We start from the raw sequence: 111,868 nt of genomic DNA on the forward strand, positions 1-111,868 counted from the left end.
GGAAACAATCGCGCCGTTGAGCGATGATCCAACCGTCAGCCTTCCGGCTATCGCCAGCTGACCTGCCCGGCTCCGGCCGACGAACGCGGTGCCACGCCGCAGTTACACCACGTCACGGGACACGATCTAGCGATGTCGCAGCCTTCAGGTCACCAAGTACGCTCAAATGCCCCTCGCCCCCACTTTATTGAGAGCTTACAGGCACTCCTTAGCGATCATGCGATTTCGTATTCCGCATTGAACGTGCATAATTCTGCAGTCAGGAAGCATTGGCCTCTGACCTTCGGTCTTATGTTGCGATAGCGCAACAATAAATCTGCCTGTAAGCTCCAATATCTACTTAAACGTGTGAATTGGAAAGGCAAGACCTTTCTATTTTCCTCGAAAAAGATCGATCACGCTACCCTCGGCACGGCGTGGGCAACGCCAGCAAACTCCAATGCAGCGAGAAATGTTTCGTACGATCTTCGCGTCCCGGATGACGGGCAATGGTGCCTAACGTTAGTCGGCAGCGGGTGGTACTGCATCGAGTTTCTCACCCGCCGCTTGACTTCGCTCACGAGCCAAACGGTAGACATCTTCTGACAGGTAGCGGGCGTCTCGTTCGAGATCGCGAAGCAGTTCGACCAGCTCTTCAAATCGCAACTTTGCTTGCCCCTGTGATCCCACGCTCTCTATGCCATCGTCGAGCAGCCAAACTGGCGTAGTACCATCCGGGATTATTCCCCGCTCAATATTGCCATTGAAATGCTTGAGCGCATTGTACGCCGCGTTAAGCCGTTGAGGCGGGGAGCCATCGCCAGATTGGAAAGGCTTTGGGAAATGTGGGTCCATGAGCCTGCCTATGGCCTCGTGCGACATCAGTGCAAGATACGTATTTACAATCGTGCTCTCGAAATGTGAGAGCGCAGCCAGGTAACCTTGCACCATGGCGTTGGAATGCCGAAGGGCTGCGACACACTCCAACATTCGCTCCCGCCCCGCCCGGTAGTCTCGGACAGCATTCGCGAGCCTACGCAGGAACACGATAATGGGTGAGCGCACTTTGTCGGGCACGCCTACCACAAAGACGTTGTTGAGGTAGAATGATGCGTAATAGTTGGAGGGCTCGGGCAGCTCGGGCGCAAGACATGCAGTCAGGTCCGAGCACTTCGGCGCAACGAGCCGGTCCAAAACATAGGGACCCCATTGAGTCGTACCGCCGTCCGCAGAGAGTTGAACGTTCTTGCCTGTCGCAGGCGCAGTATTTTCCGACACGACAGTTTTGTCTCTGCTGAAGGATCACGCCAGCTCTCACGTAGCCGCGCATTGCGGACACTGCAACGCAATCTACGTTGAGCGCGAAAAATTAACAGCATCCTCTCGGCATCCTTTGCTAACACGCGTTCGGTCGCGCGTAGAGTCGACAAAAGGACGAGTGTTTGGTGGTAGTGCGTTTGCCTACGTGCGCGGCCGTTTATTCGACGGAGCGTGGAGGCCTTCACTAAGTATTTGAAATCGCTGGCGCTCCCTAGGGGAATGAAACCAATGAGATTGATGTTATTTCTGCTTACATTTCAATGCGTTATGATTTCAGCTCTCGAACATGTATCTACGCAATGTATCTACGTTTAGTGTGAAAGCTGGGAGCGATTCGGCTGCAGAAATTGGCTTCCCTCGTGACGGACTTGGCGCAATACCTGGACAGAAAATATAAAGACGGGCCAAGGGTTGATTAGGATAACCTTGTCGTCTACATGCGGTCGCACCTGCGGGGCTTCAGCCTCGGCGTGACTGCCATTGAGGGCCTTGGCCCGGCAGGCGCTATCGGTCCCTCGGCTGCAACATGCCCGACCGTTTAATCCCACACCATGCACATCCCAAAAGCGCCTGCGGTCACCGCAGAGCGTCTCGACGCCGCACTCGACCTAATTTCCGAGGTCATGGTTCGGCATAACCGCCCGCAGTTCGCGCCCTACGTCGAACGCCTTGAGCGGGAGATCGCCGCCTTACAGTCGAAGGACGACGTGATGGCGCGTGCGCGGCGTCGACTTGAAGGGCGAAAGGCGGTGCGTGGCGCGAACGACAACCGCTGCAAGCTGGAGGCCGCATGACCACCACCATCACTGAACTGCGCGAGCGGGCCAAGGGGCTGGGCTTCTCCGAGATCGACAAGCACGGTGACGATTATTGGCTCATCGCCAATGAGGGGCGCGTCTGCTGTGAGGGTCTTGATGGCGTGGCAAGCCATCTTGATGTCTTGGAGGCGCGTAAGACGCCAGACTTCGATTCGATGAGCGATGAGGAGCTTTGTGTATGGCGCGACGAAAATGGAAATCATGAACGCATGGGCCTCAAAAACATGAGGCGGGCTGACCGCTTTCTTAGTGATCAAGCGGATCATGTTAGGGCATCGATGCTCTACCCCGTGAAGGGACGCTATCACGATAACTACAGAAACCTTGAGCTTAACGGCCAGATCGTGATCCCGTCCGGCCGCCGACCACTGAGCGAAGAGACGGTCGCGCAGTTGATGACGTCCATTGAGCGCGTCGGAATTCAGAGCCCGCCTGCAGTTCGTATTGTCGATAAGATGGTGATAGACGGCGTCGAGGAGTACGGAGTCCCCGTCCTCATCTATGGTCACCATAGGCTTGAGGCGGCAAAGCGTCTGGGCTGGAGATGGATCACCTGTCTCGTTTTAGACCTCAACGACGTCGATGCCGAGCTTACCGAGATATCCGAGAACCTTCACCGCGCGGAGCTAACCGTCCTTCAGCGAGACGAACAGATTGCCCGCTGGATCGAGTTGACCACCGTCAAGCCGGAGATATCAGACGTCGATGATAAACCTGTGCAACTTGCACATGTTTCCGGAGGGCGCGGAAACAAGGGCGGCATCAGCGAGGCGTCCCGAGATCTTGGCATTGAGCGCACAGACGCTATCCGTGCAGTGAAGGTCGCGTCCCTGTCGCCAGAGGCTAAGGCTGCAGCCGTCGACGCCGGTCTTGATGACAACCGCTCCGCACTGCTGGAGGCAGCGAAGCAAACCGAGCCTGAGAAGCAGGTCGCGGTACTGCGCGAGCGGTTCGAGATGGGTGCAGCCAAGGCCGCCGCCACGGCCAGAAGGGCATTAGACAAGTTAACTGACAGGAGGACCAAACCTGAACCGGTCGACGAGCCCGATCCCGAGACCGACGAAGATGGCTACTATCTGAAAAACGAGCCGGTCGACCAATGGCGCCGCAGCGTCATTGGCGTGGCGCGCCACCAAATCTCAATGCCCGCCTTCTGGTCTAGTGAGTTCCCAGGCCATGAGAAGTTCAAGGCGACTCCGGAGATGGTTCAGCTCGCGCTTGATGCCGCTCTCATGTGGAGCAATCTGGCTGTCGACCTGAAGAAACGTCTTGCCGGCGAAGACCAACAGCAAGCCGCCTGACATTCGCCGCGCAGGCCCGAGAACTTGGAGCCGGTGCCGGCGCCGTATTTCTGGCGCACCCGCAAAAATATTTGCGCATGCCCTTCACCACGCGCTCGCCCCCGGCCTATCTCTCAACATAATTTTTCTTTGCGCAGCTTTTAGTGTGTTGGACTTCAAAGCCGTACTGGTAGTTAGCGATCAACGGAGGCTCTCTATGACTGACATCATTCCCGCAGCGGCGGGTTACTACGCTCTGAAGGCGGTGTGGTGCGATGACGAATATGAGTGCGAGTTCTATCGCGCGCCCATCATCGCGTGGCGCTTGTACGCCGACAGCGACCCTGAGCCAATCTTCCAGAATGACGAAAGTTGGAAAGGGTTGGGTGATCGAGCCATTGAATGCCCTGATGGCACGGTCTTTTGTCGAGAGCGGAACCGCACAGAATACTCCACCGTCGACGCATGGGAGTCGCACTGCATCAAGGTCAACAATTTTCGTCGTCGGAGACTGGCAGAGATGAAGGAGACCGCGTGATGAACTCTTACTATCAGGCCATCTTAGATGCACCGAATCCGACTCCAGAGGAGTGGGATTCGATGACCTTAAATCAGCAGATCATGCACAACATCAAGCTATGCCAGGCCAAGCTTATCTATGGCGTTGAGCAGCGCCGTAAGGAACATGCGCGCATGACGTTGGAGATGCTCGGGTGAAGTACGATAACGATAATCTGAGTGCGCTTGATCCGAACCGCGCTGGCGGTGTCATTGGCGATATCACGACGTGGATCACAGATACTGCGATCATGCCACTGCCTGCGCTTTCAATGATGACGACGCTGGCTACGCTCGCCGGCATGTGTGGATCGAGAATGCTTACGCCGGTCGGCGGTGGCATCAACACATACGTACTGGGAGTCCAAGAGACGGGCGGCGGCAAGGCTCACCCACCGAAAGCGGGCAGGCGTCTTGCCAATAAGGTGAAGCCGGGCAGCTTCAGCGGTGGCGATCCAACCAGTGCAGCGGCGATCGAGCGCATAATCCGTGAAACTGCGGGGAACTCGACATGCCTTCACATGGATGAGTTCGGCATCACGCTCCAGAACATCAACAGCACGAAAGCAGACACCACCGCGACAGGGATCCGCAAGTTTCTCCTGGCGATTTACGATCAGGCCGACAGCACGTTTGACGGCAGGGCATACGCCAGACTTGAACCTGGCAAAAAGAGCGAGCCGATCTATGGACCAGCCTTGTCGCTGATCGCAACGACGACGCCAGACTCCCTCTTCAGGGGATTATCAGAGAGCGTTTTCTCGGAGGGTTTTTTCAATAGGTTTATTATCGTGCCGCCCGCACCGCGTCTGCGACCGGAGGATATTCGCGTCCCTGGACTGGAGCGCAATATAAACCCGAGCCTTGAGTTTATCGATAAGGTGTCGCGCGCAATTGAGTCTCTTCCGAGCGGAAATTTCGCCGGCAAGCAGAACATGCCGCATCAAAAACGCAAAGCCGACATTCTCGGCGGTGAGCACGGTGAAGCAAAGCAGCGCTGGAACGAGATCTTCCGGGAGCAGACGCAACTGCCGGATACGATCTATGGTCGGCTTGCTGAGAACGTGATGAAGCTCGCTACGTTGCGGGCGATTAGCTCCAGTCCTCTTAACCCCGTTGTTCAGATCGACGACATTGAATGGGCGAACAGCATCGTGCGGAACGGTTGCCGTTGGCTGGAGACCGTCTCCAAGACCAAGGTCGCAGAGACCTCACACCACGCGCGCCGAAATGCGATCGTGGATGCGGTGGTTGGCAGGGGCGGCTCCATTTACTTCTCGAAGTTACTGAGCGCCAAGGGCGTCGGGGGCAGCAAGGACAAGGCGGAAGTCTGCAACGATCTGGTCTGGTTGGCTGAAGCAGGCCGCGTCAACATCGAGGGCGGCTTCGGCGAGGATGGCAGGTTCTACGGGACCGGATCGCGCATTTCCGTTCCAAAAGCAGCGTAACGAATTGGAACGGATCGGGCGAAAAGTGCCAAATCCGTTCCAATCGTTCCAATGTGTTCCAACGGTTTTGGAACGACCCGGTGGTGAGAAAGCCTAATGAATACAATAATATATATATTATATATCTCTGTGTTCCAGTGTTCCAGCGTCCTCTAAGACACCTGTCATTTTCGCCCCCAGATCCACCCCTCTATTAGGGAAGATTGGAACGTTGGAACGGATACAGCAGACCTACACATTCGCAGGCCCGCGCCTCGTCGACATGGGCTACAGCGCCATCCCTTGCCGGCCTGGTGACAAGGTGCCCGGCCTATACACTTTCGGCGAATGGCAAAACATGCGCGCGTGGTCGCGATACTGCGACCGACTGCCGTCGCACTATGAAACCAGCATCTGGTCACGTTGGCCAGACGCAGGCGTCTGCGTGGTGCTGGACCACACCGTAAAGGTTATCGACGTCGACACCGACAACGCCGAGATCCGGGCGGCCATTGAATCCACCATCCCACCTTCGTCGGTAAAGAAACGCGGCAAGAAGGGATACAGCGCATTCTTTCGCGGATCCCCCGATATCGCTGCGACGGCTTTCAACATAACCGGAGGCCGGGCCATCGACCTATTGGCCTACGGAAGGCAGACCGTTGTCCCTCCGACGCTACACCCAGAGACTGGCCAGCCGTATATCTGGATCACCGAGGACACCCTAGAAGATACGCCGCCCGAACGTCTGCCCGAGTTACCCGATGACATCGCGGCGCGGCTAGTAGCTGCGCTGCAGCCGTTCGGCTATCAACCACCTCCGGCGCGACAGACGCCCGCCGGTGACGGTTACCATCCCTGGTCGCAGATCAAAGCTCAAGCCCTAGCCAACCTCGGTGCGTGGGTTCCAGATCTCGGTCTTCAGGATCTGCGGCGCTACGCCAACGGGTACCATAGCATTGCCAGCTTTCGGCCCTCGGTGAACAGGCGCGCCAAGCGCGGTCGGGCGCTATCCATCCAGCCCGTTGGCATCTACGACCATTCGGCGGCCTGCGGAATGTCGCCGATAGACCTAGTTAGCGTGTGCTTCGGCATGGCTCCCGGCGAAGCTGTGGTGTGGCTGGAGGATCGGCTGGGTATTGGTACCCCACCGATCGACGTGAGCCGGCTGCTGCGCAAGCACAGGTCGGCGTGACCATGGGGTACGGGGCCGGGTATAGAGAAAGTCTCAATCGTTTCCCTCGGACACCGGAATGCCCAACGTCTTCACGCGCGATTGCTGCCCCGGTTCAACTAGTTGCGATCTATCTGCAACCACACGACGACCTATCAACCACTTCATTTCAGGGGAATTCAATACATGACGCACGTCATTCCAAAACACCTGGCACCCGCCACGCGACGCTGGATTAAGCAAATTCTGGGGGATTTTGACCTCGAAAGCTTCCATTTTCGCCTCTTGGTGAAGGCGGCCGAGGCGTGGGACCGCAGCGAGCAGGCCCGCGAGGCCATCGCAACGGACGGCATCACCGTGCCCGATCGTTACGGCGTCTTGAAGGCGCATCCGGCCATTGCCATCGAGCGCGATAGTCGGCTGGCCTTCGCCAGGTTGCTGCGCGAGCTTGCGTTGGACGCGGTAGCGCCAGATAGCCGTCCTCCGCGCACGGCTGACTATGGGAGCCGCCGCTAATGCCGGTCAGAAAACGACGGGATCGGCGCAAGCAGGTCGCTGGCGACCTAGACGACTGGGAGTGGACCTTTGACATGGGCTGGCCGTGCACCGGGGATCTGCAAGGAATTGTGGAATTGGACGAGAACGGCCAACCACCACGCGATGCCGCAGATGCGGCCTGGCACCGGCTCGGGCGCGAGCACATGGCGAACTGGCACGCTGAGCACCCGAATGGCCCCGGGCGCTGGGGGCCGCCGTGGGCACTCACCGAATTCGGGGAGCCACGCTAATGCCCGCTAGATTGAAACGCGATAGGCGGCGCCGCTCTACGCACGTTACTATCGAGGCGGTTCAGTTGTTCCGGCAAGGCTTCGATATGCTCAAACGCGGCGCGGACAACTACGAGCTGAGGGATATCAAGATCCATCTTGCCGCAGCGCTCGGCCGCAGCAAGTTCGGCCCGTGCCCGCTTGATCGGGAGCCGCAGTCGTTGATCGGTGGTGACCGCGAGCCGGTGGAGGTCGCCCTAGCGCTGCAGGCGCAACTGCTGCGAGCGATAGGCGAGAAGGCGCTGCCGTAAGGCGGGGGCCCTCCAAACTGGCCGCGAAACAATCCCAGAAAAAGTCACGTCACGAACGGAGGGCACATGCCCGCACTGCATCTCGATTTCCGCGAGGCACTATCAACCTGGCAGCCCACACCGGCCAACGACAACGGCCCTACCACCGCCGATAGCTTCACCGACCTCGCTGCGAGGCGTGCCTTTGTGCAGGCCGCCCGACCCAAGCCAGAGCCCGTCCTAAACCTCCCACAGCTTGAGCGCCTCGGCCGGGTTGCGCCTGACGTGGCGCGCCTCTGGAAATACTGGCGGGATCTGCAGTCCGCACCGGCTGCAGACGTGTATGCCGAGCCCGAAATTGTTGTCGACGAGGGCGATGAGCCGGCCAACACCGGATTTTCCACGGCAGAGCAAGACTTGGAGTGCCGCCCAACCGTTGAGGATCTGCAGCGCGCTTGGGAATCCGCGCCAGCAAGGCGGGTCAGCGTTCATTGCACCGTGCGCAACGGCCAGCGCAGCGACGTGCAGCCTGTGATCGATCCGATTGTCTATCGCAATGGCGATACCGCCAGGATTGGGCCGCTGGTGTTCCGCAGGGGCCGCCTGGTTCGCTGGGGGCACACGAGCAGGGGCGTTCCGCTAGAGCCGGTGGAGCGATTGCGGGCCGAGAAGGGCAGCCGGAAGAAGCCCCCGGCGCGTGATCTGCGCCGACTGGTACGCACCTCCGCGCCGTTTGCCCGGAATGCGGGCTTCCTCGCCGGCATCACTCACTCAACCGGCAGATCAGGAGCGCCATTGGAGTGCTTCGCTGAGGCCGAGCAGTCGCGGAAAGAAGAGCAGGGCCAACTGCGCCAGGCGCTTGGTGCGCATGCTGATATCTTGGATATGGCGATCGGCGACGCAACCGCGCGCGAGATCGGCGAGAGCAGCGGCTATCGCGGCAAGCACGCTGAGAGGCGAGGCATCTTTCTGATCAACGAGGCGTTCGCGGCACTGCGAGCGCTGGTTGGTGAAAATATTTTGCCGAAGGCGGCATAAGCGGTCCCTAAACTTGGCCGCCAATACGTATCTCATCAGATGGCAACGAAAGTTGTTGTCGACATGAGTGCGCAACTCGCGTCGGTTTTGGCCGGCGCCCCCATTTTTGCCGTTCAGATAATCCTTTCCAAAAACATAGGTGAGATCATGATCCGCTCTGAAGCGATCGAGGCGCTTTCGCGGCGTCTCGGTCTTAATCCTGGCCGGGCGAGCGCTCTTGCGCAACGGGCCGCGGAAGCTGGCGCGCTCCCCAAAGCTCGGGGAAGGTGCGTTCCGGATCTCGGTCCAGTGGATTTGGCGAGGCTGTTCTTGGTCGTTGTGGCCGACCGTGGCCTTGGTCATGCTGCTGCTACCGTCACCGAATTCGAAGCGCTGGCAACTGAATCCGGAATCGAGTTCGGCGGCGTGCTCCGAAACATCATTGAGGGTCTTGTTGAGCCGGCCGCATACGCGCGGGGCGGATTGATTTTCAGACTTGTGCAGCCTGGCGCAACGCTGATCGTCAACGACGTACGACTGCACTTCGGGGCCGCCGTGCCTGAAGATGCTGCAACGAAGTCTGTCACCATTCCAGGTGCTACATTGGCCGCTATCGCCTACGAATTCCGCGGATTTACATCCGCAGAAGCAGACGCCGAAATTCACCGCTTGCTTGGCGTTCGTCACGCGGCATAGCCGCTAATCCCGCGCCGGTGGCGCACACTTGGAGTTATCATACTTGGACAATATCGAAACCATTCGCGCGATCTCGCCACGATATGCCGATCTGCTTCTGAAAGATCGCGAACTTGCGGCGCAACTAGACGAACTGTCGCAGCGCGGCCGAGCGCTGACACAGGAAAAGCACAAGAATGGCGTTCCGACATGGAGCGGCGATGCTCCGAGGCCGAAAGCGCAACCAGTCCGTCGGCACGAGGGCGCAGAGAAGCTACTTGGCGCATTACTGCCTGAGCAGCCGCCAGAAGAGCTTAACCCGCCTCCGTTGCCAGAGGTTTGGAGTGGCGCCGCCGAGATGCGCGAGGTGAGTGCGCAGGTAGAAGCTCTTACCGAAGCGCGCAAATTGCTGTCGATAGAGATCGAAAAGGAGCGTGCCACCTACAGCAAACTGGCCACCGAACAGCGGCGAAAAGACTACGCAGTCGTCGCTAGCAAGGTTGTGGCTGCCGCCAAGAGCCTCGGCGCCGCGCTGCAAGCGCATCATGAGTTCCTAGACGGCATGCGCGTCGATGGCGTCGAGCGAAAACACCTCCGACCGCTAACGCTGAGGGCGTTCGGCGAACTTCACGAGCAGCAGACACCTTTGTTGTGGCTGATTGAAGATGCGATCACAAAGGGCCACGCTAGTGAGAAAGATCGCCCGGATTGGCGAATGCCGGCGCCGTTGGATATCGTGGAGAATTACTAAAATGACTAAGAAAACGAAAACCAGCGCCACGCTGGATAAGGCCGAGGTTCTGTTGAAAGACCTTGAATCCGCCTCTCGCGGCCGACGTCTCGCGAGGGCCGAAGCTGAGATCCGCGATGCCGCGAGGCCGAAGAATCGCGCGCAGCGTAGCGCAGCACTGAAGCGTGCTGAGGCTGAAATTGCCGGACCGGAGAAGCATGATCCGCGTTGTGTCTTTTACGATATGAAGCCAGCTAAGCATCGCGAACCCGAGAAGCCGAGCGCTCTAGCTGCAGTTGCGCGGTTTCTGCGCAATGAGTTCGCGGCACGGCGGAGATAACGTCGCGTCGGTGTTCCTTTCGGCCGGCGTGACAAGGTGGACACCGTAGGGGAACGCGGTGTCCACCACCAACATACTGAGATTTTAGAAATGAAATTTGGAACGCTTCAGCGCATCGTCGCTGACGATGGCATTGGCCGGCTATGGCTTGTCGCCATCGATGGCACTGCACACTCGATCACGCGCAAGGCGCTGCGCGAGGCGGGCACAGTTCACCCGGCGGTCGGCGATGCATTTGAATTCATCGATACCGAGGCTGGTGCCGTGCAGCTACGAAAGATTGTCGCGTGATTCCGGTCCCGAACTATGAAGCGGAATTCGCCGTGCACGACGGCTCCGGACGCAAGGCTTGGCGTGCCTGCACTGTGGTTGGCGTTTCAGTAGGCGACGCGTTTAACCATCAGTTCGTGGTGATCATCCGCGGTCCAACCGAATATGTCGACACTGTTGACGAAGTTCGGCGGCGGCTACCGTCAGCCGAGCCGTTTGCGTAGGCAGCGCGGCGATAAACTGTCGCAAGTTGCGACAGTTTGGCTGGGCCATGTACGCGCAGCGCTGATCTCACCTATTCCACCAATCAGGAATCCAATGACCACCCAACATCAAGATGTGCGCGATGGCGCACGCCAACAGACGCTTTCATTCCGTGAAGCGAAAGCGCGGCTTGCGGCCGTGATCGCCGAAGCGAAAGAAGACGACGAGAAGCGGAAAATGTATTTTGGAACGTTTGAGACGAGCCAGGGGGATCTTTAAAGTTGACCGCAATCAATAGCTACAGCACTGGCACAATCTCAGTCGCGAACGGTGATACCGTCATTATCGGCAACAGCACGATCTGGTCAGGCGTCAACGCGCGGCCGGGCGACAGGATTATTGTCGACGGTTTGCCGGACTTGGCGATCAAGGACGTTATCGATACGAACCATCTCTCGCTCTGGGCACCGTGGACCGGCGGCGACAAGAGCGGCGTCGGGTACACCATCATTCAGGAATCGTCGCTGCGCTTTGCCGGCTCTACCGCCATGGCCGACGTCTCAAAAATGGTTGCGGCGCTGAACACGGATGGTTTCTACGTTTTCGTTGCCCCGGATCTCACCGAACCGGATCCTTCGCTTGGCGAAGAGGACCAATTCGCCTTGCAGGTCTCAACCGGCAAGCTTTGGCTCAAGACCGGCGGCGTGTGGGTGTTTCAGGGCATCTACAAGGGATTCAAGATTACTGGCCCGTGGAGCGGTGCGACGGCCTATGCGGTCGGAGACGTCGTTTCGTTGGCGGGATCGTCCTATGTGGCGCTCGCACCGAGCACGAACCAGACGCCACCGAATGCGACGTATTGGCAGGTACTCGCGGCGAAGGGTGATACGGGCAGCACTGGACCGGCGGCTTGGACTGCGCCGGCAGCATGGGTAACGGGCACCGCGTACGCCGCAGGACCGCCGGCAAGCGCCGTCGTGCAAGCTGGCGAAACCTACGTCTGCTTGGTGTCGCATACATCTGGGACGTTCGCGACTGATCTTGCCGCCGGCAAATGGATCAAGGTGGCGCAGAAGGGTACCGGCGATCTTCTGTCGACGAACAATCTATCAGACCTAGTCAACAAAGACACCGCACTGGGAAATCTAAGAGGACTGAGTTACGGCGTTGCTCAGTCGCTCACCCCTACGCAGCAGAACCAACTCGGCGATAACGGCGGACTTGTTCGGGCCGTCAAGGTTCAGAAGTTCACGGCCAATGGCACCTATACGCCAAGCGCCGGGATGCTTTATTGCATCATCGAATGCTGGGGCGGCGGCGGCGGAGGTGGTGGTGTCTTAGGACAAGCCGGAGTTATTGGGTCGTCTGGCGGCGGTGGCGCAGGCAGCAAGTCAATCAAATTCGCGACGGCTGCTGATATCGGCGCATCAAAGGCAGTCACGATAGGCGCAGGCGGCAACGGAGGTGTCAATGCGGCCGTTGGTTCACCGGGCGGCGATACTTCTTTGGGTTCGCTATGCATAGGAAAGGGCGGCTCTGGCGGTGGATACATCAGCGGAGCATCGTCGCTGGGCCTTGGCGGCGCGGGAGGCGTTACTGGCACGGGCGACATCACCGGCACGGGCGAACCTGGCGGAACGGGCGTGTATCTCACCGGTACGGTGGCCTACATCGCCACCGGTAAGGGCGGATCGACTGAAATAGGCGGCGGCGGCCTCGCTAATTCGGCGACTTCGTTTGCCGGCGGTGGCGCGGGAACAGGTTTTGGATCTGGCGGCGGCGGCGGCAGCGTTGTGAACAGTGGTGCCGGCGTCGGCGGTGGAAATGGTGCTCCGGGCTTCGCGCTCATTACGGAGTTTTGCTCGAAGTAGAGTTTGTCGCAAAACAGCAGGCTAAGGGGCAATCATCTCCGCAAGGCTTGCTGTTAGCCCGATGAGATTGGCGAATCCTAGTTTAGTTGCACTGCTCAGATTGCGGCGAATGTGAGTGCCGTCTCTATACAGGTACTCACCGTCTATTGTTGAGAGACAATACTCGCCCTTGCACATGGCGCGACCCGGAAGGATCACATCAACATCGCTTCTCGTTTTAGCGATACTCTCCAGGGCTTGATACATCCTGCCTTGAAAGGCGAGGAAATCCGAAGCTTTGACCTGCTTGCCGCCTGCATCGCAGGATCTGCGCCACAAAGGCGTAACCGCAGAGAGCGCACAGGGAATGGGGTCGTGATGAAATTGAGGCACGTCGGCGATGATAACAAACTTACGGTGTGGCGCTTGGGCCTTTTCAATTAGAGACTTGAGACCCAGCGCCACTAGTTCGTATTCATCTGTCGACGTAGGGTAAAATCCGTCCTGCTCTATCGCGTGACTCAGGTACGTCCAGGAGGCCGCAAAGACAACTAGGTCAATGTCTTTGTTCTGTTGGAGATAGTTGATCGCGTTCTCTCGTAGATTCGTGCAGTGTGCGCGATAGCTTTTGGCCCAACGATATCCGGGAAATGGCCGGAATACATGCTCGCCCAACGCGGCAGGGCAGTCCACATATAAGGTGAAGGCGATTTTATCATCCGATGCTGCCTCTAGGATCGGGGCAATATGCTCGGCGTGACTATCGCCCCAGAGGAAAGCCTTGTGATGGGCGGTTTCCCAAGCAGGGCCAAACCGGCAGGAATCGAAAGTCATCCATGGAAATCGGAGGAAGCCACGCCCGCATGGCCAGTTCCACATCTCGTCGAGGCTTCGCATTGCATAAGCGGTTGGTGGGATTCGGTCCGGAATCCCGTCATCGCTGTGCACGAACATCGCCGCGCAGAGCAAAGCTAGTGAGGCGCCGAGACCGGCCCATACATTATACGAGGCTGGGAAGCGTGCCATTCGGAATGGACGTTCGACGAACCGATAGGAGAGGACGGCCAGAACAGCGGACACTGCTGCAAGTGCCAAGGCTTCGAGGATTCTCGGCTGGCCGTTGTTGATATAGATACGGAAGAATACCCAGACCGGCCAATGCCAGAGATAGAGGCTGTAGGAGATCAGGCCGATCGGTGCGAGCTTGCCTAGCCATCGCGAAGGTGCGCTGTCACTTTCGCACGGCCAGATCACGAGTGCCGCGCCGACACAGGGATAGAGAGCCGCGGTATATGGGAAATCGGTGGCGTCAATTCGGACGAAGCCATATCCAATGAGCGCCAATCCAGCGACCCTCGCCATAGGACAGAGAAAGCGAGGAATAGCTGGCAGTAGTACAAGGAGCGCGCCCAGCGCCAGTTCCCAGGCGCGTGGAGGGGCCATGTAGAATGCACCCTTTTCGTCAACCGTAAAGTAGACAAGGCTGGCGCCGAAAATAGCTATCGTGACGACAGCCGTAATGGCTGCGGCATCCGCGCGTTTTCTCGCGGCGGTGACGATGAGGAGCAAGAGGGCCGGCCATACAAGGTAGAACTGCTCCTCAACAGCGAGCGACCATGTATGCAGCATTGGCATCAGGTCGGCAGCCTGATCGAAATAGCCAGTGTGATTTAGAAAGTAGAAGTTGGATCCACCGAAGGCCGCTGCAGCGGCGCTTGCCGCCAGCGCCTGGTAGTCTCCTGGCATCAGCAGAAATTTGCCAGTGAACAGCGTGACACCCAACATTACGAGTAGCGCCGGCAAAATACGTCGAACGCGACGGTCATAGAATCCGAGCAGCGAGAACTTTCCCGCTTGTATTTCGGCGACGAGTATCTGGGTGATCAGAAAGCCGGAAATGACAAAGAAGACGTCGACGCCGGTAAATCCGCCGCGCACAGGCGCACCGTAATGGAAAGCCATGACCGACAGCACTGCGATTGCCCGCAGGCCATCAACATCCGCACGGTATTTCAAGATTGATTGCCCGCCCCATTCCATTTTGCGGGCGAACGCTAGCCCGACACAACCACCCCGAGCAAGCGCAAGAAGTGGCACTAAAGCCACAGTTGCCGGCTTTTCCCGCCCTCAATGCCCGCTACCGAACAAACGCATGTGGCCGGGGGAGGAGAGGTTCATCGGGATCAAACCAGCCCCCAACGCTTCTCTAGCTTGCCGATTACCTCGATCAGCTCACGCCTTGGAAAGTCCCCACCGATGTATACGGTATCTCCGCTCATCTTTTTCAGCAGATCTGGTGAGAGGTGAGGCGCTAAGCTGGCAAAGACGGGAGTGGCCATGATCTGAGCGGCAAGCGGATCTATCCATGCCGTTTTTGGCGGCATCATCGGCAGCAGTTCGTTGCGCCACAAGGCTATATGATCCTTGCGTTGTTGAAGGCGCAATTTTCTCTTCTCAACTCCCCATGTGGCCATGATGGTAGTGAAGCCGCCCGCGGCACCCAGAAGAGGCGGTAAGACGAACCTGGTTAGCGCATCCCAAAGCGAAGTTTCCATCTGTGCAGCCCCCTTCGATCGACGGATATCCCGATATACCGGCGCGCCGAAGCGCCCCCAAAGGAAGGGGTAGGCAGCTAAGCCTTCTTAGCGAGCCGAACGCCAGGCCCACCGTCGATCGACTGGCCATTGTCGATGAGGATGACACCGGCAGCCTCGAATGCGGCGCGGATGGCGGCGAGATTGTTGGGGCCAGGGAGTCGGCGCCCTTTCTCAAAGTCGCGCACTGTACTTTCGCTCAGGTTTGAGAGCGAAGCGAGATGTCCCTGACTCCAGTCCAGCAGTCCGCGTGCAGCTCTGGATTGGGCCGGCGTTATGGCGGTTCCGTTGTTCATAGAAAATCGTGTACCATAAACGAAAATCGTTGACACCACCTAAGATTCGCGGTTTTCTATTATGGTAAACGCTTTTCGTTGAACCGGAGACACCCATGCGACAGGCTGCCTCGATGCTAACTACCGAATCCGACCGCCCGACCGTTTCCCAGCTTTTGTATACCCACCGCAAAACCACCGACCTCGCGCGCGGCCCGCTGCCGCCTCGCGTTGTCGACGACTTGCGCGGCACAGCGTACGGGATCCAAAAGGAAATCGTTAATACGCCCGCCGCCGACTGGGCGGAGTTCGGCGCGAAGGTGCGGCTGCTGCTGGACGAGCTGACCGACCCGACCGAAGGCTGGCTGGACGCAATCCGCGAAAGCGTGCGGGTCGACATCGAGCGGTTGGAGGCGACAGAGGCGGCGGCGTAGCAGCGCTAGAAGGCGCAGACAGCGGACTGTATAATCCATGGGGTTGGAAACGGCCGCAGCTCGCTCTGGAAACGGGGCGGGCTGTTCTACTTTTAGCATATGCTCTTGGTGACCGATTCGGTCGGCATCAGTGGGCTGGGGCAGCCAGGAGCATGAGATGGAAACACATGACGCCAACGCGCCCAACAGCCCCCGCAAGATGCTCGGCATGCATCAGGTACTGGCGATCGTTCCATTTAGTCGGTCGACGCTCTACAAGGAAATGGATGCCGGCCGCTTCCCTAAGGCTCGCGAGATCGCACCGCGGCGTATCGCTTGGTACGAAGACGACGTTAAAGCGTGGCAGGAAGGCTTGCGGATAAGTCTGGCTGCGCCGCAGGCGTGAGGCTGCGCCTCGCTCGTTGGGGTGTTACCCTGGCGTCAGAGCAATCGCCTGCAGGTACTTCGCCTTAAGCTGCAGCCCGTAGCCATCGCCGTACTTCGGTTTGCCCGTGGCGTGACCGACTATCTCGTCTATCATCTCTTCCGGGCACTCCACGGCCTTGAGGCGATCCTTCATGCTGTGCCTGAAACTGTAATTGCCGTACTTCTTCGGCTTTCCATCGGCATCGGTCGGCGGCAGCAACTTGTTCTTCTTGAGGTGCTTCATGATCGCGGCGCTGAGCTTGTCGCCGTTGTCGTGATAGCGCGGGAAGCCTGCCGGGTGGCGCTTCATCGCCTCCAGCGCCATGCCGACGAGCGGAACGTCGCGTTCGCTGTGCCCGGTCTTGAGCAGCCTGTCCTCGGCCTCAACACGGATGAATGGAATCTCGGCATCGAGCCTGATCCGTCTCTTGCTGAGGTTCACAATCTCGCTTGGCCGGGCGCCGGTCTCTAGGCAGACGTACACAACGTCACGGGCTTCAATGTTGAGGCTATCCAACGCTCCCGGCGCCAAGATGACGTTGCGGATGTGCTCGACCGTGAAGGGCGAGCGATTGCCATCCCTGCCGCCGGCTAGGCGCGTCTCGGTGAAGATGGATGGATCGAGCCCGAGCCGTAGACGCTTGTTGACGGCGCGCACCATGCCGGTGATGTGCGAGATAGCCTTGTTCGCCGTGCCGGGGTTGATCTCGCCAGCGATAACGCGGGCTTCCCAATGGTCGGCATATCCGGTGAAGTCGTCTCGCCGAAGGTCGGCAATCGCCTTATCCTTTCTCACCGCTATGAACTTGTCGGCCGCAGCCTGTTTTCCGTTGCGCCACTTGCGGAGTTGATTGCGCGACATTTTCGATATCTGCGTCTGCTGCGTTTTCTCGAACTCAGTCACAAGATCGCTCAGCATCACGCGCGGTTTCTCAACGCCTCCGAGCACGGCGTCCACGGTGGCGACGTCAGCCGCGCGATTGCCAACCCTCAAGGTCTCGATGCGGGCTAGCAACTCTTCAATCTTTCTTTGGGCGGCCTCGACCGGTGGCAAGTAATCAACCCCGTGCGAGCGGGCGATTGCCACGGCGTCCAGCCAGCGCTGCTTGTCGTCGGGCGCGCCGGATGCAAGGCTGCGCCACCGCGCCTCCTGTTGTTCGTTGATCTGGACCGCCTTGCGCGCGGCCTTGCTGCCCTTGGGATCGGCCGCGACCGCTATCTTGGTGCTGACCGTGACGAACTTGCTCTTGCCGCCGAGCCCGGCGAACGCCTTTGGGACTCTGCGATGGTACTGCCAATGGCCGTTCCGCTGGATCAGGTAGTCCGGCATCTCCGCACCTCGTGTATCTACGTCATGTATCGACGTTTAGATAGGGGGATGGAGCCGAAAATGTCAAGTTTTGCGCTTAAATAGCTGATTTTGCGGAGGTTTTTAGTTGCGCCAAATGGCGCTCCCTAGGGGAATCGAACCCCTGTTTCAGCCTTGAGAGGGCCGCGTCCTAACCGCTAGACGAAGGGAGCGTTGCGGTCTCAGGCAATAGCCTCGAAAACCGAAAACTGCAAGCGAGCTCGGCTCAGGGTTCGCTGACGAAGCGGAGTTTTCCTGCGGGTTTCAGCGTTTTTGCGTCGAACGTGCGGATTTCGGTGGCCCCGCCTATATCGAGGGTCACCACCAGGCGGTCGCCGGCGATGCCGGTGGAGACGATGCGGGCGCCCTTCGGCAGGGTGGCCGTGATGTCGGTCGTGGCGGCAGGGCTTCCCTCCCCGCGGTAAAAGCGATACCCGACGGCGATGAGGACCACGGCCACCGCCAGCGCCGAGGTCAGGCCCGCGATCAGCATCATCCGCCGCACCCGCGCGATCAGGGCGGCCTGCTCTTGGGTCGGTTCAGGGATCGTTGCGTCGGTCATGGGCGGCTCTTTAAACATGATCTGCGGAAGTGGAAACCGGTTTTGCCGAAGAAAGTAAGCGTGAACGAAGAAGAACAGGGCGCCCCATGCCCCGATGTCCCCTCTGGCGGCCAACGGCTGGCGGTCGTCGTTCAGGGCGATGAGGGCTCGCCCCGGCTCGACCGTGTCCTCGCCGCGCGCCTGCCGGAATTGTCGCGGTCGCGGCTGAAGGCGCTGATCCTCGCCGGTTCCGTCACCGTGAAGGACGCCCCCGTCCGCGACCCTGCTTTTCACGTCGCCGCAGGCGATACGGTTATAGTCGAGGTTCCGGAGGCGGTGCCGCCGGAGCCGAAGGGCGAGGATATCGCGCTCGACATCATCTATGAGGACGACGACCTGATCGTCATCGACAAGCCGGCCGGCCTTGTGGTGCATCCCGCCGCCGGTCACGAAAGCGGCACGCTGGTCAACGCCCTGATCGCCCATTGCGGCGCCAGCCTTTCCGGCATCGGCGGCGTGCGGCGTCCGGGAATCGTGCATCGGCTGGACAAGGATACCACCGGCTTGATGGTGGTCGCCAAGAACGACCAGGCCCACCAGTCGCTGACCGCGCAATTTGCCGACCATGGCCGCACCGGGGAGATGGAGCGCGGCTATGTGGCCTTCATCTGGGGTGTGCCGAACCGCCAGCGCGGTACCATCGACGCGCCAATCGACCGTCATCCCTATGCGCGCGAGAAGATGGCGGTGCGCGAAGGCGGTCGCGAGGCGATCACCCATTGGGAGCTGCAGGAGATGTTTCAGGGGCGCGACGGCAAGCCGGTCGCCTCCCTGCTGGCCTGCCGGCTCGAGACCGGACGCACCCATCAGATCCGGGTGCACCTCGCCCATATCGGCCATCCCCTGCTAGGCGATTCGGTCTACGGCCCGCATTTCAAGACCAAGGCCAGCCAATTGGGGCTCGAGGCGCAGGCAGCGCTAGCCGCCCTCGGCCGCCAGGCGCTCCACGCGTACCTCCTTACCATCGAGCATCCCAGGACCGGGGAAATTTTGCATTGGGAGGCGCCTCTGCCGGAGGATTTGCTTCTCCTGAAAGGCAGCCTCGGAGGTGGCGCTATGACGCACCCCTTGAAAAAGCATTGATATGACAATAGGTTATACCAGCCACACGGGGACGTGACGTCAGCAATCCTTCCCTATCGGGGGCCATTGGGTGTATTGTTGCACCTGCGTTGAATATCCAACGCGGAACATCGCAAGCCGGTCGGCTTTAACACAGCGGCCGCCTGCCGGGCCCGCCGCTATCGGGGGCCTGAACCACTGGAGGGCGCAAGTATGGCCCGTACAGCTACCTTGCCGGTTCTCAATGGAGAATCCGGTCTTTCCAGATACCTCGCCGAGATCCGTCGGTTCCCGATGCTGGAGCCGCAGGAGGAATATATGCTCGCCAAACGCTGGCGCGAGCACGACGATCGCGACGCGGCACATAAACTCGTCACCAGCCACCTCAGGCTCGTGGCCAAGATCGCCATGGGCTATCGCGGCTACGGCTTGCCGATATCCGAAGTCGTATCGGAAGGCAATGTCGGCCTGATGCAGGCGGTGAAGCGGTTCGAGCCCGAGAAGGGCTTCCGTCTCGCCACCTACGCCATGTGGTGGATCAAGGCGTCGATTCAAGAGTACATCCTGCGTTCATGGTCGCTCGTGAAAATGGGCACGACCGCGAACCAGAAGAAGCTGTTCTTCAACCTGCGCAAGGCGAAGAGCAAGATCTCCGCACTGGACGAGGGTGATCTCCACCCCGACCAGGTGAAGCTGATTGCGAGCCGCCTCGGCGTGACGGATCAGGACGTGATCGACATGAACCGCCGTCTCGGCGGGGACGCGTCGCTCAACGCGCCGATCCGCGACGACGGCGAAGCAGGCGAATGGCAGGACTGGCTGGTCGACACCGCGCCGAACGCGGAAGCCCTGATGGCGGAGAGCGAAGAGTTCGATCATCGCCGCCAGGCCTTGACCGGCGCCATCAGCGTGCTCAACCCGCGCGAACGCCGCATCTTCGAGGCGCGGCGCCTCGCGGACGAGCCGATGACGCTGGAAGACCTCGCCGCCGAATTCGGCGTCTCGCGTGAACGCGTGCGGCAGATCGAGGTCCGCGCTTTCGAGAAGGTGCAATCGGCCGTCAAGGGCACGATCGCCAAGCAGGAAGCGGCGCTCGAAGCCGCGCACTGACAGCACGACCAGACAAATCACTCGGTCAAAGCCGGCGGCAACGCCGGCTTTTTCTTTGCGGCCATGAACCCGTGGACGGGACGGCGACACTATGCTGTCAGTGCCGGGTTCCGCGGCGGCCGCGAGGAAGAATTTTGACCGATCCCGATATTATTTCGATGCAGCTGACGAGCGCTGCCTTCTCCGGTCCCGACAGTATCGAAGCTTTTCGCGAGACCTACGGCCGGCTGCTGATGCAGCTCGAGATCGATCCGCTGCCCGGCGTTCCCTTCGAGCTCGACTTCAGGATCAGGGGCGTCAATGGATTTTCGATCGCCGACGGCAGGTTGTCGCCGACAACCAATCGCCATACGGCCTCGATGATCGACAATGACGACATTGTCCTGGTCCATGCCGTGCAGGGACACGGCGCGCTTCGGCAGATCGGCCGGGAGGTCGATCTTCCGAGCGGCAACGCCACCTTCGTCACCAATTCCGAGGCCGGCGAATTCCTGGGCTACATCCCCTCGCACCTCCAGAACTTCCGCTTCACGCGAAAACGCCTGGAGGGCGTGCTGGTCGATATCGACGACGGCTTGCTGCGCTCGATCCCGCCTGACGATCCCACCCTCGGGCTGCTAACGCGCTACGCCGGCGTCCTCAATGATGAGGAAGCCCTGGCATTGCCCGAGCTGCGCGATGCGATCGTCACCCACATGCACGACCTTGCGGCGATCCTGCTCGGTCCGAACCGCGATGGGCAACAGATCGCCAGCCGGCGCGGCGTGCGCGCCGCGAAACTGCACGCAATCCAGGACGACATCAAACGCAATCTCGCCTCGCGCGACCTGACGCTCGATGCGGTCGCGCAGCGCAACGGCATCTCCGCGCAAACAGCGCGCGATCTGTTCCGCGAGTGGCACACGACGTTCACCGACTATGTGCTGAAGCAACGCCTGGCGATGGCGCACCGCAAGCTGCTCGACGCACGCTTTGCGGAATCGCCGATCAGCTCGATCGCCTTCGACTGCGGCTTCGGCGATCTGTCTTATTTCAATCACTCCTTCCGCCGCCGCTATGGCGCGAGGCCGTCCGATATCCGCGCTGCCGGCGTCGGAAAGACCCCGTAGTCCGGACATACCGTTGCCGATCGGCAACATCGGTGTGACGCGCCGCGACAGTGCCGTGCAAGCCAAGAACTCCGGCGCGCAGCCCAAGCCGCGCATGCCCCGCCTCCCTATGGTGCTGCCCATTGCAAGGCGATGGAATCGGCAGGCTTTTGGGGGAATTATGCTTTTTGATAAACGCGGCGCCCGTCTCAACCTCTGGGCGGCACGGCGTCCGCTGTCTTTGCTGGCGACGACCACGCTGGCTTTGCTCAGCTGCTCCACCCTGGCCTCGGCCCAGGCCGTGATCGAAGGCGGCAGCACCGCTACGGTCCCGGGATCGCAAGCGTCGCCGTGGAATGTCGGCGGCGATCTTACAGTCGGCGCCAACGGGGACGCCACGCTCAACATCGGCCCGAGCGGCAGCGTGCAGAATGACAAGGGCATCATCGCCGGCTCGCTCGGCTCCAACGGCACGGTAACCGTATCAGGGTCCGGCGCGAACTGGACCAACGGCGCGTTCCTGTCGATCGGCGCCAATGGCAACGGCGTGCTGAACATCGGCAGTGGTGGCGTCGTCAGCAGCGTCGGCGCCACCATCGCTGAAGCCGCAGCCGCAACCGGGCAGGTCACCGTCGACAGCGCAAGTTGGACCAGCACGGGCACGCTGAATGTCGGCGGTCGCGGCAATGCCACCCTGCTCGTCAAGAACGGCGGCCACGTCAACAGCGCCAGCGGCTATCTGGGCGCCAACAGCACCGGCACGGGATCGGCCGTCTTCACCTCCGGATCGAGCTGGACCACCGGCCTCCTCTCCGTGGGATTTGCGGGCACGGGCTCGCTGACGATCGAGAACGGATCGACGCTGACCAATACTTTCAACGCAGAAATTGCCTCGAACGCGAAGAGCAACGGCATCGTCACGGTGACGGGAGCAGGTTCGGTCTGGAACAACAACGGCAGCCTGACGGTCGGCGTGGCCGGCAAGGGAACGCTCAATATTCTCGATGGCGGCGTCGTCAACACGTCGGGCGTCGCCACGGTCGGAAACGGCTCTCCGCAAGGGACCAACAATGCCTACGTCAACGGTTCGGGCGCGGCCTGGAATATCGGCAGCACCCTCAATGTGGGCGGCGCAGGCGTCGGCATCCTGACAATCAGCAATGGTGGCACAGTTACCGTTGCCAATGGCACCGGCACCGTTCGCGTCGGCGGTTCGTCCAACAGCTTCGGCAAGATCACGATCGGCGGCGAAGATGCGACGCCTGGCCATGATCCCGCAGCCGCGCCTGGCACGTTGAACGTGGCGACCGTCGAAGTCGGGGACCACGGCACCGGCGCTCTTCTCTTCAATCACACCAGTTCGAACTACGTCTTTGCCCCCGTCATCACCGGCGTCGGCTATGTCGGGACTGAAGCGGGCACCACGACCCTGACCGCCGACAGCAGCACCTTCTCCGGCATCGTCAACGTCTACGGCGGACAGCTTATCGTGAACGGCTCATTGGCCGGAGCGTCCGTGGAGGTCATGAAGGGCGGCGTGCTCGGCGGCAGCGGTATCGTCGGCAGCCTGTCTGCTTTGAACAACGGCATCGTCGCGCCCGGCAATTCGATCGGCACGCTGAACGTCGCCGGCAATGTGAGGTTCGCGCCGACCTCCATCTATCAGGTGGAGGTCAATGCGGCGGGCCAGAGCGACAAGATCGTCGCCGGCGGTACCGCCACGATCACTGGCGGCCAGGTGCAGGTGCTCGCGGGCTCCGGCAATTACGCGCCGTCCACGACCTACACCATCTTGAAGGCGACTGGCGGTATCACCGGAGCGTTCGATACGGTCACTTCCAACTTGGCGTTCCTTGCGCCCTCGCTGACCTACGATCCGAACAACATCTACCTGACGCTGATCCGCAATCAGATCGCCTTCCCCTCTGTCGGCGTGACGCCAAATCAGGTCGCGACCGCCGGCGGGGTCGAGGCGCTTGGCGGCGGCAGCGCCGTCTACAATGCGGTTCTCAATCTCTCCGCGCCGCAGGCGCGTGTTGCCTTCGACCAGCTTTCCGGCGAGATGCATGCTTCGATCCGTGGCGCGTTGATCGACGACAGCCGCTTCCCGCGCGAGGCGGCACTCAACCGGCTGCGGGCTGCGGCCGGCGGCGTCGCCGCGTCGAATGCAGCGGTTGCCGTGCTCGATGGCAAAGGCGGCTATGCCGCCGCCATCCCCACGACGGAGCGCTTCGCGATCTGGGGCCAGGGTTTCGGCAGTTGGGGACATTGGGACGGTGACGGCAACGCCGCAAGGTTCGGCCGCTCGACCGGCGGCTTCCTCGTCGGCGCGGATGGCACCATCTTCGACAGCTGGCGGGTCGGCGGGTTCGCCGGTTACGGCGCCACGCGGTTCGATACCAACGAACGCCGCTCCTCCGGCTCGAGCAATGACTACCATGTCGGGCTCTATGGCGGCACGGGCTGGGACCGCCTCAGCTTCCGCTCCGGCCTTGCCTATACATGGCACGACCTGACGACCACGCGGAACGTCCTATTCCCCGGCTTCGCCGACTCGCTGCGGAGCGATTACGGCGCCGCGACGGCGCAGGTGTTCGGCGAACTCGCCTACGGCATCAATGCCGGATGGACGTCGTTCGAGCCGTTTGCCAACCTCGCCTATGTGAGCCTGCGCAGCAACGGCTTCAGGGAAATCGGCGGCGCCGCGGCACTGACCGGCGCGGCTGCGGACAATGATGCGACCTTCACGACGCTCGGGCTGCGCGGTGCCAGCTCTATCATGCTCGGCACCATTGCGGCCACGGTCCGCGGCTCGCTCGGCTGGCGCCACGCCTTCGGCGATGTCACTCCGCTCGCAACCTTCGCCTTCGCCGGCGGCGGCAGTGCATTCTCGATCTCCGGCGTGCCGATCGCCCGCAACGCGGCGGTCGGCGATGTCGGGCTCGATTTCAACCTGATGCCCGGCGCCGTGCTGAGTATCTCCTACGGCGGCCAGTTCGGTTCTGAGGTCATTGACCAGACCGTCCGCGCCAATCTCAGTGCGAAGTTCTGAAGGCCCGCTACTCGCCCCACTCCCGCGCCATCTTCGCCAGGGCGCAGCCCTCGCAATAGCGGGCGTCCTTTAAGTCGATCCAGTTGTGGGCGTAGACGCGCTCGAGCGGGATGTTGTAGCGGCTGCGCAGCACCTTCACCAGGATCCGCCACGCCGCGACTTGCGCCTCGGTAGGCGGACGCGTCACGTCGGGATAGTTGCCGGCGAATTCGACGCCGATCGAATTGCCGGCGACGACCTGGTGATAGGTCGGGCCGTTGTCGATATATTTATTGTCGTTGCGGTTGGCGCCGTCGCCATGGGTCGTCACCAGCTTCTCGTCGACCGCCCAATAGACCGTGCCGTCGGTCTCGACCCACACCATCACGCCGCGCCGGCTCGGGTTTTTGGATTGCGCCTGTGCGCCGCCGCGGGCCGAGCCTGTCGGGCCTTCGGTCTGGTGCACGATGATGTTGCGCCAGGGATGGGATCTTGCGACGGCGCCCCAGGGCGCCAGCCACACCATCTCCAGACCGGAGATTTCGGGTGTGCCCGAGGATCGCGCGATCGCCGCAAGGTCAGGCGTCTGCGCGACGGCCGGCGTGACGAGCGCGGCGGTGCAAAGCGCCGCCGCAAGCAGGCGAGGGTTCATGCATCGGCCCCCGTGAGGCGGCTTCACGCCGTTTTGCGCGGCACAATGTCAGGCATGTCGGCGATGTCAGGCACTATCGGCGGAGCCGGCTCGGAAATCGCGTAGCCGTCGCGGCCACGCTTCTTGGCTTCATAGAGTGCCCGGTCGGCGGCGGCGATCAGCCGGTCCGGATAGGCGCCGATCTCCCTGGTCCATTGCGCAACCCCGATCGACACCGCGATCGGGATCTCCTGGCCCGAGCATTCGGCCGCATCAGCCCGGCACACCTCAAGCACGCGGCGGGCGATCATCGCCCCCTCGGCCAGCGTGGAGGACGGCAGCACGATGCAGAACTCGTCGCCGCCGCTGCGCGCCAGCATGTCGGCGGGGCGCAACCGGGTCTGCGCCATCAGCGCGAAATGCTGCAGGCAGGCGTCGCCGGCGGCATGGCCATGGGTATCGTTGATACGCTTGAAGCCGTCGAGGTCGATCACGAGCAGCGCGAACGGCTCGCCGCTGCGCACCGAGCGGGCGCATTCCTCGGTCAGCCGCTGCACGAAAAGCCTGCGATTGCCGACCCCGGTGAGGTCATCGAGCAGCGCGAGATCGGCGACTTCGTTGCGCAGCCGGTCGATCGCCATCAACAGGAGGCCGAAGTTCCAGGCCATCGACAGGAATATCACGATCAGGATCAGCGCAGCCTGAATCCCGTTGAAATCGACGATCGAGAGATCGCCCCCGACCCGCATCAGCGCCAGGACCGAGCGAACGCCATAGGCGATAATGAGAAGAGCGCAGCAGATGGCGGCAAGGCGGGCGCCGGGATTCTGGTCGTCGCGCCGCATGATCAGCAAATGCAACGTCACCGCCGCCGGGATGATCTGTCCGAGGGAATAGATCGCGATCCGCATCGGCATGTCGTCCTGCACGAACTGGAAATAGGCGAGGCCGATGCAGGTCAGGCCGACACCGAGCACAGGCATGCGCCAGGAGATCGGCAGGTTGTAGAACCGCTGGACGCCCATGACCACGAACCAGCAGGCGAAGGTCAGAAGCGCATTGCAGCCGATCAGCAGCAGGCTGAAGTCGACCACGCCGCGCAGCATCGAAGCTGCGGCACCCGCGATTGCCGTAAACGCAGCCGCCGTCCAGAACCGCGCTGCTTCGAACTTGGGATAGCAGCGCGAGACGTAGACCCAGACCAGGCCAAGCGCGAAAAAGTTGGTGACGGATACCGTCCACAGCGTCGGAACGCTCAGCACCGCAAATCCAGGATGTGCATCCTGCCCCTTCCCACAGGTGAACGGGCCGCTCGTGACGGCTCTCTCGCGACCGGCAACATGCCGTCGTCTGGCTTAACGGAATCTCAATTTGATCGCCTATTCGGTGCTGTGGTTTTGAAACAATAAAGATCGAATTTCCGCAGTATTAACCTTACCAGCTTGACCACCGATGCCGGCGGGAGCGTGTGGCGCGCGCGGTGGAGCGTGGCAGTGCGGCGAAAAACCGTGTCAAACTGCGTAACAGTTGTGGATAACACGATGACAGTGAGGTGACAGCCCGCGGCAGCACGCCGCGAATCTGCTGAGCTTGCCAACCGAGGATGTTGCGAGGTTGGCCCTCCGCCAAGCATGCCTCAGCGTCGCGTTTCAATCCATTTAACCCTGAGAGGATACTATGGCTAAGAAAGCGAAGAAGGCGAAAAAGGCGAAGAAGGCCACCAAGAAGAAGAAGGCCAAGAAGTAACTGTTTCAGCCCGGGCGGCGGCGCGCGCTCGCCCTGCCCGGGCGCTCAAACCGGGATTGGTCAAACCGGCGGGCTTGCGGCCCGCTGTTTGATTTTGCGCCCACCGATCGGCGCTCCGCAAAGCGCGTGGGATCACATCTAGTGCCCGCCATCCCGCGCCAGCACCATCCGCTCCGCCTCGCGGATCACATCCAGCGGCGCCCAGGGCTTCGACCAGAATTTCGCGCCATCGGGCAACTTCCGCCTCAGCGGCTTGCCCGAGGTGACGATGACGCCAAGGGCGGGATTGCAGCGCTTGGCGATATGGGCGAGCTCGACGCCATCCTTGTAGCCAGCGAGCTCGACATCAGAGATCATCAGATCGAGCTCCTCGCCGTCGCGCTGCAAAACCACCTCCGCGGCCTCGGCGCTGGCGCATTCGATCACATCGAAATCACTCTCTTCCAGTAAGAGCCCGATCATCTGCCGCTGCATCGGGTCGTCTTCGACGATGAGCGCTCTTGCGCGAGGCGTTCTTGCCTGTTCCATCGGCGGCTCCGTTCTTGAAGTAATGCAAGTTAAAACCTGCCGCGCGAACTTGTTCAGTTCGGATTCAAAAAACTTGCGGAACCCTGTGCTATGGTTCCCCTCATCTCTGGGAGCTGATCGCATGACTACAATCTCGGCAAGTGCGGTGGCCGTGACGGGGGCCGCCAGCGGCATCGGCCGGGCGCTTGCGCTCGAGCTTGCCGCACGCGGCGCCGATCTCGCGCTGGCGGACCGCGACGAGGCCGGCCTTGCCGCGGTGGCCGCCGAGATTGCGAAAACAGGCGCGCGGAAAATCACGGTGCATCGCGTCGACGTCGGCGAAACCGATCAAATCGCGAGCTTCGCGGAAGCCGCGACCAGCGCGCATCCGTCCCTCAACATCCTCATCAACAATGCCGGGGTCACCCTGCTCGGCCAGTTCCACGAGATCGACCAGGCGCAGATGGAGTGGCTGTTCAACATCAATTTCTGGGGCACAGTGCATGCGACGCGCGCCTTCCTGCCGCAGCTTGCGCGGCAACGCGAGGCGCATATCGTCAACGTCTCCTCGATCTTCGGCATCGTCGCACCGCCCGGCCAGACCGCCTATTGCGCCTCGAAATTCGCGGTGCGCGGCTTCTCCGAAAGCCTGCGGCATGAGCTTGCCGCCGCACGCAGCCCGGTGCGGCTGTCGGTGGTGCATCCGGGCGGCGTCACGACCAACATCGTCCGTAATTCCCGCACCGGCGCCGGCGTATCAGACAATGCGCGCCGCGCGCAGGCGATCGAATGGTTCGATGCGGCCGCCAGGACGACACCGACTGCCGCCGCGCGCAGCATCATCCAAGGCGTCGAGAACAACCGGCCGCGCATCCTGATCGGCAGCGACGCGCGCTTGATGGACCTGCTGCAACGCTTCCTGCCGGTGACGTATTGGTCAGTACTGCAGCGGCGGCTCGGGAGAGAGACGGCGCAAGCGGGGACGTCCTCGCGATAGCGCCGTAGGACGGGTCGAGCGCGGCGAAACCCATCGCGATGGAGCAAGCCGCGCGAATGATGGGTTTCGCTGCGCTCCACCCATCCTACGACTCTCGTCATTGCGAGCGGAGCGAAGCAATCCATTTCGCCACTTGCGGAAGCATGGATTGCTTCGCTTTGCTCGCAATGACGGAGAGTGAGAACCCTGCAACAATGGCGAAGAAGGACCCCCCTCACATACGACGTGATCGGATGAAAGATCGCGGCAAAGAAGCCAGGAACAACACGACACAGACGCAAAGCAGGACGATGTCCTTGAAGATGAACTCGCCGGTCAAGTTCCAGGCCATCGGGTCGGTCGACCAACTCCATTTAACGACACCGGGCGTCGTGAAGAAGAATGACCAGGTGATGGCGAACGTAATCATGCCTAACAGCGAACTGACCGCCGACAAGATCGGGCTGAACGCGCCTGCCGCAAGAAGCACGGCAATACCCAGCTCCACGACGCCGAGGAAATACGCTTCTCCCCGGATACCCAGCACCGATAACCACGAAATGAACGGACTGTTGCTGATGAATTGAACAATGCCCTGCGCCGATTGCGGCGTGAACTTTTGCATGCCGAACGACACGAAGATGACAACCATGACCCAGCGGAGGATAGCCAGCAGGCCGTAAGGCCCGTCGCCCTTTTCGGCGACGTGGAATGGCGTCTTCATGTTGAAGGGCATCTTCATGTAGATCACCTCTTTCCTTGACGGACTGCACTGACGCGTTGAAGTTCATGACATCCCGTACGCATGGGCAGCGCCCGTCGTTACGGGTACCTACAGCTCCTGGTTCACAACGATGTGTATGGGGTGGCCGCGCCCATAGCGCTCGTAGGCGATGCTCACCGCCAACGCCGATGCAGCCTGGTGTTCGTGCTCACGCGTGCACGACGACCAATTTTCCTTTGGCCTCGTTGGCTTCCATGACGCGATGCGCCTCGCGGATCTCCTCGAAACGGAAGATCCGGGCGGGCTTCACGTCGAGCCGACCCGCGGCGGCGTCGGCGGCAATCTGCTGAAGTGGCACGTCCGAGAGCGCAAAGCCCGGGGTCCCGAACACGAAGCTGCCGAAGAAGGTCAGATAGACGCCGCTGGCCATCTGCAGCAGCGGATTGAAGTCGGGGATCGGATCAAGGCCGCCGAGCCAGCCGGCGAGACAAGAACGGCCGCCGCGCCGAAGCATGGCGAGAGAATCCAGCATGACGGTATTGCCCACGAGGTCGAGCACCGCATCGATCTTCTTTGCCTCGGGGATGACCTTCGACAAATCACGGCGCTCTATTTCGCAGCGCTCGGCGCCGAGCTTTTCGAGCATGGCGAAGCGATCGCGGCTGCGGCTCGTTGCGATCACACGGGCTCCGGCATTGACGGCCATCTTGAGCGCGGCCTGACCAAACGACGAGGTCGCGCCGCGAATGACCAGCAATTGCCCCTTCTCGATCTCGAGATTGCGGAACAGGCAGGTCCATGCGGTCGCATAGGTTTCGGGAATCGTGGCGAGTTCGGCCCAGGGCAGATCCGATTCGATCAGCGCGACATTCGAGACCGGCGCGCGGGTATATTCGGCATAGCTGCCATTGATCGTGCGGCCGAGCCCGCCCATCAGCGCGGCGACTTTCGCGCCCATCGGAAACTCGCCGCCCGGACAGGATTTGACGAGGCCGACGCACTCGATGCCGCTGACCGGAGCAGCCTCTGCCCACTCGCCCCTGCGCATATGCAATTCGGCGTGATTGATGCCGAACGCCTTCACCTGGATCACGACATATCCCGCCTTCGGTTCAGGCTCCGGGATCTCCTTGATCACCAGGCTGTCGAGGCCGCCAAATTTCTCGAGAACGATTGCGCGCATCGGACCACCCTTCGAAACAGACTGTTCGGGCCGCACATTCACTTCAAGCGCGAAAGAAAATCGCGGATCACGGCGGCGATTTCTTCGCAGTGAGTCTCAAGTGCAAAGTGACCGGTATCGAAGAAACGGACTTGCGCGCCCGGAATGTCTCGCTTGAATGCCTCCGCGCCCGGCGGCAGAAAGAACGGATCGTTCTTGCCCCAGACCGCCAGGAACGGCGGCTTGTGCTTGCGGAAGTACGCCTGGAAGGCCGGGTAGAGCGCGACGTTGCTCTTGTAGTCGCCAAACAGGTCGAGCTGAACCTCGTCGGCGCCGGCGCGGGCCAAATAGAAGTTGTCGAGTGAATAGCCGTCCGGGGACACAGAGGTCGTATCGGACACGCCGTGCGTATATTGCCAGATCGTCGCCTCAGGGGCGAGGAAGGATCGCAGCGCGTTGCGATTGGCCTGCGAAGGATCTCGCCAATAGGCCTGGATCGGATTCCACCCCTCGCTCAGCCCCTCCTCATAGGCGTTGCCGTTCTGCGAGATGATCGCCGTGATGCGCTCCGGATGGCGAACAGCCAGTCGAAAGCCGGTCGGAGCGCCGTAATCGAACACATAGATCGCGAAACGGGTGAGCCCGATCACTTCGGTGAAGCGTTCGATCACGTCGGCCAATCGGTCGAATGTGTAGGAAAACCTGTCGCGAGACGGCATGTCGGATTGGCCGAAGCCGGGCAGGTCCGGCGCTATCACGCGAAAGCGATCCGACAAGGCCGGGATCAATTCGCGAAACATATGACCGGAACTTGGGAATCCGTGAAGCAGCAGCAGTGCTGTCGCATCGGCCGGCCCAGCCTCGCGGTAGAATACCTTGAAGCCGTCGACATCTGCCTTCCGGTAATGAACCTTGGTCATGAAGAGTTCCTGCTTTGTGTGTCGAGACATAGTAACCGTCTTACGACATTTTGGACGGTTACTACATCCGATGTAGCCGTTCCAGTCCGTTCGGCTCAATCCCGCGTGACTGCGTTTGACGCATCAAGCCGACAGGAAGGCATCAAGGAGTTGGGTCGTCTCCGTGGGGTTCTCTTCGGGAAAAAAGTGGCCGCCTTTCATCGCCTGCCCCTGTACATTGTCGGCCCACCTTCGCCAGATTCCCAATGGGCCGCCATCCTGTCCGTAGAAACTATCGAGTGGTCCGCCGGCAGCCCAGAGATGCAGCATCGGACAGGTGATACGCCGCGCGTCTTCCCTGTCCTTCTTGTCATGGTCGATATCGAGCGACGCAGCTGCGCGATACTCCTCGCAGATCGCGTGCACCCGGGCCGGATCGCGATAGGTTTCGATGTACGCCGCCCTGACATCGGGGCCGAAGGAGCCCTGGCCAAACGGATTGTCGAATACCGCATCGGGCGCACCCAGGAGATATTTTTCCGGAAGCGGCTCCTTCTGGCACAGAAGAATCCAGGGCCAGTACGTCGTGGCGAACTTTGCATTGGCGCGAGCCCATCCTTCCGAGATCGGGATGACGTCAAACACTGCGAGACGGCGCCACCCGTTCCGGATGATCGAGCGTGAGGCGATAGGAAACGCGACCACCACGGTCGTGTCCGACGAGATCGAATTTCGAGAAGCCAAGCTTGTCCATCACCGTGACAAGTTCGTTCCCCATTGCCCGCTTTGAATAGGGGTAATGATCCTCGGCGGACGCGGGCACGCCGCTGCGGCCATAGCCGCGCAGGTCGACGCAGATCACCGTGTGCTTGCTCGCCAGTTGCGGAGCTACGTAGCGCCACATCAGGCTGGTTCGCGGAAACCCGTGCACCATGAGCAGCGGGGATCCCTTACCGTAACGCCTGATGAAAATTGTGTTCTCGCCGGTATCGATTTCCGCCGTCTCAAACGGATCGGAAGCGGTCGATGCGGCCGCGTCGACGGGTTGGGCGGCGGCGCGCTGCGCCAGGGTGAACGATAGTGCAGTGCCGGAAGCTGCGGTAATTGCTCGAAGCACGGTGCGACGTGCGACGTCTGTATTGTCGATCATCTGCTGGAGTCTCCCTGACAACGGCCACGGATGATGCCAACCGCGCCGACTTGACCACATGAAGTTCCCGCTCTCAGGCGTAGTAACTTGTCTGTGACGTTCTCGGAGGTTACGTCACTTCTGCTTGATATGGCTGTTCCAACCCATTCAGACCGGTCTCACGTGACCATCTTTCGTTGGACAAACGGGTTTGGTTACAGCGGACGGAAAATTTGCCAGCGCCTTCTTGCTTGCGTCGAGAGGAGCCTCTCCAATGGACAGCATCCACGATAAAGGAACCGATTGCGCTGCATGTACCTGGACCCAGAGCGCCCGGAGGTCAGCCGAGAAGCTCCTGTCCTCCGACGTCGCAGGTCGTTCGCCGCGAACCGCGCAGAACGCATTGCAGTCCACGAATTGGGATAGCCGTTCCGAGCGATGGGGTCGCCTGATGGTCGCCGCGCAAGATGGTGACAGCCGGGCCTACGAGCAGTTGCTCCGCGAAATAGACGTCTGGCTCCGTCGTTATTATGCACGGCGGCTTCCCTATCCTGTATCAGATGATGCAAGACAGGATGCGCTTCTCGCGATCCATGCCAAACGGCACACTTACGCTCCATCGAGAGCCTTCGGGGCGTGGGTCAGGGCGATTGCACGCTACAAGGGGATCGATCGCATACGTGACGCGTCTCGATTCGCCGCGCTCCCGCTCGACGAAGACATATCGACCGGGGACCACGAGGGGACCGCGGTAAGTGCCGCCACGCTGGACGATTTGCTTGGCCGGCTGAAGCCCGCGCAAGCCATCGTGATCCGCCTCGTGAAGCTCAACGGCCTCAGCATTGTCCGCGCGTCCGACGTCACAGGCCAGTCTGCGCCGCTCGTCAAGATCAACATCCATCGAGGCCTGAAGAGATTAGCTGCCCTGGTCTCCGGCGACGTCGTTGCCGCAACGACACCAGCTCATTCCCAGCAACACCGCGGCGCGCGAGATGCGAACAGCATCTAAATGGTTTTCTGCGGGTTATTGCAGACAAGCTACCAGCGGCTATATTTCGCCTTGCCGGCCTATCGATAGTTGCCGGTCTCTCTGGGACTCCTGTGACAACCAAGCGCCCGCCACCCATCTTCATCGCCGATAACCCGGGACTGGACTTCTTGAATTCCATTGCGGTCCCGGTGGATGTCACGGTCGAGTGGCTGGCGTCGGGAGAAGATCTTCTGGCGTGGCTGAAACAGGCCGGATTGGTGCCGGACGAAGTGCTGAACGCTTTTCGCAAGAGCGCGCTTCCCGGCGAGCTGGATGCCATAGCAGCGCAAGCGCGCGCGCTGCGGGACTGGTTCAAACCCTTTGTCTACAAACATATGGGTAAGCCCATTGGGCAGAATGCCCTGCGCCAACTCGAACCGCTCAATCAAATGCTGGCACGCGACGACGAGTTCGGCCAGGTCGTGGTGCGCGATCGACCTAACAAGCGGCACCATGGCCATGACGGGGTTTCCGGCCTCGTCTGGCGCCGAGAGCGGCGTTGGCAATCACCGGACTCGCTGCTGCTTCCACTGGCGCGATCGCTGGCCGACCTCGTCTGCACCGAAGACTTCACCTATGTGAAGGCGTGCGAGGGGCCGGACTGCACGCTGTTGTTCGTTGACCGAACCCGAAGCCGCGCGCGCAGGTGGTGCAGCATGGCGGCGTGCGGCAACCGGGCGAAACAGGCCGCGCATCGCAAGCGCGCCCAGCAGGCGAGACGTTCAAAGTAGATACGTCCGCCGGATCCGGCTATGGCGAGGCCCGCGGCCACACTTGTCGCGCAGCCGGTCAGCGGCCGTCCGGCCCACCCGACATCATGCCCGACGGAATCTGGCGTGGCCCAAAGATCGCCTTCGCCACGTCACCGACGGCCTCCACGTTCTCCTCCACGTCCTGGAAGCAAACGATCCGGCAAGGGCAGGCCTCGAGCCCCTCATAGCGCCATGGAAACGCGCCGATGACGGCGCGCTTGTTCAGCATCAACTCGATGTCGCCGCCGACGTTCTCGGCGTGAATGAGCCCTTCCTGGAATGCCTGCGAGTGAAAGGGGAAATAGTCTTCCACGACTTTTCGCCCCGAACGCTTGTGCGTGTACGAGTTCTTGCCGAAGAACTCATCGCAGCTCATTCCGACCTTGGCCTCGAACTGCTTTGCGAGGTCGGGCCGCATGCGCCTGATCGTGGTGTTCATCGCGTGGTCGCCGGAACCGCAATCGATCCCGAACCATTTGATCTTCTTCTTCAGCATCCAATCGAGAAGCTCCTGCTTCCCTCCGGGATGCATGCAGAAATACTTCACCAGGTCCTGCTGCGGCTTGCCTTCCCAATAGCGGTGCCAGCCGGTGTGAATGATAAGGATGTCGCCGTCCTTGACCTCAACCGGCGCGCTCTCGATCATTTCGGGCGTGATGACGGCCCAATCCTCCATGTGCTCGGACACATCGACGACGGCGCCCGGTCCGACCAGGAAATCCAGCGGATAGGATGCCATGTCGCCCATCCCATCCGTGCCGTGCATCGCACCGTCGATGTGGGTTCCGACATGGAGCGCGGAGTCGATCCGCTGGGCGACGATGTGGATCGTCTGCAGATTTTGCGCGTAGTACATCTTGTTGCCGGCATATCCGACCCAGCCGGGCGTGTGCACATTCATCAGATGAGACAAGTCGACGATCTTCATCGCGCGAATTCCTTTGCTTTAAGTTGATTGGCTTACGCAGCCTTCTTGAAGAGCGAGTTCAGCCAGCCCTTCAGGGCCGCAAAGAACAGCGACGTGGTGTTGAGCGGCTTGACCGCTCCAGAACCAGGCGCGAATGGCGGGGCCGACTTCGTCAATGTATCCGCCTGAGGACTGCCGGCTTCGGCCGCCGCGGCGGCGTTTCTGGCGCCGAGCTCGGTCTCGGCATGTCTCACAAATTCACGGACGAGCTGATTGGCGATCTCAGTGATGAGCCCGGTTCTTCCAAACTGAGCGATGGTTCCGGAGAGCTGAACGTCGGCGAGGACATCAACGCGAGTGGCGTCGCCTTCAGGACCAAGGGTGCACAACATCGACATTTTGCCTCGGCTGGCGCCTTTCCTGTCGACGCCCTTGCCCTCGAACGCGACCTTCTTTGCCTCCTCGTCGTATTTGACCTTTGCTTCGCCTTCGAAGCTCGCCTGGAATGGGCCCACCTTGGCGGAGACCTTTCCACTGATCGAGCCGTCGTCCTTCGTACCGAGATATTCTGCTCCAGGCAGGCACGCGGCGACGCTCGGAACGTCGTGAAAGAACGTCCACACCGTGGAAAGAGGTTGCGCTACAACGAAGTTCTGCTTGATCTCCATGCCTTGCCTTGGAAGTTGTCAGAAGAGCCATGCATCTTTAACAGCATTCAAATCTATAGAGCAAAATTGAAATACACAATCCCGTTTGGTCGGGCCTGCCGGCCGCCCAATTCGTAATCAGCTCCGCGATGAAATTTCAGCATTGCGGATCTTTGTCATCTAAAAATATTATTCTTATCAATGTGATATGAGTTATTGCATGCAGCATACAAAATGTTGTTGCCGCTCATCTTCGACTGGACCAGACTTGGCGACGTCAGGGGACGAATGAACGTCAATGGAGACGCTCGCTGAAAGTCCGCCGGCATGGGAGGGAGCAATGAGCGAGCAGGTGTCCGCCATCGGAGCGACAGGCGCCGTCAGACCGACCGGTGTGCGCTGGAACATCTTCCTGCTGATGCTGTTCCTGATCTCGATCAACTACATCGATCGCGCCTCGCTCTCGGTAGCGATGCCGCTGATCTCCAAGGAGTTCGACATCGATCCGGCGATGCAGGGCCTGATCCTGAGCTCGTTCTTCTGGACCTACGCCTTCATGCAGGTTCCCGGCGGCCTGCTCGCCGATCATTACAAGCCGCGGATCGTGATCGCGCTGGCGACGATCTTCTGGGGCGCCTTCCAGGCGATCGCGGCAGTTGCCACCAACTGGTGGGTGCTGCTGCTGACCCGGCTTGGGCTCGGCGCATCGGAAGCGCCGATCTATCCGGCGGGCGGCAAGCTCAACGCCATCTGGATGACGCAGAACGAGCGTGGGCGTGGCGCGACGCTGCTCGACGGCGGCGCGCCGCTCGGCGCCGCGCTCGGCTCGATCGTGATCGCGTGGCTGATCGCGATCTTCGATTCCTGGCGCACCGCCTTTGTCATCGCCGGCGTCGGCACGATGCTGTGCGGCGTGTGGGCGTGGTACTACATCCGCAACGAACCGCGTCAGCACCCGTCGGTCAATGAGGCCGAAGCGCGCTACATCGAGCAGGCGCATGCGCTGGAAGACGCCGCCACACCGCCCTCCTCCGGCGGAAGCTGGATGGCCTATTTCCGTTTCCGTTCGGTCTGGTGCATGTGCCTGGGCTGGATGTTCTTCAACACCACCTTCTACGGCCTGCTGACATGGATGCCGACCTATCTGTTCAAGGTGCACAATTTCGACATCAAGGCGCTCGGCGGCGCATCCTTCATCATCTTCTTCGCGGGCTTCGTCGGCGAGCTGGTCGGCGGCTGGATCGGCGACACCTGGCGCAGCCGCGGCGGCGCGCCGAACCTGGTGTTCCGCACCTTGTTCGGCATTGCCGCCATCATGGCGACGGTGTCGATTTTCCTGGTGGCCTATGTCCGCGACCCGGTGACGGTCGTGGTGCTGCTGTCCTCCACGCTGTTCTTCCTGCGCTGGTGCGGGATGTACTGGGCCATCCCGTCCGCGCTTGCCGGCCGCGACAAATCGGGCTTCCTCGGCGGCTGCATGAATCTCGGCGGCAACATTGCCGGCATCATGACGCCGCTGATCGTCGGCCTGATCGTCCAGACCACCGGCTCCTACTTCCTCGCCCTGATGTTCTTCGCCGCGGCCGGCGTTGCGCTGTTGATCTGCTCGACGCTGATCGACTACAGCCGCAAATTGCCGGTGTAGATGGGATGGATCAACGGATGACCGCGTAGCTTTGAGGCTGCAACATGACTAGACCGGTCCGGCTCGGCATGCTGACCCCTTCGTCCAACACCGCGCTGGAGCCGATCACCTATGCGATGCTGGCCGGCATCGCTGACGTCTCGGCGCATTTTTCGCGCTTCAAGGTGACCGAGATCGCGCTGTCCGAATCCGCGCTCCGCCAGTTCGACGACAGCGAGATCCTGCGCGCCGCCGAGCTCTTGGCGCACGCGAAGGTGGACGTCGTTGCCTGGAACGGAACATCGGCGAGCTGGCTCGGCTTCGAGCGCGACGAGCAACTATGCGAGCGGATCACGGCCGCGACCGGCATCAAGGCCTGCACCACCGTGCTCGCCTTCCGCGACCTGCTCCGGCGCCGCAAGGCGGGGCGCATCGGGCTGGTGACGCCCTATCGCCGCGACGTGCAGGACAGGATCATCGCCAACTGGGCGTCCGAAGGCTTGCATTGCGCCGCCGAGCGCCATCTCTCGCTGCAGGACAATTTTTCCTTCGCCGAAGTGCCGGAGACCGAGGTGGCGAGGCTGATCGAAGAGGTCGCGCGCGAAGGCTGCGACGCGGTCGCGGTGGTCTGCACGAATATGCGCGGAGCCGGCGCCGCCGCGCGGCTCGAGGCGAAGCTTGGTGTCGCGGTGTTCGATTCGATCGCGGTGACGCTGTGGGCGTGCCTGGCTGCAACCGGCGTCGATCCGTCGCGCATCCGCGGCTGGGGCAACCTGTTTCAAATCCCGATCGAGACCCACGGCCAATTTGATTGACGCGCTTCACAGGACACTCGAAGGTGCGGAGATTCTTCACCGGAACGAAAACTGACCGTGACTGAGACCAAGACGACAAAGACCAGGAAACAGCCCAAATCGCGCGGCGCCGTGACGACGCTGCAACGGCGACGGCTGCGCGTGCCCCGAACCGGCCTGCATGAGCAGGCCGCGACGCGGCTTCGCACATTGATCGTGCGCGGCGATCTTCAGCCGGGCGAGCAATTGCTCGAAGCCGATCTGTCCGAGGCGCTCGGCATCTCGCGCACGCCGCTCCGCGAGGCGCTGAAGCAATTGGCGGCCGAAGGTCTGGTCGAACTGCGCCTCAATCGCAGCGCCATCGTCGCGCCGTTCCGCCGCGAAGAGTTGACCGAACTGTTCGAGGCGGTGAGCGGGATCGAGCGCTGCGCCGCCGAGCTCGCCGCGACACGGATGGTAGAGCGCGACGTGGAGCGACTGGAAGAGCTGCAGGAGCGCATCGAATGGCACCACGACCGCGGCGAGCTGCGCGAATATTTCGAGACCAACCAGCAGATTCACAGCGCCATCGTCGGCTTCGCCCGCAACGCGGTGTTGAAGGCCACGCACGATATCCTGCTGGCGCGGGTGGAACGCGCACGCTTCTTCGCCCTGTCGGTCCATGGGCGATGGGATGAATCGGTGCGCGACCATCAGGAGATTCTGGCCGCGCTCAGGGACGGCGACGCCGAGCGCGCCGGACGGCTGCTTGGCCACCATGTCCGCCGCACCGGCGAGATCATGGCCACGACACTGGGCTCCGACGCGGATGATGCCAGCACCGCAAGCGCCCAGCCCAACATGCGCGGCATAACGAGAAAGGCCGGGCCGTGAAGATCCTGCTGCTCAATCCCAACACCACGTCAGCGGTGACCGACCTGCTCCATGCGGCCGGCGCGCAAGTGGCCTCGCCCGGCACCGAGCTGGTGGCGATGACGGCCAGCCGCGGCGTGCCCTACATCGCGACCCGGGCCGAGGCCCAGATCGGCGGCGCCATCGCGCTGGAAATGCTGGCGGAGGCCAACACCGGCATCGATGCAGCGATGATCGCCGCCTTCGGCGACCCCGGCCTGTTCGGGGCGCGCGAACTGTTCGATATCCCGGTCGTAGGCCTTGCCGAAGCCGCGATGCTGACTGCCTGCATGGTCGGTCAGCGATTTTCGATCGTGACGTTCGCCCGCGCGCTCGCGCCCTGGTACCAGGAATGCGTCGCCATGCATGGTCTCTCCGCACGCTGCGCCGGCATACGGACGCTCGACGATGGCTTCCGCTCCATTGCGGATGTCCAGGCCGAGAAGGAAGACATGCTGGTGACGCTCGCCAATCGCGCCGTCGAACAGGATGGCGCCGATGTCGTCATTCTTTCCGGGGCACCGCTGGCCGGCCTTGCCGCCAAGGTCAGCCATCGCATTCCGGTGCCGGCGATCGATCCGATCGCCGCGGCGGTGCGACAGGCCGAGACGCTCGCCGTGCTGAAGCTGCGCAAGCCCGGCGCCGGGACGTTCCGCCGTCCCGATGCCAAGACGACCATCGGGCTCGCCGAGCCGCTGGCCGCGGTCATCGAGCATCGGCCGCGACATGATGCCGAAGGAGGGCCAAGCTGATGCCGTTCGACACCATTATCCGCGGCGGCACCGTTGCGACCGCCGCCGACACCTTTGCCTGCGACGTCGGAATCCAGGGCGGCAAGATCGTGGCCCTGGGGCGCGATCTCGGCGCGGCGGAGACGATCATTGACGCCACTGATCGCCTGGTGCTGCCCGGCGGCATCGACAGCCACGTGCATTTTGCCCAGCCATCGGGCGACGGCATCGTCATGGCCGACGGCTTTGCCAGCGGCACGCGCTCGGCAGCGTTCGGCGGCAACACCACCGTGCTGCCGTTCTGCCTGCAGGAGAAAGGCCAGACGCTGCGTGAGGCGCTGCGGCGCTACCACGCGCTGGCGGAAGGTGAGTGTCATGTCGATGTCGCCTTTCACCTCATCGTCACCGACCCGACCGAGCAGGTGCTCGGCCAGGAGCTGCCGGCGCTGGTGGAGGACGGCTACACCTCGCTCAAGGTGTTCATGACCTATGAGGGGCTCGCGCTGTCGGACCGCGAACTGCTCGAGACCATGTCGGTTGCGCGCGAGACCGGCGCGATGCTGATGGTGCATGCGGAAAACTTCGACGCCATCCGCTTTCTCACCGACCGTCTCGAACGCGCCGGCAAGACCGCGCCGCACTTCCATGCGACCTCGCGGCCGATTCCGGTCGAGCGCGAGGCCACGCACCGCGCCATCTCGCTGGCCGAACTCGTCGATGTGCCGATCATGATCGTGCATGTCTCGAACCGCGAAGCGATGGAGGAAATCCGCCGCGCCCGGCAGCGCGGGCTGAACGTGCTGGGCGAGACCTGCCCGCAATATCTGGTTCTGACCGAGAACGATCTGGAACAGCTCAACATGGAAGGCGCCAAGTATGTGTGCTCGCCGCCGCCACGCGACGTCGCGAGCCAGCAGGCGTGCTGGGAAGGCCTGCAGCAAAAGGTGTTCTCGGTGTTCTCGTCTGACCATTGCCCATTCCGCTATGACGATCCGCAGGGAAAGCTCGTGCCCAAGGGCCGCACCAGCTTCCGCTGGGTGCCGAACGGCATTCCCGGCGTGGCGACGCGATTGCCGATCCTGTTCTCGGAAGGCGTGGTGAAGGGTCGCATCGACCTCAACGATTTCGTCGCGTTCAGCGCGACCAATCACGCGAAAATCTACGGCCTCTATCCCCGCAAGGGCACGATCGCGGTGGGATCGGACGCCGACATCGCGCTGTGGGATCCGAAGCGCAAGGTCACGATCCGCCACGAGCTTATCCATGATGGCGCCGATTACACGCCCTATGAAGGGCTCGAGGTCACGGGCTGGCCAGTGCTCACCATGGTGCGCGGGCGCGTGGTGGTCGATGATGGCGTCCTGGTCGGGGCGAAAGGCCACGGCACCTATCTGCCGCGGAGCAAGCCTGCGGCGACGGCCAATTTCTGACGGCGGAGATCAACATGCCTTACGCAACGACGGATGACGGGGTACGCCTTTATTTCGAGGAAACGGGAACCGGCCGTCCCGTCATCTTCGTTCATGAGTTTGCCGGAGATCTGCGCAGCTACGAGCTGCAGATGCGGCATTTCGGCAAGCGCTATCGCAGCATTGCCTTCAACGCGCGCGGCTTCCCCCCGTCCGATGTGCCCGAGCAGGTCTCATCCTATTCGCAGGCGCGCGCCGCCGACGACATCCTCGCGGTGCTCGATCATATCGGCGAGCGGCAGGCGCACATCGTCGGCCTGTCGATGGGCGGTTTTGCCACTCTGCATTTCGGCCTGCGTCATCAGAAGCGGGCGCTGTCACTCTGCATCGGCGGCTGCGGCTACGGCGCCGAGCCCGACAAGCGCGAGACGTTCCGCGCCGAGGCCGACGTGATCGCCGACATGATCCGGCGCGATGGCATGGCGGCGTTCGCCGAGCGCTATGCCTATGGGCCGACGCGCGTGCAATATCAGAACAAGGATCCGCGCGGTCACGCCGAGTTCAAGGCCATGCTGGCCGAACATTCGGCGACCGGATCGGCCAACACGCAGCAAGGGGTGCAGAAGGAGCGGCCTTCGCTTTATGCGCTGGTCGAGGAGATGAAACGCATCACGGTGCCGACGCTGATCATCACCGGCGATGAGGATTGGCCGTGCCTGCTGCCGGGCATTCTCATGAAGCAGAGCATTCCCTCAGCCGCGCTCGCGGTAATGCCGAATTCGGGGCACGCGATCAATATCGAGGAGCCGGAGGAGTACAACCGGATCGTCGGCGATTTCCTGGCCCAGGTCGATTGCGGCCGCTGGCCGCTCCGCGATCCGCGGGCGGTCAGCAGCTCGATCACCGGAATGAAGGACTAGCGGTGGATTGAAAAAGCATGTCCTTGCCGATCGGCATGGCCATGCTCCAGCGAACAACGCGGTTCGCAAGTGGTGCTGCCCGTTCACTGTACCGGCATTGGACGATCGTTCGCGGCGGGAGTGGTCTCGTCCCGCTCGGGCGGCAGGCGGAATTCAAATACCGCCCCACAGGGCTCGTTGGCAGATGCCCCCAATCGTCCACCGTGCGCCTCGATGATCGAGCGGCAGATCGCCAGGCCCATGCCCATGCCCTCGGGCTTGGTCGTATAGAACGCCTCGAACAGGCGGTCGGCACTGTTCGGATCCAGCCCGACCCCGGTGTCCAGCACCGCTACGCTCACGGCCCCGGATTCATCGAGATGGGATCGGATCCGCAGCATGCGCGGCCGCTCCGTCACCTGCTTCATGGCGTCGATGCCGTTCATCATCAGGTTCAGCAGCACCTGCTGCACCTGCACCCTATCGCCTACCACCGGCGGAAGTTCGGGCGCTAACTCGGTCCGCAGCAGGATGCCATGCCGGAGCACTTCGCCATGGAGCACGGCGACCGTATCCCGGATCAGCTCGGTCACGTCGACGCATTCCCTGATGGTGGCTGTCTTCTTGAGGAGCGCGCGCACCCGCCCGATCACCTCGCCGGCCCGATGCCCGTCTCCGACGATGTGCTCGAACGTCCTGCGCGCCCCCTCGAGATCGGGCGGCTGCCGGTCGAGCCAGCGCAGGCCCGCATAGCCGTTACTGACAATCGCGCTAAGTGGTTGGCTGACCTCGTGGGCGATGGAGGAGGTCAGCGCGTTTATCGTCGTCACGCGCGTGATGTGCGCGAGCTCGGCCTGGGTCTCGTGCAGCGCCTCCTCGGCCCGCTTGCGCTCGGTAATGTCAGTGATCGTCACCATTACGCGATCGAGATTGGAAGGTCGGGGCGGGAAGGTGATCGCAAAGAGAACCGTCAGTTTTTCTCCCTTCAGTGTTTGGAGAATCGTCTCGGCTGAAAAATACGGGCGCTCTTCTGCGACGGCGATCAACTCCCCGGCAAACGCCTCCAATGTTTCGGAGGTGAATACGGCATCCAGCGAGTGGAGGAGCTCGTCCTTGCTCTGCGCTTTGAATAGCTCGACCGTTGCATCGTTTACGTCGACGACCTTCGCACGCGAGATGGACTCTCGTACGAACTCCGGATGTGCTGCAAAATATGCGCGGAAGTCTGCAACGCCTTGAGCTCTCAGTTCGTCGATGGCCGCTTTGATCTGAGAGAAGTCCTCTTCCCAGATCGACACGCCCGCCATCCGGAAAATGCTCTTGTATCGTCTCTCGCTCTCCCGCAGCGCGTCCTCCGCGCGCTTGCGATCGCTGATGTCATTGTTGGTCTCCAGGATCGCGGCCGGAAGGCCACGTTCGTCCTTTTGCAGGGACCACCGACTGGCTACGATTGCCTGCGTGCCGTCCTTCCTCGTGTGGACGAGCTCTCCTTCCCAGCGACCGGTTCGGAGCAACTCTTCCATGATCGCTTCGAGCGGCATGGGGAAGATCGTCTGCATCAGTTGGTGAGTGATCCTGCCGAGGGCTTCCGCCTTCTTCCACCCGTACAGCTCCTCGGCGCCGCGATTCCAGTAGGTAATGATATCCTTCATGTCGCGCACGAAGATCGTATCGTGGCTGAGGTCGAGGAGTCCTGCCTGCTCGCGCAATACCATCTCTTGTGATCGGCTTTGCACGGCGAGGAAAGTCACAACGCCGATCGTCGCAAGGCTGAGAACGCGGTTCGAAATGGAGATGGTTTCCCACGAGTCGCCGTATGGCGTCAGAAAATGGGCGAGCACCGTCAGCGCCATGCAGCCGACGGATACGAGCACAATCCCACGCGTTTGAAGAAACCGCGCAGACAGCAGCACAACGCCGACGAACAGCGTCGAGATTACCGAGGCGGCAGGGGTGATTGCGTCAAAAATGAAGATCCCAATAGCGATGGCAACGCTAAGGATTAGAGAAGTGTGCGAAATGACTGCCGTCGGCGAAGTCGCACTGTCGTCCATTGGTTCTGCTCCGGCCACCTGTGAGGTCTCGAAACGGCCATGGAAGTGGCCCCCGCAATCGGGACCGGGCATTGTTCGTTCAGCCAGTCTGGCAAGCTGACGCTCGGGTTTCTGGAACTACGCAGCACAGGCGCTGCTCCCACCCTCGTCATTTCCACCTGCAGCGACTGCAGTTTGCGCCGACATTTTCCTTCGCCGCAAGACCCAAGAGCCTTGCCCCCTAGAGCTAGAACAGTAAAGGTCCTTCCGTAGGTTTCCGACCGTGAACGAGGTTCCCTCGAGCGTATCAAGGATGCGCGCACCAAGAAACAAGGCCATCTCAGTTGGCCGCCCCCTTTGTTTCGGATGTCGTCTGTTGTCCCATCACGTCATTTCGCTGCTACGCAACAATTGTGGCGCTCTCGGAGGAAAGCGGACCTGACCGGATTTACGAGTACGCGCCCTTGCGCCGTAGACTCATATGCGCGCAACCACAGCCGCAACGAGGCGAGCTGGACCATGGCGAGAAAATTGGCGGCGAGCTTGTCATAGCGTGTGGCGACGCGCCGGAAGTCCTCCTTCTTGGAGAAGAGCCGCCCGATCAGATTGCGCTCGCGGTAGAGCCTCTTGCTGAAGCAGGGCTTCCAGCGCCGGTTGCTCTTGGGCGGGATGTTAGGGGTGGCACCCTGCTCCTGAATCAGTTCACGGCTGCGGTCGGCATCGTAGGCCTTGTCCGCCAGCACGATGGTGCGCGGGCCAAGATCGTCAAGCGGTGTGTCGGCGATGATGCTGGGCAAGACTCTCGATCCGGTCGAAAATGGCCCATAGCGGTCAAACGAAGTTGGCGATAAAACACTGGTTGCCTGAAACTGGAAATAAAACCCATGGCGTTCTGGACAGCGGGCGCGGTTGGATTGGTGATCGCCTATCTTTTCGGTTCTACGCCCACGGGCTATCTGGCTGGGAAACTTCTCAAGGGCATTGATATTCGAGAGCATGGCTCCAAAGCCACCGGCGCTACGAATGTATTGCGGACCCTCGGTAAATGGCCTGCGTTGGTGGTGCTCGTCGCCGATTTGCTGAAAGGCGTGGGTGCCATCATCGTTGCCCGCTTGTTCTGTCCTTGGCTCTATTCCGAGTTATCTCCGACGCCGCCGACAGCGTTTGATTTGCAAATCTGGGTGCCATGGGCTGTTTGCCTGGCCGGAATTGCCGTGCTGTTTGGGCATAGCCGCTCGATTTGGTTGAACTTTACGGGCGGCAAATCCGCTGCGACCGGGCTGGGTGTGTTGCTGGCGATGTCGTGGCCAGTGGGATTAGGTGCTGTAACGGTCTTTGGCATCGTGCTGGCTATTGCTCGGATTGTTTCCCTTAGCTCGATACTCGCGGCGTTTACAGCAATCGTTCTCGTCTGCGGTTTCGAGCAACCGTTGCCCGATCGGTTGCTGGTGATCGGAGGCGGCATCTACGTGATTGTTCGCCATCGTGCCAACATTCAACGGCTATTGGTGGGGACGGAGCCGCGCCTGGGTCGAAGTGACCCCGATACGAAAGCAGAAGCGCAAGTCTAGGGTCCGGACTCAATCAGCTTAACGGTGAGGACGGCATTCGACCCTTCCAAGTCGTAGAAGGCATAAGTCGACGAGCACAGAAGCGGCCGTTCCCGCGGGAAGTTGGAGCTACCGGAGCAACGGCCTGCGTTGTTAAGGGTTACCTTGGGCGCGCGTCCGGGAGACGAACCCAGTCAGATCATCCGTGTTCGTTCGCTGCCTCGGCTGAGCCAAGTTTCGCCTGCACATCTTTTCCCCAGCTCGCCATGGCCTCCATGAGCGGCCGAAGCGTCTGACCCAGCTCGGTCAAGCTATATTCCGTCCTGGGCGGGATCGTCCCATAATCATGGCGAACCACGAGCCCCCGGCTTTGAAGCTCCTTGAGCTCCAAGGACAGGATTCGGTCGCTGATCGGTACGCATCCTCTCCGCAGCTCAGAGTAGCGCAGCTTTTCGTTGCGCAGCAGCAGGTGGACGATCTTGGCGGTCCAACGGCCGCCGAGGATCCGCGAGGCGAAGATGACGGGGCATTGACGCACGAAATGCATGAGCGTCTCACTAACAAAAAGTTCCGTACTGTCAATATAGATGTCAGTCCCTTATTCGAAGCCCATTCGGGGCGGTCAGGCCCAGGCTCACGAGGGAATTTGCTATGAAAGCCATCTGTGTAACGGAAAGTCGGACACTGGAAGTTCGCGAGGTGCCGACGCCCGATAAGCCGGCCCCCGGCCATGTGCTGGTCTTGATGGATTCGGCGACCATCACACATGGCGACAAGTTCTTTCTGAGCAACCCGCTGCCGAACGGCTTGATGTCGGGCGGTCGACACGATGTTTATGGCTCGAACGGTGGTGGTACAGTGATTGCGATAGGCGCCGATGTGCCTGCGGCCTATCTCAACAGGAAGGTAGGCGTATATAAAACCCTGAAGCCGAGCGCTGAGGCGGTAGGCATGTGGTGTGAAACGGCCCACGTTCCATATCAGAGCTGCCTCATTTTGCCCGATCAGGTGCGAGTTCGAGACTACAACGGCTCTTTCGCCAACGTTCTGACGGTTCATGCCTTCCTGGCTCAGATACGTGCGGAGGGTCACAAGGGGGTGATCGTCACGGCCGGCAACTCCGCGACGGGCCTGATCGCCGCCTCGTTGACGCGAAGACGCGGCATTCCCGCAGTCTTCCTCGTGCGTTCGACACAGGCAAGAGATGCCCTGACCAAGTACGGCATCGAGCATGTCCTGCTGACGACGCAGGACGGCTTCACGGCTCGTCTCGGCGAACTGGCAGCCGAGATCGGCGCAACTGCCGTGTTCGATGGCATCGGCGGCGAGCTTCTGGGCCGTATCATGCCTGTTCTACCCACAAATGCGACGGTGTACGTCTATGGCTTCATGGATGCGGCAACACCGACCGCCTTCTCCTCCGTGCTGATCATGGCCAAGAACCTGACGCTGCGGCGCTTCTCCAATCTGGAAAGTGCAACGGTGTCGGAGCCCGAGCGACTCGCCGCCGTCTCCCGTGAGATCAAAGAACTCATCGACGATCCGCTTCTAAAAACGAAAGTAGGCCGCGAGTTTCGTTTCGACGAGATCGGTGAAGCAATTGCTTTTCAGAATTTCTCAGGTGCGAGAGCCGTACTCGTGCCGTGACGCTTGGCCCCTCACACCTTTCGTATTCTCCCCTGACATACAACTATCGGTGTTCGCGTTTGCAATTCCGCCTGTCCGTTGACCTTGGCATCGAAGCTGTACGCGGGAGCGGGTCGCCCTAAGAGGTAGAAGCGTCCTCGCAATTGTTTTGCCAGGATCATGCTCGAAAGCGCGATGAGATGAGGATGAATCATCATCGCGCTTTAGATTATTGTTTGAGCATGATCTTTTCGGAAAACCGCTTCACACTTTTCCGGATCATGCTCTAGTAAAGATTATTTTTGTATTCGTTCTCCAGTCCCTTCTTCAGAAGGCTCGTCATGCCCGGAACGGACAATGCGGCGCTTGTAAGCCGGGCTCCAAGTCCGTTGGCCTTGTTGAGCTTGATATGCTCGGTGAAGACCTTCGCGGGATCGATGGCGGGGCGGCCGGACATTGGCCAGAGATGCGTTCGAACGAGGGCAATTCTGACATCATATTCTGAATTCCTGCCAATGCACTTCTGCGGAAATTGGAATCGATTGGAATGCCAATCCTTACTGATCTGAGCGATCGGGTTAATTTCGTCGATCCGGATGAGGTGGCGCCCGCTGTGGTCACCTACGGCATCACGATGGTCACGACCGGCGTCGAGCTTGATTTTCACAGTCGCGGTGGCGCCGGTGGGCAAGTTGCATCTGCCGATGCCAACGGATCGCCGGCTGCGCAAGATCGTCGACATGATGATGGCCGATCCTTCGGCCCAGGCGACGATGGAGATCTGGGCCAAGCGCGCCGGGCTTAGCGAGCGAACACTGGCGCGCATGATTGCCCGGCAGGCCGGCATGACCTTCGGCCGCTGGCGGCAGCAGCTCAACATCGTGCTCGCACTGCAATGGCTGGCGGGCGGCGCAACGATCCAGCAAGTGGCCATGGATCTCGGCTATGAGAGCGCGGGCAGTTTCGTCACGATGTTCAGGAAGACGCTCGGCACGACGCCGGGCCGCTATATGGCTGAACGGCAGGTGCCGCTCGCGTCTGGCAGTTCAAAGCACTAGAGCAACGCTACAGGAGCATTCTGTCGCCCTTCATGATCGAATGCTCGTCGTTGCAGCGATCACGAAGCCGTCACAGGCGCGCGCAGAGATCTCTCTTTTAGTTTATCGGCGACCTTCGATTACCGGCGACAGTTTCCCGGCAAGCTCCGCGCCTAAGTGAGGTGTGCCGGCCGCACCGTCAATCATTTCAGATGTAACCAGATTTTCGCGCTGGGTTATCGTGTCGTAACGAAGGAAAACCACATTTAGTCCAGCCAACAGTCGTGGAGTTTGTTGTGGACAGGTCTTCTTTCGATACTTCCCCCTCAAGTGCGCCCTCAATGTGGACACAGTGGGAAAACGAGCGCGACGTCAGACGAGCAGTCCGAGCGCTCGCTGCGCTTGATGATCAAACCTTGCGCGAGTTGGGTATTCGAGACCGCTCCCACGTCGAGTTCACTGTTCGATTTTGTCGCGAGTGTTGACGAGACCGCGTGATGTCACGAACCGTTGTTCAGCATGTGCTCTCGCGGCTGCATGATGTCGGCATCAGCGATGTCTTTGGCGTTCCGGGCGACTTCTCCTTTCCGCTCAACGATGCGACGTATAGCGAACCGGGCCTGCGCTGGATTGGATGCTGCAACGAGCTCAACGCCGCCTATGCCGCTGATGGCTATGCGCGGATCAAGGGCGCCGGCGCTGTCTGCACCACCTATGGCGTGGGCGAGCTCAGCGCGCTGAACGGCATCGCCGGCGCTTACGCCGAGCATCTCCCCGTTTTCCACCTGGTCGGAATGCCGCCCACGGCCGCGCAAGCCGCGCGCTCCGTGCTGCACCATACGCTGGGCAACGGCGAATTCGATCTGTTCCGCCGCATGACCGAGCCGGTGGTCTGCGCGCACTCGGTCATCACGCCGCAGAATGCTGCGTATGAGACCGAACGCCTCCTGTTTGAGGCATTCTATCATCGGAGGGGCGCACGCATTCCGGCCTCGAGATGGCCGATGTGCTCGCCGCCCTGGCGAAGCGCCTCGGCAAGCACAGCAACGTCGTCACGCCGCCTTATGCCGACCCGATTGGTACGGGAAGCGGCAGCGGCGACGACCCTATCACCGCTGCCGCGCTCTATTCGCGCTGGAACAAGTTCATACGACCTGACGATATCGTTGTCGCGGAGACCGGCACGGTCTCCATGGGGCTAGGTTTCGCGCGGCTGCCGCGGGGCGCGAGCTTCCACAACCAGGGGCTATGGGGATCGATCGGCTGGGCAACGCCGGCCGCGCTCGGCGCCGCCGCTGCCGCCCCACACCGACGCACGGTGCTCGTGACCGGAGAAGGCTCTCATCAATTTACGGTACAGGAAATCAGCCAGTTTGCCCGGCTCGGTTTGAAACCGGTGATTTTCGTGCTGAACAATGGCGGCTATCTCATCGAGCGGCTCCTCGCCAAGGAGCCTGCCGTTGCCTACAACGACGTCCCATCCTGGCGATATGCCGAGCTGCCGCGGGTGCTGGGTTGCGACGGCTGGATGACGGCGCGCACGACGACGTGCGGCGAACTCGACCAAGCGTTGCGAAGCGCCGCCGACGCGCAGAGCGGAGTCTACATCGAAGTCGTTACTTCGCCATCTGAAGCACCGCCCTTCCCGCTCCACCTGCGCGACAATGCGAAATCCCTGTATCGCATGTCCTGAGGCGCTCCGTCGGCCCATTCCGAGGGGCAATCATCGTGCGTTTGAGACGCGGGGATTCTCGTCAGTAAGCTGACTGAGCTACATCCTCCGGCTGTCCTTGGCAGCGTCGCATTCTCTCTGCTGCGGCGCCACAGAATGCGGGCCGCAAGGCCGCTGCCATCCGTTGTAACGCCATAGTGAGGTGGCTCAACGGAATTTTTCAGGACCGGCTGTGGAAGCCAACCTACATCTATCTTCACCAGCATATCGGTACGGATGCGACCGCCAATGGTCCGCAATTTAGGATGTTCACGTTGTTTATCCGAGTAGCCTTAGGAGGCAATGTCATGAAACGGCTTCTGCTCGCAATCGCAATTGCCGGTATGGGCTCGCTCTTCGTTACCAACGCCGATGCGCGGTCTGCCTATGACGGCCCTTGGAGTCTCCTGTTCGTCACGCAATACGGTCCCTGTGATCCGACGTACAATTTCTCCGTCAACATCATCAACGGCATCGTCACTCACCCCAATCTGGTGAATTTCAGGGGACGCGTGGCTCCATCCGGCGCAGTCCGCGCTTCTGTGACCGTGCACGAGAAATATGCTTCCGGATCCGGCAGGCTCGTCGGTCCGTACGGTCGTGGAACCTGGAGCGGTCATTCCGGCAATGCGCGCTGCGCAGGCTATTGGACGGCCCAGCGCAACTGACCGGCCTGCGCAACACCGATACGGCCCTGCTCTGTCGGTGACGTCTGCGTCGGAACATGGCTTCGCGGAACGTCAACGGCTCCGCCGGATGCCGCCTCAATCTCCCGGTACGGAGGCCGCCGATACTGGGCGAGCGCCTTGTTCCGGCAACCCTGCCAGCTTCACGCAAGGAAGATGGTCATTATATCAGGGAGTTTTCCAAAAAGGATGGATCGATGGTGTCGACGTACGCCAGCTACAATTCCGTCGTGCGCAACCTCCAGCAATCCCTGACGCGGGTCGCGCAGCAGGCTGACGTGACACGAAGCGCCGCCTACTACAAAGAAAACATAGGCAAGATCAAAACCGTCGATGAGTTTCTGAAGAACGACCGGCTCTACCGGTATGCGATGGAGGCATATGGGCTGGAGGATATGATCTATGCAAAAGCCTTCATGATAAAGGTGCTGGAGAGCAATCTCCTCGACGCGAACAGCTTCGCCAACAAACTGACCGACAAGCGTTTTCGTGATTTTGCGTCAGCATTTTCCTTCACAGGCTCCGATACGCCCGCTGCGCAATCGTCAAACCAGACTGACGAGATGATCGGCTTGTACACGGCATCGGTCCAAAAGCGGGTCGACGCAATCGACGAAGACACGAACTACTACAACATCGTGATCGGCCGCGTCAAAAACGTCGATGAGCTGCTGAATGACGACCGCCTTCGCACATATGTGTTCGAGGCGTTCGGCATCGACGACAGCAATTGGTCGCGCGACACGATACGAAAGGTCTTGAGCAGCGATCCATCCGATCCGAACAGTTATGTTAACACCGTTTGGGGTCCCCAGAAGGATGCGATCAATGCCAAGCTCGGTCAGGCGCAGGCGGTTGCCGCCGATGCCAATGCGAAAATTGCGCAGTATATGTCGCAGCTATCGCAGCCTGGCGCCGATGTACCAGGCTTGAGAGCGAAGATTACGACCGAAACAAACCGGTTGGCGCAAAGCAGGGCAGACATATCGAGCTACCAGGACTCTCTCACCACAATCGGCCACTATTTCGATCTCGCTGGCGCGTTCGAGTTTTCGGCAGATGGAACGCTTGCTTCCGGCGGGTCCGCTCAGACCGACGCGAACCGGAAGAGCACCAACGATAAATTTGTCCTCACCAAGGGGGCCGAATATCTCGACGCGGAGGAAGAAAATGAAACCCTCGCGATCAAGCAGTTCAAGGCCAATATTTCTAATATAAAGTCAGTTCAACAGTTCATGTCCGCGCCGAACATCTATAACTTCGCACTCAAGGCGGTTGGCCTCGACCCGGAAAAAGTCTCGCCGGTCACGATCAAGGCCGTGCTCACCAGCGATCTGAGCGACCCGACGAGCTATGCCTATACCCTCCGAGACGACCGATACATACAGCTCGCGCACGCTTTCAACTTTGACAGCAAGGGCAACCTGACAACGCCCCTGGTGGCGCAGAACTCGGTTGAAGTCACGCAGATCGTCAAGGACTACATCATCGCAAAAACGCGATTTGCGAGCGATACGGAAAAAGACAGCCTTCGCCAGAAGGCCGAGAAGGACGCCAAGTATTACCAGACCACGATCGCAGGCATCGAGAGCGTTTCCGAGTTGCTTTCGGACAGAAAGTTGGTCGATATCGTTCTTGTTGCAAACGGCCTGGATCCTGCGAAGGTCACCGACGACTATCTCAAGAAGATCTTCAATTCCGATCTGAGCGATCCCACGAGCTTCGCAAACACCGCCAGCGACTCCCGCTTTGCCGAGATCGCGGCATCGTTCAATTTCGACAACGAAGGCAACATCGCCCGGATCGCGACCATAGGACCGCATCGGCGGGACCAGCTCCTGGAGACGCAGAACAACTATCTCCAGCAAACGTTGGAGGCGCAGCAGGGAGAGGCGAATGCCGGTGTTCGCCTGGCGCTGTATTTCGAACGAAAGTCCGCACAGATCACGTCCGCATACGATATCCTCGCCGACCGGGCTCTCGCGCAGGTGTTTCGAACCACCTACAATCTGCCGGATGCGATGGGGAGCATGGACATCGATCAGCAAGCAAAGATCGTCGAAAAGCACCTCAACCTGAAGGATCTCGCCGATCCGGAGAAACTTGCAGCGCTGCTGAAGCGGTTTACCGCGATGTACGATGTGATGAACAACAGCAGCCAGGTTACGTCACCTGCGCTCGCCATCCTGCAAGGGTCTGGCACTGGCATCAATCAGGACACGCTGCTGTCTATCGCGCTGCTCGGCAAGCAGCGTTGAACAGCCGCAGCTCCCGGCAACATGGGAGCTGCATTCCGGATGCGGACCGCTGCGATCGCGGAAGATCCGCTGCCAACGCCAACATCGCCTCCCGCTGGCCCGAGGGATCGTAGGTTTCACGCAAGGTTCGCTTGATATCCAGCAAATCAGGATTTGTCCGCCGACAAAATCATGGCCGAACCAGCAACCAACGAGACCGCAGCCGAAGCGACGCCGACTGCCCCGCAGCCAACCGCCACTGATGCCGGCAAGAGCGGCGCATCGCCGCCGCGACCCGGCAATAAGGCGAAGGCCACCGCCTCTCGTCCGGCCGCAGCTACGGTTGACGAGCTGCTCGCCCAGGAGGCGCTCGCCACCATGAAGCGCACCCGCACAATGCCGCGGCCTGAGCCTGTCAGGCCCAAGGCGCGTACGCCGATCCCGGCCGCCACGCTCGTCGTCAAGAAGCCGCAGCCACGGACATGGATGGCGCCGTTCGTCACTCTTGCAGTGATCGTCGCGATCTCCTCTCTCATCTCGATAGGCGGCGTCGCCTACCTGGTCCTGCGGCCCATTGCGATTACCGCAGCATCGGATGCCGAGCTTCGCAACCTCCGTGAGGCGATGTCGCAACTGCGCCGCAACGTTGCGAGCCTATCAAGCGATGTCGCGGCGAACCGCACCGCATTCGACGCCGCAAACCGAGCCGCGAGCGACCGGTATGGCCGACTGGTCCAAAGCGTCGAGCGCGTCGAAAGAGATCAATCGATATCGGCCACCAAGGTCGAACGCATGGTCGAAGCAAAGCCGCAGGTTGCACGAACCGTAGCGGCAGCTTCATCCTCCGACGTCACTGGCACCATTCAGGCGCAGCCGCGGCAAACCACGGCGCGACGAGAGATCATCCCGGGTTGGCGCGTGCGGCGCGCTTATGAGGGCGTTGCCATACTTGAAGGACCAGCAGGTGTGATCGAGGTTACTCGGGGCCAGGAGGTGCCGAGCCTGGGTCGCATCGAGGAAATCAAAAACGAGAACGGTGGCTGGCAAGTATTGACCAGCAAGGGCATTGTTGCTTCCGCGCGTTGATGTTGCCACTGCACGACTGATCGTGTGATGCGGTCAATTCGCCAGATATGCACGCAAGCGTGCATTGTTCCATATGACCCGATAGCATGCACCGCGGCGCCCCTATGACCGCTGGCGCGCATTGAGTTCCATGTGACCGCTAGCGCGCATTGTGGGCATGCCACGCACAGCAACGCGAGCACCACATGTTTCACTTTCCGCGGACTGCACTCGCGCCTCGATCTGCATGTCGATCGTCAGATACGCGCCTGTTGATGCGACGCACGACGAATAGCAGCGCCTCTATCGAACCTATGCGACGTTTTGACGCTCACCAAAATCAAGGGTTCATCACATCGAGCGATGATCTCGCGTCGCGCCACACGATGATCTCGTGTTGGCGACACCACTTCAACTCCACGGCTACGAGTGATCGATGCTTATCGAAGCGTTTTCGCAGCGTTTTGACGACGGCGGAGATGTCAATTGATGAAAAGTCCGCCTAGCGCGCGCGGAAAAAATAACCTCATCGAAACACAAATATGTTGCACGACGGTTTCATGACGACGATCGTCGCTCTTGGCAGAAAAATTCTCCTCCTTTGTTTCAACTTAGAGGAGCACATTGCCAAGTAGTCCGAGCAAATGGGTTGAGTAAGCGTTTCAATAAAGCAACATCTACTCGCTGACGAGTTGTCTCGCAGTAAATGCCTAGTTCAATTGCTTGACGATCATACTCCACTTCGACGTAATGGACGTGATCCGATTCGACAGTGCGCGAGCTGATGTTCATTCTTGATGTGACCTTCAACAACAAGACGCTGTTCGCTTCTCGCCGCAATTTCGATCGGTTGTATCGAGACCAGACTGCAATTGCACGAACAGTGCTGAGGAACCCAAAAAGATTGCCGGGCAGCATCACCACCACGGCAACGTTCCTCGTCGCCTCAAACGGCGGCATCACCCGCGCCTGATCAAGCTTTCGAGCAAACCAGACGCGCGTGCTTCGGTCTCAGTAACTTGTATCGGGTCAGTACCTGTGGTGTTGCGTAACCAAGCGGAGCGAGCACGCCTGCTCGACTCCACAACAACTATCTAGGGCAAACAGGGGCATCCACATGTTCATCGTCATCGATGATCGGGAGACCGTTACACGGGGCTATGCGGCTGGATTCGATCGCGAAGGCGTCGTTTCGATCGGCTTCTCATCGAAAGATTTTCGCGAATGGCTACAATCCGCCGTAGGCAATGACGTAATGGCAATCGGGGCGTTTATCCTGGGGGACTGCTCGGATCGAACGAGCATTCCCAAGAGCATCCGCAACAAGTCTCACGCGCCGATCATCGCCCTGAACAACCTGAAGCAGCTCCGGGACACGATCGAGCTGTTCGAAGCCGGCGTCGACGACGTCGTCCATATTCCGATCCATGTTCGCGAGATCCTGGTTCGCACGGCCGTCATCCGCCGACGAACCGTCGGTCAATCAGCCGAAACGCCAACCAGCCTGATCCGCGTTTTTCTTGACGGCCGGGATCCGGAAATCGGCGGCAGAACGCTGGCCCTGCCGCGTCGCGAGCTGCGCATTCTCGAGCATCTGGTCGCGCACCAGGGAAAGTGGCTGACAAAGACCCAGCTCTTCAATGCGACCTACGGTCTTTTCGACTCGAGCTTCGACGAAAACGTGATCGAGGGGCACGTGAGCAAGCTTCGCAAGAAGCTCCGCAACCACCTCGGCTACGATCCGATCGAGTCAAAGCGCTATATGGGATATCGGCTCGACGACTTGCGAAAGCGGTCTAACGACGAATTTGATCCTTCGGAACATAATTGAAGTCCTGAACGAGCACGTCCTGCAAGACGTCAGCCTGAAGGCGCTTGTTGACGTGCTCTCTGACCGTACGTGAAAAGTGGGCGAGATCGAATCGAGAAAGGTTCTTGAAGTCGAGATTCTCATCGGAATAGATTTTCCGAAATGCCTCGTCCACGACGAAAGCTTCCGGCGGCACCGGAAGCTGACGAAGCACTGTTGAATCCGCCGTGAAGACGAACTGTGCAACGATGTAGCCCTGGACGCTGCCATCAGCGATCATCGGCACGTTGATCACCCTCGTCTTCTCGTAGACGAGGCCGCCCGCGTAGTCCTGCTTGGCCGCAGGCGCGGCATGTCCTTCCTTCCAGTAAGACAGAGCCAGGCTTGCGCCGACGGTGACGATGCAGGCCCAGACGCCGGCCACGAGCAGCCTGACTATTTGCATCCGCCCGGCCCCATCAATGAGTATGTGCCATCCGATTCAACTTCCTGGATCGACTTCGCGATGATCGCTGAGACTTCGCGAACGGCATCGAGATGCATTTGTAGTGCGGCCTGATTTCTGACGAGGCTCGCCCGCAGGCGCGTCAGGTGCGCGACCACACGAGGGTCGAACTCGATCCCCTGTGTCACGCGCATGGCCCTCGTCAGTTCAAGCAGGCCACGATTCTTGCGCTGACTAAAGGAATCAAAATCGACTTGCGCCCGGTTCTCGAGTTTGTCCGTTTCCTCGTCAATGGTCGCCGTGAGCCGCTCGATCGCATTCAACGCGTTCGAGTTGGTTCCCAGCCATTGAGCCGCGATATCCTGCGCATCCGTCAGCTCGGGCAAGGCTTGTTGTGACAGCGCCGGCAGACCGCCTCCCTCGGAAACAATCGTCGCCTGTGCCTCGAGGATTTCAAGCGTTTGTTGCTGCTCGTCATTCTGATCCATCGTTGCGCTCATCTTGCTGCAAATTAGCCGTTACCAGTCGCGGAATTGGCAACGGAGCGCGATTTCGCGAGCTGCTTGGCAATTCCGATTCCTTCACCCTTGGCCATCTCATTGCTGATCTGTTCAGCCAGCATCGACCGCCAGATCGTGCCGGCGGTTCCTTTGCCGAAAATCTCGCTCGCGTTCTGCGGCAGCATCGACTCGACGAACGTTTGCAGGACGAACGCTTCGAACTTCCGAAAGACGCCGCGATCGGTATCTGCCTTCCTGATGATCGTGGCGTGCCCGCTGCCGTCGATCGCGGCGCCGCGCAAAGCGCTCGTGCCTTGCTCAGACACCGTGGGTCGTTCCAGCGCACCTGTCTCGATCTTCCGGTCCATCGCCGCGGCGAAGTCTTCGCCTGCGGACGAGGCGCGCTCAAGCTTGCCAGTGGCCATGCGCTGGGAGACCGGATCTGCGGCCTCCATCACATCCAGGATAAGATCCGGTACGGGGCTGACCGTCATGCTGTGCCTCTCCTTGATCATGATCCGATTAAAGGGAATCGGATCATGACCTCATCTCTTTGTTTGAGCATGATCCTCCCACGCAAACGCTTCGCGTTTGTCGCGAGGGAAAACCGGTTTCCACTTTTCCGGATCATGCTCTAGCGATCCAAACTGGTTTCATTGGCCTGCATTTTCTCGGCCGGCCGTTTCGCCGCTGTTTCAGTTACTTCCTCAAGGACGCGCTGCTCCCGCTGTCGAAATGCCTGCCGCGCGACCGTTTCAGCCATTCGGAGCACCTGCTTCAGTTTGCGGGCCTCGGTCATCGCGTGCGAGGTGATACGCTCCTTCGCCTTAGCCACCACTCCTTGTTCAACGCTCGCGGTCCTCAGATTCTGACCCGCGTTTTGCGCCGCCAACGGCGTCACTCCGATCGCCTCGTTGAACCCCTCGATGATCCGACGCTGCCGCTCCTGCAGTTCCTGCTCCTTCGCCTGGCACTCTATGAGTTCCCATTGCGCAAGACGGTGCATCTTCGCCTGGACGGCGGCGATGCGACGGATTTTCCGATCTCTTGATTTCATGCGTCGATCAACCGGCCAGCCACGATGAAAATGCGATTGTGAACTGCAGCACGAGTTCACGACTGGTCAGATAGACCAGCATGAGGCCGCCGAAGACCACGAAAGGCAGCGAAATAAAATAGACGGGAATGCTTGGCGTCAGCTTGTTGGCGAGCCCGAGCGCGAGGTTGACAATGACGCCGTAAACGATGAACGGGCTGGCCACCCTGAGTGCCAGGACGAACGCTTGTGAAAGATGATCGGTGAGCTCGGAGAGCCCGGTCTCGCCGCTGATGCCGACCGCCGGCGTCCAGATTCGATAGGAGTTAATGAGACCGCGGAGCAGCTCCCAATGTTGACCGGTCATGAAGAACAGGACGATCGCCGGCAATGTGATGAATGGCACGAGGGCCGGCATCTGTTGACCGTCTTCCAACGTTCCGGGTATTCCGCTGAGCCCAATCGCGGATGCGGCCATCGTCACCATTGTTTCCAGGGCGAAAAAGAACACCGCGGCGGTCAGGCCGATCAGGAGGCCGATCACCAACTCCGACATGATCGCACGGACGATGGCCGCCATCGCGGCTGTCTCCACGACAGGGCGTACGCTCGCCTCCAGCAAGGGCGCCAACATCAGCGTGACGTTGATGGCCATGAACAGCCGGACCTGCACCGGAATGTTGGAACGCGAAAATCCCGGCGCGATCATCAAGCATGTGCCGACCCGGCAGAAGATCAGAAATGTGGCCAGCACGGAGCCTGATGCGCTCGCGATCAAGAAATTGCTCCGAGCGACTTCACCTCGACACCGCGCGCGATCTCGACGTGCGACAACACCGGCAGGGTCGGGAACACCCGCTCCGTGATCATGCGAACATATGGACGAACTTCCGGGGGCGCGACGAGCACGACGCTTTCGCCCTGCCCCATTGCCTTTCGAACCGCCGTCGTAACGTCCGCCGCGAACTGCTCGACCAGGCGAGGATCGGCGTCGAATTCCACGATCTCGCCCTTGGCATCGCGTTTGAGGCTTTGATGGAATGCGAGATCCCAGCGATTTCCGAGCCGCAGCACTTTGAGCACCCCGTTGTCGGCGAAGTCACCGCAGATCTGCTGCGCGATGCGCATGCGAACGTGCTCCGCGATAGGTTCGGCGCGGCGGATGAAAGGCGCGATTTCCGCAACGGCTTCGAGAATCAGATGCAGGTTCCTGATCGAGATGCGCTCAGCAAGCAGCAGCTTGAGGACCGCCTGCAGGCCCGAATAGGAGATTTGCGACGGGCAGATATCCTCAATGAGCCGCTTGTACTCGGGGTCGAGCCGATCCAGCAGGGCCCGCATGTCCTTGTAGGAAAGAAGCTGCGCCAGATTGCCACGGATGATTTCGCTCAAATGGGTGAGAAGGACGGAAATGTTGTCCGCAACCTTGAAGCCATCCCGTCTGACCTCTTCGAGGAACGTCTCGGGTATCCACATCGCCTTCATGCCGAAGGCCGGCTCCGCCGTCTCGTCGCCCGGCACGTCCGGCTTGCGAACACCATCGAAGAGCACCAGAACCTCGCCGATGCGAAGCTCATGCTGCGCCACGATAGTGCCGTGTATCTTGATGCGGTAGCTCTTCGGCCCGACGGACATGTCGTCCGTCAATTTGATTTCGGGAATCACAAACCCGTATTGGGTCGCAAAGCGGCGCCGTATCTTGCTGACGCGATGCGAAAGTTCCCCGTGCGCATGCAGCATTTGAACCGCAAGCTGGCTGCCTACGCAGAGCTCGACGTCCGCTGTCTTCAGATATTCCTTGATCGATTCTTTCGAGTCGGCCTGCGATCGTTCGCGCTCCTGCGCTGCAAGCACCTCCTCCTGCTGCCGTCTCGCCGCCTGCCGGCGGGGAAGCGCGTAACTCATGAATGCCATCACGCCGCCCAGGAAAGCAAAGGGCAGCAGTGGCAGGCCCGGCAGCATTCCCAGAACGAACATCATCAGCGCGGCCACCGACTGCGCGCGCGGATAGCCGCCGAGCTGCCTGAGCACCGTCTGTTCCGCCGATCCCCTTGTGCCGCCCTTTGAAACGAGCAGGCCAGCCGAAAGGGAGACGATCAGTGCCGGGACCTGCGAGACCAGACCGTCACCGACGGAAAGCTTGGTGAAGATATCTGCTGCCCGCGCCAGCGGGAGGCCGTGATGGACCACGCCGATGACGATGCCGCCGAATATGTTGATCGCGGTGATGATCAGCCCGGCGATGGCATCCCCGCGCACGAATTTCGAAGCGCCGTCCATTGCGCCGAAGAAGGCGCTTTCCTCCTCCAGCTCCCTGCGCCGACGCTGCGCCTCCTTGTCGTCGATCAGCCCCGCGGACAGATCCGCATCGATCGCCATTTGCTTGCCCGGGATCGCATCGAGCGTGAAGCGCGCGCCGACCTCCGCGATACGCGTGGCGCCCTTGGTGATGACGACGAAATTGACCGTGACAAGAATAGCGAAAATGATCAGCCCGATGACAAAGTCGCCGCCCATCACGAACTTCGAGAAACCGGCCACCACATAGCCGGCCGCGTGCTCTCCCTCGGCCCCGCGCGACAGGATCACCCGGGTCGTCGCTACGTTCAGCGCGAGGCGAAGAATGGTCGCAATCAGGAGCACCGTCGGGAAGGCCGAAAAATCCAGCGGGCGCTGAATCCACAGCGCCACCATCAGGATCAGCGCCGAAAGCGCGATCGAGAAGGCGAGACCGACATCGATCAGGACCGATGGAACCGGCAGGACCAGCATCGTCAGGATGGCGACGATGCCGACCGCAAAAGCAACGTCGGCACCCATCCGACGCTCGCTCGGCAGAGCTGGGCTTAGTGCTTGGGCCATGGAGATTCCTGGGACACCATCATATCGGCACCTTGCAGCGCCTAGCTTGCGCGAAGGTGTTGGCCGCAGCGTCCCGCTTCAGAATCCGTGCTCGATCCGCGAGTAGAGCAGTTCGGTAAAGGCGTAAATGTGCGCGCCGATGAACGAGCCGGAGACGGCGACCACGATCAGCATGACCACCATCTTGGGGATAAAGGTCAACGTCATCTCTTGCACTTGGGTCAGTGCCTGCAGCAGAGCAATCAGGATACCGACGATCATCGCGGCCCCGACCGCGGGGCCAGAGACCACGATGATGGTCCAGATCGCCTGCTGGACGATGTCGAGAGCGTCGCGTTCGTTCATCGTTTAGCTGATCGTCAGGCCCGGCCCAAGCTGCACGTCGACACCGTTCTCGAGTGTCGCAACGGCTCCGCCCTGGATGATTCGCACAGACATGATCTTGCCTTTGATAGCCTCGCCTTCGGAGCTGGTGAATGACACCGTGCGCCCGACCAGGCTTTCGGCCTGGGCCAATGCGCTGGAGGAAAGCAGCGTGTCGAGCTTGGCATTCGTCTGTATCGCCTGTTCGGTGGCGGATAGCTGCGCCAACTGACCCACGTACTGCGACGTGTCCGTCGGACTGGTCGGGTCCTGGTTCTTCAACTGCGCGACCAGTAGCTGCAAGAACTGATTGTAATCCACCGTCGCCGGCGCGGACGAAGATTCCGATTTCTTGTTCGCCGCCGAGTTTGCAGAACCCACGCCGTCAACGTTCATGTCGTCCTCCTGATGTCTTACGCGATTTCGACGGGCCGTGGCAGGTCGCCGCCAGCCAGGATCAGCTGTTCGATCTCGAACAGAGCGCGAATCCTGCGCAAAGCCTCATAGTATCGTTTCGATTCGACCAGCTTCTCGATCTGCTCCAGGCCGTCCAGGATCTCTGTGTTTTCGGTGGCTGCGAGCAGCCCGGACCGCTGCAGCCGATAGACCGCTTTCGCCTCTTCGACGTCGTGCGGGCTCATGAGCATGAGCTGGACGACGAAATAGAGCTGGCGCAACGGTGTCGTCGCGTCCGTGACCTGCATGACCTGGCTCTCGAGCAGAAAAGTCACGTCATTGATCAGCTCAAGGGTCACCTTGCGATCGACCCTCAACACCGCGCCATTGATATAGATCCGCTCGCCGCCGCGCAGCGAAATACAGATCGGCTTCTTCATGCGAGCGCGTCTCGAATAATGACGTTGATCTCGACAAGCTCCGCGACGTCGCAGGATTCTTCCTGCCGAATTCTATCTGCTTCCCTGATGATCCACAGGCCGATCGAGATAAGCTCGGCGCGCAACTTTTCCGGAAGCCCATTGCGGGCGCTCGAAAGGTCCTCCACGAAGAACGCCCAGAGCCTTCGAATGAACAACAGCGCCTCGGCATCCTCCGGGGGTGCAAGATCGCCGCCTTGCAGACGCCTCAGCAGATCGATCCCGTGGCTCAGGGCCCGTTGTTCGCGGGAGCGCGCCTCCCGCCCAGAGTCCTCGATTACCGCGTCGTAACTGGATAATGTCATCTAACTCGCAGCCGGCTGGTTACTGACGGGATCGCAGATCAGAGATAGTTGAGGATGCTGAGCTGCTGAATGCGAGACGTGAGCGCCAGCGACATGTCCAACTGATTTTTCAGGTTCGTGACGCGAACAGATGCCTCAGCCGTATCGACCTCCTCCATCGCCGTGACCTGCTTGGTGATCAGATCGGTCTGGATCTTCAGCCGGCTCGTGGCGTTGGTCGTCTGCTCCTGGGCAGTTCCCAGTTTGGCGCCGACACCGGCCAGGTCGTTGATCGCAGCACCGATAATTTCGGTCGCCCTGTCGATCACCACCTGGAACGCGTTCTGGTTGAGGTTCTGCGTGCCGAGGTCGCTCAGCATCGTGTAGGCCATCGCCAGCTTGCGAAATCCGGGCTCGTTGGCGCTGGCTGACGAGTCGATGGTTTCGGTCGTCGAGATGCGGCTCCGCATCACCTGATCGGAAGCGGACGACCAGTTTGCCCCCCAGGCCGGATCGTCGAACTGCGCCTTGAACGTGGTATCCAGGAAGTTCTGCATCGCTGCGGCGCTGATGCTCGAGACCGCCGGATCACTTTGCGTGAAACCGAAATTTGCCAGGAACGCGGCATCGACGGCATTCTTGTTGGTCGAGCCGGCCGCGTAGCCGGTGATCGGTTGCACGCCGGTATTGATGCCGCCGAACAGATATTGGCCATCCGTTGTGACATTCAGCGCCCCTATCAGGGCGTCGAGGTTGGCGCGCGACGGCGTCAGGATGACGTTGCCGCCATTGGCAGAATTGCGCGCTGCAAACAGGTCCTTCTGGAAGGACTGCGCGGTACTGATCAACTCGCCCACTCGCTGCTGCGATATGTCGAGCCGTCCGGCGACAAGGGCGTTGGTGTCCACCAGCTTGTCGAGATCGAGCAGCTCGGCCCTGAGCGTCACATCACGACCGGTGAGAGCGCCGAGCTCGCGGCCGACATCGGCGAATCGACCGGTCGTCGCCTCTTTTGTCGCTTGTGCGATTGCGGTCTGGCTCTTCATGGCCGCGATGCGCAACGTGGTCGAGATCGAGTTGGAGGAAATGAACGTCGTAGCCATACCGTTACCTCACCGCCGCGAGAAGGTCTTTCAACATCTCGTCGATCGTCGCGATCAGCTTCGACGACGCAGAAAATGTCCGCTCGACCTGCAACATGAACGACATTTCGTCGTCCATATTGACGCCGCTGACGTTGGACAGCGCTTCCGCGCTGCGCTCAAGCAGCGTTTGACTGTAGGTCGCTTCATCGTTCGTGCTCTTGCGCTGGGCTTCCAGCCAACTCACCGACGAGCCGGCGAAGTCGATCAAGCTCGCATTCGGCTTCCCGAGAGCCGCCGGATTAAACGGACGGTTTGCCGCCATCCCGTCCACAAGCTGCTGCACCCGAGTCGAGAAACCGGCGGCGCCGCTCGTGTTGTAGCGATAAGCCACGTTGCCGGAGATCGCACCGTCTCTCAGCAGCAGCGGATTGCCGCCGGCGCCCTGATCGACCGACGGGTTGACGAAGATGGTGCCGGCAAGCCCCGAGGATATCACACCCGCCGGCGGCATGGCCGGCGCGCCCGGATAGGTGAAAAGGCCGGGCACGTCGGGCAGCGCCGCCGCGGTCTGGTCGCTCTCCCTGAACGTCTCGATCAGGCCGCGCGCGATTTCGTCGAGCTGGTTTTGATAGGTGACCGTGGAATCGTCGCGGAGCGCGGCAAGGCCCGCTAGCTTTCCGCCATGGATCGGCATCACGGCAGACGCGCCGGTGACGGGCACGCCGTCAATATAGACCGCGTTTCCGGTGGTGCCGGCGGTGTAAGCATTGGTCGGGGCAAGCGTGACCGATCGCGCCTTGGTCTCGAACAGCGTAACGCCCGAATCCGTGTAGATGACCATATCGTTGTTGGCACGGGTCGCGACCGTTATGCCGACCTCTTGCGAGAGCTTGGACAGGATGTTGTCCCGCATATCGAGGTAGTCTGTGACATCGCTTCCGGTGATGGTCCCCTTGACGATCGATGTATTGACCGTCTCGAACTGTGCCAGCAGCTGGTTGATGGTCGAGACCGATGTCACCATGTCGGCATCGGCATCGGCGCGCACCGACTGGACCGTCTTCGTCGCGTCATTGAGTGCCGAGGCGACGCCCTTGGCCGCCGTTACCGCCGCTTGCGCGAGCGTGATATTGTCCGGCGCCGTCGCATATTGCTGCAGGGCGCTCTTCAGCTTGGCAAGTTGCGCGGCCGGCGACTGGTCCTGCTGCGGGTCGTCAACGGTTGTCGCCGCGATCTTCTGCAGGCCGTTATAGATCGAATCCTGCTTGGCGGTGGAAGAGGCCGCCTTCAGCACATTGTAGAACAGCCCCTGACTGGTGGCGCGCTGGATGCCGGCAACATAGACCCCGTTTCCCGGCAGCGACGCGACCAGCACATTCTTTCGCGAATAGCCGTCCTGCATGGAACCGGCGATATTGCGCGATATCACGGAAGCCTGCGCGCTGGTCGTCATGAGCGACGTGCGCGCCGAGCTGAGTGCGACCGTGAGTGACATGAGACCCCCCGTCCCGATGATACGCTAACGCCGCTTAGCGCTTCAGATTGACCAGCACGTCGAGCAGATCGGCACCGGTCTGGAAGACCTTTGAGTTGGCGGTATAGCCGCGCTGCGACTCGATCATCGAAGTCAGCTCGGCCGCAAGATCGACGTTGGACTGCTCGAGCGCCTCCGACTTAACGGTGCCCAGGCCGCTCCGCCCGGCGAAGTCGAGTTGCACGTTGCCGGAGTCGATCCCGACCGAGTAGACGTTGCCGGCCTCCGGCATGAGATTGTCCGGGCTCGGCACCGTCGCAAGCGGAATCTTATAGGTGGCGAGCCGCGTCCCGTCGGTATAGATCGAATACAGTGTGCCGTCGGTATCGACTTCCACCTTGTCGATCGAGCTCGGAGCGTTGCCGTTGACGCTCGGCTTGAAGGCGAACTCCTTGGCGACCTGCGTCATCGCCGAAAGATCGAGCGTGAACGGCGAGCCGCCCGGGATTGTAAACGTGAGAGTGGTGGGGCTGGCCGCATCCAGCTTGCCTTTTCCGGTCGCGCTGACGTCGAAGGTAAACGTATCGGAATCCAGCGGCCCGCTTGAATAGGGGAAACCGCCGGCCGTCGATGCAGCATTGTCATACACCTGCACATCCCAGGTGTTGGCCGCCGTCTTGAACATGTAGACGTCGAGGGTCACCTTGTTCCCGATATTGTCGTAGGTGACGATCGAGGTCTTGGACGTATAGGCGGGCGGACCCGCGGTAGTGGCTGCGTTGGCGTCGAGATTGGCACTCTCCAGTGTCGCCCTCGTCGAAGGATTACCCTGAAGCGACCTTTGCGCGATGTTGACGACGTCCAGGCCGGTCAGACCATTGGCGACAACGTTGGGCGGACCGTTCTTGACGTTATAGCCCATCAAATAGAAGCCCGCCGCGTTGACCAGATTGCCTTCGCCATCCGGCACGAAGGAACCAGCGCGGGTCAGGAACGGCGTGCCCCCGGCGTCGGTCACGACAAAGAATCCGTTGCCCTGGATCATCATATCCGTGGCCGATGTCGTGTACTGCGGAGCTCCCGGATCGGAGATGGCATAGCGGACATTCGTCTCGACGCTGCCGGAATTGTAGTTGCCGGACCCGCTCCTCAGAATGAGCGAAGAGAATTCGGTGGCGGCACGCTTGTAGCCTGTGGTGTTGACGTTCGCGATGTTGTCGGCAACCGTCGACAGCTTGTTGGACTGCGCATTCATGCCGGAGCCACCGGTGCGCATAACACCATACAGACTCATCAATCATCTCCATTCTGAGTGAATGACATTAAAGGCGGTCTTGCTTGTGTGAGGCTGTCTGCAGCGCATTCCTCTAGCTCAGGTCGTGCGCTCGCCGCAGTATGCGCGCGCGCCGGTCGTCCACGCTCCAAAGCCGCTCGCCACCAGGCTTCCGATCACGCTGCAAATGTAGCGCCGTTGCGCGACCGTATTGTTTGGACCTGCGTTGTAGCGGGCGACCGCCATGGTCCAGCTCCCCTCCCGCGCGCGCAATTCCTTGAGAAAGCGCGCCGCATAGTCGACGTTCTTCACCGGATCGAACATCGCCTCGACGCTGGCGAACTCGCGCCCGTGATAGTGATGGTTGATCTGCATGCAACCGAGATCGACCAGCTTGGCGCCCTTGCTCTTGGCCTCGCGGAACTGGGCAACGGCATCCCGGAGATCGCTGGCCATGGCTGTCCTGCCGTCGATATTGAGCGCGTAAGGGTGCAGGACGCCTTTGCGTCCCGTCTCGCTCAGGCCCACTGCATACAATACCCCGAGCGGCACGCCGTGAGCACGTGCCGCTCGCGCCATCTCACGCTCGCAGAGCCCGTCGGCACGTGCGACGGTGGACAGGCTACAGATAGACAGCACCGCCATTGCGATCGACCGCAACCTCTTCATCCTGACGACGCTCGGTTGGCGTGATGAACTGGTCATGGCCCTGCTGCCTGTTGTGACGCGTCCCGGCTTGCGCATCGCTCGACTGACGCTCCGAGGCGCCGTTGTTGAACTGCGATCCGCCCTGGGGCTGCTGCTGCGACGATTGCTGGTCCGATTGCGCGTGCGATTGGCCGCCGCTCGACGTCGGATGGCGCGCACTGCTATGGTCAATCGAGGCAATTTCGAACGTATAGCCGGCGGACCGCATCGCATCCGTCAGAACGCCGCGATCCTTGCGCAGCAGCTCCGTTGTCTCTGGCTGATCCGCCAGCAGCCTGACCTCGACGGCATCGCCGGCCAGGCGCATCCTCACCGTCACCGTACCCATGCTGGGCGGATCGAGCTGCAGCGTCAGCATCCTGATCGGCGCATCCGGCCCCCGACGCATGTCCGGAGGTGTGAAATCGGGCGCAGTCGTGGGGGCTGGGGCCTGCGCCGTTGCCAGATCAGGAGCGATGCGATCGACGATCTTCTGCAGTAGCGTCGGCTGGCCGACGGGCTGGAAATGCGTCTCCTGTTCGCGCACCGCGACCTTCACTGTCGGCAGGGTCCGCGTCTCAATTGCACTGACCGATGATGCAAAGCGCTGCTCGGGGACATCGACCTTCGGAGATTTTGGCTCACCCGGCCTGAGCAGGTCCGCTTGGTGCTCGACCCGGGCTTGCGAGCGGGCTGGGAGCGCAGCATCGCCATCATCCCGCGGAGAGAGTGGCTGATCGAGCCTGGAAATCATGGAGCTGAGTGCAGCCTCGGCCGTACGCCATTCCGGAGCAGGCGCGGTGATTTCTCCGCCCGGTTGGTGCGAGGACGTCTCACGCGGCTGCTGGCGGGTCCGATCCTTGGGCCGACCGGCAACATGGTCCAGCACTTCAGCGAGGGGATTGGACGGCTCGGGATCCTGCGCCGGCTCCATATCGACACTCTTGGCGTCGAGCTGCGGCTTGATATCGAGCGGCTTTTGCTTCGCTCCCTGCGCGATCACTCGGAGCTGCTCACGGAAATGCCCGGCGTCACCCTTGCTGTCCTCGGCCTTCCCCTTGTGGTCCTTGGCGAGCATCGCGTTCTGGGGAGCGAGGCGCGAAGCCGCCTTGCCACCGGTGAGCTGGCGGATCATTGCCATCAAAGGGTCGGTCTTGTTCATCGAGCTCGCTCCTTCAATTGCTCTTTCGATTCGTCGAGCAGGACTTGCGCCCGATTGACGGCCGCAAGCGAGCGGCCGAAGTCGATCCGCGGGCGCATCGACGTCTGCGCCTCGCCTGGCTGGTCCTGTTGTGCCGGCGCTGCGGGGAGCGCCTTTTTGACATTGCGTCCAACCGCGAGCACTGCCTTCAGCAACTCGGCATCTCGTTCGGGAAGCCGGCCAACCTCGATCTTCTGCAGATCCAAAAGCGCTTGGTCATGCGCGTTTGTCACCACGCGCGCGGCCGCGCGATAAAAGCGCGCACGCTCGCGCTCGGAACTCCCCTCGTCCGTAAGCCCCAGCACGCGCTCTGCCGCCAAATCCGCCATTTCGATTTTGCCACGCACCAGCGCGGTGCGCGCGATCAGCAGATACAGGGCGCGCTGGCCGGCGTCGTCGAGTTGATCGAGCAAGGCGACGAGCCGGGGAAACCGATCCGATTGCTGCACGAAGCTGAAGCGCGCGACGGCCACTGCGAGGCGTTGTCGAAAATTCCCCGCATAGATCGAATGCCGGAAACGTCGGAAATATCTCTGAGCCAGCGCTTCGAACTTGTCGAAATCGTCAACTTGGCCGGCGACGAAGATCTCGCGGCGCAGCGCGGCCTCCTCGACCAGCGTACCAGGCATCAGCAGTCTGGCGTCATCGAGCCGTTCGATCGCGGCTTTCGGGTCGGCCTGCGCGACGAGCGCGGACTGCACCAACGCAATTTCGGCCGCGATGGTCGGCGGCAAGTCGCGCGCATGTATGTTCCCAAGCCGTGCCTTGGCGTCCTCCGCCCGGCCTTCCACATAGGCGATCGCGCCATCCAGGATCGCCTCATCCAGAACGAGCAGTTTCCGGGAACGCAGCCCATCGACCACCTGTGGCGATCCTCCGCTCAGCAGGAAGGTCACCACGGCGCGCGAGTTTCTCGGCTCCTTCCAGACGGACGGATCAACTTTCTGAAACTCCTCGCCCAGTCGCTTGAGCAGGGCCGGCTGCGCATTATGCGCCTCCAGGCTTCCGCGCGCGATGTCATCCTGCAAAGCGTGGAGCGTCCGGATCATCTGATAGGGTTCGCGCGGCGGCGCTTCAGCCTCCTCCGCTCGGGCTGCGCCAACCAGAACGACCAGCGCGACGGCGATGGTTCCCACGCGGTTCATGGCAAAGGAGCGCGGATCAAGAGCTCGATGCGCCGGTTCTCGGCGGCCGACGGATCGTTCAGATTTTTCGGCCGGCGATCGGCAAAACCTTCGATATGGTCGACGCGCCGAGCATCGAGTCCGCCGCGTATCAGCATGTGATAAGCCATGTGAGCGCGCGCTGTCGACAATCTCCAATTATCGTATTCGGACGATCGATAGGGGCGGTTATCGGTATGGCCGCGCACAATCACCGGACCCTGGCTTTGCGATATCAAGGGCGTGATCTTGTCGAGGGCCCGCACGAGGCCGGCGGTTGGTTCGGCCGAGCCGGTGGCGAACATGCCGTAATTGACATCGTCGGTGAGGCTGATGAGGAGGCCCTCATTGCTCTCGCGGACCTCGGCAACAGGACGCGCCGATCCGAGCGGCGCAAGAGCGGCGGAGATGGCAGCCTGCAATTTGGCCGCCTCGCTCTGCACAGACTTGCTTTCGGCTTGCGGAGTGGCTGAGCCTTTATCTCCTGGAGGAGCGGTCGCGCCCTTGTCTCCTGCGGGCGAAGTCGAGCCCTTCTCTCCTTGCGCCCGCGATGAGCGATTGGCGGCCGGATCGTTCATGGAGTCATCGTCGGCGAACAGGCCAATCGCCTTTGCCATCTCCTGCTTTTCGGTCGGCGCCGGGGACCCCTTGGCCGAATCCGATCCCTGAATGGGAGCCGCTGTGGCGTCCGGTTTTCCTTCGGACGGGCGCGGACCTTTTCCTTCACTGAGCGCCATAGCGTCACTGTCGAACGGCAGATTGCCAAGCTCCTTGCTGCCTGACGCCTTCTTTTCCAGCGGCGCCGACGACCCCATGGGCCAGTAGACAGGATCAAACGGGTCTTTGAACGCCTCGCCGCCCTTCCAGCCCTCTTTGCGGGTCGAATCCAGCGCAGTGCCCAGTTCCGCGATCCGCGGCGGACCGCCGGCAATTTCCGACAGCACCGCGTAAGGATCGCGGAACAGCGCCGCTTCACCAGAACGCGGCGACGACGCCTGCTGCGCCTGCTCCTGGCGCTGCGAATATTGCGTCGACTTACCCGGTTCGGGTTTCGGCCGCAGGCTGTCTTCCTCCTCGGCCTTGCCGGGATCGACGCGCCGGGCATCGTTGATACCCTTGCGGTCAGGGGTCGAGTCCGTCAGCTTGATCGGATTGAAGTAGTTGGCGACGCTTTCGCGCGTTTCCTGGTTGGTGGCGCTGATGAGCCACATCACCAGGAAGAACGCCATCATCGCCGTCATGAAATCGGCATAGGCGATTTTCCAGACACTGCTGTGTGATTCTTCGCCGTCGAGACTGCCCCGGCGTCGAACGATGATCAGCTCTGCCCTCTCTTGATCGGCCATGTCAGTTCAGGATCGCGAACTTCAATCGCTCCGCCCAGAGCTTGATCTGGGTTTCAAGGAAGATCTGATCGACGGTGACGGAAGCCTCCGCCACCGGAGCGGCCCGAAGCTCCACCGCAATCGCGCGCGCCGCAAGCTTGCCGCGCAGCACCTCGACCAGTTCAGACGGGCATGTGACCCGCAAAGCCGGCCGGCGAACGTCGGAGGCGACCGACGCGAGCTGCTCGACGAAGGTGTTAACCGCCTGCTTCTGCACCGCGTTCGAAATGAACGGCTCAAGTATGCGCGCCGTCACCCCGGCGATCTTGGCTTCAAGCTGCGCGCCGGCTTCGGCGATATCGCCGGCAATCTTGGCGGCCATTTCATCCAGCAGATTGTGCTTTTCCTCGGCGAGCTGCATGCTCAGCCTCTGCCTCTCGTCGGCAAGCTTCTGCTCGAACTCGGCCAAGGCCGCCGCATAGCCGCCGGACCTTCCACGCTCATACGCCTCGTCCTCGGCGGACGGAGGCGGCGGGGCCGCCGGCCTAGGCTGCGCCTTGGGACTGGAATGCTGGGTGTAATCAAACGGAATGACGCGGCTACGAGCCTTCTGCGGCTCCGGCTGATCGAAGCTTGCCAGCAAACGCGCTACCTTCTCCGAACTCATGCTGCCGACTCCTCCTGCCTAATCCATTGCTTGAGAATCGCCGCCGCCTGCTTCTCATCGAGCTGAATGATTTGCTCCAACCGCCTCTGTGGAGCGTGCAGAACTCTTTTCGATATGTCCTGGACAAGATTCGGCGGCTCTTCCGCGAACCGCTCCATCGAGCCGCCCTCGCCGCCGAGCAGCGCCGCGGTCTCGCCCGTCTCGAGCTGGGCGGTCTCGGTCGAGCGGGAGTCGAGGATCGCGTTGATCGCGGGCCGCAGGCCGAACCAGATCAGCATTGCCGCGACGGCGACGATTGCGACGGCGCTGACGAAGGCACCCGACTGGCGCATCAGCACTTCGGTAAAGGTGACCGCAGGAACCGGCGGGAAATCGCGCGCGCCTTCCATGAACTCGACCGCCGATACCTGGATCTGGTCTCCACGCTGACGGTCAATACCTGCTGCGGTTGCGACGAGCTGGCTGATCTCGGCGACCTTTGCTTCCACGGTCGCATCGCTGGCCTTATCGCCAAGACTGGCCAGGAGGCGCGGACGATTGACCAGCACCGCCAGGAACAGCTTGTTGACGACGTAGCCATCGCTCACGGTCGTCGTCGTTTTCGACGACACCTCAAAGTTGGTAACGTCCTCGCGCCGCTGCTTCTCGTCGTTGGTATTCTTGTTGCCGGACGCATTGATCTGCTGATCCGGCAGGTTCTGCTGCACCGTCGTCGGCGTCTGCCGATCCAGGCTCTGCGACGATTCCTTCTCACGGACGGCGCGAACCGATCTCTGGACGCGAGACTCCGGATCGTAGACGGTCTCGTTGGTCTGTCGCTTGTCCGTGCTGAGCTGGGTGGCGACGCTGACTTCAAAATTGTCGAGCCCCAGATAGGGCGCGAGCGCCTTGCTGACATTCTCCTGGATCAGCCGACTGACGACGCGCTGCAGGTTCGCCATGCTCGTCGGCGCCGCGCTCTCGTCGTCGGATGCAAGCAGCGATCCATCGCTGTCCAGGACAGTCACCTTGTCGGCCGCCATACCGGGGACAGCCGCGGCGACGAGGTGACGAACCGATCGAGCCGTTTTGGCATCGGCAGCCCCGTCGGTCCGGATCACAACGGATGCCGAAGGCGGCTGCTGCTCGCGCCGGAACGATCCACGCGCCGGCATGACAATGTGGACGCGCGCGGCCTTCACGCCCTTGAGGACCTGGATCGTACGGGCGATCTCGCCTTCGAGTGCGCGGACGCGGGTGACTTCCTGCATGAACGACGTGAGACCAAGGGAGCCGATCTTGTCGAAGAGCTCATAGCCCCCGCTGCTGCTGTTCGGCAGACCCTTCTCCGCCAGCAACGTTCTTGCCTGGGCGGTCTGCCCCGGTCGCACGAAGATGGTGTCGCCCGTGGCATTCACGTCGAAAGCGATGTTCGAGTCGCGCAGCACCGCGCCGACGCGCGAGACGTCCTCCCGGGAAAGACCGGTGTAAAGCACATCGAATTCCGGCCGGCTCAGGTAATAGGCGCCGCCGCCGACACCCAAAAAAACGGCAAGGCCGACAAGCGCGAGCACCGTGAGGCGCCTGGGGCCAAGCTCGAGCAGATTGTTCCACAGCCGTTGCGCATGTTCGCGGTTAACCATCAAACCCTCTGCCATACTTCCGAATCGATTCTCGATCGTGAAGCTTGTCCGAGGGTTGCGCGGCGCGAACCATGCAAAACGGCCGCGACCAGGTCGGTCGCGGCCGTCGTAGTCACGAGGTCGAGGCTACTAGCCGCGGAACAGCGACAGGATGCTCTGGCTGCCCGAGTTCGCGATCGACAGAGCCTGAATGCCGAGCTGCTGCTGGGTCTGGAGAGCCTGCAGACGGGTCGATTCAGCGTTCATGTCGGCGTCGACGAGCTGGCCGATACCGCGATCGAGCGAGTCAGTCAGGGTCTTCACGAAGTCCTGCTGCAGGCCGATGCGGTTCTTGATGGCACCGAGGTTGGTCGCCGCGTCGGTGATCTTGGCGAAGGCATCCTGGGTACCCTGGATGTAGGTCTCGAGCTTCTTGAGGTCAGCAGCGCTGTCGGTGAGCTTCGAGATGTCCAGCGTCGCGACGCTGAAGGTTTCCCAGGCCGTGCCGGTGTAGGCGTCGTAGGTCTGGTCGAGGATGCCCTTCTTGGTGGCAACCGGCGGGGTGATCGCGGTCATGTCGACCTGGGGACCGAGACCGGCGACACTGGCGTCGATCGAGACGTCCGCGTCGTTGCGGCTCTTGAACGACAGCTTGTCGCCAGCCGCCGAGATGCCGACCGACAGGCCGTCGATGCCGAGCTTGTTGATCGCCGTCGCGATGTCCGACAGGGAGGTGTTCTTCGCCACGGCGATGTTGGTGGCCGTGCCGCCGACGGTCACCACGATGTTGCCGCCGACGTCGTTGGTGGCATTGTAGGCAGCCGTGTCGACCGTCGGGAAGGTCTGCCCCGCGTAGGCGGTGTCCAGGTTCGCATCATAGAGCTTGATCGAATCCAGATTGACCGACAGCGTGTCGATCTTGACCGTGCCGCCGGCACGCGAGAACGACGACACGACGGATTTCGAGGCGTTGTAGCTCGCGGAGGTCGAGTCGACCGAGATCCAGTTTTCACCGTTGAAAACCGCGCTGTCGGCGGTGTTCTTCAACTGCTTCTGCAGTTCGGTGATTTCGCTCTGGATCTTGGCGCGATCAACGCCGGGGGTACGGGCGGCGACCAGCTTCGAGTTGATCTGCGAGACGACGCTGACGGTGCCGTTCAGGCCGGTGTACATCGTGTCGATGGTCGCGGCGCCGAGGCCGAGGGCGTCCTGCACGGCGCTCAGAGCCAGATTGTCCGAACGCATGGTGGTGGCGATCGACCAATAAGCGGCGTTGTCGGAAGCCGTCGACACCCGGTAGCCGGTGGAGATGCGGTTCTGGGTGGTCGCAAGACCCGCGCTGACCGTCCGCAGGGTCTGCAGCGCGGTCATGGCGGAGGAGTTGGTCATCAAGCTTGACATTGATTATGTCCCTTAGTGTGAGGTGTTTATCTGGGGGACATACCGGGTTTTCACCGGTACGGCAGGGCGGCATCATGCCTTTGGGGTTGAAGGAACACCCAACCTGCCGTTCATTCGTCCTAGCATCCGAACCTTACCTAGAGCTGAACAGCAGCTCGAAGATTTGCGGTCCGGTTGCCTGCTAGCTCCCATGCCAGAGCATTTTCGGTTCTGATTCCATCAGAACCGAAGCTCTATATTCTAGTTTCGACGCGTTTTCTGCGCAGATAAGTCTACGCAATCTGCGTAAACTTGATGCTTCGCTCGAAAACGCTCCAGATCATGTTCCGATTGGACGAAATCGGATCACGATCTCATCTTTTTGTTAAGCATGATCTTCCCACGCAAACGCTGCGTTTGTGGCGAGGGAAAGCCGGTTCATGCTCTACTGAAACGATCGTACCAGGCCAACGGCGAGAAGATTCCATCCATCGATCAGCACGAAAAACAGCACCTTGAAGGGAAGCGCGAACACAGTCGGCGGCATCATCATCATGCCCATGGACATGGTTAGCGTGGCGACAACCATGTCGATCACGAGAAACGGCATGATGACCAGGAAGCCGATCTCGAAGGCCCTTCGCAGCTCGGAGATCATGAACGCGGGTATGATCACGCGCAGATCGATCCGTTGGCCGTCGGGCCGCGTCTTGAAGCCTTCGGCCGCCAGGCTTTCAAAGCTTTGCAAATCCTTCTCGCGGACATGCGCCAGCATGAAATCGCGGAACGGATCGGTCACACGGGTATACGCTTCCTGCTCGGAAATTTCGTTCTGCATCAAGGGCTGAACGCCGTCCTTCCAGGCGCGGTCAAATGTCGGTGCCATGACATAGAAAGTCATGAAGAGCGCGAGGCTGATCATGACGATATTTGCCGGCGTCGTCTGCAATCCGAGTCCCTGCCGCAGAAACGAAAGCGCGACGACGAACCTGGTGAAACTCGTCACCATGATCAGAAGCCCGGGAGCCAGCGACAGGACTGTGAGCAGCGCCACGAGCTGGATGATCCGGCCGCTGGCGCTTCCACCGCCTTGCGGGATCAGCGAGGACAGATCGGGAATCTGCGCCGCTGCCGCGGTGGGGAGAAGAGCCAGGAGCAGGACGAGGCAGAAGCGCTTCATTGGATGACCAGTGTTTCGATGATCAGTTCGCGCACCTTTCCGCCCGAACGGACCGCCGCCCGCTCGTTGAGATCCTCGCGAAGATACTGCAGCCCGCGCGCGCCCTCGATTTGCGCCGCCGACACCGTTCGCAGGTAGGACACGATGTCTTCGCCCAGCCGGGCCGCGAGAAGGCTCGCTTCCTCCTCGTTCATCTGATCGGTGATGACTGATCCCTCCATGCGGACCCACGTGCCGGTCGGTGCCGCCAGGTTGGTCACTACCGGCGAGATCTTCCGCAGGCGCGCCGTCGGACTGAATGCGGTGGCGACCGGCCGCTCCGCGGGCTCCTTCTGGCTATCCGCCATCCGCTGCCCGGCGGATAGGAGATACAGACTGGCAAGACCGCCCGCCCCAGCCGACAGCACCGTAATCAGCAACAATGCGGCCAACCATTGCATCACGTTTCCCATGCTCCGCTCCGCCGCCTGACGAGCTTCGCCACTTCTGGCCGCACCATCGGCTAGAACGGCCCGACCTGGTCGTAGATCTGCTGCCCCCACGCCGGCTGCTGCACCTCCATCAGACGGCCACGGCCGCCGTAGGACATTCGCGCTTCTCCGATCTTGTCGTAGGCAATGGTGTTGTTGCGGCCGATGTCCCGCGGCCGGACGATACCGGCGACGTTCAGAATGCGCAGTTCGTAATTGACGCGCATTTCCTGCGATCCGCTGATCAGCAGGTTGCCGTTCGGCAACACGTCCACCACGACCGCTCCGACCGAGAACTTCACCTCATCGGTGCGATCGATCTTGCCCGCTCCCTTGGTCGACGTTTGCGAGTCGACGTTGCCATTAGCCAGCCCCTGGGGCTTCCAGCCGAACATGTCGACGAGGTAGTCGGCGCTGAACTTTGTCTTCGAATCCCGTGACCGGTCGGTCTTGTTGTCGAGGGTCGCCTTGTCGTTCATGGAGATGTTGACGGTGATGAGATCACCGATGCGCGCCGCGCGCGGATCGCGGTAAAGATCCCTCCGCTCGTCCCACAGCGAGTGATAGCCAGCGGTGTATCGGCTGCGCGGCTCGACGGGAACCGCGCGCGCTTCTGCGTGCAGACCCTGGCCGATCGGCGACAAATAGGGCGCTTGGTTGATCTCGGCGAGGCTGTTCATGCATCCGCCCAGAGCGAGAACCGGAAACAGAGAAAGTAAGCGAAGAACCTTCATTTGTTCGTCTTCCCGTCGTCGGGGCGTCGCATGCCCGCCAGGGTGTCGGCGAGGTGGGCCGCGCGCCCGGTCTCCATCTCGTTCAGGATCGCGCTTGCGGTCCGCACCCGAAGCTTGGCGAGCACGGCCGCCGCGGTTTCATCCGCCATGCTGGCGATCTGCCGCGCGGCGGCATCCGGGTCCATGCCGGAGTAGATCTCGACGACGCTGTCTTCCGCCTTCTTCAGGAAGTCCTCGCGCAGCTTCAGCCATTTCTCGTACTCGGCGCGCTTCGCCTCCAGCTCGGCGATCCGCTCCCGAAGCTTGGCCTCGGAGGCTTCCAGCTGCTTTTGCTGCCACGCCACGCGCGCATCCAGCGCCGAATCTGTGATGTTCTTGCAAAATTCGGTGGCGTCAGATCCGCGCTGATCGGTTGTCGCCGGCTCTCCAGGTGCCGCTGGAGGCGCTGCATTTTTCGCAACGGTTGCGGTCGTCAGCGGCAGTTCGGGCTGGGAATTGCCGGACGGCGCCTCCGGCTTGGCAACAGGGCGGGACGGCACCGCGCGCGATGTCTTGGCGAAGTTGGCCAGGTTCAGCGGCTTCGACAATTTCTGCTCAGGCTGCGCCCATGCCGACGCCTGCGCGGAGAGCGCAAGACACCCCGCAAGCAGCATGCTTCTTCCCAGCAACGTCGCGAGCCTCACCATCCGCTCTCCGTACAGCATCTGTTCGAAGCGTTGCACGTTCAAGCTTGTGCGACGCTGACTCTACTGGATGACAAGATCGGCTTGGAGTGCGCCCGCCGCCTTGATCGCCTGCAGGATCGCGATGATGCCCTGTGGCTTCAATCCGATCTGGTTCAAGCCGCGCACGAGACGCTCCAAGTCCGTTCCACGCAAGATCGCCACTTGCGCGCCATTCTCGCCGGCTTCGATGAACGTTTGCGGCACCACGACCGTTTCGCCGCGGCGCGCGAATGGCCCAGGCTGGGAAACGACCGGCATCTCGGTGATCCGAACCGAGAGATTGCCGTGGGTGACGGCGACGGTCGAGACCTGGACGTTGCGGCCGATCACAACGGTGCCGGTCCGTTCGTCGATGACGACACGCGCCGGCGTGTCAGGCTCGACCAGCAATTCGCCGATCTCGGCGATGAAACGAACCGGCGCGACCGAGCGTGGCCGCGACAATATGATCGACCGGTAGTCACGCTCGAAGGCCATGCTGGCGTGATATCGCCCCTGGCCATAGTGGTTGATGGCGTCGATGATTCGCGTCGCGGTGACAAAATCCGGATTTTTCAGCTCGAGAATGAGCGATTCCATCTGGTAGAATTTGCCCTGCACCTCGCGTTCGATCAGCGCGCCGTTTGGAATGCGGCCCGACGTCGGAACGCCCTGGCTGACGGTCTGCGCGGCACCTTCGACCGAATATCCGCCAACCGCAATAGCTCCCTGGGCCACGGCATAGACCTCACCGTCCGCGCCGCGGAGTTGGGTCATGAGGAGAGTGCCGCCCAATAGCGAAGAGGCATCGCCGAGCGAGGAGAGCGCGACATCCATGCGCGAACCACCAGTAGCGTATGGTGGCAGATCGGCTGTCACCACGACAGCGGCGACGTTTCGCGTCCGCAGCAACGTTCCGCGGATGTTGATCCCCATATTGTCGAGCATCGACTGGAGCGACTGCTCGGTGAAAGGGGCATTGCGCAACGTATCACCGGTCCCTTTAAGACCGATCACCAGACCGTAGCCGATAAGCTGGTTTTCCCGCACACCCTTCAGGTTGGCGATATCCTTGATCCGCACCGCCGCATCGGCGACGGTGCAGGAAAGGAGCAGGACGATGAATGATAAAGGTCGCAATATCATCCGTTTTGAATCCGCACCGATCCGTCCGACTGGATGATACCCCTGATGATCACGCCCGTATCGAGGTTCCGAAGCTGGATCATGGTGCCCGGACTGCCGGACTGCAGCGATGAGGCGTAGGTGACGATGGAAAGAGATCCATCTTCGACGATCACCTTGACGACATTGCCTCGCGCCACGAGTTTCTGCTCTTCGAGGGCGTTGATCGGGATCGGCTGGCCCGCCACCAGCGTCCTTCGCGCGACGCGGCCAACAAGCGATGCCCGGTCTGCGGCAAAGGCCGCTGCACCGGGCATATTCGGCCCGAAGGCGCGATCGATGATCAACTCGTCCTTGATCACATCGCCCGGATAGATCACCGTTGCCGGCACGAGCAAGCGCACGGAATCTTCCGCGATCGCGCCGCCACCTGCGCCGCTCGCAACGAGCATGAGCGCCGCGATCATGGAAATCAGCGCGAACTTGACGAGCTTCAAGACGCTTCTCCGCTTGCAATCCTATCGAAGGCCCTTGGAGACCGTCGACGCCATCTCGTCCGCCGCCTGGATCACCTTCGAGTTCATTTCGTAAGACCGCTGCGCCGAGATCAGTTCAGTGATCTCTTTCACCGGATCGACGTTCGAACTTTCCAGGTAGTGTTGATGGATCTTGCCGAAGCCGATATCGCCGGGAACGCCAACGACCGGAACGCCGGACGCCAACGTCTCCTTGTAGAGATTGCCGCCAAGCGGATCGAGGCCCGCCTCGTTGGCGAAATTCGCGAGATTTAGCTGGCCGAGCAGGCGCGGATTAACCTCGTTGTCGAGCTTGGCGTACACCTGGCCGGATTCATTGACCGTGACATCGACCGTCCCTTGCGGGACGATGATCGCGGGATCGACGGTGTAGCCATCCGCCGTCACCAACTGTCTGTCGGCGTTGGTATTGAAGGCCCCGGCGCGGGTGTAGAGCGTCTCGCCATTCGGCCCCACGACCTGGAACCATCCTCTGCCGTTGACGGCGAGATCGTAGGTATTGCCGGTTTGCGCCAACGCACCCTGCAAGTGCAGCTTTCGCACGGCCACCGAGCGAACGCCCAGCCCCAGCTTGGCCCCTTCGGGGACCGCAGCTTCGCCGCTGCGGTTCGGAACGCCCTGCATGCGATCGACCTGGTAGAACAGGTCGGTGAATTCGGCTCGCGAACGCTTGTACGATGTCGTGTTGATGTTCGCGATATTGTTGGCGATGACCTCGACATTGAGCTGCTGCGCGCTCATTCCGGTCGCCGCGATGGCAAGCGCTCTCATTTGCTATCCTCAGATCGCCATTCGGCTGACTTCTTGGTACGCCTGCACGACCTTGTCGCGCACGGCGACCGCCATCTGCAGCGTCTGCTCGGCGGACATCACGGCCTCCACCACGCTCTGGGCCGACACCTTGCCCTGGATATACGACACCGACGCAGCCTCCCCGTTCTTAAGGGTGCCGATGGCGTCGGCGGCAACCTGCTCAAGGACCCCGCCGAAACCGACCGAGGATTGAGCCGCCTGCGGCGCCACCGGTGCGGACGTCGCAACACTGCTTGAGCGAACGACGCCGGCAATGTCTTTTAGAACCGAAACCGCTTCCAACATCATGGACTATGCCCCCTTCAACAGATCGATCGTCATGGCAACCATCGACCTCGCCTGCTTGATCACCTGCAGATTGGCCTCATACGAGCGGTTGGTTTCCCGCATGTCCGCCATTTCGATCAGCATGTTCACGTTCGGCAGCTTGACATAGCCGTCCTGGCCGGCCGCCGGATGAGTTGGCTCGTAGTCGACCCGAAACGGAGCGCGGTCGACACCGATGTCCTTGATCTTCACGACCCGCACGCCCGCCGCGCGATCGACCTCCGCCGAGAACGTTGTGGTCTTGCGTCGGTAGGGCTCGGCACCGGGCGTACGGCCAGTGGAGTTGGCGTTTGCCATGTTCTCGGATACGACGCGCATCCTGGTCGACTGCGCCTCAAGTCCCGAACTGGCGATTTGAACTGATGCCTGCAGCGGATCGATCATCAAGCCTCGCGTTAGCTCTTCGCACCGGTCATGAACATGCGGTGAAACGATTTGACGATTGCGACGTTCAACGAATAGTCCTTGTTGATATCGCCCGCCTTGAGCATTTCCTGCTCGAGACTCACCGAGTTTCCGGAGTGAACGACTTCCCAGCTATTCTCCTTGCGCGTGCCCTGCGGACGTACAAGCGAGCCGGTGGTCATATGTTTCGGAGATGTGACTGCGAGCGGCACGACTTTGGTATCGAGTATCTTGTCGAACGGCTCGATATCCTGCGCTCGGTAGCCCGGCGTATTTGCATTGGCTACGTTCGACGAAATCGTGGACTGTCGAAGCGACAGCCAGCGCGCGTGAGATGAGGCAAGATCGAAGAGATAAACGGGTCCCACAACGTCCTCGTCACAGTGGTCCTATGACGATCGTATACGAACCCAAACTTGTCCGAGGCTGGTGAAATCTCCGCCATTGATGCGAAGCGTTTCTCACACACCCGCCTTCTGCTTGCGTGAATGCAGGAAATAGATGATCTCGGCGACCGGACGAAAGAACTCTTGCGGAATCACCCGGTCGACCTGAGCGGCACCGTACATGGATCTCGCAAGCATCTTGTCCTCCACGACCGGCACGTTGTTCTGCTCGGCAATTTCCCTGATCTTGAGCGCGATGAGATCCTGCCCCTTCGCAAGCACGGTGGGAGCTGCATCTTCGCCATGTCGATATTTCAGGGCGATCGCATAGTGAGTGGGATTGGCCACGACCAACGTCGCGCGGGGAACCGCAGCCAGCATCGACTTTCGCGCCCGATCGCGGGCCAATGACCGCAGCCGCGACTTGACCAGCGGATCGCCTTCCGCCTGCTTGAATTCGTCCTTGAGTTCCTGCCGCGTCATGCGCAGGTCGCGCCGCCAGTGGAATCGTGCCCAGACGAGATCGAGTGCCACCAGCACGATCGTGGCAATGCTGATTGCCGATACGAGCCGCATCGCAGTCGTCAAGATAAGTTCCGGAACGCCGGTCGGGTCGCTAAACAAAGAATTCACGGCCACAGCCTCCTCGGCCCGCAATACGATGGCCACCACAAGGCCTATCGCAAAAAACTTAAAAGCGGCCTTCAGGAACTCGATGCGCCCCTGACTGCCGAATAATCTTCCCCATCCCTGAGAAATCGAAATACGTGAGGCCTCGGGCTTTATCCTTTCAAACACCAGACGCGGAGCGTTCTGCAGGAACGAAGCCGCCAGTCCGGCTATTGCAAGGACAACCACGATTGGAAGCAGCAGGGCGGCCGAACTGCTTCCAATAACCACCATGAATTCCAACGCATCCGCACCGTTACGGATGCGAATCCCGGAGGGATCATCGATCAACCGGCTCAGCGTCGATGCCAGTTTCCGGACACTGTCGACCGTAAGGAAGCTCAGGATGATGAGGAACGCGATCATGGACGAGAAGATCGACGCCTCACGCGAGACCGGAATTTTGCCCTTCTCGACGGAGTCTCTTATCTTCTTTTCCGTCGGCTCTTCGGTCTTGCTCTCCTTGTCGGGTCCCTCGGCCATAACCGTCAGTCTTTACGTGAATACCGGCCCATCTTCCTGATCCGGATTGAGCTCGATCTCTCCTCGCCCGGCCATGTCGAGCGCAAGGTCCGTGATCGCGCGGCGCGCCTCCAGGATTTCGCGCTGGTTCGAAGGGACACTGCTGGCAAGCTCGCCCTCGACCATCCGGCGCGTCCGCGACGCCAGCGACGACAGAATGAGCTCGCGAAAGCTCGTATCCGTTCCCTTCAGCGCTATCACCGTGCGATCGGTCGGGACCTGGTCGAAGATCAGCATGCGCGCCTTGGCGGTGAGATTGACGATATCGTCAAACGTGAACAGCATCCCCTTCAGTATCTCCGCCGACTTCGGTCGCGATTCGGAGAGATTCTTCAGCGATTCCTCCATCTGCGTCCGCTCCATCTTGTTGATGATGTCGGCCATGCGAGGATAGGTGTCGGATGCGAGGTTGCGCCCGAAGTTGATCATGAAGTCTTCGTGCATGGTCTTCTCGATGACCCCCATCGCCTCCTCGACAACGGGTTTCAGGCTCAGCATGCGGCGCATCAGATTGTGCCGCAAATCCGCCGGCAGCAGGCTCATCACGCGCGCGGCGCATGCGGGCTTTACCCTGGAAAGGATCAAGGCGGCCGTCTGCGGATGCTCCTTGAGCAGATAGTTGGCCAGCAGGCTTTCGGACACGGAAGAGACCCGTTCCCACACCGACTTGGTCTTGTTGCCGAGCACCTCCGATATGATGTCCGTGACCTGCTCGGGAGGAAGAACGCCGGTCAGCAGTTTCTCCAGCTCGCCAACCGTTCCGAAGATGTTTGGCCCGGTCGTGAAGTGCTGGGCGAACTCCTCGATGATCGCCTCGAGCTCGGGACCTGAAATAGGCTTCAATTCCGCCGCTGCGCGCGTGACGATCCTGATCTCGTCCGGATCGAATTCCTTTAGGACGCCGCCGGAGAGCTCCCGACCCATGGCCAGAAGGAGCGCGGCAACCTTCTCAGTGCCGCTCAGCGGCCTGGCTTCGGAGCTACGCTTTGCAGGTGCATTGAACGCCATTCGGGCAGATCCCTTACGCCTCTACATCGCCTGGGGATCCTCCGACGATTTCGGTGAGCGACACGCCGAATCGCGAGTTCTCGTCCTCCACGACGACAACCGCGCCGCGCGCCACGATTCGGCCGTTGACAACCACCTCCACCGGCTCGCCGACGCGATGATCCAGCGGAATGACGGCGCCTCGCCCCAGCTTCATCAGATCGGCGACCGGCATCGTCGCCGAGCCAAGCAGAACCTGGACAGTGACCGGAATGCGCAGGATCGGCTCGAGGTTTGTAAGCCGGCTGGTTTCCTCCGCCGCGCGCGCAGCAAGATCCGCGAGTTTTCCGAACGCGGCTCCTCCCAGCTTGGCCGCCTCCGACGGATTCGCTGTCGGGGAGGCGGCTGATTCGGTTTCGAATGGCTGCTTCATTTCACTTGCTTTCTCGGCAATTTCATATTCCGGCGATCATGCCAATTATATCTACCTGCGGGACACATCGGCGCGAGTTTCGATATCGGTGATTGCCTTGCGCGCCTCTTCGATCTTGCTTCCGAGGATATTGACGAGCTGCTTTCCGTCGGCACTGAACTCCCGCACCATGAGCACCATGTCATCCATGGTTTCGGTGGTCTTGCCGAGAATGAAAGCGAAATCGCCCTGGCTGGCGCGCAGGTGAACGAGCTCCCGGTGCATCCTCGTCACACGGATGGTGGTGACAAGCAGCGCCGCCAGGAGAATAAGGTCAACGAGATAGGATGCCATCGATGAACTCCCGCTTTTGATCCGCCGATTCCTTGACTTGCAGCGAATAGACCCCGTTGAGCTGCCCCATTTGGCACCAGAACAGCCGCTGATTGTTGCACTCGAGCCTCACGAGAGTGCTCGGCGTGGCATTCAGCTCGATCACCTGACCTACCTGAAATCCCGCGACTTCGCCGAGAGTGAGCGAGCGCTCCTCGAGCACCGCTTTCAGCACCACCTCGGTGCGCTGGATCTCGTTGTGGAGCTGCTTGCTCCAGTTCGGGTCCGTGGATACGGACTCTCCGGACACGATCTGCGAAAGCGCCTGGCGGATAGGATTGAGAACCGCGTGCGGAATGACGATGAACATCTCGCCACCGCGGTCCAATCCCTGGACCAGAATCTTGGCATATACGGCCATGTTGTTGAGCCGGCCGATAGCCAGATAATCCATCCGCGTCTCGACGCGTTCCAGATTGAACTGGACCTCCGAAGCGCGCGAGAACGACGATTGCAATGCCTTGCCGAAGCGTTCGAACAGCGCTTCTGCAACATGCAGCTCCACGTTCGAGAAAACGCGCGGCATGTCCAGCGGTGGTTCCGCCCCGTCGGAGCCGAACAACAACTCTACCATCGTGTATACGAAGTCGCGATCGAAGCCGATGAGGATTCGGCCGTCCCACGCCTGCGCGTAGAACACCGCCACGATCGCCTCTGATTCGCGGCCGTCGAGAATCTCGGAAAGACGGTCGCTACCGACACCGGTCAGCGAAAAATACGACTGCGACGGCGACATCGACCGGAGACTCTCGGCGCAGAGGTTGGTCATCTGATCGAAGATCACATGCAGCATCGGCATGCGATCGACCGAGATTCCGGCAGCTCCGAGCAGTTGATCCGGAGCCGGCTCGTGCCGCAGCGGCTTGCTTTCCGACATCAGGCCTTCGCTCCCGCCACTTTCGCCACCTGCTCACCGCCGCCGCCCTTGGCCGCGCCGGCAATGGTCTCGTTTTCCACCACGTCGATCGAGGGACGATCGCCAGGTCCGATCATCTTGCGGCCATGCTCGATTGCGATCTGCGGCAGCGCGCCGTTCATGAAGGCAAGTAGCGTCTGCTTGACGATGATGTACATCCGGCATTGCTGCTCACGCACCATTTTGACCTTGTGGGCCAAAGGCGCAACAAGGCCGTACGAGAGAAAAATTCCGGCAAATGTTCCAACCAGCGCCGAACCGATCAGGCCACCGAGAAGCTTGGGCGACTGATCAAGCGCCCCCATCGCCTTGATGACACCCAGGACCGCGGCCACGATCCCAAGCGCCGGCAGGCCTTCCGCAACCATCATCAGAGAATGGTACGGCTTGAGCTTGCTACGAACTATCGTTTCGATCTCTTCGTCCATCAGCGCCTCGATCTCATGCGGTCGCGCGCTTCCCATGACGATCAGGCGAAAATAGTCGCAGATGAAATGCACGAGAGAATCGTTGGCAAGTACGGTCGGGAAGTTCTGGAAGATCTCCGACGATGACGGGTCGTCAATATGCGCCTCGACTTCATTGCGCCCCTTGTTGCGCACCTCGCGCATGAGCGCGTGCAGAAGTCCGAGCAGGTCGAGATAGTGGCGCTGCTTCGGCACCGCCACGGTAAGCGCCTGCACGATCCCGACCCCCGTGTCGATGACGACTTTCCAGGGGTTCGCGACAATATAGGTGCCGATCGCCATGCCGGCGATGATGACGAACTCCCACGGCTGCCAGATCACGCTGACATGCCCACCCATCGCCACGAAGCCGCCCAGCAGGCTCGCGATCGTGACGATGACGCCAAAAAGAATGCTCAAGCCCACCGCTCCGAATTGGGACACATTCGTTTAGGCAGCGATCCTTGCACGAAGCTGTCACTGGACCGGCGCGAACAGCCTCACACAAGCTTGCCGGTCGATTTTTCAGGCAGTCTTAATCCCTGTGTGCGCGCAGGAGCCGCTTTCGCGATGGTGTCCCACGATCGCAAATTATCGGAGATCTCCGGCAATCCGGCTCGATCTCCGAGCGGACGGCGCGCAGCAACCTGAAGATCGGACGATAGCCGGTATGCAATCAGCGCTCTATGTCAGCCTTTCCGCTCAGGTCGCCGTCGAAAAGAGGCTTGAGACCATCGCCAACAATCTGGCGAACATGAAGACGACCGCTTTCCGCGCCGACGCGGTGAAGTTCGAAACGGCAATGTCGCGCGCCGCATCCCAGCCCGTCGCCTTCTCGACCCCCGGAGAAAACTTCATCTCCCGAAGGCCCGGAAGCGTGACGCGGACCGAGAATACGCTCGACGTCGCCGTCATCGGCAACACATGGATGGGCTTTACCGGTCCCACCGGCACGGCTTACACGCGGGACGGCCGGATGCAGATCAACCGCACTGGCGAATTGCAGACCGTTTCAGGGTTCCCCGTGCTCGATGCAGGCGGCACGCCGATCATCGTCGATCCCGAGGGCGGACCGCTGACGATCTCGCGAGACGGGACCATTACACAAGGCATAAACCAGGTCGGAGTGCTCGGCCTGTTCGACATTCCTGCCGGCGCAAAGCTGGAGCGCTACGGCAATTCGGGGGTCATTCCGGACCGTGCCGCGACGCCCGTCGTCGATTTCATGTACACCGGCTTCCAGCAGGGCTATGTCGAGGAGTCCAACGTCGATCCGCTATCGGAGCTGACACAGTTGATCACCGCCTCGCGCGCGTTCCAGAGCGTCACCTCGCTTGTCGAGGGCTCCGAGGGCACGATGCAGAATGCGATTCGCTCGCTTGGCGAACCGCCCAAGGCATAGCAGCCAGCAACACAGGAGCCTGGTGACCGAATGAATGCGCTGGAGCGGCTGGAATCGACGCTTTCGTCGCTCCGCAAGGACGTGCCGACGGTCCGGGTAGGCGGCACCGTTTCAGAGGTCGCGCCAACGCATTACCGCGTCTCGGGCCTCTCGCGATTCGTAAGACTGGGAGAGTTGATCGGGCTCGAAATCGATGGCCAGGTACAACTCGGCGAGGTCGTTCGTATCGACGGCAACGGCGTCACTGCCAAGCCATTCGATTCCCACATCGGGGCGGGCCTGGGCCTCGTTGCCTATCGTCATCCACCAAAGACGATCTCGCCGCATCCAAGTTGGAAGGGCCGGGTGCTGAACGCCCTTGCCGAGCCGCTCGACGACGCTGGCACGTTGCACGTCGGGGACCGGGTGATGTCAACGGATGCAAGCCCGCCGCCCGCCATCAGCCGCGCCCGGGTGCGCGCACCGTTGCGGACGGGAGTGCGGGTGCTGGACCTGTTTACGCCGCTCTGCGTCGGGCAACGTATTGGTATTTTCGCCGGGTCAGGCGTCGGCAAGACGACGTTGCTGTCCATGATCGCGCAAAGCCAGGGTTTCGACACCGTCGTCACGGCCTTGGTCGGCGAACGCGGCCGCGAGGTACGCGAATTCCTCGAGGAGGCACTGGTTCACCATCAATCGCGCGCGATCACGGTGGTGTCCACGAGCGACGAGAGCCCGATGATGCGCCGCCTGGCGGCAAAGACCGCCACCACGATCGCCGAATATTTTCGGGATCGCGGCGAATCGGTGCTGCTGATCGTCGATTCGGTCACACGCTTCGCTCACGCGGCCCGCGAAATAGCACTGGCCACCGGCGAGCCGGCGGTTGCGCGCGGCTATGCCCCAAGCGTCTTCAGCGAGTTGCCGCGCCTTCTCGAACGGTCCGGACCCGGCATCGACGGACAGGGCTCAATCACCGGCATTTACTCCGTGCTCGTCGATGGCGATGATCACAATGAGCCGATAGCGGATACGGTGCGCGGCACTCTCGATGGGCACATCGTGCTTGACCGGGAGGTCGCAGATCAAGGGCGCTATCCCGCCGTCAATGTACTCTCATCGGTATCGCGCCTGGCCCAACAGGTCTGGACCGCGGACGAGCGCAATCTGCTGCGAAAATTGCGCGCCATGATCGCGCGCTTCGAGGACACGCGCGATCTGCGCTTGATGGGCGGCTATCAGCCGGGTCGCGACGGCGAACTCGATCAAGCCGTCCAACTCGTTCCGAAGATCTACGATCTGATGCGGCAAGCGCCGTCGGACCCGCCGAGCCGTGAGCCGTATCAGGAACTGCTGAACCTCATCAAGGCCGCAATCGAGTAGCGGTTTGCCTTTCCGGGAGGCCAACCTCGGAAGGTCACTGTAGCTTTGTTGTTCCTGACACTCGCCGAGTTTCTCATAGCAAGAAGGCAAGCGCCGCCTCGCAGCGATCTTCTATCTTCAGCGTGAGCAGGTGATCGGCACGGGTCCGACCGAGATTGACGGCCGCGATCGGCAGACCATTTTGAGCGGCCATCTGCGCGAACCGAAAGCCGGAATAGACCATGAGCGAGGAACCGACGATCAACATGCCGTCGGCTTCGTTCAAATGGCTCTTAGCGGTGGCAACGATCTCGCGCGAAACATTTTCGCCGAAGAAGACGACATCCGGCTTGAGAACGCCCCCGCACACGCGGCAAGCCGGTACGACAAAGCTTGAGAAATCCTCGTTCTCGACGTCAGCGTCCCCGTCCGGAGCGTCCGCGGCGTCCAAACCGAGCCACGCGCCGTTCAAGCGAGCCAGCTCATCCTGAAAAGTCGACCTCGGCATCGTCGATGCGCATCCCAGGCACCGAACCATATCAAGTCGTCCGTGCAGGTCGATGACCTGCCTGCTGCCCGCAGCCTGATGCAGCCCATCCACATTTTGCGTCAGGAGAACCTTGCTTCGTCCCTTCGCTTCCAGCTTGGCCAGCGCATGGTGGGCATCGTTGGGCAATGCACGGCCAAACCTCCGCCACCCGATCAGACTCCGCGCCCAATAGCGCTGCTGGGTCGCGTGCTCACGAATGAAGGCCTGGTAGGTGACCGGCGGCGTTCGCTTCCACTTGCCGTCGCTATCGCGATAATCCGGAATGCCGGAATTTGTGCTGCAGCCTGCTCCCGTCAGGACGAACAGACGTGAGTGGCGGTTGATGAAGTCCTCGAGCGCATCGTCTTGCATGGCCGGGAGTATTTAGTGCGTCGGTGTCGCTGACGCCAGTAGGAGCCCGCGAGCTTGTGCGCCGGGCTCCGGACGGGGACCGCTCTCCACACCAACTTCGGCCGAGCCTTGCTTGCCGAGGAGGCCCGCCGATGGCCTCTGCTTCGCAGGCTTCTCAGGGGGATAGAGTGGAGCGCGTCGCTCTATCCGCGGCAATATTCGCACATAGCGCGGAGCGGGAACGCGATGCCTGAACCGACCACCGCGTTCCCGTTTGAAAAGTGTCAATCCGATTGATTTGCGATGGCGGTAGGGTCCATCCACATCGGTTCGAAGACATGGCCATCCGGATCCTCGAACGAGCGGAGATACATGAAACCCATGTCCTGGGGCGGCCGGACATCGGCCTTGCCGCCGGTGATCGCGGCGGCTTCGCAGATCGCGTCCACCTCCTGGCGCGATGCGCGCGACAGGGCGATCAGCACTTCGCTCACATTCGCGGCGGCGATCGGCTTTGCCGAGAAGCTTGCAAAATAATCATGCGTCAGAAGGTGGAATGTAATCGTGTCCGACCATGCCATCATGGCTGCCTGGTCGGTGCTGAACTGCTCGTTCTTCTTGCAACCAATCGCCTCATAGAAGCGAGTCGCTGCAGCAAGATCCTTTACCGGCAGGTTGAGAAAGATCATCTTGGTCATTCAAGTTCTCCAGTAATCATGTGCGGGCAATAGCATGACGAGACGTCATCGCGCTGTTCGCGACGACGGCTCGGAACGTAGCGGCGTCGCCGCTGACCGCATTGATCTTTGGTAAGAAATCGCCTCAGCGCGAATCCGGCCCGCCATAGGCAATGGCCCGTCTCAGGCGACTGAGACTCTCCGGAGTGATGCCGAGCCATGCCGCGATGTGATGCTGCTTCAAGCGCCTGTGCAGGTCCGGCATCTTGTCGATGAAGTTCCGATAGCGCTTCATCGCATCGTCGTGGCGGAACGATATCTCGTCCGGCTCTTTCTCGATGATCCAATGCTGCTCCATGTAGCTGATGTAGAAGGCGGCGATATCGGAAAATTTGGAAACGAGCTTCCTGAACGCGGCGACATCATATTCCAGCACCGTGCTGTCCTCGATCGCCGTGATGGTGAATCGGCTCGGTTCGCCGAGGAGCGTCGCGCTGACCGAAGCCGCAATGCGGTTCTCCGAGCAAAAGTGCCGGCGCGGTCGGCTTCTTCGGCGAACTGTTCTTCCGGATGTTCACCTGCGGCGCTTTCTACAAATGCTTGTGTTTGAAGCGCTGTCGCGATGTATAATCCCGTTCTCAACCGATCTCGGCGTCCTGCTGTAATTACTCCTGTTCGCCAAGAGCGCGCGGATCGCTTCGTTTGCTCCGCGCGCAAGGCCTTATGAGGCATGATTGCCCTCCGTAACGGCGGTCACCAGCCTGACAAATGCCAGCATTCCGGGATCGTCGAGGCCGCGGCTCTTGTCGCCGAACATCCGCGCACGGCCGATCCTGCAGGGTTTGTCGTTGAAACCGGCCAACACAGCGGCGGCACCCTGCCGCGCGGCGCTGACCACCGCTGTCCAGTCCGACTTGCCCGTAACCGCCTTGGCAACGGCATCGATCGCGTCGATGACCGTCTTGTCACCGAGCGCCGATTGGCCGCGCTTCAGCATCGCGTCACGCACATCAGCAAGGATCGGACCCAGCTCCGAGGCGGCAAGCTCGGTGCGGCCTTTCGTGGCGCGAGCGAACGCGAGAAGTCCGGTCGCAAATAGCGTGCCAAGGCTGGAGCCGGTGGCAGCCGCGGCCGCCTGTGCAAGAGCGCCGCAGACACGGCCGAGATCGTCGCCGTCCTTCGCATCCACCGACGCCAGCCGCTCAATCACCCTGGCAAGCATACCGCCCGTGTCGCCATCGCCCAACTTCGCGTCGGCAGCATTGAGTTCTTGTTCGAGCTGCGGCATGGCGGCATGAGCGCGCGACGCTGCCGAAATGAGGGACTTTGCCGACAGCATCAGCCGACCGTCCAGAATGGGCAGTATGCGGGAGCAGCGAGAAGGCGTTCCAGTTCCTGGTCGAGGAAGCAAAGGCTGATCGAGGCGCCGGCCATCTCCATCGACGTCACATAGGGACCAACAAGCGGCATCACGATGTGTAGCCCGCGTGCCGCCAGGAGTTGGGCCGCTTTCCTGTAGAGGATGAACAGCTCTTCCAGCGGCGTCGCACCCAGGCTGTTGACGAGGATGGAGACCCGATTGCCGCAGCCCCGCGGCTGCTCCGCCAGAAGGCGCTCGATCATTTCGGTCGCGATCTCGTCAGCGGATCTCAGCTTGTCGCGCCAGATGCCGGGCTCGCCGTGAATGCCGATGCCCATCTCCATCTCATCCTCACCGACGGTGAAGGTCGATCTGTCCGCGCCGGGCACGCGGCAGGGCGCGGTCGCCATGCCGATGGTACGGGTCGCATCGACAGCTTTCTGCGCGATCTCGGCGACATCGGACAGGCTGGCCCCCTCCTCTGCGCGTGCGCCGGCGATCTTGTAGGCGTAGACGATGCCGGCGACACCACGCCGCTTGCGCGCCTCCTGAGGCGAGGCGCTGGCGATGTCGTCGCAGCCAAGCACGGTGCGCGTTTCGACGCCATCAAGCTCAAGCATCTCGGCGGCCATGTCGAAATTCATGCGGTCGCCGCCATAATTGCCATAGAGCAGCAGCACGCCGGCGCCACCATCAGCAAGCTTGATGGCCTCGGTGCAGGAGGCCACATTCGGTCCCTCGAAGACGTTGCCGATGGAGCAGGTGTCGAGCAGCCCCTTGCCGACATAACCGGTGAAGAGCGGCAGATGCCCCGAGCCTCCGCCCGAGACGATGCCGACCTTCCCCTGACGCGCGCCTTCCGCCCTGCGCACCACGCGCTTTGCCTCTCCGCCCAGAGCAAGCGAGGGATTGGCCGCCACGAGGCCGGCAAGCATCTCGTCAACATAGTCCGAGGGTGAGTTGATGATTTTCTTCATGAGAAGCCCTCCTGAATGGCACAAGGTCAGTTGCCGATACGCGCTTCGGTCCCGGGATCGAACAGATGAATGACGGGGTCGAACGCCAGCTTGATGACGTCCCCTACAGCAGCCGTGATGCGCTCCCGGACAACGGCCGTGACTGGCGTCGTGCCGACACGAAGCTGCAGCACGGTCTCGGCACCGGTCGGCTCTATCAGCAATATGGTCCCGTCCACGCCCGCTTTGCCGACGTGGATGTGCTCCGGCCGGATGCCGAAGATCACCTTCCGTCCGTCCTGCATGCCCGGCGCCGAACAGAGATCTACGCCGCCATCGGCGATGATGCGCCCGCCGCTCGCGATCGCCGGAATGAAGTTCATCGCCGGCGAGCCGATGAACCCGGCCACGAACTTGTTGACCGGCTTGTCGTAAAGATCCAGCGGTCGTCCGACCTGCTCGACCGTGCCGCCGCGCAGCACGACGATCTTGTCGGCCATGGTCATCGCCTCGATCTGATCGTGCGTGACATAGACCGTCGTGGTCTTGAGCCGCTGGTGCATGTTCTTGATTTCGGAGCGCATCTGCACGCGCAGTTTGGCGTCGAGGTTCGACAACGGCTCATCGAACAGGAACACTTGCGGGTTGCGCACGATGGCGCGGCCCATGGCCACGCGCTGCCGCTGGCCGCCGGAGAGCTGGCGCGGATAGCGTTCCAGATAATTGTCAAGGTCGAGAATGGACGCCGCCCGACGCACCAGCTTTTCGATCTCTGCCTTCGGACGCTTCTGCAGCCGCAGCGCGAAACCCATGTTTTGAGCGACCGTCATCTGCGGGTAGAGGGCGTAGTTCTGAAACACCATCGCAATGTCACGGTCTTTCGGCGCGACGTCGTTGACAACGCGGCTGCCGATGCTGATCGCGCCGGAACTGATGACCTCCAGCCCGGCGATCATGCGCAGCAGCGTGGACTTGCCACAGTCCGACGGCCCGACGAGCGTGACGAACTCGCCGTCTTCGATGTCGACCGAAATCCCGTGGATCACCTCAAGAGAGCCGTAGCGCTTGCGCACGTCCTTGATCGTTACAGTACTCATTGCATGTTTCTTCCTTCGCGAAGGGCGAGCCCGCGTCAGCCCTTGACCGCGCCCGCGGTCATGCCCGCGACGAGGTACTTGCGCATCAGCACCGAGAAGAGCAGCACAGGCATCATGATCAGCGTGCCGCCGGCGGCGATCTTGCCCCACTCCCAACCTTCGTAGTTCATGAAGTTCACGACCTCGACGGGAGCGGTCATGGCGCTGTTGCGGGTCAACGTCAGGGCGAAGAAGAAGTCGTTCCAGGAATAGAGGAAGCACAACATTGCCGTGGTGGCGATCGCCGGAGTGGACATCGGAAGAACGATCAGCACGAATGTCTTCCAGAGGCTGGCACCATCTATCCAGGCGGCCTCTTCCAGCGCGCGCGGCGTCCCATCGAAGAAATTGCGCATCAGCCACACGACCAGCGCGAGATTGAAAGTCAGGTAGACGATGATGAGGCCGGTCTTCGTGTCCAGTAGTCCAAGATTGCGGTAAACGAGGAAGTAGGGAATGGCGAAGGCGACCGGCGGCGCCATTCGCGAGGCCAGGATAAGCAGCGAGAACGTGCGCTCGCGACGCATGGTGGCGCGCGACAGCGCGTAGGCGCCGGGCGTTCCGATCATCAGCGCCAACGCGGTCGAAACCGTGCTGGTGACGATGCTGTTCCAGATCGACACCGAGAACCGGCCAGTCCACAACCCTTCGTAGTTCTTCAGCGTCGGCTTGAAGAACAAGCCATCTATTCCGGTGAAGAACTCGTCCGACGGCTTGAAGCTCATCACCACAAACCACAGGAAGGGCAACAGCGTCAGGATCGCGAGCACGATGACGAGCGTGTTGGCAAGAATGCGTTCGCGACGTGGCAGATAGGAGGGAGCGTTAGTCGACACGGGACTCTCCTGCAACGACGCGGATGATGATCCAGCTCAGCAACAGCGTGATCGCAAGCAGCACCATGGTGACTGCCGACGAGTAGCCGATATAGCTGTAGTTGAAGGACTGCGAGAAGACGTAATAGTTGGAGACTTCGGTCACGGTGCCCGGCCCGCCATCGGTAAGGATATAGATCAGCGGGAAGGTCTTGATGCTGTCGATCAATCGGAACAGGCCGGCAACCAGGAGCGTGTTCCGCAGATAAGGCAGCGTCACGAACCAGGTGAGCTGCCAGCTTGTCGCGCCGTCAATGCGGGCGGCCTCGCGCAGCTCCTCGGGCATCATCGAGAGCGCCGCCAGGATGATCAGCATCGTGAAGGGAAACCATTCCCAGGTATCGGCGATGATGATCGCGGTCAGCGCCCAATTGGCATCGGTGATCGGCGTCGCGACGGACCAGCCAAGCGCTTTGAATATCCACCACGCCGGGCTGATGTCGGGCGAGTAAAGCACCTTCCAGATGATCGCCACGACGATGGGTGGCAACACCATCGGCACGAGAAACGTCGAGCGCAAGGCCTCCATCAGCGCGGTGCGCATGTTCAGCAGCAAGGCCACGACGAGGCCGAGCAGGAGCTGCAGCACCACGGTGAAGAACGACAGCTTGAGCTGCACCCACAGGCTGTTGTGCAGCCTGCTGTCGCCGAACAGAACCTTGTAGTTGGCCAGCGGGTCCGAGAAATTCCAGGCGGTTCCCGGCGTCGCCAGGCTCAGCGGCGTAAAGCTGGTGACCAGAAGATAGATCGTCGGCAGCAGCGTGACGATGGCGAGGATCACGAGCACCGGCGTCAGCAGCATCCAGAAAAAGCGGATCCGCTGTCGTTCGAAATGGGGAAGCGCGCCGATAGCTGCGCCACGGCCATCGCTGGCCGCGGCGTAATCCGACACCTTGGTGGAGATCGACATTAAAGCGCAACACCGGCCTTGCGCAGATCGGCAACGGCTTCGGCCTGTGCCGTCGCCATGGAAGCCTCCGCGCTCTGCTGACGCGAGGCGATGCGCTCGATCGCCTTGTTGATCTTGTCGCCCACTTGCGGAAAGACCGGGACGGTACGGTAGCTCATGTAGTTGCCCTCGCCGGCCCGCTCCAAAATTTGAAGATAGAGCGCGGCGACATCCTGACCGTTGATGTTGAGCACCTTGCGGTATTCCGGATCGTCGATGATGGACCGGCGCGGAACGGCGAGGCCGCCGCGCTCGAACGCGATACGCCGGAACGTCTCCTTCGAGGTTGCCCACTGAATGAAGGCCCACGCGGCTTCCTTCTGCCGCGCGCCGACCGGAATGCCGTAGCCGTTGGCATTGGAGCCCGGGAACCTGCCGCCGGCGCCCTTCGGGATCATGCCGAAGCGTGTCGTCTCCTTGACCTTGGAATCGGCGCGCTTGGCGAGCGGCAGCACCCAGGCCATCGCGTTGGTGCGAATGTTGGCGCGCCCCTCCGTCTGGCTGCGCAGCGCCTGATCGTCCGTGAACGACAACACGCCCTGCGGGCCGTATTTGCTGAGGAGATCCCCATAATATTGCGCGGCGTGCGCCGCTTCCGGCGTATCGAGCGTCGGCATCAGATCGTCCGGCGCCTTGCGAAACACCTTGCCACCCATGTTCATGAGGTAGGGCGGGAAATTCCAGTGATGCAGCTTGTCGTTCACGTAGGCCGCAACGCCATCCTTGCCATGGACGGCCGCGCAGACCGCAGCGAGCTCTTCGAGCGTCTCTGGGATCTTGAGACCGGCCTTCTCGATCAGGTCGTAACGCGCGATCCCCATCATCATCGCGCCGGCCTCCCAGGCGAAGCCGTAGGTCTTGCCGTCCTTGCCGCGGAACGGGGTCTGGGTGCCGCTGACGAAGTCGTCGGGATTCCACTCCGCGGGAGTCTGGTTGCGATCACTGACGAACGAGTCCAGCGGCGCGAGCCAGCCCGCACCAACCCAGCGCCCCGAATAAGGGAACGTGATGTTGATGAAGTCGTAGCTCGATCCCTGCGTGGAAAGCTCGAGATCCATGCGCTGGTTGTAGACGGGGAAAGCCTAGAGATCGATCTCGACCTTCATCCCTGTCGCCTTCTCGAACTCCGGCAGATAGGCCTTCACATTCTCATGGAAGACGTGCTGGAAGCAGGCGCCGCGAAGCGTGACGCCATCGAACCGCTTCGCCTGGGCCAGCACTGCGGGAGAGCGCAGGCCGACGGCGGCGCCGGCCGTCAGCGCAGCCATCGTCCTCAAGACGTCCCGGCGATTGATGGCGCCGGCCGCCGGGAGAGCAGCATCAGCCGCTTCGGGATTCGCCGCTTCGGGACTCCTGGACATGTTCTTCCTCCGCGCTAGGCACTTTGCGCGCCGATTTTGTGGATATGAGAGACGATCAGCGTCCCGGATCGAACGCGAGCAGGGCTTCGAGCGCCGGACGGATGACCTTCTTCTGCTCTTCACTTGCCGGCGGCATGGGATGCCGCGGCGCCAGGCCGACGTGATCGCCCTGAAGTTCGAGGCAATACTTGACGAGAGCCGGAAGATTCTCGTGGCCCATCAGGTTCCAGAATGGGACGAGCTTGTTATGGATCTTCAGTGCGAGCTCATGATCGCCGCGCTCGACCGCATCCCACAGCGCGACGCAGGGACCCGGCGCGGCCGTCGGCGAAGCAGCCAGAGTGCCTTGCGCACCCATCATGAAGCACGGATACAGAAGGTCATCGATGGCGGCGAGGATCGCCTTGCCCTTCGGCGCGCGGATTACCAGCTCGGCGGCGCGCTTGATGTTGCCCTGGCTCTGCTTGATGCCGATGACGCCCGGGATCTCCTCCAGAATGCGCAGGACGAGCTCGGTGCTGAGCAGATTCCAGGGAATGACGTTGTAGATGACAAGAGGAATGCCGACTGTTTCCCAGATGCGCTTGAAATAGTCGAACATCGCCTGTTCGCCGTAGTCGAACACGTAGAATGTCGGGGTGACCTGCAGCGCGGTGATGTTAAGACCGTTAAGCGCCTTGGCCTTGGCAACCACATCGCGCGTGCTGTTGGAAATGATGCCGGCTACGACCGGCACCTTGCCGTTGACCTCTTCGACAGCAGCCGCAGCGAGCTGACGCAGTTCGGCGGTCTCGAGCGTGAACCCCTCGCCGGTCGAACCGCCGAAGCACACGCCATGCACCTTCTTGCTGAGAATATAGCGGACATGAGACCTGAACTTGGCCTCCTCGATGTTGCCGTCCTGATCGAACGGGGTGACGAGCGCCGGGATGATTCCCTTCAAGGTGGTGCTCATGATTTACGATGACTCCGCAGCTCTAGTTGATCCTGATAAATGGCACCGATAACGGCGCACCTTTTCCTTGTCAAAAATCGTCAACGAATTGAAATTACGTAGCTAATTGCGTTTTCGTCGAAACAATATCCCGATAGTCGGGATAAAATATGAATTTCATCCGTTTGCTCGTAGAACGAGTATCCCATATATTCGGACGTCCAGAGGTCATATTCAGGACGGGAAAACATGGACGCCGTGAACAGCGAGGCGGACAAAGACAGCGGCGCCGAAACCTCCGCGCAGAAGATGCAGAAGGTGCTTCAGTGCTTCTCAGTCCTGGAGCGCAGCCTCAGTGTTTCCGAGATCGCCGAACGAACCGGCATGCCGCGCAGCACCGCGCACAGATGGTGCGTCTCGCTACGCGAGATCGGCTTCCTCGATCAGGATCATACCAGGGACGAGTACCGGTTGGGCCTGAGCCTGCTTCAGCTCGGCAACACCGTGCTGTCGAGCATGGATCTGCAGAAGCAGCAGCGGCCGATCGTCGAATCGCTGACCCAGGCTTCGCAGGAAGGTGTGCATCTGGGTGTATTCGACGGCATCAGCATGGTGTTCGTGTCGCATACTCCGGGTGGACCACTGGTCCGCAACAACTCCAGCACGCTCGTCGAGTCATCACCTTGTTATTGCACGAGCGTCGGCAAGGCCGCGCTGGCCTTCCAACCTGCCCCGGTCGTCCAGCGTATCATCGACATGGGCCTGGTGGCCTACACGCGCAACACGATCACCGATCCCGACAAGCTTCGCGAGGAGCTGCGGATCATCCGCGAGCGCGGCTATGCTCTCAACAATGGCGAGTTTGAACCGCATACGCGTTGCATTGGCGCCCCGATCCGCAATGCCAGCGGAAAAGTGATCGCCGCCATCAGCGTCACAGGCACGTCCAAACGCCTGCCCGATAGCCGCGTCAAGAACATTGCCCCGCTTGTGGTCCAGCACGCCGACGCGCTCTCCATTCAGCTTGGCTACCGCATCCGCGGCGTGGCCAGCTAGCGCCTTTCGAGCGAAGCATGCGCTCGGACTTGATCCGAGGGTAGACAGCGGTTCGCGTGAAGAAAACCGTCAGGCTGGCAACCTGCACGACGCCCAGCCGACCGCGGTGAGCTTGGCATCCGATGCGCGGCGCGCCCAGACCTCGAGCTCGACGACACGCACGCCATCGGCCAGCGTGCCCACAGCCGTCACCACGCCCGAGAACGACACCGGATCGAACACCTGCAGCGTGTTGATGAATTTCATCTTCAGCCAGCCTTTGGTAAACCAGGCTGCGCCGAACACCCGCGCCATCAGCTCCGCTGCGGCGCCGTATTCCTGCTGGCCCTGCACGATCAGGGTCGGCAGCTTGCCTTTCTTGGCAATCTGCAGATCGTTGTGCGTATTGCGCACGTATTCGCCGATGCGCGAGAAGACAGCGGTCTGCTCGGCCGTGAAGACCTTGGCGAGCGGCGTCAACACGTCGCCCACAGCCACATCGCTACCGGCCTTCTCGATCCGCCGCGCACAGTCCGCAACCTCTCCCGTCACGCTGCGTTCGGTCGTCTTGCTGCTGCCGCGGCCGGCGATGAGACCCGGCACCGTGCGCAGGATCTCGACGCCGCGGTGTCTGACGATGCTGCGCCCGTCCTCGGCGGTCGCCTGGGCTTCCATGACCACATAGCCTTGGCCGCGCCGCTCATAGGCCTCGACATACTGGCCGGAGAGCGTCACGCGTTCGCCCAGCTTCACCGGACTATCGAACCAGATCTGCTCCTCGGTGTGGAAACCCACCGTCTTGCTGGCACGATAACGCGTGGTGAAGAGCTGGACGAGATCATTGCCCAGCAGCGCCGGATGACCGATGCGCGCACCGTCGAACGGGCTCTCGCCCCGCAGGTACCAGGCACCATAGTCGTCCTGGGTGAAAGCGAAGCGCTTGATCTTGTGATCGTCGATGGTGATCGTCACCGGCCCCAGTTCCTCCGGGATCCGCAGGTTCTCGAACACCGGCTCCTTCAGGCCGGCTTCGAGGTCATCTACGGTCACGGCCCGGCGAGGGTCGGTCAGATCGCGCCAGGGGTTCGGTGCGGCGGTCGATTGGGTCATGGTCACGTCCTGGAAGCGCTCTTCGATTGCTGCGCGAACGGCGGCCGGCTGCGGCTTCGGCCGAATGCAAGGAAACAACGGCCCCCGGCCGGAGTCGGGGATCGGAGCATCAGAAGGTCAGGCGTGAAGGCAGGACCTTCCGCTTGCGGCTCTCCGGGTCATACCACTCGGTCACATTCGACTTGGTGATCAGCGGGGAATCGAAGGCGATCGTCTTCTTGATCGGCTTGCCGCGCAGGATCTGCACCGCGGCCTCGATCCCCTCCGAGCCGAACGGAAGATACTCCCACACGCCGTCGAGATCGCCCTTGTAGATACCTTCCAGTGCCTCGACCGTGAGACCGTCATAGCCGGTGAACCACATCTGGTCCTTGCGCCCCGCCTCTTTGGCGGCGCGCACAGCGCCGAGAGCCATGTCGTCATTATGGCAGTAGACCGCGTCGATCTGCTTGTTGGCCTGGAGCAGATCCTCCATGCCCTTGATGGCCTGGGTGCGGTCGTAGTTGGCGACGATGTGGCCAATGATCTTGATGTCCGGATGCTTCTCGATGACTTCACGCCAGCCTTTCCCGCGCTGCTGGTTGATTACCGATCCAGGCTTGCCCTCGATCTGCGCAATCAGACCTTTGCCGCCGAGCTTCTTGACGTAGTACTCGCCGGCCGAACGCGAGGTCGCCATGGTGTCGGTCGCGAGGTGACACGCGAAATCAACGCCGCCGGCCAGCGGCGAGCTGAGTACCACGATCGGAATCTTGGCTTCATTGATCTGCCTGACCGCGGGCGTGATCGCCTCGGCGTAGTAAGTCGAGATGATGATGATGTCGACGTTGCGGACGAGCAGATCCTCGATGTCGCGGACCTGCTTGGCCGGCTGGTCGTTGGCATCATAGACGACGGTCTTGAGACCGTACTTCTTGGCGGTCTCCTCGATGCCTGCCTGTTGCTGCTTGATCCACTCGGTGTTGGAGAAGGACATCGTGAAGCCGACGGTCTTTCCCTGCACGGCCTGCGCAAACGAGTCTTGTCCCCAGATGGCGCCGGACGCGAGCGCCGCAGCGCCGGCGCCGAGCTTGAGGATGTCGCGGCGGTTCGCCCGCCGCGTTCCGTCGTGGGTCATGATTTCTCCTCCAATTGCGGGCTTCAGCGCCGCTTTCTCCATTCGCTCATGACGACCGCCAGAACGATGATCACGCCCTTGAGCAGCATCTGAGAATAAGGTGACACGTTGAGCAGGTTGAGGACGTTCGATAGGAACGCCATGATCAGCACGCCGAGCACCGTGCCGCCGACACCGCCGACGCCGCCATCGAAGGTGGTGCCGCCGATCAGCGTGGCTGCGATGGCGTCGAGCTCATAGAGCGTGCCGGCATTGGGCTCGCCGACAGTGAGGCGGCTCGCCAGGACCACGCCCGCAAGACCCGCCAGCAGCCCGCTCACCGTGTAGACGAGCACCTTGTTGCGCTCGACTGCGATGCCCGAGAGGCGAGCCGCCTCCTCATTGGCACCGACGGCGTAGACGGCGCGGCCGAACACGGTATAGCGGAGCGTCACAGCCGCGATCAGCCATACGAACGCGAACAGCACCACCGGCGCCGGAACAGGCCCGATGAAGCCGGACCCGAGAAAAGTGAAGGCCGCCGACGCATCGCGCACGATGACGTTGCTGCCTTCCGTATAGATGTAGACGAGGCCACGCACGAAGATCATCGTGCTCAACGTCGCGATGAAAGGCTGCAGGCGCAGGCGCGTGATCAGCAGCCCGTTGACGATGCCGACCGCGACCCCCGCCGCGACCCCGACCAGCACCGCGGCGCCCACGCCGTAGTGCGCGAAGCCGGCGGTCAAGGCGGCCGAAATGCCGACGATGGAGCCGGCCGAGAGGTCGATTCCCCGGTTCAAGATGACGTAGGTCATCCCGATGCTGACGAGGCCGATCATGGTCGCCCCGCGCAACACATTCAGGATATTGCGCGAGGACAGGAAGTACGGCGACAGCAGGCTCGCCACGACGAGCAGCAGCACGAGTGCGAGCACGTTGCTGTAACGCACCAGCAAGCCCAGGGCCCGGTTGTAACCGGAGTTGGCGGATTTGGGAGAGGCCGCGCCTTCCGTGATGGCGGTGTCGGTCATGCGTGAAGCTCTTGCTTGATGGATTGAGCGGGGAGGGCGAGAGCGAGCAGGCTTTCTTCCGTCGCACGGTCGCCCTCGACTTCGCCGGTGATCCGCCCGTCGCTCATGACGAGCACGCGATCGGCCATGCCCAGGATCTCGGGCAGTTCGGAGGAGATGAGCAGGACCGCAATTCCCTCGCGGGCGAGTTGATCGACGAGCGCGTAGATCTCACGCTTGGCGCCCACATCGATACCGCGGGTGGGCTCGTCAAGGATGAGCACGCGCACGCCCTTGAGGAGCCATCGCGCAAGGATGCATTTCTGCTGGTTGCCGCCGCTCAGCACGGCGACCGGCTGCTCGGCATGAGGGGTCCGCACGTTGAGGCGGCCGATAAACGCCCGCGCCTGCTCGGCCTGCTTGCGGCTGTTGAGCACGCCGAAGCGGCTGTGCTTCTCCGGAGCCGCGAACGCGATGTTCTCGCGAACCGAAAGCGGCATGAAGAGGCCGTCGCGGCGATCCTCGGCGATGTAGGACACGCCCTTTCTGATCGCGTCCGCCGGGCTGCGCAGGACGACCGGTTCTCCGTCGATCAGGATGCGCCCCGCCGAGATCGGGGCTGCACCGAACAGGGCGCGCGCCAGCTCCGTTCGGCCTGCGCCGACCAGGCCGGAGAGGCCGAGAATCTCGCCGGCGCACAACGTCAGGCTTGCGTCCCTGAAGCCGTGACCTGAAATCTCCCGCGCCTCCAGCACCGGCTTGCCGGGCACCCTCCCCTTGGCGGGGAAGCGCTCGCCAAGATCACGCCCGACCATGAGGCCGATCAGCACATCCTTGCTGGTCGACGCCACGTCCAGGGTCGTCACCCTGCGGCCATCCTTCAGGACGGTGACGCGCGAGGCGATCCGGAAAATCTCGTCCAGATGATGCGAGATATAAAGAAAGCTGACGCCATCGGCCTGCAGCCCCCGCACGATGGTGAAGAGGCGATCGACCTCCACCGGCGTGAGACTCGCGGTCGGCTCATCGAGAATGATCAGACGCGCCTTGAATGCGAGCGCCTTGGCGAGTTGGATGAGCTGCCGCTGCGCGATCGACAATGCCTCGACCAGGGTACGCGGATCGAGATCGAGGCCGACACGCTCCAGTAATTCGGCGGTCCTGCGATCGGCTTCGGCCCAATCCACCCGTCCCCAGGCCGCCAGCGGCAGGCGTCCCATAAAAACGTTTTCCGAAATGGACAAAGGACTGCAAAGCTTTGGCTCCTGATGCACCATGCTGATCCCGAGCTCGAGCGCCGCGAAGGGATCCGGAATCCGCACCGGACGGCCATCCAGCAAGATTTCGCCGCCATCCGGCGTGTAGATTCCGTCCAGGACCTTCATCAGGGTCGATTTTCCGGCGCCGTTTTCTCCAATAAGCGCATGTATTTCACCGCGCTCGACCAGCAATGACACCTGATCAAGCGCCACCACGCCGGGAAACGACTTCGAAATACCGCGAACATCAAGAAAAGCCGGGACCGGCGCCAAGTATTTCCTCCATCTCACCCGCGTCTCCACAGTTTTGAGACTTGTCGCGCGGTGTATGATCGATATAAAAACGTTTTTATATCGGACGCGCAAGCTGAAAATGCGATCTGGCGGCCGATCACGTTGTGAAATTTTGTGGGGTCCGCCTCACGGTGCCGGGAGCCGCCATGAAGAACAAGCTCGTTTCACTCGAGGCCGCGCTGGCCCCGATCCCGTCCGGCGTGACGCTGGCGATCGGCGGGAGTCTGCTGCGCCGCCAGCCCAATGCGGCCGTCCGCGAATTGATCCGCCGCGAGATCAAGGACCTCACCTTGATCACATGGGCGACCACCACCGCGACCGACATGCTGGCGGCGGCGTGCGCGATCCGGCGCTGGGAGGGCATCTATGCGGGGATGTTCAGCCACGGCCTCGCGCCCAATTTCAGGCGCGGCGTCCAGAGCGGGACCATCACGGCGCGCGACTTCTCCGAATGCGCGATCGTGGCGCGTTTCCGCGCGGCCGCAGCGGGGCTTGCCTTCATGCCCGTTCGCTCGCTGCTCGGCTCCGACATGGCGGCGCGCAATCCGGAGCAAATCCGGCCGATGACCTGCCCCTTCAGCGGGGACAAGCTTCATGCAGTCGCCGCAGCCGACGCCGATTTCACCATCATTCATGGTTACGCCGGCGACTGCTACGGCAACGTGCAGTGGCCCGTCGTGCGCGACAGCGACGACATCGACCAGCTCATGGCGAGCGCCGCCAAACGGCTCATCGTCACCGTCGAGAAGATCATTCCGCACGAGCACGTCAAGGCGCAGCCGACCCTCACCTATATTCCGGGACAGTGGGTCGAGGCCATCGTCGAGGTCCCGCAAGGCGCGCATCCGGCGGCCTGCGACTCCATCTACGACGAAGACGAAGAGCACCTGCGGCTTTACCTCGAGCACGCCAAGACCCCCGAAGGCATGACGAGCTACCTCGACCGCTTCGTCCGCACACCACGGACTCACGACGAGTACCTTCACGCCAGCGGCGCTTCCGCCCGCCTCCCGTCCCTTTCCGTTCAGCAGGGCTGACGCATGAACACGCTTACCGCCACCGGCTTCACCGTCAACGAACTCGCAGCCTGTATCATTGCGCGCGAAATCAGGGATGACGACCTGATCTTTGTCGGCGTCGGCACCAACGGACGCGCCTTCACGCTCGCCGTCGGCATCCCGCTCACCGCGTGTCGGCTCGCGCAACTACGCCACGCGCCCGGCGCGACGGTCTACTGGGGCAACCTGTTGGATCCGGACCTCTCCAGCATGCCCGACAATCTCCGCCAGGACAGCCTGACGCGCTGGCATGCCGCGGCCTGCCCGGCCGACACGGGCTTCAAATGCGACATGCTTGGCCGCGGCCGCTTCGACGTCTCGTTCGAGTCCGCGGCGCAGGTCGATCGCCACGGCAATCTCAACATCACCGCGATCGGCGATTATGCAAAGCCGGATGTACGGCTGGTCGGCTGCCTCGCCCAGCCCGAGCATCTGGCCTTTGTACGCCGTCCCATCATCGTGGTGGACCTCGACAAGCGTACGTTCGTGGAGCAGGTCGATTTCGTGACCAGCGTCGGCCACCGGGTGCGGGGCACTCCGCGTCGGGAATTTGGCCTGCCAGGGCCGGGCCCGGCGCTCGTCGTCACCGACAAGGCCATCTTCGACTTCGGGACCGACGGCGCCATGCGCCTGCGTTCGCTGCATCCGGGCGTGACGCTCGATGACGTGCGCTCACGCATGGGCTTCGCGCCGACCATTCCCGGAAAGATCCCCGTGACGGAGCAACCGTTGCCCGAGGAGTTGCGCCTGCTGCGCGGGGTGATTGATCCACGCGGCGTATTGATGCGGGTTTGAGCGCCCCCGAATAATGTGGCACGAACGTGCCGCGGGGCGGCGCCGTCGCCCCGTGCGCGTTCGGCGCTCACTTCAGCCGAGCCAGTCCGCCACCACCTCGCTGGTGTGCTCTCCGATCGACGGCGCCCGCCGGCGGATGCTGTTCGCGGTCTCCGAGAGCTTCACGGTGACCCCGTGCATCGGCACATTGCCGTCGGGATAAGCGATATCGACGATCTGCTCGCGATGCTTGAGCTGCGGATTTGTGACCACTTCGGCAATGGTGGCGACCTTCCCGCACGGCACCTCGGCACGCGCCAGCGTCTCGACCACGTCGTCGGAGTGGTGCTGGGCGATCCAGCCGGCGATGGTGGTTTCGATCGCGTCAGCGTTGGCCATACGTGCAGCGTGCGTGGCGAACCGATCATCCGAGAGCAGGTGCTCGAGACCGGCCGCCTTGCACAAGCGGGGAAACAGCGCATCATTGCCGGCATTGAAGTGAATCCAGCGCTCGTCCTTGCAACGATAGTTGTTGGCGGGCGCAGAATAGCGGTCGCGCGCGCCCTTGCGCGTGGCCTCCGTTCCGAACAGCGCGTATTCGGGAATGGCGGTCAGCAGCAGGGTCACCGCGCTGTCCAATAGCGCAGCGTCAACCACCTGCCCTCGTCCTGTCCGCTCGCGCGCCTGCAAGGCTCCGAGCGCACCGACGGTCGCGTAGAGGCCGGTCACCTGATCGACGACGAAGGCGCCTGAAGGGACCGGCTTACCGCCGGCCTCGCCCGTGATCTCCATCAGGCCGCTCATGGCCTGCGCGATGACGTCGAAGCAGGGGCGCTGCGCATGCGGTCCGGTCTGTCCGAAGCCGGAGATGCGCACCATGATCAGACGCGGATTGATGGCGGAAAGCTCCTCGTAGCTGCATCCCATCTTCTCGAGGGTGCCCGGCCGGAAATTCTCGATCAGGATGTCCGCTTTGGCGGCGAGGTCGCGCAGGAGCTGCTGGCCCTCGGCGCTGCGATAGTCGAGCGCAACGCTGCGCTTGTTGCGATTGAACATCATGACATAGAGACTCTCGCCTCCGATCTTTGGCGCAATCGCCCGGGCATCCTCACCTTTGCCGGCCCGCTCCACCTTGACGACGTCGGCGCCCATGTCGCCCAGCAGCATTCCGCAAACAGGTCCCGCAATGAAGCGCGACAAATCGAGGACCTTGATCCCCTCAAGCGAACCGGCCATTTCCTCTCCTTGACTGGAATTATACGGCTTCTTTCTTGCGCTTCCTGCCCGCCGCCTGGGGGGCGCGCGCGGTGGACCCGCGGACCACGAGGCCCGTCGGGAAAATCTGCTCGCGTGCCGGCGACGGACGCTGATTGCGGATCCGCTTCATCAGCATCTCCGCCGCGGCCGCGCCCATGGTGCGCTTCTGCAGATGGATGGTGGTGAGATCGATACGACGGAAGGAAGCGAGCTGGATGTCGTCGAGACCGACAACCGAGAGATCGCTCGGCACCTTGATGCCGAGCTCCATGGCCGCCTCGATCACGCCCATGGCGTTCAGGTCGTTGCTGGCCATGATCGCGGTGGGGCAATTGGGCAGAGACAACAAGCGCAGGCCGGCGTCATAGCCGGTCGGCAAATTGTAGTCGCCGTTGAAGATGAGTTCGGCATCCCGGTCCAGCTTCAGGCGGCGGACCGCGGCCTTGTAGGCCTCGAGCCGTTCGGCGGCGGTCGAGGAGTCCATGGGACCACGCACGAAGCCGATGCGGGTATGGCCGAGACTGGCGAGATGATCGACCGCCTGGGTGATTCCGCCGACATTGTCGGAACCGACATAGTCATCCTCGTGGCGCGGACTGCGCCGCTGGACCAGCACAAACGGCGTCCCCGAATCGAGCAGCTCGCGAACGCGCGGCGTATCCGTGTATTGGGAGATCAGCACCATGCCATCGACCTGGCTGTCGAGCAGCGCGCGCATATGCCAGATCTGCTTCTCCTCATCGCCATCCGTGTTGCAGAGAAGCAGGCTGCACTTTTCGCGGATCGCCACGTCCTCCACGCCACGGACGAAATCCGGAAAGGCCGGGTTGGCGACGTCCGCGATCAGGACGCCGATGGTGAAGCTGCGCTGCATCCGGAGCGCCCTGGCCACGGCAGACGCACGATAGCCGAGACGCTCGGCCGTCTCCTTCACCAGCCGCCGGGTCTCCTCGCTCACATGCTGTTTGCCAACCAGCGCGTTGGAGACGGTCGAGAGGGCGATGCCGCACTCGTTGGCGACATCCTTGATCGTTACGCGCTTCTTGTCTTTCATGTCTCAGGCTCTCCGACACCCATGCACCGTTCGGCAGCAATAGCGGCCGGCCGGGCTTCGTCCAGATTCAGACCCTGAGAGAACGCACATCGCAAGCAGATTAAGTCCGCAGTTGACCCCGGCGTCATAGCACGTGTAGCTTGCAAAACCAAGAAACGTTTTCGGAAATCGTTTCGTGGCTTGTCAGGCCGACACGGAGGATGCGAATGACCCCAGGCATGAGCGGCGCGGCCCTTCTTGAAGCGCGTGGCGTCAGGAAATCCTACGGCCCGGTCCATGCCTTGCGGGGCGTCGACTTCCGCATCCGTAAAGGCGAGACCATCGCGCTCGTCGGCGACAATGGCGCGGGCAAGAGCACCTTCGTCAAGATACTGTCCGGCGCCATTCAGCCGACCGGAGGAGAAATCCTGTTCGACGGCCGCCCTATCGCGATCTCCTCCACGGAGGTGGCGAGGAATCTGGGAATCGAAACCGTGTACCAGGACCTCGGCCTCTGCGACAATTTGAGCGTCGCCGACAACATATTTCTGGGCCGGGAAAGGACCTGGGGGATCGCTCCGCTGCGTTTCCTGGACAAGCGCAGCATGCGCGCGGCGGCTGACCATGCGCTGAAGGGCCTTTCTGTCAACGTGCCGCGCGCCGACGCCAACGTTTCCGGTCTCAGCGGCGGCCAGCGCCAGGCCGTTGCGCTGGCCCGCACCAAACTATGGAAATCCTCGCTCGTGCTGCTCGACGAGCCGACTGCCGCGCTCGGCGTGCAGGAGACCAAGCGAGCGATGGACGCCGTGCGGAAGCTGCAGGAACAAGGCATCTCCATCGTGCTCATCAGCCACAACATGCCGCTGGTGATGGAGATGAGCCACCGTGTGGTGGTTCTGCGGCATGGGACCAAGGTGGGCGACGTGCCGACCGCCTCCGTCAATGGCGACGATATCGTGTCGCTGATCACCGGCGCCCGCCAGACCTGGATCGAGGCGGCCTGAGCGCCTTACGGACAAGACCCCCAGCATGGTGCAAACGCCGTCGAAACTCGTCTCGCTGGCCGAGGCCGCGCAATCCGTCGTGAGCGGCGCATCGCTGACCGCCGGCGGCTTCGCGCATTCCCACCAGCCGCTCGCCTTCACGCGCGAGCTCATCCGGCAAGGGCACTCGCGGCTCACGCTGATGAGCGTGGCAGAATGCTGGGTCGCAGAATTCTTGGCCGCCGCGGGCATGCTCGAGAAGGTGTATTTCTCGAACTTCATGTTCGAGGGCTACGGCCGCTGCCAGCGTTTCTCCAAGGCGGTGGAGGCCGGCACCATCGCGGTCGAAGACCATAGCCATTTCGGCATGGTGTCGCGCCTGATGGCGGCGGGGCTCGGCTTGCCGTTCATGCCGATGAAGGCGATGGCGGGGACGGATATCCTTGCGGTCTCCGGTTTCGAGCCGGCGGCGCACAAGGCCAAGCGCCTGGAGTCACCCTTCGGCAACGGCATCGTCACCGCCGTCTCTCCGCTCAAGCCCGACGTAGCCATCATCCATGCCGCCCGCGCCGACCGGCTCGGCAATGCGCAGCTATTCGGGACAACGTCGGTGATCGAGGAGCAGGCGCGCGCTGCGCGACAGGTGATCGTCACCGTCGAAGAGATCGTGGATACCGACGTCATCCGTCGCCAACCGGAACTCACGCTGCTGCCGGCGCTGATGGTCGACATGATCGTCCATGTGCCGTACGGCGCGCATCCGACGGGAGTCTACGGCTACTACGACCATGACGCCCCTCATCTTGCCGACTACTACGCGGCGTCGCGCTCGGAAACTGATACGGCGGCCTGGCTTGACCGCTGGGTGCATGGCCTCCCCGATCATTATGCCTATCTGGACGCCCTGACGATGTCCCGGCTGCTCCGCCTGCGCGTCGACCCCGCGTTGGGTTACCTGCGTGAGGTCTGCCATGACTGACGTCAGCCGCGACGAATACATGGCCGTCGCTGCCTCGCGCGAGATTCGCGACGGCGACACCGCCTTCATCGGGACAGGCCTGCCCATGGTGGCCGCCTATCTCGCCAAGGCGACGCACGCGCCGCGCGTCAACCTCGTGTTCGAGTCCGGCATCATCGATCCCCAGCCTGTCGATCTCGCCACCGGCGTGGGCGACTATCGGCTTGTGCACGGCTCTACCAAGGTCGCGGGCACGTTCTATGCCCTCAGTCTGCTGCAGCAGGCGAAGGTCGACATCGGCTTTCTCGGCACGGCCGAGATCGATCCTTACGGCAACCTCAACTCCACGGTGATCGGCCCCTACGACCGGCCGCGGGTCCGGCTGCCGGGCAGCGGCGGCGCCAACGACATCGCCAGCATGGCGAAGCGCTTCGTGGTGATCGCGCGCCTCGATCGCAAGCGCTTCGTCGAGAAGGTGCAGTACCTGACGACACCGGGTTTCCTCACCGGTCCTGGCGCACGCGAAGCTGCGGGCTTGCCGGGGGCCGGCCCGGTCAGGGTGATCAGCGATCGCGCGGTCCTTGGTTTCGATCCGGCCTCAAAGCGCATGCGCGTGGAACGGCTCTATCCCGGGGTAACTCTGGGCGAGGTACAGGAGCACATCGCTTTTGCGATCGATGCGGCTCCAACGCTCGAAACCGAACCGAAGCCCGACACTCATTTGCTCCGCCTATTGCGCGAGGTCATCGACCCCGACGGGGTCTATGTCGGTCGCGACGAGCGCTGAGCCCATCCGAGGATTCCCGCCAATGTCCGCAGGACACAAAGTCGTTTCGCTCGCCGATGCAATCGGCCTCATTCGCGACGCCGACTGTGTTGCCCTTGGCGGCCACGCAGGGCGCAGGCCGCCGATGGCGCTGGTGTGCGAGATCATCCGGCAGGGCCGCAAGGACCTTCGTTTAGTGTCCTGGGACAAGAGCCTGGCGCTCGAACTCCTCGTTGCTGCAAGTTGCGGCGCGAGTATCGCGGCCAATGACATGGAGACTCGGGATCGCATCCGCGCCATCGCGCTCGGGTTGCCCTTCACATCGGGCACGTGGGACTCCCATTTCCGCACATTGCGGCCGGATTTCGTGCTCCTGCATGCGCAGTGGGCCGATGCGGACGGCAACGTTCGCTTCGCGCTGGATCAATGGGAGCCCGAACTCCCGGACCTGCTGCTCGCGAAGACCGCGACAAAGGTGATCGTGTCCGTCGAGCAGGTCGTCAGTCGCCAAGCTATCGCCCGGCGCCCGACCGATCCCTTTCTGTCCGGCGAAGCCGTCGCCTGCATCGTCGAAGCGCCTTACGGCGCGTATCCCGCCGCCTGCGACACCCGCTACGAAGCGGACCACGCAGCGGTTGGCGAGATCGCCGAAGCGACGCGGTCGGACCAGGCCCTACGGGTCTGGCTCGATACGCATGTCTTCAAGCCGGGCGATCACTGGGCGGCCATCGATGCCGTCGGTTCGCGACGGCTGCTCGGCATCACGACCAACCGGGTGTTGCGGGTCTGATCCCCGACAACACGGCGGTCGGCTAAGACATCAGATCGGATCCTTCCAGACGTTCTCGCTTCCGTCGATGCGGATGTCGATCAGGTAGAAGCGGCCCGAGGCCTTGCCTCGGGCAATCGCGGCAGCCAGATCGGCGGGATTGGCAACCTTCTCACCGTCGCCGCCCATGCACTTGGCGATGCCTGCATAGTCCACGTCGCCGAAATCCACGCCGATGTAGCGCTGGCCGTGGAAGTGCAGCTCTTCCTGCTTGATGTTGCCGTACGCCATGTCGTTCATCACGATCAGCGTGAACGGCGCCTTTTCGCGCACGGCAGTCTCCATGTCGCCCATGCTCATGCCGAGCGAGCCGTCGCCGACGACGGCGATGACGTCCTTGCCCGGTCCCGCAAGCTTGGCGGCGATCGCGGCCGGCAGGCCGAAGGCCATGTTTCCGTAGCCGACCGGCTTCATGTAGGCGCCGGGCGTCTTGATCGGCAGCATATGCGTCCAGACGCCGGGGTTGCCTGCATCGGCAACAATCACCGTGTTCGCATCAATCGCTGCGCCGAGCGTCTGCATGACCCATTGCGGCTTGATCGGCCGCGACGTCGCGTAGGCCGGGGCGAAGACGTCCTTGCGCCAATCCTCCCGCAGCCGCCTGGCCTGAGCGAGCCAGTCTGCGCGCGCGGCGGCATTGGCCGATACCTTGCCCTGCAGCGCCCCTGCGAGCCGCCGCAGCGCATCCGTTGCGTCGCCGATCACGCCCACGGCGACCGGGTAATTGCGGCCGACGATCGCCGGATCGAGATCCACCTGCACGATGTTCCGCGTCAGCGGCAGCGTCCAGCGCGAGGTCGACGCTGCATTCATGCTGTTGCCGACGACAAGGATGCAATCCGAGTCCTGCAGCAGGTGTTTGGAAACCTTGGTACCGAAGCGGCTGCGCGGGCCAAAGCATAGATCGTGGTCGCCGGGCACGGCAGAGATGCCGTTGAAGCTCGTCACGATCGGCGCACCGAGCAGTTCGGCCAGCTTCAGCGCGGCCTCGCCGGCCCGCGCGATGATCGCGCCGCGACCAAGCCACAGCACCGGTTTCCTGGCGACGGCCAGCGCCTGGGCAGCCGCCGCGATGGAGGCATCAGGCGCGACCGGGCGCTCGTTGAACCGGTAATTCTGCGGGTCGATCGGCTCGAACGCGATCTCGCCGCCCTCGACCGCATCGCGGGCGAAATCGAGCAGAACGGGGCCGGGATTGCCGGTCGTCGCCACACGGAAGGCCTCGCGCACCGCCTGCGGAATCCCCTCGCTGTCCGGCACGAAACGGCTCAGCTTGGTGAACTGCCGAAACAGTGTGATGTGATCGGCATCCTGGTTATCGTCCTGGCCGACGTGCCGGCGCCGATTGTTGCAGGTGATCACCACAACCGGACTTGAATCGCGGTGCGCACCGCCTACGGCGGTGATCAGGTTGGTAGCCCCGGGG

The 111,868-nt window shown here is 61.5% G+C and carries 121 protein-coding genes, 1 tRNA gene and 2 pseudogenes (1 of these 124 cut by a window edge); 49 read left to right on the forward strand and 75 right to left on the reverse strand.

From position 1 onward, the window contains the following. Nucleotides 1-501 precede the first annotated feature (501 nt). The gene (locus tag ACZIRK_RS22140) at nt 502-1,257 is read right to left on the reverse strand and encodes a hypothetical protein (RefSeq protein ID WP_130223079.1); all 756 of its coding nucleotides are present in this window, start codon (nt 1,255-1,257) and stop codon (nt 502-504) included. 593 nt (nt 1,258-1,850) lie between these two features. On the opposite strand from ACZIRK_RS22140, the gene ACZIRK_RS22145 reads away from it, so the two are divergent. From ACZIRK_RS22145 to ACZIRK_RS22215, 15 genes are all read left to right on the forward strand, one after another. Continuing rightward, complete coding sequence (locus ACZIRK_RS22145) at nt 1,851-2,093, forward strand: hypothetical protein (protein WP_463328092.1); 243 nt, start codon at nt 1,851-1,853, stop codon at nt 2,091-2,093. Continuing rightward, the gene (locus ACZIRK_RS22150; RefSeq protein ID WP_463328093.1) at nt 2,090-3,418 is read left to right on the forward strand and encodes a ParB/RepB/Spo0J family partition protein; all 1,329 of its coding nucleotides are present in this window, start codon (nt 2,090-2,092) and stop codon (nt 3,416-3,418) included. The genes ACZIRK_RS22145 and ACZIRK_RS22150 overlap by 4 nt, the downstream gene beginning before the upstream one ends. A 196-nt stretch (nt 3,419-3,614) precedes the next feature. Further along, on the forward strand, nt 3,615-3,935 hold the full coding sequence (locus ACZIRK_RS22155) for a hypothetical protein (RefSeq protein WP_463328094.1): 321 nt from the start codon (nt 3,615-3,617) through the stop codon (nt 3,933-3,935). Further along, a complete protein-coding gene (locus tag ACZIRK_RS22160; protein WP_463328095.1) occupies nt 3,935-4,114 on the forward strand; it encodes a hypothetical protein in 180 nt (59 codons plus the stop codon). The genes ACZIRK_RS22155 and ACZIRK_RS22160 overlap by 1 nt, the downstream gene beginning before the upstream one ends. After that, the gene (locus ACZIRK_RS22165; protein ID WP_463328096.1) at nt 4,111-5,403 is read left to right on the forward strand and encodes a YfjI family protein; all 1,293 of its coding nucleotides are present in this window, start codon (nt 4,111-4,113) and stop codon (nt 5,401-5,403) included. The genes ACZIRK_RS22160 and ACZIRK_RS22165 overlap by 4 nt, the downstream gene beginning before the upstream one ends. 211 nt (nt 5,404-5,614) lie before the next feature. Continuing rightward, entirely contained in the window at nt 5,615-6,577 is a 963-nt protein-coding gene (locus ACZIRK_RS22170; RefSeq protein ID WP_463328097.1) for a bifunctional DNA primase/polymerase, read from the forward strand. Nucleotides 6,578-6,742: 165 nt separating this feature from the next. Then, nucleotides 6,743-7,072: a P27 family phage terminase small subunit gene (locus ACZIRK_RS22175; RefSeq protein WP_463328098.1), complete on the forward strand. Its 330-nt coding sequence runs from the start codon at nt 6,743-6,745 to the stop codon at nt 7,070-7,072. A 337-nt stretch (nt 7,073-7,409) separates the two neighbouring features. Further along, nucleotides 7,410-7,634: a hypothetical protein gene (locus ACZIRK_RS22180; protein WP_463328099.1), complete on the forward strand. Its 225-nt coding sequence runs from the start codon at nt 7,410-7,412 to the stop codon at nt 7,632-7,634. A gap of 66 nt (nt 7,635-7,700) precedes the next feature. Continuing rightward, on the forward strand, nt 7,701-8,651 hold the full coding sequence (locus tag ACZIRK_RS22185; RefSeq protein WP_463328100.1) for a hypothetical protein: 951 nt from the start codon (nt 7,701-7,703) through the stop codon (nt 8,649-8,651). Nucleotides 8,652-8,690: 39 nt separating this feature from the next. Beyond that, nucleotides 8,691-9,326, forward strand: coding sequence for a hypothetical protein (locus ACZIRK_RS22190; protein WP_463328101.1), 636 nt, complete (start codon nt 8,691-8,693; stop codon nt 9,324-9,326). A 43-nt stretch (nt 9,327-9,369) separates the two neighbouring features. After that, nucleotides 9,370-10,056 carry a hypothetical protein gene (locus tag ACZIRK_RS22195; RefSeq protein ID WP_463328102.1) on the forward strand — a complete coding sequence of 229 codons (687 nt, stop codon included), beginning with the start codon at nt 9,370-9,372 and terminating at the stop codon, nt 10,054-10,056. Between the two features lies 1 nt (nt 10,057). Continuing rightward, nucleotides 10,058-10,375 (forward strand): hypothetical protein, encoded by a 318-nt coding sequence (locus ACZIRK_RS22200; protein WP_463328103.1) that lies wholly within the window; start codon nt 10,058-10,060, stop codon nt 10,373-10,375. Nucleotides 10,376-10,411: 36 nt separating this feature from the next. Next, the gene (locus ACZIRK_RS22205; RefSeq protein WP_474418525.1) at nt 10,412-10,666 is read left to right on the forward strand and encodes a hypothetical protein; all 255 of its coding nucleotides are present in this window, start codon (nt 10,412-10,414) and stop codon (nt 10,664-10,666) included. Nucleotides 10,667-10,810: 144 nt separating this feature from the next. Further along, entirely contained in the window at nt 10,811-11,128 is a 318-nt protein-coding gene (locus ACZIRK_RS22210; protein ID WP_463328105.1) for a hypothetical protein, read from the forward strand. 2 nt (nt 11,129-11,130) lie between these two features. Then, nucleotides 11,131-12,720, forward strand: a complete 1,590-nt coding sequence (locus tag ACZIRK_RS22215; RefSeq protein ID WP_463328106.1) for a glycine-rich domain-containing protein — start codon at nt 11,131-11,133, stop codon at nt 12,718-12,720. 21 nt (nt 12,721-12,741) lie between these two features. Here the strand turns inward: ACZIRK_RS22215 and ACZIRK_RS22220 are convergent, their stop codons facing one another. The 3 genes from ACZIRK_RS22220 to ACZIRK_RS22230 all read right to left on the reverse strand — a co-directional run bounded on the left by ACZIRK_RS22220 (nt 12,742) and on the right by ACZIRK_RS22230 (nt 15,589). After that, nucleotides 12,742-14,715, reverse strand: coding sequence for an acyltransferase family protein (locus ACZIRK_RS22220; protein WP_463328107.1), 1,974 nt, complete (start codon nt 14,713-14,715; stop codon nt 12,742-12,744). Nucleotides 14,716-14,882: 167 nt separating this feature from the next. Then, nucleotides 14,883-15,254, reverse strand: a complete 372-nt coding sequence (locus tag ACZIRK_RS22225; protein WP_463328108.1) for a hypothetical protein — start codon at nt 15,252-15,254, stop codon at nt 14,883-14,885. A 77-nt stretch (nt 15,255-15,331) separates the two neighbouring features. Continuing rightward, entirely contained in the window at nt 15,332-15,589 is a 258-nt protein-coding gene (locus ACZIRK_RS22230) for a helix-turn-helix domain-containing protein (protein ID WP_463328109.1), read from the reverse strand. 95 nt (nt 15,590-15,684) lie between these two features. Here ACZIRK_RS22230 and ACZIRK_RS22235 point away from each other — a divergent pair, with 95 nt between their 5' ends. Together ACZIRK_RS22235 and ACZIRK_RS22240 are read left to right on the forward strand one after the other, a co-directional pair. Beyond that, the gene (locus tag ACZIRK_RS22235) at nt 15,685-16,002 is read left to right on the forward strand and encodes a hypothetical protein (protein WP_463328110.1); all 318 of its coding nucleotides are present in this window, start codon (nt 15,685-15,687) and stop codon (nt 16,000-16,002) included. A 157-nt stretch (nt 16,003-16,159) separates the two neighbouring features. Beyond that, complete coding sequence (locus ACZIRK_RS22240; RefSeq protein ID WP_463328111.1) at nt 16,160-16,387, forward strand: helix-turn-helix transcriptional regulator; 228 nt, start codon at nt 16,160-16,162, stop codon at nt 16,385-16,387. 24 nt (nt 16,388-16,411) lie between these two features. Here ACZIRK_RS22240 and ACZIRK_RS22245 read toward each other — a convergent pair whose 3' ends face one another. From ACZIRK_RS22245 to ACZIRK_RS22255, 3 genes are all read right to left on the reverse strand, one after another. After that, nucleotides 16,412-17,494, reverse strand: coding sequence for a site-specific integrase (locus ACZIRK_RS22245; RefSeq protein WP_463328112.1), 1,083 nt, complete (start codon nt 17,492-17,494; stop codon nt 16,412-16,414). Between the two features lie 359 nt (nt 17,495-17,853). Then, nucleotides 17,854-17,928: transfer RNA gene (locus ACZIRK_RS22250), tRNA-Glu, on the reverse strand. A gap of 53 nt (nt 17,929-17,981) precedes the next feature. After that, nucleotides 17,982-18,317, reverse strand: coding sequence for a hypothetical protein (locus tag ACZIRK_RS22255; RefSeq protein ID WP_130223081.1), 336 nt, complete (start codon nt 18,315-18,317; stop codon nt 17,982-17,984). 117 nt (nt 18,318-18,434) lie between these two features. Here ACZIRK_RS22255 and ACZIRK_RS22260 point away from each other — a divergent pair, with 117 nt between their 5' ends. From ACZIRK_RS22260 to ACZIRK_RS22275, 4 genes are all read left to right on the forward strand, one after another. Then, the gene (locus tag ACZIRK_RS22260; protein ID WP_130223298.1) at nt 18,435-19,439 is read left to right on the forward strand and encodes an RluA family pseudouridine synthase; all 1,005 of its coding nucleotides are present in this window, start codon (nt 18,435-18,437) and stop codon (nt 19,437-19,439) included. A 192-nt stretch (nt 19,440-19,631) separates the two neighbouring features. Continuing rightward, nucleotides 19,632-20,528, forward strand: a complete 897-nt coding sequence (rpoH, locus tag ACZIRK_RS22265) for an RNA polymerase sigma factor RpoH (RefSeq protein ID WP_028161616.1) — start codon at nt 19,632-19,634, stop codon at nt 20,526-20,528. Nucleotides 20,529-20,686: 158 nt separating this feature from the next. Further along, nucleotides 20,687-21,637 carry a helix-turn-helix domain-containing protein gene (locus ACZIRK_RS22270; protein WP_463328113.1) on the forward strand — a complete coding sequence of 317 codons (951 nt, stop codon included), beginning with the start codon at nt 20,687-20,689 and terminating at the stop codon, nt 21,635-21,637. 160 nt (nt 21,638-21,797) lie between these two features. After that, a complete protein-coding gene (locus ACZIRK_RS22275) occupies nt 21,798-24,668 on the forward strand; it encodes an autotransporter outer membrane beta-barrel domain-containing protein (protein ID WP_463328114.1) in 2,871 nt (956 codons plus the stop codon). 7 nt (nt 24,669-24,675) lie between these two features. Here the strand turns inward: ACZIRK_RS22275 and ACZIRK_RS22280 are convergent, their stop codons facing one another. From ACZIRK_RS22280 to ACZIRK_RS22290, 3 genes are all read right to left on the reverse strand, one after another. After that, nucleotides 24,676-25,299: a peptidoglycan recognition protein family protein gene (locus ACZIRK_RS22280; protein ID WP_463328115.1), complete on the reverse strand. Its 624-nt coding sequence runs from the start codon at nt 25,297-25,299 to the stop codon at nt 24,676-24,678. 23 nt (nt 25,300-25,322) lie between these two features. Next, nucleotides 25,323-26,540 carry a GGDEF domain-containing protein gene (locus ACZIRK_RS22285; protein ID WP_130223088.1) on the reverse strand — a complete coding sequence of 406 codons (1,218 nt, stop codon included), beginning with the start codon at nt 26,538-26,540 and terminating at the stop codon, nt 25,323-25,325. Between the two features lie 622 nt (nt 26,541-27,162). Further along, nucleotides 27,163-27,552, reverse strand: a complete 390-nt coding sequence (locus ACZIRK_RS22290; protein ID WP_130223090.1) for a response regulator — start codon at nt 27,550-27,552, stop codon at nt 27,163-27,165. Nucleotides 27,553-27,673: 121 nt separating this feature from the next. On the opposite strand from ACZIRK_RS22290, the gene ACZIRK_RS22295 reads away from it, so the two are divergent. Continuing rightward, nucleotides 27,674-28,528 (forward strand): SDR family NAD(P)-dependent oxidoreductase, encoded by an 855-nt coding sequence (locus ACZIRK_RS22295; RefSeq protein ID WP_463328116.1) that lies wholly within the window; start codon nt 27,674-27,676, stop codon nt 28,526-28,528. A 214-nt stretch (nt 28,529-28,742) separates the two neighbouring features. Here the strand turns inward: ACZIRK_RS22295 and ACZIRK_RS22300 are convergent, their stop codons facing one another. The 5 genes from ACZIRK_RS22300 to ACZIRK_RS22320 all read right to left on the reverse strand — a co-directional run bounded on the left by ACZIRK_RS22300 (nt 28,743) and on the right by ACZIRK_RS22320 (nt 32,442). After that, complete coding sequence (locus ACZIRK_RS22300; protein ID WP_463328117.1) at nt 28,743-29,249, reverse strand: YkgB family protein; 507 nt, start codon at nt 29,247-29,249, stop codon at nt 28,743-28,745. Between the two features lie 190 nt (nt 29,250-29,439). Further along, nucleotides 29,440-30,414: a zinc-binding alcohol dehydrogenase family protein gene (locus ACZIRK_RS22305; RefSeq protein WP_130223094.1), complete on the reverse strand. Its 975-nt coding sequence runs from the start codon at nt 30,412-30,414 to the stop codon at nt 29,440-29,442. Between the two features lie 38 nt (nt 30,415-30,452). Next, a complete protein-coding gene (locus ACZIRK_RS22310; RefSeq protein WP_130223302.1) occupies nt 30,453-31,313 on the reverse strand; it encodes an alpha/beta fold hydrolase in 861 nt (286 codons plus the stop codon). A gap of 123 nt (nt 31,314-31,436) precedes the next feature. Continuing rightward, complete coding sequence (locus ACZIRK_RS22315; protein ID WP_463328118.1) at nt 31,437-31,937, reverse strand: alpha/beta fold hydrolase; 501 nt, start codon at nt 31,935-31,937, stop codon at nt 31,437-31,439. Next, nucleotides 31,930-32,442, reverse strand: coding sequence for an alpha/beta fold hydrolase (locus tag ACZIRK_RS22320; RefSeq protein WP_463328119.1), 513 nt, complete (start codon nt 32,440-32,442; stop codon nt 31,930-31,932). The genes ACZIRK_RS22315 and ACZIRK_RS22320 overlap by 8 nt, the downstream gene beginning before the upstream one ends. Nucleotides 32,443-32,695: 253 nt before the next feature. Between ACZIRK_RS22320 and ACZIRK_RS22325 the strand changes: the two genes are divergently transcribed. Together ACZIRK_RS22325 and ACZIRK_RS22330 are read left to right on the forward strand one after the other, a co-directional pair. Then, on the forward strand, nt 32,696-33,430 hold the full coding sequence (locus tag ACZIRK_RS22325; protein ID WP_474418526.1) for a sigma factor-like helix-turn-helix DNA-binding protein: 735 nt from the start codon (nt 32,696-32,698) through the stop codon (nt 33,428-33,430). A gap of 92 nt (nt 33,431-33,522) precedes the next feature. Continuing rightward, complete coding sequence (locus ACZIRK_RS22330; protein WP_130223098.1) at nt 33,523-34,182, forward strand: CGNR zinc finger domain-containing protein; 660 nt, start codon at nt 33,523-33,525, stop codon at nt 34,180-34,182. A 58-nt stretch (nt 34,183-34,240) separates the two neighbouring features. On the opposite strand, the gene ACZIRK_RS22335 is transcribed toward ACZIRK_RS22330, so the two are convergent. Together ACZIRK_RS22335 and ACZIRK_RS22340 are read right to left on the reverse strand one after the other, a co-directional pair. Further along, nucleotides 34,241-35,131, reverse strand: coding sequence for a cyclase family protein (locus ACZIRK_RS22335; protein WP_051396421.1), 891 nt, complete (start codon nt 35,129-35,131; stop codon nt 34,241-34,243). Nucleotides 35,132-35,163: 32 nt separating this feature from the next. Further along, nucleotides 35,164-35,778: an SRPBCC family protein gene (locus ACZIRK_RS22340; RefSeq protein WP_130223100.1), complete on the reverse strand. Its 615-nt coding sequence runs from the start codon at nt 35,776-35,778 to the stop codon at nt 35,164-35,166. A 319-nt stretch (nt 35,779-36,097) separates the two neighbouring features. On the opposite strand from ACZIRK_RS22340, the gene ACZIRK_RS22345 reads away from it, so the two are divergent. From ACZIRK_RS22345 to ACZIRK_RS22370, 6 genes are all read left to right on the forward strand, one after another. Next, a complete protein-coding gene (locus ACZIRK_RS22345; RefSeq protein ID WP_035688745.1) occupies nt 36,098-37,402 on the forward strand; it encodes an MFS transporter in 1,305 nt (434 codons plus the stop codon). A gap of 44 nt (nt 37,403-37,446) precedes the next feature. Beyond that, complete coding sequence (locus ACZIRK_RS22350) at nt 37,447-38,196, forward strand: maleate cis-trans isomerase family protein (protein WP_130223102.1); 750 nt, start codon at nt 37,447-37,449, stop codon at nt 38,194-38,196. Between the two features lie 111 nt (nt 38,197-38,307). Beyond that, nucleotides 38,308-39,048, forward strand: a complete 741-nt coding sequence (locus tag ACZIRK_RS22355; RefSeq protein ID WP_463328120.1) for a GntR family transcriptional regulator — start codon at nt 38,308-38,310, stop codon at nt 39,046-39,048. After that, nucleotides 39,045-39,818, forward strand: coding sequence for an aspartate/glutamate racemase family protein (locus ACZIRK_RS22360; protein ID WP_130223106.1), 774 nt, complete (start codon nt 39,045-39,047; stop codon nt 39,816-39,818). The genes ACZIRK_RS22355 and ACZIRK_RS22360 overlap by 4 nt, the downstream gene beginning before the upstream one ends. Beyond that, on the forward strand, nt 39,818-41,227 hold the full coding sequence (hydA, locus tag ACZIRK_RS22365; RefSeq protein WP_207230931.1) for a dihydropyrimidinase: 1,410 nt from the start codon (nt 39,818-39,820) through the stop codon (nt 41,225-41,227). Before ACZIRK_RS22360 ends, hydA begins: the two co-directional genes overlap by 1 nt. 14 nt (nt 41,228-41,241) lie before the next feature. Further along, nucleotides 41,242-42,126 carry an alpha/beta fold hydrolase gene (locus ACZIRK_RS22370; RefSeq protein WP_130223110.1) on the forward strand — a complete coding sequence of 295 codons (885 nt, stop codon included), beginning with the start codon at nt 41,242-41,244 and terminating at the stop codon, nt 42,124-42,126. Nucleotides 42,127-42,209: 83 nt separating this feature from the next. On the opposite strand, the gene ACZIRK_RS22375 is transcribed toward ACZIRK_RS22370, so the two are convergent. Both ACZIRK_RS22375 and ACZIRK_RS22380 read right to left on the reverse strand, forming a co-directional pair. Beyond that, on the reverse strand, nt 42,210-44,159 hold the full coding sequence (locus ACZIRK_RS22375; RefSeq protein ID WP_165435043.1) for a PAS domain-containing sensor histidine kinase: 1,950 nt from the start codon (nt 44,157-44,159) through the stop codon (nt 42,210-42,212). 467 nt (nt 44,160-44,626) lie between these two features. Continuing rightward, nucleotides 44,627-44,908 (reverse strand): annotated as a pseudogene (locus ACZIRK_RS22380) (transposase); the annotation flags it as partial. Nucleotides 44,909-45,022: 114 nt separating this feature from the next. Between ACZIRK_RS22380 and plsY the strand changes: the two are divergent. Next, nucleotides 45,023-45,709: a glycerol-3-phosphate 1-O-acyltransferase PlsY gene (gene plsY / locus ACZIRK_RS22385; protein WP_463328121.1), complete on the forward strand. Its 687-nt coding sequence runs from the start codon at nt 45,023-45,025 to the stop codon at nt 45,707-45,709. A gap of 178 nt (nt 45,710-45,887) precedes the next feature. Here the strand turns inward: plsY and ACZIRK_RS22390 are convergent, their stop codons facing one another. Beyond that, a complete protein-coding gene (locus ACZIRK_RS22390; RefSeq protein WP_130223116.1) occupies nt 45,888-46,235 on the reverse strand; it encodes a winged helix-turn-helix transcriptional regulator in 348 nt (115 codons plus the stop codon). Between the two features lie 104 nt (nt 46,236-46,339). Here ACZIRK_RS22390 and ACZIRK_RS22395 point away from each other — a divergent pair, with 104 nt between their 5' ends. Beyond that, nucleotides 46,340-47,335, forward strand: a complete 996-nt coding sequence (locus tag ACZIRK_RS22395) for a zinc-binding dehydrogenase (protein ID WP_130223118.1) — start codon at nt 46,340-46,342, stop codon at nt 47,333-47,335. 265 nt (nt 47,336-47,600) lie between these two features. On the opposite strand, the gene ACZIRK_RS22400 is transcribed toward ACZIRK_RS22395, so the two are convergent. Then, nucleotides 47,601-48,056 carry a hypothetical protein gene (locus ACZIRK_RS22400; protein ID WP_463328122.1) on the reverse strand — a complete coding sequence of 152 codons (456 nt, stop codon included), beginning with the start codon at nt 48,054-48,056 and terminating at the stop codon, nt 47,601-47,603. On the opposite strand from ACZIRK_RS22400, the gene ACZIRK_RS22405 reads away from it, so the two are divergent. The 8 genes and pseudogenes from ACZIRK_RS22405 to ACZIRK_RS22440 all read left to right on the forward strand — a co-directional run bounded on the left by ACZIRK_RS22405 (nt 48,055) and on the right by ACZIRK_RS22440 (nt 55,881). Continuing rightward, the gene (locus ACZIRK_RS22405; protein WP_463328123.1) at nt 48,055-48,372 is read left to right on the forward strand and encodes a helix-turn-helix domain-containing protein; all 318 of its coding nucleotides are present in this window, start codon (nt 48,055-48,057) and stop codon (nt 48,370-48,372) included. The genes ACZIRK_RS22400 and ACZIRK_RS22405 overlap by 2 nt on opposite strands. A gap of 476 nt (nt 48,373-48,848) precedes the next feature. Next, a pseudogene (locus ACZIRK_RS22410) lies at nt 48,849-49,127 on the forward strand (thiamine pyrophosphate-binding protein); the annotation flags it as partial. Nucleotides 49,128-49,348: 221 nt separating this feature from the next. Continuing rightward, complete coding sequence (locus tag ACZIRK_RS22415; protein WP_463328124.1) at nt 49,349-50,044, forward strand: thiamine pyrophosphate-dependent enzyme; 696 nt, start codon at nt 49,349-49,351, stop codon at nt 50,042-50,044. 326 nt (nt 50,045-50,370) lie between these two features. Beyond that, the gene (locus ACZIRK_RS22420) at nt 50,371-50,730 is read left to right on the forward strand and encodes a hypothetical protein (protein WP_028161597.1); all 360 of its coding nucleotides are present in this window, start codon (nt 50,371-50,373) and stop codon (nt 50,728-50,730) included. Between the two features lie 215 nt (nt 50,731-50,945). Beyond that, entirely contained in the window at nt 50,946-53,006 is a 2,061-nt protein-coding gene (locus ACZIRK_RS22425) for a DUF1217 domain-containing protein (RefSeq protein ID WP_130223304.1), read from the forward strand. A gap of 171 nt (nt 53,007-53,177) precedes the next feature. Then, nucleotides 53,178-54,071, forward strand: a complete 894-nt coding sequence (locus ACZIRK_RS22430) for a hypothetical protein (RefSeq protein ID WP_130223125.1) — start codon at nt 53,178-53,180, stop codon at nt 54,069-54,071. Between the two features lie 751 nt (nt 54,072-54,822). Next, nucleotides 54,823-55,023 carry a hypothetical protein gene (locus tag ACZIRK_RS22435; RefSeq protein WP_028161595.1) on the forward strand — a complete coding sequence of 67 codons (201 nt, stop codon included), beginning with the start codon at nt 54,823-54,825 and terminating at the stop codon, nt 55,021-55,023. A gap of 144 nt (nt 55,024-55,167) precedes the next feature. Then, nucleotides 55,168-55,881, forward strand: a complete 714-nt coding sequence (locus tag ACZIRK_RS22440; protein ID WP_130223127.1) for a response regulator transcription factor — start codon at nt 55,168-55,170, stop codon at nt 55,879-55,881. Here the strand turns inward: ACZIRK_RS22440 and ACZIRK_RS22445 are convergent. The 36 genes from ACZIRK_RS22445 to motA all read right to left on the reverse strand — a co-directional run bounded on the left by ACZIRK_RS22445 (nt 55,847) and on the right by motA (nt 85,526). Then, entirely contained in the window at nt 55,847-56,284 is a 438-nt protein-coding gene (locus ACZIRK_RS22445) for a hypothetical protein (RefSeq protein ID WP_474418527.1), read from the reverse strand. The two genes, ACZIRK_RS22440 and ACZIRK_RS22445, sit on opposite strands and share 35 nt — an antisense overlap. 11 nt (nt 56,285-56,295) lie before the next feature. After that, the gene (locus tag ACZIRK_RS22450) at nt 56,296-56,793 is read right to left on the reverse strand and encodes a hypothetical protein (RefSeq protein ID WP_245474514.1); all 498 of its coding nucleotides are present in this window, start codon (nt 56,791-56,793) and stop codon (nt 56,296-56,298) included. 23 nt (nt 56,794-56,816) lie between these two features. Further along, nucleotides 56,817-57,299, reverse strand: coding sequence for a rod-binding protein (locus ACZIRK_RS22455; RefSeq protein ID WP_463328125.1), 483 nt, complete (start codon nt 57,297-57,299; stop codon nt 56,817-56,819). Nucleotides 57,300-57,439: 140 nt separating this feature from the next. Continuing rightward, complete coding sequence (locus tag ACZIRK_RS22460; RefSeq protein WP_130223132.1) at nt 57,440-57,862, reverse strand: hypothetical protein; 423 nt, start codon at nt 57,860-57,862, stop codon at nt 57,440-57,442. A gap of 7 nt (nt 57,863-57,869) precedes the next feature. Continuing rightward, nucleotides 57,870-58,619, reverse strand: a complete 750-nt coding sequence (fliR, locus tag ACZIRK_RS22465) for a flagellar biosynthesis protein FliR (RefSeq protein WP_130223134.1) — start codon at nt 58,617-58,619, stop codon at nt 57,870-57,872. Continuing rightward, the gene (flhA, locus tag ACZIRK_RS22470; RefSeq protein ID WP_463328126.1) at nt 58,616-60,703 is read right to left on the reverse strand and encodes a flagellar biosynthesis protein FlhA; all 2,088 of its coding nucleotides are present in this window, start codon (nt 60,701-60,703) and stop codon (nt 58,616-58,618) included. The genes fliR and flhA overlap by 4 nt, the downstream gene beginning before the upstream one ends. A gap of 78 nt (nt 60,704-60,781) precedes the next feature. Further along, a complete protein-coding gene (gene fliQ / locus ACZIRK_RS22475; RefSeq protein ID WP_028161589.1) occupies nt 60,782-61,048 on the reverse strand; it encodes a flagellar biosynthesis protein FliQ in 267 nt (88 codons plus the stop codon). A 3-nt stretch (nt 61,049-61,051) separates the two neighbouring features. Further along, entirely contained in the window at nt 61,052-61,462 is a 411-nt protein-coding gene (flgD, locus tag ACZIRK_RS22480) for a flagellar hook assembly protein FlgD (RefSeq protein WP_028161588.1), read from the reverse strand. Between the two features lie 17 nt (nt 61,463-61,479). Next, nucleotides 61,480-61,890 (reverse strand): flagellar biosynthesis repressor FlbT, encoded by a 411-nt coding sequence (flbT, locus tag ACZIRK_RS22485; protein WP_463328147.1) that lies wholly within the window; start codon nt 61,888-61,890, stop codon nt 61,480-61,482. An 8-nt stretch (nt 61,891-61,898) separates the two neighbouring features. Continuing rightward, nucleotides 61,899-62,246, reverse strand: a complete 348-nt coding sequence (flaF, locus tag ACZIRK_RS22490; RefSeq protein ID WP_130223140.1) for a flagellar biosynthesis regulator FlaF — start codon at nt 62,244-62,246, stop codon at nt 61,899-61,901. 38 nt (nt 62,247-62,284) lie between these two features. Further along, nucleotides 62,285-63,328 (reverse strand): flagellar hook-associated family protein, encoded by a 1,044-nt coding sequence (locus ACZIRK_RS22495; RefSeq protein WP_130223142.1) that lies wholly within the window; start codon nt 63,326-63,328, stop codon nt 62,285-62,287. Between the two features lie 4 nt (nt 63,329-63,332). Beyond that, nucleotides 63,333-64,805, reverse strand: coding sequence for a flagellar hook-associated protein FlgK (gene flgK / locus ACZIRK_RS22500; RefSeq protein WP_130223144.1), 1,473 nt, complete (start codon nt 64,803-64,805; stop codon nt 63,333-63,335). A gap of 34 nt (nt 64,806-64,839) precedes the next feature. Then, nucleotides 64,840-66,078: a flagellar hook protein FlgE gene (locus ACZIRK_RS22505; protein WP_130223146.1), complete on the reverse strand. Its 1,239-nt coding sequence runs from the start codon at nt 66,076-66,078 to the stop codon at nt 64,840-64,842. A gap of 78 nt (nt 66,079-66,156) precedes the next feature. Next, a complete protein-coding gene (locus tag ACZIRK_RS22510; protein ID WP_130223148.1) occupies nt 66,157-66,636 on the reverse strand; it encodes a transglycosylase SLT domain-containing protein in 480 nt (159 codons plus the stop codon). A gap of 43 nt (nt 66,637-66,679) precedes the next feature. Then, on the reverse strand, nt 66,680-67,906 hold the full coding sequence (gene fliK, locus ACZIRK_RS22515; protein ID WP_463328127.1) for a flagellar hook-length control protein FliK: 1,227 nt from the start codon (nt 67,904-67,906) through the stop codon (nt 66,680-66,682). After that, a complete protein-coding gene (locus ACZIRK_RS22520; protein WP_130223149.1) occupies nt 67,903-69,090 on the reverse strand; it encodes a chemotaxis protein in 1,188 nt (395 codons plus the stop codon). The genes fliK and ACZIRK_RS22520 overlap by 4 nt, the downstream gene beginning before the upstream one ends. Then, nucleotides 69,087-70,454 carry a MotB family protein gene (locus ACZIRK_RS22525; protein ID WP_130223151.1) on the reverse strand — a complete coding sequence of 456 codons (1,368 nt, stop codon included), beginning with the start codon at nt 70,452-70,454 and terminating at the stop codon, nt 69,087-69,089. Before ACZIRK_RS22525 ends, ACZIRK_RS22520 begins: the two co-directional genes overlap by 4 nt. A gap of 1 nt (nt 70,455) precedes the next feature. After that, nucleotides 70,456-71,100: a hypothetical protein gene (locus ACZIRK_RS22530; RefSeq protein ID WP_130223153.1), complete on the reverse strand. Its 645-nt coding sequence runs from the start codon at nt 71,098-71,100 to the stop codon at nt 70,456-70,458. Further along, nucleotides 71,097-72,722 (reverse strand): flagellar basal-body MS-ring/collar protein FliF, encoded by a 1,626-nt coding sequence (gene fliF / locus ACZIRK_RS22535; RefSeq protein WP_463328128.1) that lies wholly within the window; start codon nt 72,720-72,722, stop codon nt 71,097-71,099. The genes ACZIRK_RS22530 and fliF overlap by 4 nt, the downstream gene beginning before the upstream one ends. Before the next feature lie 129 nt (nt 72,723-72,851). Beyond that, entirely contained in the window at nt 72,852-74,102 is a 1,251-nt protein-coding gene (locus ACZIRK_RS22540) for a flagellin N-terminal helical domain-containing protein (RefSeq protein ID WP_130223157.1), read from the reverse strand. 424 nt (nt 74,103-74,526) lie between these two features. Beyond that, nucleotides 74,527-75,261 (reverse strand): flagellar type III secretion system pore protein FliP, encoded by a 735-nt coding sequence (gene fliP / locus ACZIRK_RS22545; RefSeq protein ID WP_028161575.1) that lies wholly within the window; start codon nt 75,259-75,261, stop codon nt 74,527-74,529. Beyond that, on the reverse strand, nt 75,258-75,713 hold the full coding sequence (locus ACZIRK_RS22550; protein WP_245287141.1) for a flagellar basal body-associated FliL family protein: 456 nt from the start codon (nt 75,711-75,713) through the stop codon (nt 75,258-75,260). The genes fliP and ACZIRK_RS22550 overlap by 4 nt, the downstream gene beginning before the upstream one ends. 50 nt (nt 75,714-75,763) lie before the next feature. Continuing rightward, nucleotides 75,764-76,465 (reverse strand): flagellar basal body L-ring protein FlgH, encoded by a 702-nt coding sequence (flgH, locus tag ACZIRK_RS22555; protein ID WP_130223159.1) that lies wholly within the window; start codon nt 76,463-76,465, stop codon nt 75,764-75,766. After that, nucleotides 76,462-77,151, reverse strand: a complete 690-nt coding sequence (locus tag ACZIRK_RS22560; RefSeq protein WP_130223308.1) for a MotE family protein — start codon at nt 77,149-77,151, stop codon at nt 76,462-76,464. Before ACZIRK_RS22560 ends, flgH begins: the two co-directional genes overlap by 4 nt. Before the next feature lie 60 nt (nt 77,152-77,211). Further along, a complete protein-coding gene (gene flgI, locus ACZIRK_RS22565; protein ID WP_130223161.1) occupies nt 77,212-78,315 on the reverse strand; it encodes a flagellar basal body P-ring protein FlgI in 1,104 nt (367 codons plus the stop codon). Continuing rightward, nucleotides 78,312-78,791 (reverse strand): flagellar basal body P-ring formation chaperone FlgA, encoded by a 480-nt coding sequence (gene flgA / locus ACZIRK_RS22570; RefSeq protein WP_245474517.1) that lies wholly within the window; start codon nt 78,789-78,791, stop codon nt 78,312-78,314. Before flgA ends, flgI begins: the two co-directional genes overlap by 4 nt. A gap of 21 nt (nt 78,792-78,812) precedes the next feature. Then, a complete protein-coding gene (flgG, locus tag ACZIRK_RS22575; RefSeq protein WP_208825120.1) occupies nt 78,813-79,601 on the reverse strand; it encodes a flagellar basal-body rod protein FlgG in 789 nt (262 codons plus the stop codon). A gap of 9 nt (nt 79,602-79,610) precedes the next feature. Continuing rightward, nucleotides 79,611-79,928, reverse strand: a complete 318-nt coding sequence (gene fliE / locus ACZIRK_RS22580; RefSeq protein WP_130223312.1) for a flagellar hook-basal body complex protein FliE — start codon at nt 79,926-79,928, stop codon at nt 79,611-79,613. Nucleotides 79,929-79,934: 6 nt separating this feature from the next. Further along, nucleotides 79,935-80,354, reverse strand: coding sequence for a flagellar basal body rod protein FlgC (flgC, locus tag ACZIRK_RS22585; RefSeq protein ID WP_028161567.1), 420 nt, complete (start codon nt 80,352-80,354; stop codon nt 79,935-79,937). A gap of 11 nt (nt 80,355-80,365) precedes the next feature. Further along, nucleotides 80,366-80,743, reverse strand: a complete 378-nt coding sequence (gene flgB, locus ACZIRK_RS22590; protein ID WP_130223165.1) for a flagellar basal body rod protein FlgB — start codon at nt 80,741-80,743, stop codon at nt 80,366-80,368. A 93-nt stretch (nt 80,744-80,836) separates the two neighbouring features. Beyond that, entirely contained in the window at nt 80,837-81,913 is a 1,077-nt protein-coding gene (flhB, locus tag ACZIRK_RS22595; protein ID WP_028161565.1) for a flagellar biosynthesis protein FlhB, read from the reverse strand. Nucleotides 81,914-81,925: 12 nt separating this feature from the next. Continuing rightward, nucleotides 81,926-82,960, reverse strand: coding sequence for a flagellar motor switch protein FliG (locus ACZIRK_RS22600; RefSeq protein ID WP_028161564.1), 1,035 nt, complete (start codon nt 82,958-82,960; stop codon nt 81,926-81,928). 13 nt (nt 82,961-82,973) lie between these two features. Next, entirely contained in the window at nt 82,974-83,372 is a 399-nt protein-coding gene (gene fliN / locus ACZIRK_RS22605) for a flagellar motor switch protein FliN (RefSeq protein WP_130223171.1), read from the reverse strand. 51 nt (nt 83,373-83,423) lie between these two features. Then, on the reverse strand, nt 83,424-83,705 hold the full coding sequence (locus ACZIRK_RS22610; protein ID WP_130223173.1) for a hypothetical protein: 282 nt from the start codon (nt 83,703-83,705) through the stop codon (nt 83,424-83,426). Further along, on the reverse strand, nt 83,686-84,621 hold the full coding sequence (locus ACZIRK_RS22615; RefSeq protein WP_035688738.1) for a flagellar motor switch protein FliM: 936 nt from the start codon (nt 84,619-84,621) through the stop codon (nt 83,686-83,688). The genes ACZIRK_RS22610 and ACZIRK_RS22615 overlap by 20 nt, the downstream gene beginning before the upstream one ends. Beyond that, on the reverse strand, nt 84,621-85,526 hold the full coding sequence (gene motA / locus ACZIRK_RS22620) for a flagellar motor stator protein MotA (RefSeq protein WP_130223175.1): 906 nt from the start codon (nt 85,524-85,526) through the stop codon (nt 84,621-84,623). Before motA ends, ACZIRK_RS22615 begins: the two co-directional genes overlap by 1 nt. A 250-nt stretch (nt 85,527-85,776) precedes the next feature. Between motA and flgF the strand changes: the two genes are divergently transcribed. Continuing rightward, complete coding sequence (flgF, locus tag ACZIRK_RS22625) at nt 85,777-86,508, forward strand: flagellar basal-body rod protein FlgF (RefSeq protein WP_130223177.1); 732 nt, start codon at nt 85,777-85,779, stop codon at nt 86,506-86,508. 30 nt (nt 86,509-86,538) lie between these two features. Then, nucleotides 86,539-87,870 (forward strand): flagellar protein export ATPase FliI, encoded by a 1,332-nt coding sequence (gene fliI / locus ACZIRK_RS22630; RefSeq protein WP_028161559.1) that lies wholly within the window; start codon nt 86,539-86,541, stop codon nt 87,868-87,870. 73 nt (nt 87,871-87,943) lie between these two features. On the opposite strand, the gene ACZIRK_RS22635 is transcribed toward fliI, so the two are convergent. The 11 genes from ACZIRK_RS22635 to ACZIRK_RS22685 form a co-directional block, all read right to left on the reverse strand. After that, nucleotides 87,944-88,750, reverse strand: coding sequence for an NAD-dependent protein deacetylase (locus tag ACZIRK_RS22635; RefSeq protein ID WP_130223179.1), 807 nt, complete (start codon nt 88,748-88,750; stop codon nt 87,944-87,946). Between the two features lie 263 nt (nt 88,751-89,013). Then, on the reverse strand, nt 89,014-89,427 hold the full coding sequence (locus ACZIRK_RS22640; protein WP_130223181.1) for a VOC family protein: 414 nt from the start codon (nt 89,425-89,427) through the stop codon (nt 89,014-89,016). Nucleotides 89,428-89,551: 124 nt separating this feature from the next. Next, nucleotides 89,552-89,842 carry a cyclic nucleotide-binding domain-containing protein gene (locus tag ACZIRK_RS22645; protein WP_207230933.1) on the reverse strand — a complete coding sequence of 97 codons (291 nt, stop codon included), beginning with the start codon at nt 89,840-89,842 and terminating at the stop codon, nt 89,552-89,554. A gap of 285 nt (nt 89,843-90,127) precedes the next feature. Next, entirely contained in the window at nt 90,128-90,745 is a 618-nt protein-coding gene (locus ACZIRK_RS22650; RefSeq protein ID WP_130223183.1) for a dihydroxyacetone kinase subunit L, read from the reverse strand. Next, nucleotides 90,745-91,743 (reverse strand): dihydroxyacetone kinase subunit DhaK, encoded by a 999-nt coding sequence (locus ACZIRK_RS22655; RefSeq protein ID WP_130223186.1) that lies wholly within the window; start codon nt 91,741-91,743, stop codon nt 90,745-90,747. Before ACZIRK_RS22655 ends, ACZIRK_RS22650 begins: the two co-directional genes overlap by 1 nt. A 26-nt stretch (nt 91,744-91,769) precedes the next feature. Beyond that, on the reverse strand, nt 91,770-92,819 hold the full coding sequence (locus ACZIRK_RS22660; protein WP_130223188.1) for an ABC transporter ATP-binding protein: 1,050 nt from the start codon (nt 92,817-92,819) through the stop codon (nt 91,770-91,772). A gap of 35 nt (nt 92,820-92,854) precedes the next feature. Beyond that, nucleotides 92,855-93,694, reverse strand: a complete 840-nt coding sequence (locus ACZIRK_RS22665) for a carbohydrate ABC transporter permease (protein ID WP_207230935.1) — start codon at nt 93,692-93,694, stop codon at nt 92,855-92,857. Further along, nucleotides 93,684-94,643 carry a carbohydrate ABC transporter permease gene (locus ACZIRK_RS22670; RefSeq protein ID WP_080663507.1) on the reverse strand — a complete coding sequence of 320 codons (960 nt, stop codon included), beginning with the start codon at nt 94,641-94,643 and terminating at the stop codon, nt 93,684-93,686. The genes ACZIRK_RS22665 and ACZIRK_RS22670 overlap by 11 nt, the downstream gene beginning before the upstream one ends. Next, on the reverse strand, nt 94,643-95,740 hold the full coding sequence (locus ACZIRK_RS22675; protein ID WP_463328130.1) for an ABC transporter substrate-binding protein: 1,098 nt from the start codon (nt 95,738-95,740) through the stop codon (nt 94,643-94,645). The genes ACZIRK_RS22670 and ACZIRK_RS22675 overlap by 1 nt, the downstream gene beginning before the upstream one ends. Before the next feature lie 24 nt (nt 95,741-95,764). Then, a complete protein-coding gene (locus tag ACZIRK_RS22680) occupies nt 95,765-96,043 on the reverse strand; it encodes a hypothetical protein (RefSeq protein ID WP_463328131.1) in 279 nt (92 codons plus the stop codon). 55 nt (nt 96,044-96,098) lie between these two features. Continuing rightward, complete coding sequence (locus tag ACZIRK_RS22685) at nt 96,099-96,998, reverse strand: dihydrodipicolinate synthase family protein (RefSeq protein ID WP_028161552.1); 900 nt, start codon at nt 96,996-96,998, stop codon at nt 96,099-96,101. A gap of 228 nt (nt 96,999-97,226) precedes the next feature. Here ACZIRK_RS22685 and ACZIRK_RS22690 point away from each other — a divergent pair, with 228 nt between their 5' ends. Next, nucleotides 97,227-98,033: an IclR family transcriptional regulator gene (locus tag ACZIRK_RS22690; RefSeq protein ID WP_463328132.1), complete on the forward strand. Its 807-nt coding sequence runs from the start codon at nt 97,227-97,229 to the stop codon at nt 98,031-98,033. Between the two features lie 69 nt (nt 98,034-98,102). Here the strand turns inward: ACZIRK_RS22690 and ACZIRK_RS22695 are convergent, their stop codons facing one another. The 4 genes from ACZIRK_RS22695 to ACZIRK_RS22710 all read right to left on the reverse strand — a co-directional run bounded on the left by ACZIRK_RS22695 (nt 98,103) and on the right by ACZIRK_RS22710 (nt 102,763). Next, nucleotides 98,103-99,122 carry a hotdog family protein gene (locus tag ACZIRK_RS22695; protein WP_130223194.1) on the reverse strand — a complete coding sequence of 340 codons (1,020 nt, stop codon included), beginning with the start codon at nt 99,120-99,122 and terminating at the stop codon, nt 98,103-98,105. A gap of 109 nt (nt 99,123-99,231) precedes the next feature. Then, on the reverse strand, nt 99,232-100,239 hold the full coding sequence (locus tag ACZIRK_RS22700) for a substrate-binding domain-containing protein (RefSeq protein WP_165435045.1): 1,008 nt from the start codon (nt 100,237-100,239) through the stop codon (nt 99,232-99,234). Between the two features lie 23 nt (nt 100,240-100,262). Next, entirely contained in the window at nt 100,263-101,252 is a 990-nt protein-coding gene (locus tag ACZIRK_RS22705; protein WP_130223198.1) for an ABC transporter permease, read from the reverse strand. Beyond that, a complete protein-coding gene (locus ACZIRK_RS22710; protein ID WP_130223200.1) occupies nt 101,249-102,763 on the reverse strand; it encodes a sugar ABC transporter ATP-binding protein in 1,515 nt (504 codons plus the stop codon). Before ACZIRK_RS22710 ends, ACZIRK_RS22705 begins: the two co-directional genes overlap by 4 nt. 167 nt (nt 102,764-102,930) lie before the next feature. Between ACZIRK_RS22710 and ACZIRK_RS22715 the strand changes: the two genes are divergently transcribed. Then, nucleotides 102,931-103,821: a CoA transferase subunit A gene (locus ACZIRK_RS22715; RefSeq protein ID WP_130223202.1), complete on the forward strand. Its 891-nt coding sequence runs from the start codon at nt 102,931-102,933 to the stop codon at nt 103,819-103,821. A 3-nt stretch (nt 103,822-103,824) separates the two neighbouring features. Then, a complete protein-coding gene (locus tag ACZIRK_RS22720) occupies nt 103,825-104,637 on the forward strand; it encodes a CoA-transferase subunit beta (RefSeq protein WP_130223204.1) in 813 nt (270 codons plus the stop codon). A 72-nt stretch (nt 104,638-104,709) separates the two neighbouring features. Here the strand turns inward: ACZIRK_RS22720 and ACZIRK_RS22725 are convergent, their stop codons facing one another. Beyond that, nucleotides 104,710-105,852, reverse strand: a complete 1,143-nt coding sequence (locus ACZIRK_RS22725) for a CaiB/BaiF CoA transferase family protein (RefSeq protein WP_463328133.1) — start codon at nt 105,850-105,852, stop codon at nt 104,710-104,712. Between the two features lie 19 nt (nt 105,853-105,871). Next, nucleotides 105,872-106,927, reverse strand: coding sequence for a LacI family DNA-binding transcriptional regulator (locus ACZIRK_RS22730; RefSeq protein WP_463328134.1), 1,056 nt, complete (start codon nt 106,925-106,927; stop codon nt 105,872-105,874). Between the two features lie 206 nt (nt 106,928-107,133). Here ACZIRK_RS22730 and ACZIRK_RS22735 point away from each other — a divergent pair, with 206 nt between their 5' ends. The 4 genes from ACZIRK_RS22735 to ACZIRK_RS22750 are packed head-to-tail and all read left to right on the forward strand — an operon-like array spanning nt 107,134 to nt 110,403. Then, nucleotides 107,134-107,910, forward strand: a complete 777-nt coding sequence (locus tag ACZIRK_RS22735; RefSeq protein WP_245474518.1) for an ATP-binding cassette domain-containing protein — start codon at nt 107,134-107,136, stop codon at nt 107,908-107,910. A 25-nt stretch (nt 107,911-107,935) separates the two neighbouring features. After that, nucleotides 107,936-108,868: a CoA transferase subunit A gene (locus tag ACZIRK_RS22740; protein ID WP_130223210.1), complete on the forward strand. Its 933-nt coding sequence runs from the start codon at nt 107,936-107,938 to the stop codon at nt 108,866-108,868. Beyond that, nucleotides 108,861-109,634, forward strand: a complete 774-nt coding sequence (locus tag ACZIRK_RS22745; RefSeq protein WP_130223212.1) for a CoA-transferase subunit beta — start codon at nt 108,861-108,863, stop codon at nt 109,632-109,634. The genes ACZIRK_RS22740 and ACZIRK_RS22745 overlap by 8 nt, the downstream gene beginning before the upstream one ends. Before the next feature lie 22 nt (nt 109,635-109,656). Further along, complete coding sequence (locus tag ACZIRK_RS22750; RefSeq protein WP_165435046.1) at nt 109,657-110,403, forward strand: CoA transferase; 747 nt, start codon at nt 109,657-109,659, stop codon at nt 110,401-110,403. Between the two features lie 30 nt (nt 110,404-110,433). On the opposite strand, the gene ACZIRK_RS22755 is transcribed toward ACZIRK_RS22750, so the two are convergent. After that, nucleotides 110,434-111,868, reverse strand: the 3' portion of a protein-coding gene (locus ACZIRK_RS22755) for a thiamine pyrophosphate-binding protein (RefSeq protein ID WP_463328135.1). It continues 248 nt past the right edge of the window; 1,435 of the gene's 1,683 nt are visible here — the last part of the coding sequence; its start codon lies off the right edge, out of view — the gene reads right to left on this strand; its stop codon occupies nt 110,434-110,436.

Source organism: Bradyrhizobium sp. Leo114, assembly GCF_055229415.2.

Bases quoted from the DNA above. Each gene is read 5' to 3' on its own strand.
- ACZIRK_RS22145 (WP_463328092.1), top strand. From the start codon at position 1,851: ATGCACATCCCAAAAGCGCCTGCGGTCACCGCAGAGCGTCTCGACGCC.
- ACZIRK_RS22150 (WP_463328093.1), top strand. From the start codon at position 2,090: ATGACCACCACCATCACTGAACTGCGCGAGCGGGCCAAGGGGCTGGGC.
- ACZIRK_RS22155 (WP_463328094.1), top strand. From the start codon at position 3,615: ATGACTGACATCATTCCCGCAGCGGCGGGTTACTACGCTCTGAAGGCG.
- ACZIRK_RS22160 (WP_463328095.1), top strand. From the start codon at position 3,935: ATGAACTCTTACTATCAGGCCATCTTAGATGCACCGAATCCGACTCCA.
- ACZIRK_RS22175 (WP_463328098.1), top strand. From the start codon at position 6,743: ATGACGCACGTCATTCCAAAACACCTGGCACCCGCCACGCGACGCTGG.
- ACZIRK_RS22185 (WP_463328100.1), top strand. From the start codon at position 7,701: ATGCCCGCACTGCATCTCGATTTCCGCGAGGCACTATCAACCTGGCAG.
- ACZIRK_RS22190 (WP_463328101.1), top strand. From the start codon at position 8,691: ATGGCAACGAAAGTTGTTGTCGACATGAGTGCGCAACTCGCGTCGGTT.
- ACZIRK_RS22200 (WP_463328103.1), top strand. From the start codon at position 10,058: ATGACTAAGAAAACGAAAACCAGCGCCACGCTGGATAAGGCCGAGGTT.
- ACZIRK_RS22210 (WP_463328105.1), top strand. From the start codon at position 10,811: ATGTCGACACTGTTGACGAAGTTCGGCGGCGGCTACCGTCAGCCGAGC.
- ACZIRK_RS22225 (WP_463328108.1), bottom strand. From the start codon at position 15,254: ATGGAAACTTCGCTTTGGGATGCGCTAACCAGGTTCGTCTTACCGCCT.
- ACZIRK_RS22230 (WP_463328109.1), bottom strand. From the start codon at position 15,589: ATGAACAACGGAACCGCCATAACGCCGGCCCAATCCAGAGCTGCACGC.
- ACZIRK_RS22235 (WP_463328110.1), top strand. From the start codon at position 15,685: ATGCGACAGGCTGCCTCGATGCTAACTACCGAATCCGACCGCCCGACC.
- ACZIRK_RS22240 (WP_463328111.1), top strand. From the start codon at position 16,160: ATGGAAACACATGACGCCAACGCGCCCAACAGCCCCCGCAAGATGCTC.
- ACZIRK_RS22255 (WP_130223081.1), bottom strand. From the start codon at position 18,317: ATGACCGACGCAACGATCCCTGAACCGACCCAAGAGCAGGCCGCCCTG.
- rpoH (WP_028161616.1), top strand. From the start codon at position 19,632: ATGGCCCGTACAGCTACCTTGCCGGTTCTCAATGGAGAATCCGGTCTT.
- ACZIRK_RS22270 (WP_463328113.1), top strand. From the start codon at position 20,687: ATGCAGCTGACGAGCGCTGCCTTCTCCGGTCCCGACAGTATCGAAGCT.
- ACZIRK_RS22275 (WP_463328114.1), top strand. From the start codon at position 21,798: ATGCTTTTTGATAAACGCGGCGCCCGTCTCAACCTCTGGGCGGCACGG.
- ACZIRK_RS22280 (WP_463328115.1), bottom strand. From the start codon at position 25,299: ATGAACCCTCGCCTGCTTGCGGCGGCGCTTTGCACCGCCGCGCTCGTC.
- ACZIRK_RS22290 (WP_130223090.1), bottom strand. From the start codon at position 27,552: ATGGAACAGGCAAGAACGCCTCGCGCAAGAGCGCTCATCGTCGAAGAC.
- ACZIRK_RS22295 (WP_463328116.1), top strand. From the start codon at position 27,674: ATGACTACAATCTCGGCAAGTGCGGTGGCCGTGACGGGGGCCGCCAGC.
- ACZIRK_RS22300 (WP_463328117.1), bottom strand. From the start codon at position 29,249: ATGAAGATGCCCTTCAACATGAAGACGCCATTCCACGTCGCCGAAAAG.
- ACZIRK_RS22305 (WP_130223094.1), bottom strand. From the start codon at position 30,414: ATGCGCGCAATCGTTCTCGAGAAATTTGGCGGCCTCGACAGCCTGGTG.
- ACZIRK_RS22310 (WP_130223302.1), bottom strand. From the start codon at position 31,313: ATGACCAAGGTTCATTACCGGAAGGCAGATGTCGACGGCTTCAAGGTA.
- ACZIRK_RS22320 (WP_463328119.1), bottom strand. From the start codon at position 32,442: ATGATCGACAATACAGACGTCGCACGTCGCACCGTGCTTCGAGCAATT.
- ACZIRK_RS22325 (WP_474418526.1), top strand. From the start codon at position 32,696: ATGGACAGCATCCACGATAAAGGAACCGATTGCGCTGCATGTACCTGG.
- ACZIRK_RS22335 (WP_051396421.1), bottom strand. From the start codon at position 35,131: ATGAAGATCGTCGACTTGTCTCATCTGATGAATGTGCACACGCCCGGC.
- ACZIRK_RS22340 (WP_130223100.1), bottom strand. From the start codon at position 35,778: ATGGAGATCAAGCAGAACTTCGTTGTAGCGCAACCTCTTTCCACGGTG.
- ACZIRK_RS22345 (WP_035688745.1), top strand. From the start codon at position 36,098: ATGAGCGAGCAGGTGTCCGCCATCGGAGCGACAGGCGCCGTCAGACCG.
- ACZIRK_RS22350 (WP_130223102.1), top strand. From the start codon at position 37,447: ATGACTAGACCGGTCCGGCTCGGCATGCTGACCCCTTCGTCCAACACC.
- hydA (WP_207230931.1), top strand. From the start codon at position 39,818: ATGCCGTTCGACACCATTATCCGCGGCGGCACCGTTGCGACCGCCGCC.
- ACZIRK_RS22370 (WP_130223110.1), top strand. From the start codon at position 41,242: ATGCCTTACGCAACGACGGATGACGGGGTACGCCTTTATTTCGAGGAA.
- ACZIRK_RS22375 (WP_165435043.1), bottom strand. From the start codon at position 44,159: ATGGACGACAGTGCGACTTCGCCGACGGCAGTCATTTCGCACACTTCT.
- plsY (WP_463328121.1), top strand. From the start codon at position 45,023: ATGGCGTTCTGGACAGCGGGCGCGGTTGGATTGGTGATCGCCTATCTT.
- ACZIRK_RS22390 (WP_130223116.1), bottom strand. From the start codon at position 46,235: ATGCATTTCGTGCGTCAATGCCCCGTCATCTTCGCCTCGCGGATCCTC.
- ACZIRK_RS22395 (WP_130223118.1), top strand. From the start codon at position 46,340: ATGAAAGCCATCTGTGTAACGGAAAGTCGGACACTGGAAGTTCGCGAG.
- ACZIRK_RS22405 (WP_463328123.1), top strand. From the start codon at position 48,055: ATGATGATGGCCGATCCTTCGGCCCAGGCGACGATGGAGATCTGGGCC.
- ACZIRK_RS22400 (WP_463328122.1), bottom strand. From the start codon at position 48,056: ATGTCGACGATCTTGCGCAGCCGGCGATCCGTTGGCATCGGCAGATGC.
- ACZIRK_RS22415 (WP_463328124.1), top strand. From the start codon at position 49,349: ATGGCCGATGTGCTCGCCGCCCTGGCGAAGCGCCTCGGCAAGCACAGC.
- ACZIRK_RS22420 (WP_028161597.1), top strand. From the start codon at position 50,371: ATGAAACGGCTTCTGCTCGCAATCGCAATTGCCGGTATGGGCTCGCTC.
- ACZIRK_RS22425 (WP_130223304.1), top strand. From the start codon at position 50,946: ATGGTGTCGACGTACGCCAGCTACAATTCCGTCGTGCGCAACCTCCAG.
- ACZIRK_RS22430 (WP_130223125.1), top strand. From the start codon at position 53,178: ATGGCCGAACCAGCAACCAACGAGACCGCAGCCGAAGCGACGCCGACT.
- ACZIRK_RS22440 (WP_130223127.1), top strand. From the start codon at position 55,168: ATGTTCATCGTCATCGATGATCGGGAGACCGTTACACGGGGCTATGCG.
- ACZIRK_RS22450 (WP_245474514.1), bottom strand. From the start codon at position 56,793: ATGGATCAGAATGACGAGCAGCAACAAACGCTTGAAATCCTCGAGGCA.
- ACZIRK_RS22455 (WP_463328125.1), bottom strand. From the start codon at position 57,299: ATGACGGTCAGCCCCGTACCGGATCTTATCCTGGATGTGATGGAGGCC.
- ACZIRK_RS22460 (WP_130223132.1), bottom strand. From the start codon at position 57,862: ATGAAATCAAGAGATCGGAAAATCCGTCGCATCGCCGCCGTCCAGGCG.
- flhA (WP_463328126.1), bottom strand. From the start codon at position 60,703: ATGGCCCAAGCACTAAGCCCAGCTCTGCCGAGCGAGCGTCGGATGGGT.
- fliQ (WP_028161589.1), bottom strand. From the start codon at position 61,048: ATGAACGAACGCGACGCTCTCGACATCGTCCAGCAGGCGATCTGGACC.
- flgD (WP_028161588.1), bottom strand. From the start codon at position 61,462: ATGAACGTTGACGGCGTGGGTTCTGCAAACTCGGCGGCGAACAAGAAA.
- flaF (WP_130223140.1), bottom strand. From the start codon at position 62,246: ATGACATTATCCAGTTACGACGCGGTAATCGAGGACTCTGGGCGGGAG.
- ACZIRK_RS22495 (WP_130223142.1), bottom strand. From the start codon at position 63,328: ATGGCTACGACGTTCATTTCCTCCAACTCGATCTCGACCACGTTGCGC.
- flgK (WP_130223144.1), bottom strand. From the start codon at position 64,805: ATGTCACTCACGGTCGCACTCAGCTCGGCGCGCACGTCGCTCATGACG.
- ACZIRK_RS22505 (WP_130223146.1), bottom strand. From the start codon at position 66,078: ATGAGTCTGTATGGTGTTATGCGCACCGGTGGCTCCGGCATGAATGCG.
- ACZIRK_RS22510 (WP_130223148.1), bottom strand. From the start codon at position 66,636: ATGGCGCGAGCGGCACGTGCTCACGGCGTGCCGCTCGGGGTATTGTAT.
- fliK (WP_463328127.1), bottom strand. From the start codon at position 67,906: ATGAACAAGACCGACCCTTTGATGGCAATGATCCGCCAGCTCACCGGT.
- ACZIRK_RS22520 (WP_130223149.1), bottom strand. From the start codon at position 69,090: ATGAACCGCGTGGGAACCATCGCCGTCGCGCTGGTCGTTCTGGTTGGC.
- ACZIRK_RS22525 (WP_130223151.1), bottom strand. From the start codon at position 70,454: ATGGCCGATCAAGAGAGGGCAGAGCTGATCATCGTTCGACGCCGGGGC.
- ACZIRK_RS22530 (WP_130223153.1), bottom strand. From the start codon at position 71,100: ATGAGTTCGGAGAAGGTAGCGCGTTTGCTGGCAAGCTTCGATCAGCCG.
- fliF (WP_463328128.1), bottom strand. From the start codon at position 72,722: ATGGTTAACCGCGAACATGCGCAACGGCTGTGGAACAATCTGCTCGAG.
- ACZIRK_RS22540 (WP_130223157.1), bottom strand. From the start codon at position 74,102: ATGTCAAGCTTGATGACCAACTCCTCCGCCATGACCGCGCTGCAGACC.
- fliP (WP_028161575.1), bottom strand. From the start codon at position 75,261: ATGAAGCGCTTCTGCCTCGTCCTGCTCCTGGCTCTTCTCCCCACCGCG.
- ACZIRK_RS22550 (WP_245287141.1), bottom strand. From the start codon at position 75,713: ATGGGAAACGTGATGCAATGGTTGGCCGCATTGTTGCTGATTACGGTG.
- flgH (WP_130223159.1), bottom strand. From the start codon at position 76,465: ATGAAGGTTCTTCGCTTACTTTCTCTGTTTCCGGTTCTCGCTCTGGGC.
- ACZIRK_RS22560 (WP_130223308.1), bottom strand. From the start codon at position 77,151: ATGGTGAGGCTCGCGACGTTGCTGGGAAGAAGCATGCTGCTTGCGGGG.
- flgI (WP_130223161.1), bottom strand. From the start codon at position 78,315: ATGATATTGCGACCTTTATCATTCATCGTCCTGCTCCTTTCCTGCACC.
- flgG (WP_208825120.1), bottom strand. From the start codon at position 79,601: ATGAGAGCGCTTGCCATCGCGGCGACCGGAATGAGCGCGCAGCAGCTC.
- fliE (WP_130223312.1), bottom strand. From the start codon at position 79,928: ATGTTGGAAGCGGTTTCGGTTCTAAAAGACATTGCCGGCGTCGTTCGC.
- flgC (WP_028161567.1), bottom strand. From the start codon at position 80,354: ATGATCGATCCGCTGCAGGCATCAGTTCAAATCGCCAGTTCGGGACTT.
- flhB (WP_028161565.1), bottom strand. From the start codon at position 81,913: ATGGCCGAGGGACCCGACAAGGAGAGCAAGACCGAAGAGCCGACGGAA.
- ACZIRK_RS22600 (WP_028161564.1), bottom strand. From the start codon at position 82,960: ATGGCGTTCAATGCACCTGCAAAGCGTAGCTCCGAAGCCAGGCCGCTG.
- fliN (WP_130223171.1), bottom strand. From the start codon at position 83,372: ATGAAGCAGCCATTCGAAACCGAATCAGCCGCCTCCCCGACAGCGAAT.
- ACZIRK_RS22610 (WP_130223173.1), bottom strand. From the start codon at position 83,705: ATGGCATCCTATCTCGTTGACCTTATTCTCCTGGCGGCGCTGCTTGTC.
- ACZIRK_RS22615 (WP_035688738.1), bottom strand. From the start codon at position 84,621: ATGTCGGAAAGCAAGCCGCTGCGGCACGAGCCGGCTCCGGATCAACTG.
- flgF (WP_130223177.1), top strand. From the start codon at position 85,777: ATGCAATCAGCGCTCTATGTCAGCCTTTCCGCTCAGGTCGCCGTCGAA.
- fliI (WP_028161559.1), top strand. From the start codon at position 86,539: ATGAATGCGCTGGAGCGGCTGGAATCGACGCTTTCGTCGCTCCGCAAG.
- ACZIRK_RS22635 (WP_130223179.1), bottom strand. From the start codon at position 88,750: ATGCAAGACGATGCGCTCGAGGACTTCATCAACCGCCACTCACGTCTG.
- ACZIRK_RS22640 (WP_130223181.1), bottom strand. From the start codon at position 89,427: ATGACCAAGATGATCTTTCTCAACCTGCCGGTAAAGGATCTTGCTGCA.
- ACZIRK_RS22650 (WP_130223183.1), bottom strand. From the start codon at position 90,745: ATGCTGTCGGCAAAGTCCCTCATTTCGGCAGCGTCGCGCGCTCATGCC.
- ACZIRK_RS22655 (WP_130223186.1), bottom strand. From the start codon at position 91,743: ATGAAGAAAATCATCAACTCACCCTCGGACTATGTTGACGAGATGCTT.
- ACZIRK_RS22660 (WP_130223188.1), bottom strand. From the start codon at position 92,819: ATGAGTACTGTAACGATCAAGGACGTGCGCAAGCGCTACGGCTCTCTT.
- ACZIRK_RS22670 (WP_080663507.1), bottom strand. From the start codon at position 94,643: ATGTCGATCTCCACCAAGGTGTCGGATTACGCCGCGGCCAGCGATGGC.
- ACZIRK_RS22675 (WP_463328130.1), bottom strand. From the start codon at position 95,740: ATGGATCTCGAGCTTTCCACGCAGGGATCGAGCTACGACTTCATCAAC.
- ACZIRK_RS22680 (WP_463328131.1), bottom strand. From the start codon at position 96,043: ATGTCCAGGAGTCCCGAAGCGGCGAATCCCGAAGCGGCTGATGCTGCT.
- ACZIRK_RS22685 (WP_028161552.1), bottom strand. From the start codon at position 96,998: ATGAGCACCACCTTGAAGGGAATCATCCCGGCGCTCGTCACCCCGTTC.
- ACZIRK_RS22690 (WP_463328132.1), top strand. From the start codon at position 97,227: ATGGACGCCGTGAACAGCGAGGCGGACAAAGACAGCGGCGCCGAAACC.
- ACZIRK_RS22695 (WP_130223194.1), bottom strand. From the start codon at position 99,122: ATGACCCAATCGACCGCCGCACCGAACCCCTGGCGCGATCTGACCGAC.
- ACZIRK_RS22700 (WP_165435045.1), bottom strand. From the start codon at position 100,239: ATGACCCACGACGGAACGCGGCGGGCGAACCGCCGCGACATCCTCAAG.
- ACZIRK_RS22705 (WP_130223198.1), bottom strand. From the start codon at position 101,252: ATGACCGACACCGCCATCACGGAAGGCGCGGCCTCTCCCAAATCCGCC.
- ACZIRK_RS22715 (WP_130223202.1), top strand. From the start codon at position 102,931: ATGAAGAACAAGCTCGTTTCACTCGAGGCCGCGCTGGCCCCGATCCCG.
- ACZIRK_RS22720 (WP_130223204.1), top strand. From the start codon at position 103,825: ATGAACACGCTTACCGCCACCGGCTTCACCGTCAACGAACTCGCAGCC.
- ACZIRK_RS22725 (WP_463328133.1), bottom strand. From the start codon at position 105,852: ATGGCCGGTTCGCTTGAGGGGATCAAGGTCCTCGATTTGTCGCGCTTC.
- ACZIRK_RS22730 (WP_463328134.1), bottom strand. From the start codon at position 106,927: ATGAAAGACAAGAAGCGCGTAACGATCAAGGATGTCGCCAACGAGTGC.
- ACZIRK_RS22735 (WP_245474518.1), top strand. From the start codon at position 107,134: ATGACCCCAGGCATGAGCGGCGCGGCCCTTCTTGAAGCGCGTGGCGTC.
- ACZIRK_RS22740 (WP_130223210.1), top strand. From the start codon at position 107,936: ATGGTGCAAACGCCGTCGAAACTCGTCTCGCTGGCCGAGGCCGCGCAA.
- ACZIRK_RS22745 (WP_130223212.1), top strand. From the start codon at position 108,861: ATGACTGACGTCAGCCGCGACGAATACATGGCCGTCGCTGCCTCGCGC.
- ACZIRK_RS22750 (WP_165435046.1), top strand. From the start codon at position 109,657: ATGTCCGCAGGACACAAAGTCGTTTCGCTCGCCGATGCAATCGGCCTC.